This is a genomic window from Flammeovirga sp. SJP92, assembly GCF_001583495.1.
GTDB lineage: Bacteria > Bacteroidota > Bacteroidia > Cytophagales > Flammeovirgaceae > Flammeovirga.
In genome coordinates this window covers 403,700-519,042 of sequence record NZ_LQAQ01000061.1, presented here as the reverse complement: position 1 = coordinate 519,042, position 115,343 = coordinate 403,700, and the positions used below count along the sequence as shown (strand labels likewise).

At 34.5% G+C, this 115,343-nt stretch carries 96 protein-coding genes (2 of these 96 running past the window's edge); 50 read left to right on the top strand and 46 right to left on the bottom strand.

Annotation, left to right across the window (positions count from 1 at the left end; genetic code table 11):
- From radC to AVL50_RS14825, 3 genes are all read right to left on the bottom strand, one after another.
- Positions 1–668, bottom strand: the 5' portion of a protein-coding gene (gene radC / locus AVL50_RS14835) for a DNA repair protein RadC (RefSeq protein ID WP_062617263.1). Its footprint begins 28 nt before the window's first position; only the first 668 of its 696 coding nucleotides appear in the window; its start codon is at positions 666–668; its stop codon lies off the left edge, out of view.
- A gap of 178 nt (positions 669–846) precedes the next feature.
- On the bottom strand, positions 847–1,461 hold the full coding sequence (locus tag AVL50_RS14830; protein ID WP_062617262.1) for a hypothetical protein: 615 nt from the start codon (positions 1,459–1,461) through the stop codon (positions 847–849).
- A 1,385-nt stretch (positions 1,462–2,846) separates the two neighbouring features.
- Complete coding sequence (locus AVL50_RS14825) at positions 2,847–3,461, bottom strand: hypothetical protein (RefSeq protein WP_062617261.1); 615 nt, start codon at positions 3,459–3,461, stop codon at positions 2,847–2,849.
- A gap of 1,599 nt (positions 3,462–5,060) precedes the next feature.
- Between AVL50_RS14825 and ctlX the strand changes: the two genes are divergently transcribed.
- On the top strand, positions 5,061–5,996 hold the full coding sequence (ctlX, locus tag AVL50_RS14820) for a citrulline utilization hydrolase CtlX (RefSeq protein WP_062617260.1): 936 nt from the start codon (positions 5,061–5,063) through the stop codon (positions 5,994–5,996).
- On the opposite strand, the gene AVL50_RS14815 is transcribed toward ctlX, so the two are convergent.
- The 7 genes from AVL50_RS14815 to AVL50_RS14780 all read right to left on the bottom strand — a co-directional run bounded on the left by AVL50_RS14815 (position 5,970) and on the right by AVL50_RS14780 (position 15,805).
- Positions 5,970–7,244, bottom strand: coding sequence for a hypothetical protein (locus AVL50_RS14815; protein ID WP_062617259.1), 1,275 nt, complete (start codon positions 7,242–7,244; stop codon positions 5,970–5,972). The two genes, ctlX and AVL50_RS14815, sit on opposite strands and share 27 nt — an antisense overlap.
- Before the next feature lie 75 nt (positions 7,245–7,319).
- A complete protein-coding gene (gene metF, locus AVL50_RS14810; RefSeq protein WP_062617258.1) occupies positions 7,320–8,279 on the bottom strand; it encodes a methylenetetrahydrofolate reductase [NAD(P)H] in 960 nt (319 codons plus the stop codon).
- Between the two features lie 306 nt (positions 8,280–8,585).
- A complete protein-coding gene (locus AVL50_RS14800; RefSeq protein WP_062617256.1) occupies positions 8,586–9,287 on the bottom strand; it encodes a hypothetical protein in 702 nt (233 codons plus the stop codon).
- Positions 9,288–9,296: 9 nt separating this feature from the next.
- Positions 9,297–10,313 carry a transaldolase family protein gene (locus tag AVL50_RS14795; RefSeq protein ID WP_044205280.1) on the bottom strand — a complete coding sequence of 339 codons (1,017 nt, stop codon included), beginning with the start codon at positions 10,311–10,313 and terminating at the stop codon, positions 9,297–9,299.
- Positions 10,314–10,368: 55 nt separating this feature from the next.
- A complete protein-coding gene (gene kdsA / locus AVL50_RS14790) occupies positions 10,369–11,199 on the bottom strand; it encodes a 3-deoxy-8-phosphooctulonate synthase (RefSeq protein WP_044205283.1) in 831 nt (276 codons plus the stop codon).
- 120 nt (positions 11,200–11,319) lie between these two features.
- Entirely contained in the window at positions 11,320–12,075 is a 756-nt protein-coding gene (gene kdsB / locus AVL50_RS14785; protein WP_062617255.1) for a 3-deoxy-manno-octulosonate cytidylyltransferase, read from the bottom strand.
- Between the two features lie 142 nt (positions 12,076–12,217).
- Positions 12,218–15,805 carry a S8 family serine peptidase gene (locus AVL50_RS14780; RefSeq protein WP_062617254.1) on the bottom strand — a complete coding sequence of 1,196 codons (3,588 nt, stop codon included), beginning with the start codon at positions 15,803–15,805 and terminating at the stop codon, positions 12,218–12,220.
- Positions 15,806–16,016: 211 nt separating this feature from the next.
- Between AVL50_RS14780 and AVL50_RS14775 the strand changes: the two genes are divergently transcribed.
- The 3 genes from AVL50_RS14775 to AVL50_RS14765 all read left to right on the top strand — a co-directional run bounded on the left by AVL50_RS14775 (position 16,017) and on the right by AVL50_RS14765 (position 21,934).
- Positions 16,017–17,780 (top strand): long-chain fatty acid--CoA ligase, encoded by a 1,764-nt coding sequence (locus AVL50_RS14775; protein ID WP_062617253.1) that lies wholly within the window; start codon positions 16,017–16,019, stop codon positions 17,778–17,780.
- Positions 17,781–17,988: 208 nt separating this feature from the next.
- The gene (locus AVL50_RS14770) at positions 17,989–19,371 is read left to right on the top strand and encodes a 3' terminal RNA ribose 2'-O-methyltransferase Hen1 (RefSeq protein ID WP_062617476.1); all 1,383 of its coding nucleotides are present in this window, start codon (positions 17,989–17,991) and stop codon (positions 19,369–19,371) included.
- Positions 19,361–21,934: a polynucleotide kinase-phosphatase gene (locus AVL50_RS14765; protein WP_062617252.1), complete on the top strand. Its 2,574-nt coding sequence runs from the start codon at positions 19,361–19,363 to the stop codon at positions 21,932–21,934. Before AVL50_RS14770 ends, AVL50_RS14765 begins: the two co-directional genes overlap by 11 nt.
- 71 nt (positions 21,935–22,005) lie before the next feature.
- Here the strand turns inward: AVL50_RS14765 and AVL50_RS14760 are convergent, their stop codons facing one another.
- Entirely contained in the window at positions 22,006–22,674 is a 669-nt protein-coding gene (locus AVL50_RS14760) for a PD-(D/E)XK nuclease-like domain-containing protein (protein WP_062617251.1), read from the bottom strand.
- A gap of 266 nt (positions 22,675–22,940) precedes the next feature.
- Here AVL50_RS14760 and AVL50_RS14755 point away from each other — a divergent pair, with 266 nt between their 5' ends.
- On the top strand, positions 22,941–24,008 hold the full coding sequence (locus tag AVL50_RS14755) for a hypothetical protein (protein ID WP_062617250.1): 1,068 nt from the start codon (positions 22,941–22,943) through the stop codon (positions 24,006–24,008).
- 115 nt (positions 24,009–24,123) lie between these two features.
- Here AVL50_RS14755 and AVL50_RS14750 read toward each other — a convergent pair whose 3' ends face one another.
- From AVL50_RS14750 to AVL50_RS14725, 6 genes are all read right to left on the bottom strand, one after another.
- A complete protein-coding gene (locus tag AVL50_RS14750; RefSeq protein ID WP_062617249.1) occupies positions 24,124–24,654 on the bottom strand; it encodes a gliding motility lipoprotein GldH in 531 nt (176 codons plus the stop codon).
- The gene (locus tag AVL50_RS14745; RefSeq protein ID WP_082795830.1) at positions 24,647–26,041 is read right to left on the bottom strand and encodes a regulatory iron-sulfur-containing complex subunit RicT; all 1,395 of its coding nucleotides are present in this window, start codon (positions 26,039–26,041) and stop codon (positions 24,647–24,649) included. Before AVL50_RS14745 ends, AVL50_RS14750 begins: the two co-directional genes overlap by 8 nt.
- A 71-nt stretch (positions 26,042–26,112) precedes the next feature.
- Positions 26,113–26,574: a pantetheine-phosphate adenylyltransferase gene (coaD, locus tag AVL50_RS14740; RefSeq protein ID WP_062617248.1), complete on the bottom strand. Its 462-nt coding sequence runs from the start codon at positions 26,572–26,574 to the stop codon at positions 26,113–26,115.
- The gene (locus AVL50_RS14735) at positions 26,571–27,446 is read right to left on the bottom strand and encodes a DUF3822 family protein (RefSeq protein WP_172826848.1); all 876 of its coding nucleotides are present in this window, start codon (positions 27,444–27,446) and stop codon (positions 26,571–26,573) included. The genes coaD and AVL50_RS14735 overlap by 4 nt, the downstream gene beginning before the upstream one ends.
- Before the next feature lie 2 nt (positions 27,447–27,448).
- Entirely contained in the window at positions 27,449–28,060 is a 612-nt protein-coding gene (locus tag AVL50_RS14730; RefSeq protein ID WP_062617246.1) for a hypothetical protein, read from the bottom strand.
- Between the two features lie 208 nt (positions 28,061–28,268).
- The gene (locus tag AVL50_RS14725) at positions 28,269–28,913 is read right to left on the bottom strand and encodes a peptidylprolyl isomerase (RefSeq protein WP_063850738.1); all 645 of its coding nucleotides are present in this window, start codon (positions 28,911–28,913) and stop codon (positions 28,269–28,271) included.
- Between the two features lie 31 nt (positions 28,914–28,944).
- On the opposite strand from AVL50_RS14725, the gene AVL50_RS14720 reads away from it, so the two are divergent.
- Positions 28,945–29,394, top strand: coding sequence for a VanZ family protein (locus AVL50_RS14720; protein ID WP_062617244.1), 450 nt, complete (start codon positions 28,945–28,947; stop codon positions 29,392–29,394).
- 43 nt (positions 29,395–29,437) lie between these two features.
- Here AVL50_RS14720 and AVL50_RS14715 read toward each other — a convergent pair whose 3' ends face one another.
- On the bottom strand, positions 29,438–31,444 hold the full coding sequence (locus AVL50_RS14715) for a hypothetical protein (protein WP_062617243.1): 2,007 nt from the start codon (positions 31,442–31,444) through the stop codon (positions 29,438–29,440).
- Between the two features lie 519 nt (positions 31,445–31,963).
- Between AVL50_RS14715 and AVL50_RS14710 the strand changes: the two genes are divergently transcribed.
- Entirely contained in the window at positions 31,964–35,110 is a 3,147-nt protein-coding gene (locus AVL50_RS14710; RefSeq protein ID WP_172826847.1) for a SpoIIE family protein phosphatase, read from the top strand.
- A 33-nt stretch (positions 35,111–35,143) separates the two neighbouring features.
- On the opposite strand, the gene AVL50_RS14705 is transcribed toward AVL50_RS14710, so the two are convergent.
- The 4 genes from AVL50_RS14705 to AVL50_RS14690 all read right to left on the bottom strand — a co-directional run bounded on the left by AVL50_RS14705 (position 35,144) and on the right by AVL50_RS14690 (position 38,429).
- A complete protein-coding gene (locus AVL50_RS14705) occupies positions 35,144–35,434 on the bottom strand; it encodes a KTSC domain-containing protein (protein WP_062617241.1) in 291 nt (96 codons plus the stop codon).
- 81 nt (positions 35,435–35,515) lie between these two features.
- Entirely contained in the window at positions 35,516–36,508 is a 993-nt protein-coding gene (gene rsgA / locus AVL50_RS14700; RefSeq protein ID WP_082795828.1) for a ribosome small subunit-dependent GTPase A, read from the bottom strand.
- Between the two features lie 86 nt (positions 36,509–36,594).
- On the bottom strand, positions 36,595–37,839 hold the full coding sequence (locus tag AVL50_RS14695; RefSeq protein WP_062617240.1) for a 3-deoxy-D-manno-octulosonic acid transferase: 1,245 nt from the start codon (positions 37,837–37,839) through the stop codon (positions 36,595–36,597).
- 83 nt (positions 37,840–37,922) lie between these two features.
- A complete protein-coding gene (locus AVL50_RS14690; RefSeq protein ID WP_062617239.1) occupies positions 37,923–38,429 on the bottom strand; it encodes an RNA polymerase sigma factor in 507 nt (168 codons plus the stop codon).
- 154 nt (positions 38,430–38,583) lie between these two features.
- Here AVL50_RS14690 and AVL50_RS14685 point away from each other — a divergent pair, with 154 nt between their 5' ends.
- The 7 genes from AVL50_RS14685 to AVL50_RS14655 all read left to right on the top strand — a co-directional run bounded on the left by AVL50_RS14685 (position 38,584) and on the right by AVL50_RS14655 (position 46,468).
- Positions 38,584–39,474 (top strand): zinc dependent phospholipase C family protein, encoded by an 891-nt coding sequence (locus AVL50_RS14685; protein ID WP_063850715.1) that lies wholly within the window; start codon positions 38,584–38,586, stop codon positions 39,472–39,474.
- Positions 39,475–39,583: 109 nt separating this feature from the next.
- Positions 39,584–41,596 carry an LruC domain-containing protein gene (locus tag AVL50_RS14680; protein ID WP_062617238.1) on the top strand — a complete coding sequence of 671 codons (2,013 nt, stop codon included), beginning with the start codon at positions 39,584–39,586 and terminating at the stop codon, positions 41,594–41,596.
- Between the two features lie 209 nt (positions 41,597–41,805).
- Positions 41,806–43,371, top strand: coding sequence for an NFACT RNA binding domain-containing protein (locus AVL50_RS14675; protein WP_062617237.1), 1,566 nt, complete (start codon positions 41,806–41,808; stop codon positions 43,369–43,371).
- Positions 43,372–43,504: 133 nt separating this feature from the next.
- The gene (locus tag AVL50_RS14670; protein WP_062617473.1) at positions 43,505–43,732 is read left to right on the top strand and encodes a DUF3098 domain-containing protein; all 228 of its coding nucleotides are present in this window, start codon (positions 43,505–43,507) and stop codon (positions 43,730–43,732) included.
- A gap of 33 nt (positions 43,733–43,765) precedes the next feature.
- A complete protein-coding gene (locus AVL50_RS14665; protein ID WP_062617236.1) occupies positions 43,766–44,557 on the top strand; it encodes an undecaprenyl-diphosphate phosphatase in 792 nt (263 codons plus the stop codon).
- Positions 44,558–44,568: 11 nt separating this feature from the next.
- Positions 44,569–45,267, top strand: coding sequence for a tRNA pseudouridine(55) synthase TruB (truB, locus tag AVL50_RS14660; protein ID WP_062617235.1), 699 nt, complete (start codon positions 44,569–44,571; stop codon positions 45,265–45,267).
- Between the two features lie 256 nt (positions 45,268–45,523).
- Positions 45,524–46,468, top strand: a complete 945-nt coding sequence (locus AVL50_RS14655; protein ID WP_062617234.1) for a bifunctional riboflavin kinase/FAD synthetase — start codon at positions 45,524–45,526, stop codon at positions 46,466–46,468.
- A gap of 17 nt (positions 46,469–46,485) precedes the next feature.
- On the opposite strand, the gene AVL50_RS14650 is transcribed toward AVL50_RS14655, so the two are convergent.
- The 4 genes from AVL50_RS14650 to AVL50_RS14635 all read right to left on the bottom strand — a co-directional run bounded on the left by AVL50_RS14650 (position 46,486) and on the right by AVL50_RS14635 (position 50,746).
- Entirely contained in the window at positions 46,486–47,859 is a 1,374-nt protein-coding gene (locus tag AVL50_RS14650; RefSeq protein WP_062617233.1) for a S9 family peptidase, read from the bottom strand.
- Positions 47,860–48,190: 331 nt separating this feature from the next.
- Entirely contained in the window at positions 48,191–49,264 is a 1,074-nt protein-coding gene (dinB, locus tag AVL50_RS14645) for a DNA polymerase IV (RefSeq protein ID WP_062617232.1), read from the bottom strand.
- Positions 49,257–50,198, bottom strand: a complete 942-nt coding sequence (locus AVL50_RS14640; RefSeq protein ID WP_062617231.1) for a glycosyltransferase — start codon at positions 50,196–50,198, stop codon at positions 49,257–49,259. Before AVL50_RS14640 ends, dinB begins: the two co-directional genes overlap by 8 nt.
- A gap of 17 nt (positions 50,199–50,215) precedes the next feature.
- Positions 50,216–50,746 (bottom strand): hypothetical protein, encoded by a 531-nt coding sequence (locus AVL50_RS14635; protein ID WP_062617230.1) that lies wholly within the window; start codon positions 50,744–50,746, stop codon positions 50,216–50,218.
- Between the two features lie 207 nt (positions 50,747–50,953).
- Between AVL50_RS14635 and AVL50_RS14630 the strand changes: the two genes are divergently transcribed.
- The 4 genes from AVL50_RS14630 (at position 50,954) to AVL50_RS14615 (ending at position 53,634) form a co-directional block, all read left to right on the top strand.
- Positions 50,954–51,310 (top strand): hypothetical protein, encoded by a 357-nt coding sequence (locus tag AVL50_RS14630; RefSeq protein WP_062617229.1) that lies wholly within the window; start codon positions 50,954–50,956, stop codon positions 51,308–51,310.
- A gap of 142 nt (positions 51,311–51,452) precedes the next feature.
- The gene (locus AVL50_RS14625; RefSeq protein ID WP_062617228.1) at positions 51,453–52,619 is read left to right on the top strand and encodes a hypothetical protein; all 1,167 of its coding nucleotides are present in this window, start codon (positions 51,453–51,455) and stop codon (positions 52,617–52,619) included.
- A gap of 235 nt (positions 52,620–52,854) precedes the next feature.
- Positions 52,855–53,346 carry a hypothetical protein gene (locus AVL50_RS14620; RefSeq protein ID WP_062617227.1) on the top strand — a complete coding sequence of 164 codons (492 nt, stop codon included), beginning with the start codon at positions 52,855–52,857 and terminating at the stop codon, positions 53,344–53,346.
- Between the two features lie 21 nt (positions 53,347–53,367).
- Positions 53,368–53,634: a hypothetical protein gene (locus tag AVL50_RS14615; RefSeq protein WP_062617226.1), complete on the top strand. Its 267-nt coding sequence runs from the start codon at positions 53,368–53,370 to the stop codon at positions 53,632–53,634.
- Positions 53,635–53,708: 74 nt separating this feature from the next.
- Here the strand turns inward: AVL50_RS14615 and AVL50_RS14610 are convergent, their stop codons facing one another.
- A complete protein-coding gene (locus AVL50_RS14610) occupies positions 53,709–55,937 on the bottom strand; it encodes a two-component regulator propeller domain-containing protein (RefSeq protein WP_062617225.1) in 2,229 nt (742 codons plus the stop codon).
- A gap of 229 nt (positions 55,938–56,166) precedes the next feature.
- On the opposite strand from AVL50_RS14610, the gene AVL50_RS14605 reads away from it, so the two are divergent.
- The 3 genes from AVL50_RS14605 to AVL50_RS14595 all read left to right on the top strand — a co-directional run bounded on the left by AVL50_RS14605 (position 56,167) and on the right by AVL50_RS14595 (position 59,963).
- Positions 56,167–58,056 carry a glycoside hydrolase family 13 protein gene (locus AVL50_RS14605; RefSeq protein ID WP_062617224.1) on the top strand — a complete coding sequence of 630 codons (1,890 nt, stop codon included), beginning with the start codon at positions 56,167–56,169 and terminating at the stop codon, positions 58,054–58,056.
- Between the two features lie 176 nt (positions 58,057–58,232).
- Positions 58,233–58,856 (top strand): CoA pyrophosphatase, encoded by a 624-nt coding sequence (locus AVL50_RS14600; RefSeq protein ID WP_062617223.1) that lies wholly within the window; start codon positions 58,233–58,235, stop codon positions 58,854–58,856.
- A 123-nt stretch (positions 58,857–58,979) separates the two neighbouring features.
- Positions 58,980–59,963 carry an SDR family NAD(P)-dependent oxidoreductase gene (locus AVL50_RS14595; RefSeq protein ID WP_062617222.1) on the top strand — a complete coding sequence of 328 codons (984 nt, stop codon included), beginning with the start codon at positions 58,980–58,982 and terminating at the stop codon, positions 59,961–59,963.
- 81 nt (positions 59,964–60,044) lie between these two features.
- Here the strand turns inward: AVL50_RS14595 and AVL50_RS14590 are convergent, their stop codons facing one another.
- Both AVL50_RS14590 and AVL50_RS14585 read right to left on the bottom strand, forming a co-directional pair.
- Positions 60,045–60,386, bottom strand: a complete 342-nt coding sequence (locus tag AVL50_RS14590) for a hypothetical protein (RefSeq protein ID WP_062617221.1) — start codon at positions 60,384–60,386, stop codon at positions 60,045–60,047.
- A gap of 143 nt (positions 60,387–60,529) precedes the next feature.
- Entirely contained in the window at positions 60,530–61,309 is a 780-nt protein-coding gene (locus AVL50_RS14585) for an enoyl-CoA hydratase/isomerase family protein (protein ID WP_062617220.1), read from the bottom strand.
- Between the two features lie 263 nt (positions 61,310–61,572).
- Here AVL50_RS14585 and AVL50_RS14580 point away from each other — a divergent pair, with 263 nt between their 5' ends.
- Positions 61,573–63,243 carry a formate--tetrahydrofolate ligase gene (locus AVL50_RS14580; protein ID WP_062617219.1) on the top strand — a complete coding sequence of 557 codons (1,671 nt, stop codon included), beginning with the start codon at positions 61,573–61,575 and terminating at the stop codon, positions 63,241–63,243.
- Between the two features lie 61 nt (positions 63,244–63,304).
- Here AVL50_RS14580 and AVL50_RS14575 read toward each other — a convergent pair whose 3' ends face one another.
- Positions 63,305–64,921 (bottom strand): hypothetical protein, encoded by a 1,617-nt coding sequence (locus AVL50_RS14575; RefSeq protein ID WP_062617218.1) that lies wholly within the window; start codon positions 64,919–64,921, stop codon positions 63,305–63,307.
- A 733-nt stretch (positions 64,922–65,654) separates the two neighbouring features.
- Between AVL50_RS14575 and AVL50_RS14570 the strand changes: the two genes are divergently transcribed.
- The 4 genes from AVL50_RS14570 (at position 65,655) to AVL50_RS14555 (ending at position 68,663) form a co-directional block, all read left to right on the top strand.
- A complete protein-coding gene (locus AVL50_RS14570) occupies positions 65,655–66,512 on the top strand; it encodes a helix-turn-helix domain-containing protein (RefSeq protein WP_062617217.1) in 858 nt (285 codons plus the stop codon).
- 62 nt (positions 66,513–66,574) lie between these two features.
- Positions 66,575–67,000 (top strand): DUF4345 domain-containing protein, encoded by a 426-nt coding sequence (locus AVL50_RS14565; protein WP_062617216.1) that lies wholly within the window; start codon positions 66,575–66,577, stop codon positions 66,998–67,000.
- Positions 67,001–67,022: 22 nt separating this feature from the next.
- Positions 67,023–67,946: an SDR family NAD(P)-dependent oxidoreductase gene (locus tag AVL50_RS14560; RefSeq protein WP_062617215.1), complete on the top strand. Its 924-nt coding sequence runs from the start codon at positions 67,023–67,025 to the stop codon at positions 67,944–67,946.
- A 78-nt stretch (positions 67,947–68,024) separates the two neighbouring features.
- Positions 68,025–68,663 (top strand): HAD family hydrolase, encoded by a 639-nt coding sequence (locus AVL50_RS14555; protein WP_062617214.1) that lies wholly within the window; start codon positions 68,025–68,027, stop codon positions 68,661–68,663.
- A gap of 127 nt (positions 68,664–68,790) precedes the next feature.
- Here the strand turns inward: AVL50_RS14555 and typA are convergent, their stop codons facing one another.
- The gene (gene typA, locus AVL50_RS14550; protein WP_062617213.1) at positions 68,791–70,560 is read right to left on the bottom strand and encodes a translational GTPase TypA; all 1,770 of its coding nucleotides are present in this window, start codon (positions 70,558–70,560) and stop codon (positions 68,791–68,793) included.
- Positions 70,561–70,826: 266 nt separating this feature from the next.
- Between typA and AVL50_RS14545 the strand changes: the two genes are divergently transcribed.
- Together AVL50_RS14545 and AVL50_RS14540 are read left to right on the top strand one after the other, a co-directional pair.
- A complete protein-coding gene (locus AVL50_RS14545; protein ID WP_062617212.1) occupies positions 70,827–71,072 on the top strand; it encodes a hypothetical protein in 246 nt (81 codons plus the stop codon).
- 252 nt (positions 71,073–71,324) lie between these two features.
- Positions 71,325–71,570, top strand: a complete 246-nt coding sequence (locus AVL50_RS14540; RefSeq protein WP_062617211.1) for a hypothetical protein — start codon at positions 71,325–71,327, stop codon at positions 71,568–71,570.
- A 93-nt stretch (positions 71,571–71,663) separates the two neighbouring features.
- On the opposite strand, the gene AVL50_RS14535 is transcribed toward AVL50_RS14540, so the two are convergent.
- The 3 genes from AVL50_RS14535 to purD form a co-directional block, all read right to left on the bottom strand.
- On the bottom strand, positions 71,664–74,894 hold the full coding sequence (locus tag AVL50_RS14535; protein ID WP_082795826.1) for a WG repeat-containing protein: 3,231 nt from the start codon (positions 74,892–74,894) through the stop codon (positions 71,664–71,666).
- A 148-nt stretch (positions 74,895–75,042) separates the two neighbouring features.
- A complete protein-coding gene (locus AVL50_RS14530; protein WP_062617209.1) occupies positions 75,043–76,161 on the bottom strand; it encodes a 5-(carboxyamino)imidazole ribonucleotide synthase in 1,119 nt (372 codons plus the stop codon).
- Between the two features lie 130 nt (positions 76,162–76,291).
- On the bottom strand, positions 76,292–77,563 hold the full coding sequence (gene purD, locus AVL50_RS14525; protein WP_062617208.1) for a phosphoribosylamine--glycine ligase: 1,272 nt from the start codon (positions 77,561–77,563) through the stop codon (positions 76,292–76,294).
- Between the two features lie 223 nt (positions 77,564–77,786).
- Here purD and AVL50_RS14520 point away from each other — a divergent pair, with 223 nt between their 5' ends.
- The 5 genes from AVL50_RS14520 to AVL50_RS14500 all read left to right on the top strand — a co-directional run bounded on the left by AVL50_RS14520 (position 77,787) and on the right by AVL50_RS14500 (position 82,692).
- Positions 77,787–78,704 carry a DUF5675 family protein gene (locus tag AVL50_RS14520; protein ID WP_062617207.1) on the top strand — a complete coding sequence of 306 codons (918 nt, stop codon included), beginning with the start codon at positions 77,787–77,789 and terminating at the stop codon, positions 78,702–78,704.
- A 900-nt stretch (positions 78,705–79,604) separates the two neighbouring features.
- On the top strand, positions 79,605–79,958 hold the full coding sequence (locus AVL50_RS14515) for a hypothetical protein (RefSeq protein WP_062617206.1): 354 nt from the start codon (positions 79,605–79,607) through the stop codon (positions 79,956–79,958).
- A gap of 407 nt (positions 79,959–80,365) precedes the next feature.
- Positions 80,366–80,716 (top strand): hypothetical protein, encoded by a 351-nt coding sequence (locus AVL50_RS14510; RefSeq protein WP_062617205.1) that lies wholly within the window; start codon positions 80,366–80,368, stop codon positions 80,714–80,716.
- A gap of 202 nt (positions 80,717–80,918) precedes the next feature.
- Positions 80,919–81,890 (top strand): hypothetical protein, encoded by a 972-nt coding sequence (locus AVL50_RS14505; RefSeq protein WP_062617204.1) that lies wholly within the window; start codon positions 80,919–80,921, stop codon positions 81,888–81,890.
- A gap of 136 nt (positions 81,891–82,026) precedes the next feature.
- Positions 82,027–82,692, top strand: coding sequence for a phosphatidylserine decarboxylase family protein (locus AVL50_RS14500; protein WP_062617203.1), 666 nt, complete (start codon positions 82,027–82,029; stop codon positions 82,690–82,692).
- A 62-nt stretch (positions 82,693–82,754) separates the two neighbouring features.
- Here the strand turns inward: AVL50_RS14500 and AVL50_RS14495 are convergent, their stop codons facing one another.
- From AVL50_RS14495 to AVL50_RS14485, 3 genes are all read right to left on the bottom strand, one after another.
- Positions 82,755–83,528: an MBL fold metallo-hydrolase gene (locus AVL50_RS14495; RefSeq protein WP_371259036.1), complete on the bottom strand. Its 774-nt coding sequence runs from the start codon at positions 83,526–83,528 to the stop codon at positions 82,755–82,757.
- Between the two features lie 22 nt (positions 83,529–83,550).
- On the bottom strand, positions 83,551–83,844 hold the full coding sequence (locus AVL50_RS14490; RefSeq protein ID WP_062617201.1) for a hypothetical protein: 294 nt from the start codon (positions 83,842–83,844) through the stop codon (positions 83,551–83,553).
- A 72-nt stretch (positions 83,845–83,916) separates the two neighbouring features.
- Positions 83,917–84,291, bottom strand: coding sequence for a response regulator (locus tag AVL50_RS14485; RefSeq protein WP_062617200.1), 375 nt, complete (start codon positions 84,289–84,291; stop codon positions 83,917–83,919).
- A gap of 234 nt (positions 84,292–84,525) precedes the next feature.
- On the opposite strand from AVL50_RS14485, the gene AVL50_RS14480 reads away from it, so the two are divergent.
- The 7 genes from AVL50_RS14480 to ftsZ all read left to right on the top strand — a co-directional run bounded on the left by AVL50_RS14480 (position 84,526) and on the right by ftsZ (position 94,770).
- The gene (locus tag AVL50_RS14480) at positions 84,526–85,044 is read left to right on the top strand and encodes a DUF6702 family protein (protein WP_371259035.1); all 519 of its coding nucleotides are present in this window, start codon (positions 84,526–84,528) and stop codon (positions 85,042–85,044) included.
- A 91-nt stretch (positions 85,045–85,135) separates the two neighbouring features.
- Positions 85,136–88,057: a gliding motility-associated C-terminal domain-containing protein gene (locus tag AVL50_RS14475; protein ID WP_082795825.1), complete on the top strand. Its 2,922-nt coding sequence runs from the start codon at positions 85,136–85,138 to the stop codon at positions 88,055–88,057.
- Between the two features lie 283 nt (positions 88,058–88,340).
- A complete protein-coding gene (murG, locus tag AVL50_RS14470; RefSeq protein WP_062617197.1) occupies positions 88,341–89,453 on the top strand; it encodes an undecaprenyldiphospho-muramoylpentapeptide beta-N-acetylglucosaminyltransferase in 1,113 nt (370 codons plus the stop codon).
- A 6-nt stretch (positions 89,454–89,459) separates the two neighbouring features.
- Positions 89,460–90,833, top strand: coding sequence for a UDP-N-acetylmuramate--L-alanine ligase (gene murC / locus AVL50_RS14465; protein WP_062617196.1), 1,374 nt, complete (start codon positions 89,460–89,462; stop codon positions 90,831–90,833).
- 3 nt (positions 90,834–90,836) lie between these two features.
- On the top strand, positions 90,837–91,616 hold the full coding sequence (locus AVL50_RS14460) for a cell division protein FtsQ/DivIB (protein WP_062617195.1): 780 nt from the start codon (positions 90,837–90,839) through the stop codon (positions 91,614–91,616).
- Between the two features lie 177 nt (positions 91,617–91,793).
- Complete coding sequence (ftsA, locus tag AVL50_RS14455; protein ID WP_062617194.1) at positions 91,794–93,137, top strand: cell division protein FtsA; 1,344 nt, start codon at positions 91,794–91,796, stop codon at positions 93,135–93,137.
- 193 nt (positions 93,138–93,330) lie between these two features.
- Positions 93,331–94,770 (top strand): cell division protein FtsZ, encoded by a 1,440-nt coding sequence (gene ftsZ, locus AVL50_RS14450; RefSeq protein WP_062617193.1) that lies wholly within the window; start codon positions 93,331–93,333, stop codon positions 94,768–94,770.
- A 76-nt stretch (positions 94,771–94,846) separates the two neighbouring features.
- Here ftsZ and AVL50_RS14445 read toward each other — a convergent pair whose 3' ends face one another.
- Positions 94,847–95,716: a DMT family transporter gene (locus tag AVL50_RS14445; RefSeq protein WP_062617192.1), complete on the bottom strand. Its 870-nt coding sequence runs from the start codon at positions 95,714–95,716 to the stop codon at positions 94,847–94,849.
- 166 nt (positions 95,717–95,882) lie between these two features.
- On the opposite strand from AVL50_RS14445, the gene AVL50_RS14440 reads away from it, so the two are divergent.
- Together AVL50_RS14440 and AVL50_RS14435 are read left to right on the top strand one after the other, a co-directional pair.
- Complete coding sequence (locus AVL50_RS14440) at positions 95,883–98,309, top strand: heavy metal translocating P-type ATPase metal-binding domain-containing protein (protein WP_253764287.1); 2,427 nt, start codon at positions 95,883–95,885, stop codon at positions 98,307–98,309.
- Between the two features lie 243 nt (positions 98,310–98,552).
- Positions 98,553–99,776: an outer membrane beta-barrel protein gene (locus AVL50_RS14435; RefSeq protein ID WP_062617190.1), complete on the top strand. Its 1,224-nt coding sequence runs from the start codon at positions 98,553–98,555 to the stop codon at positions 99,774–99,776.
- A gap of 78 nt (positions 99,777–99,854) precedes the next feature.
- Here AVL50_RS14435 and AVL50_RS14430 read toward each other — a convergent pair whose 3' ends face one another.
- Together AVL50_RS14430 and AVL50_RS14425 are read right to left on the bottom strand one after the other, a co-directional pair.
- Positions 99,855–100,538, bottom strand: coding sequence for a head GIN domain-containing protein (locus tag AVL50_RS14430; protein WP_062617189.1), 684 nt, complete (start codon positions 100,536–100,538; stop codon positions 99,855–99,857).
- Positions 100,539–100,574: 36 nt separating this feature from the next.
- A complete protein-coding gene (locus AVL50_RS14425) occupies positions 100,575–101,261 on the bottom strand; it encodes a head GIN domain-containing protein (RefSeq protein WP_062617188.1) in 687 nt (228 codons plus the stop codon).
- A 233-nt stretch (positions 101,262–101,494) separates the two neighbouring features.
- Between AVL50_RS14425 and AVL50_RS14420 the strand changes: the two genes are divergently transcribed.
- Positions 101,495–102,832, top strand: a complete 1,338-nt coding sequence (locus AVL50_RS14420) for an ATP-dependent 6-phosphofructokinase (RefSeq protein ID WP_062617187.1) — start codon at positions 101,495–101,497, stop codon at positions 102,830–102,832.
- Between the two features lie 535 nt (positions 102,833–103,367).
- Here the strand turns inward: AVL50_RS14420 and AVL50_RS14415 are convergent.
- Positions 103,368–104,414 carry a cytochrome-c peroxidase gene (locus tag AVL50_RS14415; RefSeq protein ID WP_062617186.1) on the bottom strand — a complete coding sequence of 349 codons (1,047 nt, stop codon included), beginning with the start codon at positions 104,412–104,414 and terminating at the stop codon, positions 103,368–103,370.
- 258 nt (positions 104,415–104,672) lie between these two features.
- Between AVL50_RS14415 and AVL50_RS14410 the strand changes: the two genes are divergently transcribed.
- The 3 genes from AVL50_RS14410 to AVL50_RS14400 are packed head-to-tail and all read left to right on the top strand — an operon-like array spanning position 104,673 to position 107,000.
- Positions 104,673–105,689, top strand: coding sequence for a sugar phosphate nucleotidyltransferase (locus AVL50_RS14410; protein WP_062617185.1), 1,017 nt, complete (start codon positions 104,673–104,675; stop codon positions 105,687–105,689).
- Positions 105,673–106,251, top strand: coding sequence for a bifunctional 2-polyprenyl-6-hydroxyphenol methylase/3-demethylubiquinol 3-O-methyltransferase UbiG (locus tag AVL50_RS14405; RefSeq protein WP_062617184.1), 579 nt, complete (start codon positions 105,673–105,675; stop codon positions 106,249–106,251). Before AVL50_RS14410 ends, AVL50_RS14405 begins: the two co-directional genes overlap by 17 nt.
- Complete coding sequence (locus tag AVL50_RS14400) at positions 106,248–107,000, top strand: SDR family NAD(P)-dependent oxidoreductase (protein WP_062617183.1); 753 nt, start codon at positions 106,248–106,250, stop codon at positions 106,998–107,000. Before AVL50_RS14405 ends, AVL50_RS14400 begins: the two co-directional genes overlap by 4 nt.
- A gap of 133 nt (positions 107,001–107,133) precedes the next feature.
- Here AVL50_RS14400 and AVL50_RS14395 read toward each other — a convergent pair whose 3' ends face one another.
- Together AVL50_RS14395 and AVL50_RS14390 are read right to left on the bottom strand one after the other, a co-directional pair.
- Positions 107,134–107,631, bottom strand: coding sequence for a hypothetical protein (locus tag AVL50_RS14395; protein ID WP_157491333.1), 498 nt, complete (start codon positions 107,629–107,631; stop codon positions 107,134–107,136).
- Between the two features lie 243 nt (positions 107,632–107,874).
- On the bottom strand, positions 107,875–108,297 hold the full coding sequence (locus AVL50_RS14390; protein WP_062617181.1) for a Fur family transcriptional regulator: 423 nt from the start codon (positions 108,295–108,297) through the stop codon (positions 107,875–107,877).
- Positions 108,298–108,485: 188 nt separating this feature from the next.
- Here AVL50_RS14390 and AVL50_RS14385 point away from each other — a divergent pair, with 188 nt between their 5' ends.
- From AVL50_RS14385 to folE, 4 genes are read left to right on the top strand one after another with little or no spacing between them, the layout of a single operon-like run.
- Entirely contained in the window at positions 108,486–110,915 is a 2,430-nt protein-coding gene (locus tag AVL50_RS14385) for a TonB-dependent receptor domain-containing protein (RefSeq protein WP_062617472.1), read from the top strand.
- Between the two features lie 7 nt (positions 110,916–110,922).
- Entirely contained in the window at positions 110,923–111,540 is a 618-nt protein-coding gene (locus AVL50_RS14380) for a hypothetical protein (protein ID WP_062617180.1), read from the top strand.
- Positions 111,541–111,546: 6 nt separating this feature from the next.
- The gene (gene hisI, locus AVL50_RS14375) at positions 111,547–111,960 is read left to right on the top strand and encodes a phosphoribosyl-AMP cyclohydrolase (RefSeq protein ID WP_062617179.1); all 414 of its coding nucleotides are present in this window, start codon (positions 111,547–111,549) and stop codon (positions 111,958–111,960) included.
- On the top strand, positions 111,961–112,623 hold the full coding sequence (gene folE / locus AVL50_RS14370) for a GTP cyclohydrolase I FolE (RefSeq protein WP_062617178.1): 663 nt from the start codon (positions 111,961–111,963) through the stop codon (positions 112,621–112,623). It begins immediately after the preceding gene.
- A 294-nt stretch (positions 112,624–112,917) separates the two neighbouring features.
- On the opposite strand, the gene AVL50_RS14365 is transcribed toward folE, so the two are convergent.
- The 3 genes from AVL50_RS14365 to AVL50_RS14355 form a co-directional block, all read right to left on the bottom strand.
- Positions 112,918–113,484, bottom strand: coding sequence for a hypothetical protein (locus AVL50_RS14365; RefSeq protein WP_062617177.1), 567 nt, complete (start codon positions 113,482–113,484; stop codon positions 112,918–112,920).
- Between the two features lie 168 nt (positions 113,485–113,652).
- Positions 113,653–114,648, bottom strand: a complete 996-nt coding sequence (locus AVL50_RS14360; protein WP_062617176.1) for a hypothetical protein — start codon at positions 114,646–114,648, stop codon at positions 113,653–113,655.
- A 329-nt stretch (positions 114,649–114,977) separates the two neighbouring features.
- On the bottom strand, positions 114,978–115,343 hold the 3' portion of the coding sequence (locus AVL50_RS14355; RefSeq protein WP_062617175.1) for a DUF1987 domain-containing protein. The gene runs 12 nt beyond the window's last position; the window shows 366 of its 378 coding nt (coding positions 13–378); its start codon lies beyond the right edge, outside the window; its stop codon occupies positions 114,978–114,980.

Sequence of the window (115,343 nt, the reverse complement as noted above, 5' to 3'; positions counted from 1 at the left end):
AAATAGTTGTCATTCCCAAAAATGATATGATCCAGCAATGGGATTTCAAGAAATTGACCTCCTTCTTTGATTTTTTTTGTCATAGAAATGTCTGCCTGACTTGGTTTGACTTGCCCGGAAGGATGATTATGCACTATAATAATAGAACATCCTTGGTGTGATAAAGCTTTTTGAAAAATGATTTTAGGGTCAGCCACAGTGCCCGTCATTCCTCCCATACTCACCTTTTCTAGGTTTTTAATATGATTTGATCTGTTTAGTATAATCACCCACAATTCCTCATGATTGAGATCTAATAAATAAGGAGTGATGAAACTATAGATGTCTTTGGAACATGTGATTCTTGTCCTTTCTGCTTTTTTGGTCTCTTTTCTTCTTCTGCCAAGCTCTAAAGCAGCAATAATACTGATTGCTTTAGCATCTCCAATACCATTGATGCTCTTTAAATCTTTGACGGTGAATTGAGCCAGAGAATTTAAATCATTGTCTCCCTTGTTGAGTAGAAGTTGTGCCACCTCAATGGCAGATAGTTTTTTTGAGCCTGAACCAAGCAAAATAGCTATAAGCTCTGCATCTGTTAAACTATGTCTTCCTTTGAGTTGCAATTTTTCCCTTGGTCTGTCTTCTTCTGCTAAATGTTTAATAGTAAGCCTTTCTTCTTGAATCATTTTATAATAGTTAGCCCAGTGAATACGTACTAAGGACGCAATACAGATTGAAAAAATATTGTCTTAGTACCAAACTACTAATATAAAACAAAAGAGGTTATCATTTATATGATAACCTCTCCCAAGTATGAAATGAAATAAATTATTACTTATATTTTTATCTAAATTGATATCTTTATTAAAGTACAGAGAATGAATCTGAGTAAGATACTCCATCAATGATTAATTCAGCTGTATATGTACCTGTAGGTAATGTTGAAAGGTCAAAACGCTTTACGTTTTTCGCACCAGCTACAAACTTTGAATTGTAAACTGACTCACCATCGTTTGTATATAATTTGATTTTTACAAAACCTTCAACCTCTTTTCCTAAAATGATGTTTAGGTTTTCTTTTACTACAGAGATTTTGAACTTTTGGTTTGAAGAAGCTAATTGATAATTCATCATAACGGCTGTATTTGAAGGCGTTACAAAAAATTCTCTTACTAACAATTTATCTTCAAAGTTCATTTTGAATGTATATTTTCCTTCAGGTAAACTTTTGAAATTAATATCTTCTTTTACTTTTCCTGAAGCGATAACTCTTTTTGAAGTGTAAACTTTTCCTTCAGCGTCTTCAATAATGAAATTAACTTCTTGTCCTTCTAAGTTTTCGAAAATAATTGAAGCAGAAGTCCCATCTGCAGATGCTTTGAAGAAATATGAAATTCCGTTGAATGGGAAGTAATATTCTTTTGCAGATAAACTAAGGGAGACTAATAAGGTAGCAAATAAAATCGTGATCTTTTTCATAGTATTATTTATTTAATTTTTCGTTTTTTCTGTTTTGATTACATTACAAAGGTGTGTGATTATTTTCTTTTGTCAAAATCAAAATAGTCGAAATTAATTAAGTGTAATTATGTATTTTAATATTATAATATTTTGTATGGAGTACACTTATTTACTTTATAATCAATAAGTGTAACTTGATCCTGCTAGTTCATTAGGAGGATGATGCTTTCGTTGGAACTATGTTCGTAAAGTGTATCTGCGTACACTTAAAATGAAATGATTGAAATAAAAAATGTTAAAATTAATTGTTAATATTTGGTTCACATAAAAAGGATAAAATAGCTGTCAAAAAGCTAGTTTTTTGCTGTTAAATAGCTTGATTATCTGTTACTTAATCGTGAATAAAAGTAAATGAAGAGTTTGCCTTTTTACTCATTCTATAGGTAAGCGTATAATTAAAAAATAAGATATGGATAAACTTTTTAAGTACTAAGTCAAAAACGTATTAATAGTGGTTCTATTAATAAGTACTAGGGCAGAAGAAAAGGGATAATTTTAGGTTAATATTATTTATTCTAATCGAGGCAGATTTGCAGAGCATAGCCTTAGTTACGCGATAAAAATCTAACGAAGAGTAGGATAAAAAAGGTAAGATAAAATGTCTGTTTTCTTCTGTCCTAGTACTTACGTTTTTTGAAGGAAGTAATCGCAAAACAATAAATAGAATTAGTATTAGATAATTTTGAATTTGTACTTATAGTTAATGAAACAATGCTTCCTCTCTGACTTAATGATAAAACTCTTTCTAGTTATACATCTTTTTTCCTTCGTAAGAAAATGAGCTATCCAGCATATTTTGATGAGATTAAAATCTCCACGATTTATAACATTTCAAATGTATGACAAACCAAATTATTATCAAGTTACCATCTTCCTCATTTTGCTTTAACATAAAAAGGAAGGAAAGAAGCTAAGACCTGCAAGTCTAAAATTAAATTCTATTGCTTCAATGATTTTGAACTCACTTTAAGTGAAAAGTAATATTAATTTGGTTCACCCTATGAAGTTCTTTATACTTTTCCTTCAAGACTGAATGTAGTAGTATTATTAGCTTTTTAATCAGAGGCTTTTTGTTTCACTTTGTGTTAAGACAATTCTTAAGAAGAAGTGATTGTAGAATAAGGTGGGTTCGTTTAGATATTTATTGATAGTTGTCGATAATATTGTTCACAATTAAAGGTGTTGAAACATTCCATATTCTTGAATACAGCATGAAATTATAATTTTATAAAATATTACAAATAAAAAAAGAGGTTGTCACTGAATGACAACCTCTCCCAATAATGTATGAAATGAAATAAATTATTACTTATATTTTATAAACAATCTTAATGATATCTTTATTAAAGTACTGAGAATGAGTCAGAGTAAGATACTCCGTCAATGATTAACTCAGTAGTATATGTACCTGTAGGTAACTTAGAAAGGTCGAAACGTTTTACGTTTTGAGCACCTGCCATAAATTTAGAATTGTATACAGACTCTCCACCATCAGTGAACAATTTGATTCTTACAAAACCTTTTACCTCTTTACCTAAAATGATGTTTAAGTGATCTTCAACAACAGAAGTTCTGAACTTTTGGTTAGAAGAAGCAAGGTGGTAATTCATCATTACTGCATTTTTTGATTCAGTAACGTAAAAGTCTCTTACTAATAATTTGTCTTCGAAAATCATTTTAAAAGTATATTTTCCTTCTGGTAAACTTTTAAAGTTGATATTCTCTTTTACTTTTCCCGATGCAATTACTGTTTTATTGATATATGTTTTTCCAGCAGCATCTTTTACACTAAAATTAATTTCTTGCCCTTCTAGGTTTTCAAAGATTAATGAAGCAGAAGTTCCATTAGAAGAAGCTTTGAAGAAATATGAAATTCCGTTGAATGGTAAATAATATTCTTTAGCAGTTAAACTAAATGATACTAATAATGAAGCGAATAGAATTGTAAACTTTTTCATAGTATATATTTTTTTATTTTTTATTTCTGTTTTGATTACATCACAAAGGTGTGTGATTATTTTCTTTTGTCAAAATTAAAATGATCAAAATTAATTAAGTGTAAAAACTGTATTTTATATTATAAAGTTTTGTATAGATTACACTTATGACTTTTTTATCTATTAAGTGTAAGTTGATCCTTGAACATCATACGGGGTATGTTAATAAAGCAGTGACTTTGTTTGTAAAGTGTATTACGATACACTTAAAGGAGATTTTTTAAATTAATAAATGTTAAAATTATTTATTCATATTGTGTTTACATTGAAGTGACAACTTCTTCATTTTGAAGGGCTTTTTAATGTGAAGTTTTTTTAAGGAAGATAGATTACTGAAAGAAAGTGTTGGAACAGATGGGATGATAGCTAATGTAGCTCAGGAGTGAATCAGAATATTGATGAAATATGTAATAAGAAATTTGATGTGAATTAATTTCTTGTTTGAGCTTTAGTACATTGTAAACTCAATTATAGTCAACTTTCAATCGGCTTTTTTACAAGTAGGTCATAAATAGGTTGGAGTAACTTTAATTGATTGTTGGCGGAAGTTTAGTTATCAATTCAATTCATCTTTATCAAGGGTTATTTTGATCACTAAATCAGTAAAACAAAAAAGAGGTTGCCACTGAATGACAACCTCTCCCACAAAGTATGAAATGAAATGAATTATTACTTATATTTTTAACTCTTTAAACGAGTATTATTTCTTTCTTGAGTAATTCAAAAGTTTATTTCCTTTTGATTACATAACAAAGGTGCATGATTATTTTCTTTTGTCAAAATTAAAAACGTCGAAATTTAATAAGTGTAAATTGTAATTTTAAATATTATTAATTTTGTATTAGTTACACTTATTTAATTTTCATGTATTAAGTGTAAGTTGATCCTTGTGTTTAATAAGGTGTCTTACTCTGATTGTAAAAGTTTGTTTGTAAAGTGTTAGTACGTACACTTAAAAAATTATGACTAAATTAAAAATTGTTAAACATGTTTTTTTGATGATTAAGGTTACCTTTTTTAGATTTTTTCTGTGAATTTTAGCCGATTGTTCTTTTGAAAATAAAAAATGATAAAACAAAAAAGAGGTTGCCACTGAATGACAACCTCTCCCACAAAGTATGAAATGAAATGAATTATTACTTATATTTTTAACTCTTAATCGAGTATTATTTCTTTTTTGAGTAATTCAAAAGTTTATTTCCTTTTGATTACATTACAAATATGAGGTAATATTTTCTATTGTCAAAGTATATTTGCTTGAAATTTACTGTTGCGAAAATTCGCAAATCCTGTAATTTGTTTTGTATATGGAACACTTAATTAATTATTATATTGGGTATTTATGTCTGTACATGGATCATATTTTGACTTAACAGCGAATCACTGTGCATAAAGTAGTTAAGTGTTAGATATTACACTTCTTAGAATTTTTTTTCAAAAAACCGAAAAAAAGATAGAATTTTTATTTTTTAAAGCATTAAATCAGATTTTTGAGTAGTATTGCCACTGAAATTTGTTCATTTACAATCACACATACTAGTTTAAACATATATAATACAAATGAATAATTCCTCTCGACATATATTAATGGTAAGACCTGCGTCTTTTGGTTTCAATGAAGATACTGCGGTTGATAACGAATTTCAAGAAACAAACTTAGACTTTTCTAATTCAGATTATGTGGAAAGTGCGCTCAAAGAATTCGATCATTATGTGGCTACTTTAAGAGCAAATGACGTAGATGTCACGGTAATTGACGATACTCCAGAACCTAAAAAACCTGATAGTCAATTTCCTAATAACTGGTTTACAACGCACAGTGATGGAAATATATTTCTATATCCAATGCGCCCTTTAAATAGAAGGCCTGAGAAAAGAAAAGATATTATTGAGTTGCTGGAAATGTGTTTTCACGTTTCAAAAGTGACTGATTTATCAGAATACGAAGAAAAAGGGAAGTTTCTTGAAGGAACGGGTAGTATAATTTTCGATAGAGTTCATAAAATTGCATATGCATGTGTATCGGGTAGAACAGATCAGGATCTTTTTGAGCAACATGCTGCAACATTAGGCTATGAGGCTGTGACCTTTATTTCTGTTGATGAAAAAGATGTACCTATTTATCATACTAATGTGATGCTTTCAATAGCAAGTGATTTTGTTGTGATTTGTGGTGCTTCTATCAAAGATGCTGATGAAAAAGCAATGCTTTGGGAAAAGTTCAAGGCAACAGGCAAAGAGATTATAGATGTAAGTTATGCCCAATTGAAAGACTTTACTTGTAATGTATTGGAAGTGACTGATTTAAATGGTAATAAGAAAATTACCATGTCATCAAGAGCTTATCATTCTTTCACTCCCGAACAGATAGAAGTGATGGAGAAATATGTGAAAATCATTCATTCTCCAATAGAGACCATTGAAAATGTTTGTGGCGGAGGTACGAGGTGTATGATGGCAGAGATTTATTTAGATGAGAACATCCACATTTCCTAATCTCTTCTTGAAGAAAGCTTCAAGCTGAATGATCAAGATATAATATAAAAATACGCTTGCCCCAATTTTGTATCTGCTCAAGGATCCCAAATTGGGGCTTGCTATTGCTAAAAATGCTATAGTGCAGAGTGAGTACGCTAATAATAATCCTGTCATCAATAAATTAGATCTTGAGATTTTCGTCTTTCCTGTAATAAGGAGATAGACATTCATAAGCATCAGCAGTAATACAAGAAGGTTTTCTGAACTTATGATCACATCAAAAAGGTGTCTAGAAGTAAAATAATTGGGGTAGAGAAATGGAGTTAGCATTGCTTCTGGGGCGGAAAGTAGAATACCTTCCCAAGTATTACTCATTTTTTCTAAATGAATTGCATAAGTATCTTGTTCATTTAAACTCAGTTTCTGATAATTATCATAAATAGTTTGTGGAAATCTATCCAAATTGAAATGATATTCAAAATTGATCATAAATATTCCTCCAACAATGATCAATGAGAATAGTATCAGTATATACTTTTTGCTGAAACGTGTTTTTTTCTCCTTTAAATACATGAAAAATAGTAAGGGAACAAAGAAGAGTAGATACCCTCCGAAGTAATAAAACTTCAACTGTAACAGGCTGTAAAGCGAAAATAATAATGCTAGAATAGGAGCCAATTTAATTTTTCGAGTTATTAAATCTATTGATAAACCTAAGCTGAAATATAAAAAGGGGAGTGCTAATGCTTCTTTAATGACGCCGCTGCTCCAGAAAATGATTGTGGGGAAACATAAGTTGGCTATTAAAAAGCTAAAGGCAGTGGTGGGGTAGAGTTGCTTAACTCTTTTCAGTAAAAACCAGAAACCACAAAAACTGAAAAATGACATGTATAGTGACATTATCCAGTAATTTCCGAAACAAATAAGGCTTAAAATACTTCCAAGAATAGTGAAATAGACAGTGGAACTATTACTGAACATCAGTTGAGACTTGATTTCAGGTGGGTAGTAATAAGGTTTTGAAAACACAAAATCCAGATAACCGGAAAAGTTAGTTTTTGCAATTTCAGCTAATTTTACCGAATCAGCATGCAATATAAAAGTATCACCTCCTTTGAAATAAGTGGAATAAAGGTATCCAAGTAATAGACCCATTATTAGTTTGACCAATAGTGCACGGTCATAAATCAGAGGATACAATGAAGCGTTTTTTCTTCGGTGTAAAAAAATACCGATGATCAAAAGGAGGATGCTGAAAATACTCATAAAAAAATGCTGCAACATTTGAATTGTCTTCAAAATATTGCAGCAATATAATTACTTCAAACGAATAATCTAATCCTAGAAGATGGCCTCAGCGATATCTTTTACAGAAGTAGATCTACCCATCGAATAGAAATGCATACCTGGAACACCATATTCAATCAGTTCTTTTGACTGTTTGATACCCCATTCGATACCCAATTCCTTGATCTCTTTATTATTCTTACACTTTTTAGCTTCAGTCAATAATTCCTCAGGGAAATCTAACTTAAAGATACTCGGTAAAAGTGTCAATTGCTTTTGAGTAGTCAAAGGCTTAATTCCTGGAAGGATAGGCACTGTAATACCTGCCGCACGACATCTATCTACAAAATCAAAGTACTTTTGATTATCAAAGAACATTTGAGTTACGATGTAATCAGCACCTAATTCTACTTTCTTCTTTAAGAAGTCAATGTCTGAAGCCATGTTAGAAGCATCCATGTGCTTTTCAGGGTAACCTGCTACGCCAATGCTGAAACCACCTTTAAATCCTGCTTGATCAGCATATTTAAACTCACCTTCGTTCATTTTAGTGACATGTTCCACCAGCTCAGAAGCATAAGCATATCCTTCAGGATGTGGAGTGAAAGAAGCTTCACCTTTAACAGCGTCACCTCTTAATGCCAATATATTTTCAATTCCTAAGAAATTTAATTCAATAAGAATGTTTTCAGTTTCTTCTTTAGAAAAACCACCGCAAATGATATGAGGAACAGTATCTACTTTGTATTTGTGCATAATGGCAGCACAAACGGCAACTGTACCTGGTCTATGACGCTGGATTGATTTTTCAAATAAGCCGTTTGATAATTCTTTATAAACGTACTCCTCTCTGTGATAGGTAACATCCACAAATGCAGGGTTAAACTCCATTAGCGGGTCAATAGCATCAAATAATGATTGGATACTCTTACCTCTTACTGGGGGAAGTAGTTCAAAAGAAAATAATGTCTTTTTATCCTCGGCTGCTTGATTAAGACGATCTATAACTTTCAAAGGCTGTAATATTTAGTTTGTTCGAAACATAAGTACTTGATTACAATCGCTCAAATACATAAAACGTGATCGCAAAGTTATTTTCATCTGTAAGCTTTACCAAAAAGAAAGTGATAAATTTTCTTTTTTTTGATGACTTTTTTATAAAATCTTCAATAATACTCTTGAATGTCTGTGAAAATGAAAGAAAATTAAGAGGTGAAAGGGAAGAATCTTTTTGTGAAGCTGATTTTTCATTATAAAAAAACAATCCCTATTCATCTTTAGAAAAATAGGGATTGAATAAAAAGCTCTTATAAGTCAGCTTTAAAGAGGATTGTTTTCTATGAATTCACTGCCTTCATTCTTGAAGAATTTGGTAGGGATTTCATTTCTCAGTTTGATGTATTTCGCATAATCGCCTTCAAAATCAACTCTCTTATCGATAGTCTCATCAAAACGATCCAATAAGCATAATACAACTTCTGATACTTCTCTAACTGCATTGCTGTTACCTGCATTGCCAGTAATGTAATCAGCATAGCCATGCATACGGCAATATTCAGTGAAAAGCGGGCTTCCTTGTCTTCCGACCATAAAACGGGTACCTACTTCTCTCGCTAAAGAAATATCAAGGATATCATCAAAAGTGAAAAGGATTTCTTCTGCTTTTACGCCAGACATGCTGTCTACTAGCGGAAGTACTTTTACTTTGTCTTTGACTAAGTAACAAACAGCATCAAAATGTTCTCTTTTGGCCCATTTAAATGCAGCTTCGTTAAATTCTCCAGTTACAACTGCTGTGAAAGGGATTTCACCGTGCTCTAAGAAGTAGCCAAAACGAAGCATATTTACACCCATAGAGTCCACTTCACTAAATGGACTCGGCATTGCACCGCCTTTTACACCACCGTTAAAAACACCGTCCCAGTCAAAGATTAATCCTTTGACTTTTTTCAATTGCTCTAAAAGAGAAGAGGAGGCGGTTACAAACACGCCTCCTCCTTCTTCGAATAATTCTTCTCTCATGGTTAGAGATTAGTATTTTACGATATCTTGAACGTCTAATAAACCAATAGCTTTACCGTCAAGTGTCACTACTAATTCATCAACTTGCTTCTCTTTGATTAAGTTTGATGCAGCGAATAATAATTCGTGAGCATCGATAGAGATAGGAGCTGTTAATCCTAAATCACCAACTTTGATGCTTGAAACATCACCACCTTTTTCAGATACTAAACGACGTAAGTCACCGTCAGTGAAGATACCGATAGCAGCGCCGTTAGCGTCTACTACAGTAGCAGCACCAGTTTTGTTGTTTGTCATTACTACTAATGCCTCAGCGATTGTAGCGTCAGCAGTGATAGTAGGGTTGATGTCAGATAAAGCATCACCTACACGAACAGTCATTAAACGAGTATCGTTGATGAACTGATCAGTACCGATTTTTGTGAAGTGGTTCTCAGTTAATTGAGACATGATCTTCCAAGGTACAGTAATAGTGTGAACTCCGATGTCTACAGCGTCACGTACGTGTTGGATAGTACGAACTGAAGAGAACATGATTTTAGTATTGTAACCGTAGTAGTTTACAGCTTCAACACAATCTTTCACTAAAGATAAAGCATCATGACCTTGGTCTTGTAAACGACCAACTAGAGGACAAACATAAGTTGCTCCAGCTTGCATAGCCATATACGCTTGTTGTAAAGTGTATACAAGGTGAACGTTCACTTTGAAACCTTCTTTTACAAGCATGCTACAAGCTTTAAGACCTACTTTAGAAACAGGAATTTTGTAAACAGTAGTTTCACGGTCTAAACCTAACGCCTCTTGACGTTTTGCTTCAGCAACGATTTCTTCTGCAGTGTCACCTAATGCTTCGATTTGAAGAACAGGAACAATTTTCGACAACTCAACGATAGTACCGTCGATATCAGTGATACCGTGACGAGCCATGAACGTAGGAGTTGTAGTTAAACCAGTCATGAACGGAAGTTGTTCAAAAGACGATTTGATCTCATTGATCTCCGCAGAATCTAAATATAATTCCATACTAGTAAGTATATATTTTGTTTTTTTAAATCGGAAAAAATGTTGAAATAAGTTACTAGCGGTAGCTTACTTCGATATTGTGTAATTCAATTAGAGGTTTCATGAACTCTTCTAATTGATTTACATCTAATTGACTTGCCGCGTCACAAAGAGCTTCGTTAGGGCAAGGGTGAGTTTCGATAAATAAACCATCGATACCAGCCGCTACACCAGCTCTAGCCAATGTGCTTAAGTATTGACGAGCTCCACCTGTTGGATCTGCAGAAGGGATACCGTACTTACGGATAGAGTGTGTTACATCAAATACTACAGGGTATCCAGTTTGTCTCATTTCATAGAATGAACGAGGGTCAACAATCAAGTCATTGTAACCAAAAGAATAACCTCTTTCCGTTAAAATGATATTTTTGTTACCTGTAGATTCTACTTTTTGAGCAGGCTTGATCATGTTTTCAGGAGCTAAAAACTGACCGTGTTTGATATTTACCACTTTACCTGTTTCAGCAGAAGCAACCACAAGGTCAGTTTGCATACATAAGTAAGCTGGAATTTGAAGAATATCTAAAACCTCAGCAGCAGGTTTTACTTGGTCTGGATAATGAATATCTGATACAAGAGAGAAACCAAACTCATCTTTTACTTTTTGAAGGATTCTTAAACCTTCATCGATACCAGGACCTCTGTAGTAATCTACTGAAGATCTGTTATCTTTTTGGAAAGATGCTTTGTAGATCATCGGAATGTTCAAACGTTCCGTAACCTCTTTTAATTTCTCTGCGGTTTTCATCATGATACTCTCGTCCTCAATAACACAAGGACCAGAAATCAGGAATAACTCGTCGGCTCCACAGTTGATATCGCCAACTTTTACAATGTTTTTACTCATCTGTATATATTGCTTTTGTATTGGGTGTTGCCCTAACTTAACGGACTAATCTCCAACGATGCGCAATTTAATTTATTTTTAAATTAATGCCCAATGATAAACGTTAGCTATTTGTAAATTTTAAACTAACTTTTGCATGATTTGTCTTACACGCTCCAAATCTTCCTTAGTATCAACAGGAATGCTATCATGCTCTGTTATACCAACCTTGATTTTATAACCGTGCTCCACCCATCTTAGCTGTTCCAACGATTCTAATTTCTCTAAGTTTGTAGGCTCAAGAGAAGAGAATTTTGCTAATGCCTCTTTGGTATAGGCGTAAAGACCGATATGCTTATAAAAAGTGGTATGCTGCATCCACTCTTTAGGATCTACACCTCTTACGGTAGGAATTACCGCTCTACTGAAATATAATGCGTCTTTGTTGTGATCAAACGTTACAAAAACTTCACTGTTGTTGATCAGGTCTTCTTCATGAACAACCGGTAAAACCAAAGTGGCAAACTCCGTGTTTTCATCAAAGCTTTCCATCAGTTCAGTCAGTTGAACAGGTTCAAGTAGAGGTTCATCTCCTTGTATGTTCACTACAGCATCAAAGTTTTTACCTGTTTGCTGGTTGACGATTTCCAATGCTTCCAAACATCTTGAGGTACCATTAGAATGATCAACTGAAGTCATGACTACGTTTCCTCCAAAAGATTCAACTGCTTCAACAATACGAACATCATCAGTAGCGATATAAACATCATCCACCGTTTCAATAGCACGTTCATAAACATGTTGAATCATAGGTTTTCCACAAATATCAGCAAGTGGTTTCCCTTCCAATCTGGATGATCCGTAGCGAGCAGGAATAATTCCTAAAAACTTACGCATATTTAAATTATTGATTCTTATTCGATTAGAGTTGAAAAACCCTAAAAATGGGCACTTTAACTCTTAAGTGGCTACAAATGTAATATTTTTGTTTTTGTTGACACCAAATTATTAAGAAATGATAAATTAAAAGTTTTCATCGTTATAGAATGGAAATTTGCCATGTCTTGCTTCCATACGTTGAAGAGGCTCTCAAAATGCAATTCTTGTTTTTCAATGTCCTTGGAAGATAAATTGTATAATTTGATCCTGTAATGATGTATGGTATTTTATCCAATAGTAAGCGTCCGTCTGTTGTATAAAGTTCAAAAGACATCATCCCTAGGTTTCTTGATAAAGCTAAATGAATTTTGCCGTCGTTCACCGGATTTGGATATAATTTACCTTCTTCCAATGTAGAGACCACTGAACTTAGTGGGTTGTCACTTTTTACCTCAATTTCTTTTGAAATAATATAAGTACATCCAGCTTTGTTGGTCGCAAACAATCTTAACTCTGAAAAACCAGTAGAAGTGAAGGTAGGATTGACAGTTATATCGTTGGTTTCTCCAATTTTCTGATCGTCTAAATACCATGTCCATGTAGTGGCACTGGCATTCGCATCAAAAGTGGCTGTGATACTTTCATTGACATAAGAAATACTGTCAGACATCGAATAGTCATTGAATACCGAATCAATTATAACTTGTGTGAATACTTTTTCAATTGTACCTGCAGTTCTCTCGGCGCATGTTATCCAGAAAGAGGTGTCTCTTTGATTGTCATATAGCGTAAGTGATTTTCCTGTATGAGCTAGCTGTGTCAATAATTCATCTTTATAGAAATGATAATTATTGCATCCGTCTGGCTGAATAATAATGCTGCTGTTCACGCACGTATAGATTGTTGGTTCAACTGTCAATATTGGAATCACTTCACCTTGCAACTGGACAGTATCTCCATTGTAAACAAATCTTCCTTGAGATTGAACATAATAATAATCAATGGAATCAATAAGTACCTCAAATTGTCTTCCTCTTCCTTTTAACTCTTTTGTTCCATTTTCATTTTTGAAGAGTGCTAAAGAATCAAAATTACTGGTCCTGATTGGTACATATTCTCCTTCATAAGCTTGTTGATACTCAATTTCTGGAGAAGAGCCTTTCAACCAATATTGAGCGTAAGGAAGTATACTGTCAATTTGTGAATAAAGTTGTGTTAGGCTATCGGCAGCAGTGATTAAGAAGCCAACTCTAGCGGTTTCATTTGCTTTTAGATTTGGAATACTTAAACTGATCACACTTGATGTATTGGTGCCAACATCAGGTTCACCAATATTTGTGGTGCCAATTCCTGAAGAAACGGCTTTTATTTTATCACTATCTGAGAAACCATCTGTAATATCAATAGCACTATTGGTGCCGTCTGTATTGTCAATTGCCTGAACATTAATATCACCTTCATTCAATAAAGTGATGGCGGCGTATTTTCTTTCATTGACGTGCTTTACAAAGACCATCCTTCTGCTTTGATCGTAATCCAATATAGAGCTGTCAGCAGGAAAAGTCTCTTCAGAAATGGTAGTATATTCCATCATCCAATCCATAAACAGGCCAGCATAGAGGGTGTCAATTTCCTCGTTTGATACATTTTTTATAGCGAGTTCTGTGAAAAATTCACTATTGATATAAAAGTTGTTGGCAGAAAAATAGGTTTGATTCACTTCAACTGATATAGGGGAATTGGACTCAGTGTCACCGTACATCATCGTGTATGCGTACATCGGGTAATTCTCATCCATGGCATATTCTCTTAAATAGTTGATAAAAGTTACGCCTTGAAAGTCACTATTTCTTGTATTGGCATAAATATCTGTATATGTAGCATCAGATACTCTATCTTTTGTAGCTAAAATAACTCCAGCTTGTCTTGTGAGATGATAATGATTGTAGCTGAAAGAAGAGTTTGGAGTGAAGTAGCTCAATCCATGTTCTTTTCCAATTGTACCATCAGGACGGAAAACGCCAGTGATTTTATTGAAGTTGATGAATTGTTCAAGGGTAATATTCATTTCAATATTTTGCCAGTCTTTATAAACATAATTAGAAGAGCTGTCAACAAAATTAATTCTGAAATAAACATTTTCTTGCAGGTTGGCTGTTTCACTGATTTTGAATAAGAAAGGAGCGCGGTTGTTAGAAATTACTTGCCCTTCACTCATTTGACCTATAAATGTTGTGTCAGAAATTGGAGTATAACTATTGTTATAAGATGTCATAATGGCTTTTAGATTTCCAGAGTTACCATTTAGTATATTTCTGAAATCAAACCAAATCGCTAAAGTATCCCCTTGGGCTATGGCGATATCGCCAGTTGTATGATGTTCATAGTGTAAATTTTCTGCTTGAACAATATGAGCACTGTCTTTATAGGTCAATGCTCTGTAAGCATCAGCTAAACCATAACCAAATCTATATCTGTCTTTCGCGTTGTTTCCAATGGAATAAAATGAAGTGTCTGACGTAAAACGTAGAAGTTGTTTTACCTGTTTGGCGGTCAGTTCTGGATATTCACTTCTGACAAGAGCGGCAATTCCAGCCAAAGTAGGAGAAGCGTATGAGGTGCCACTTGTGTGTTTATAGCCGTTGTTGACCGTTGTAGATAAAGAATTATCTGTGCCAATCAATGTGATATTATAACTTTTCGTGAAATCTCTATTGTTCTTATTTTCATCAACGGCTCCCACAGACATTACATTATCATAAGATGCTGGGAAATAATTTGTCAGTTCTTGATTGTGATTGTTATTTCCGGAAGCGGCAACAAATAATACGTCATATTCAGGGTCTTCTGTATAAAAGTCAATGACCTCTTCATAGGCCTGTGAACTGATATTGGGAGCACCCCAGGACATATTAATAATATCAGCTCCGTTTTCCGCTAGATAAACTAAACTACTCAATGTGCTTCTCACAGCAAATATCATTTTAGCATTGAATCCAATACCAGCAATACCTTTTTGGTTGTCAGGAGTGGCGGCGGCAGTTCCAGCTACTTCAGTTCCGTGATTTGAACCTGTTAGATCATCACTGTTGTTGGCAAAGTTATACCCATAAATATCATCTATATAACCATTATTGTCATCGTCAATTCCTGGAGAGCCATTCAGTTCAGCCTCATTAACTCTCAAGTTATCTTTTAAGTCTTCATGGTCAATTTCAAAACCGCTGTCGTGAATACCAATCACAACATCTTCACTGCCTTTTGTAATGGCCCATGCTTGCTTTAAATTATGATTGACAATGTTGTATTGATCGGTGTACCTTGGATCATTCGGAGTGTATTCATCAATGGTTTGTAAGTCCTCTACATAGACTTCTACTTCAGCATACTCCACAAGAGGGTGTTTTTGAAGCTCCTCCAATGTGTGTTGTATGTTGGATGAATTATCAAGGTGTATTTCCAAAATATCAGGTCTTTCTTTTTGAAAAATCTGATAAAAAGAAAATGGGTTCTTAGGTGCTGGGATAATATGTGCATACTTTTTTGGTGCTAGCATAGTAGCAGGAAAATCCCTGTCTTCCAAAAATGTGGAAGACCAAGGTTGAAGAATTGTAGTGCTAGTACTTTTAAGTTTGGCGTAAATCACCACATCATTATTATTCTGAGCATTACTTGCAAAACTAAAAAACGCAAGACCTGTAGCAATGAATGATGTAATGAGGATTTTATATAAGTATATTCCTTTCATGGGTAGAATACGGTCTATGAAAAGCATTGACAGACAACTTTTAAAGCGGTCTTTGCCGAAATCTTTGTAAAATTAGGACAAATATATTATTATCAATAGTTTTAAGATAACACAAAATCCAATAACAAGAAAGAATGCCTTTGAACAAAGTTGTGGAACAAGCTTTATAAGTTCATAAGGGCATCAAACATTACTTTACAACCAATAAATTATGACAACACCTAAACGCACATTCGATTTTCTTTATGTACAAAAAGAGCACTTTCCGAAGGAGGATTGCGTAGCCTACAAACAAAACGGACAGTGGAAAAAGTTTTCTACTGATGAAGTCGTAGAAATCGTTAACAATCTCAGTATAGGGTTTCTTGAGTCGGGCTTAAAAAGTGGTGATAAAGTTGCAATCATCTCAGCCAACAGGCCAGAATGGAATTTCATTGATTTAGCCTGTCAGCAAGTCGGTATTATTTCAGTGCCCATCTATCCGACGATCACTGTAGATGATTACAGCTACATTTTTGAGAATTCGGATTCGAAATTTGTTTTTGTAGGAGATGAGGATCTGTTTCAAAAATCAACTGAAGCAGCAGAGAAAGCGACTAACATTGAGAAGATCTTCACATTCGATAGAATAGAAAATGCTCCACATTGGACGGAAGTGGAAGAACTTGGTAAAGGCAAAGAAAGAACTGAGGTAGAGAAGATGATGGCAAGTATTAAAGAAGATGACTTGATGACCATCATTTATACATCAGGAACTACAGGAAGGCCAAAAGGTGTGATGCTTTCTCATAAAAATGTAGTATCCAATGCAATTGCGGTATCATCGGTTTGCCCCATCGAAAAAGGAAAATCAAAAGCTTTGAGTTTTCTGCCGTTATGCCACATTTATGAAAGAACAGGTTTCCATTATTTCCTTCAGTACGGTGTTTCTGTTTATTATGCCGAAAGTATGGAAACAATCGCTGCCAATCTGCAAGAAGTGAAACCCGATGTATTCAATACAGTACCGCGCTTGTTGGAAAAAATCTATGATAAAATTATAGCGAAAGGTTTAGAAGCAAGTGGACCGAAGCGTGCTATTTTCTTTTGGGCCCTCAACTTAGGCCTCCGTTATGAACCAAGAAAAGATCAAGGCTTTATTTATGATAAACAGCTGGAATTGGCCAATAAATTGGTTTTCTCAAAATGGAGAGAAGCCTTGGGTGGTAATGTAAAAGCAATTAATGTGGGAGCAGCGGCACTTCAGCCTCGTTTAGCTAGAGTTTTCTGGTCAGCAGGAATAAAACTTTGTGAAGGGTACGGGTTGACGGAAACATCTCCAGTAATTGCAGTAAACAGAGCAGAGGAGATCGATATGATGGTGGGTACAGTTGGGCCATTGATTGAAGGAGTGGAAGTGAAAATTGCTGATGATGGGGAGATTCTTGCTAAAGGCCCTAATGTCATGATGGGATATTATAAAAACCCAGAGAAAACAGCAGAAGTTTTGCAAGATGGATGGTTCCATACGGGTGATATTGGTGAGTTGGTAGAAGGGAAATTCTTGAAAATTACAGACCGTAAAAAGGAAATGTTCAAAACATCAGGAGGGAAATATGTAGCACCTCAATTAATTGAAAATAAAATCAAGGAATCTTATTTTATTGAGCAAGCAGCGGTGATAGGAAATAATAGAAAGTTTCCATCAGCACTTGTAGTTCCTAATTTTGATGGACTGAAGGAATGGTGTAATCTTCATCATATTAATTATACCACAGATCACGAAATGATCAAGAATGATCAGGTCCTTGAAAAAATTGAACAAGAAATTGAGAAAGCGAATAAAAACTTTGCTCAATGGGAAAAAGTGAAGAAAATATCGCTTGTTGATCATGTTTGGTCCATTGATTCAGGAGAGGTAACACCTACGTTGAAATTGAAACGGAAGGTGATCAATGAGAAGTATGAGAGCATGATTGAGGAAATGTATCAATAATTTTTGAAGAGGCTATGAGGTGAAATTCATAGCCTCTTTTATTAGTACTTAAACTTTTTATTCTTTACTTTTATTCACCTGTTTAGAAAAAGCAAACTAAATTTTGTCTGACAATAACAACAAACTCATATTGAATTCTCACAAGAATGAGATATTTCTAGCTTGGTCTATAGCAGGAATTAAATTTTTTTTGAAACTTAAAAATCAAATGTTACTCAACATCACAACTACACATCAGCCTGCGTCTGTATTGGGGTTTATGTTGCATAAGCATCCCGATAAACTGCAAACTGTAAAACTGTCCATCGGAAAAGCACATGTATTTTACCCCGAAAGCTCAGAAGAGAAAACAACAGTGTCTTTGTTATTGGATATTGATCCAATAGACATGGTAAGAGGAGGTAGAAACCTGTCAGGAAAAGGATTCGCATTAGGTCAATATGTGAATGACCGACCCTATGTGGCTTCGTCATTTATGAGCGTAGCCTTATCGAAAGCTTTTTCAACAGCGATGAACGGAAAGTGCAGTCATGATCCCAATCTTGTAGATGTTGAGATGCCCTTTGAAGTAAGTTTAACTTCACTGCCAGCTCCAAAAGGTGGGGAATTGCTGATTAGAAATATGTTTGAGCCTCTAGGTTATGAGGTGGAATTGGAGCGTTATACGTTGGATGAAAAATTCACGGAATGGGGCGATAGTAAATACTTCACATTGAATTTGAAGCATACTTTGAAATTGAAAGACCTGCTTTCCCACCTGTATGTTTTAATTCCAGCATTGGACAATGATAAGCATTATTATGTGAGCAATAATGAAGTTGAAAAACTTTTGGACAAAGGAAAAGAATGGTTGAAAGATCATCCTGAGAAAGAACAGATCACCAAAAGGTATCTTTTTAATTTAAGCCACCTTTCAAGAAAAGCCTTAGAACAACTTCGTGATGAGGATGTCGAAGAAAATGAGGTGGAGGAAAATGTGAAGAAAGAAACATTGCATACTCAACGTTTGAAATTGGTTTTGGAGAAACTTTTAGCTTCCGGGGCTAAAAATGTGATTGATTTAGGTTGTGGAGAAGGAAAACTGATCCGAATGCTGATCAAGGAAAAACAATTAGAGAAAATTGTCGGAATGGATGTTTCCTATCAAGATTTAACCAAGTGCAAGGAACGTCTGCATTGGGAGGAAATGGCACCTAAGCAAAAAGATCGAATTGACCTTTTTCAAGGAGCATTGACGTACCAAGATGACCGTTTGGCAGGGTTTGATGCAGCTACGATTGTGGAAGTGATTGAACATATGGATGAAAGCCGTCTTCAATCTTTTGAAAGGGTTGTATTTGAATTTGCGAAACCTAAAACGGTTTTTCTTACCACACCAAATGGTGAGTACAATGTTCTTTATGAGAGCATGGAAGAAAATACTATGCGTCATACAGACCATCGTTTTGAATGGACAAGAGCAGAGTTTGAAACGTGGGCGAATAAAGTAGCCGAAACGTACAATTACACCGTTTCATTTTTACCAATCGGAGAAGAAGACAGTAAAGTAGGAGCTCCATCACAAATGGCAATTTTTAATCATGGAAATTAAAGTACCTGAATTATCATTAGTACTTCTTATCGGTTCTTCGGGTTCGGGTAAGAGTACATTCGCATCAAAACATTTTAATCAATACGAAGTCGTGTCATCAGATATTTGCAGAGGCATAGTGTCTAATGATGAGAACAGTCAGAAAGCGTCACAGGATGCTTTTGATGTATTGAATTTTATTATAGAAAAAAGGCTGAAGAACGGCCTGCTTACGGTAGTGGATGCTACCAACGTTCAGAAGCAAGCAAGAAAGAATTTATTGAATCTTGCTAAAAAATACCATACGCTTCCTGTTGCCCTTGTTTTAGATATGCCTCAGAAAGTATGTGAGGAAAGAAACAAGGAAAGGGAAGATCGTAATTTTGGCAATCATGTTATTCGAAATCAACAACAGCAACTTCGAAAATCAATCAGAGGTTTGAAGAAGGAAGGTTTCAGAAAGACTTATGTGTTAAAAGGAGAGGAAGAGGTGGAAGCTGTCACTGGAGTGGTAAGAGAAAAACTCTACAATGACAAAAAAGATGAGCATGGTCCTTTTGACATCATAGGTGACATTCATGGCTGTTATGATGAAACAATTGAATTATTAGAGAAACTTGGTTATGTGATGAATCAGGTGGAAGATAATGGTTCAAATTATGGTATAGAAGTGACACACCCTGAAGGTAGAAAAGTGATTTTCTTAGGTGATTTAGTGGATAGAGGGCCAAAGTCTCCTGAAGTACTGAAGTTGGTGATGAGCATGGTCAGAAGTGAAGTTGCTTTGTGTGTGCCTGGTAATCATGACATCAAATTACAAAAGAAACTGAGTGGTAGAGATGTGCAATTGAAGCACGGATTGGAAGTAACGATGGAACAGTTGGAAGGTGCTTCTGATGCATTTTTAGAAGATGTAAGAGAGTTTCTTTACAGTCTAGTAAGTCATTATATTTTAGATAATGGAAAATTGGTAGTTGCTCATGCAGGTTTGAAAGAAGAAATGCAGGGAAGAGGATCTGGAGCAGTACGATCATTCTGTCTTTATGGAGAAACTACAGGTGAAATTGACGAATTTGGCCTACCTGTCAGATACAATTGGGCTTCGGAATACAGAGGTAGTGCGAAAGTGGTGTATGGTCACACTCCAGTTCCAGAAGCAGAGTGGTTCAATAAAACTATCGATATTGACACAGGTTGTGTATTTGGAGGGAAATTGACCGCATTACGTTATCCAGAAGAAGAATTGATTTCGGTGGATGCTGCAAAAGTGTACAGTGAGCCAGTAAAACCTTTGGAAGCGGGAAGTTCATCAGGCATGTCACATCAGCAAGAATATGACGATTTGTTGGTGATTGATGATGTCATTGGAAAGAGAATAGTGCAGACAAGGTTGAGAAATAATCTGACCATAAAGGAAGAGAATTCTATTGCTGCACTAGAAGTAATGAGCCGATTTGCGATTAATCCAAAATGGTTGATTTACTTGCCTCCAACTATGTCTCCTTGTGAAACGAGTGATTTACCTAACTATTTAGAACATCCAAAAGAAGCGATCAATTACTTCAAAAAACGTGGAGTGGAGCAGTTGGTTTGTGAGGAAAAACACATGGGTTCAAGGGTTGTTCTTGTGGTTTGTAAAAATGAAGAAGTTGTACTGAAGCGTTTTGGTATTGAAAATAAAGGTATCGGAGTTTGTTATACTAGAACTGGAAGAAACTTTTTTAATGATCAGACAATAGAAAAAGAATTCTTAGGTAGAGTACAAAGTGCCTTAACAGAATCAGGGTTCTGGGAACAATTTGATACCGATTGGGTCTGTTTAGATGCTGAATTGATGCCTTGGTCTGCTAAAGCACAGTCGCTGTTGAAAGATCAATATGCTGCAGTGGGCACTTCTGCTCAGAAATCACTGTCGGCAGTAGAGGCGGTATTGCAAAAAACACAAAGCAGAGGAGTGGAAGGCATTGAACAATTATTGTCAAAAGTAACAGATAAAAAAGGAACAGTTGACAAGTATATTGATGCCTACAGAAACTACTGTTGGGAAGTGAAATCAATCAGTGATTATAAATTGGCTCCATTCCATATTTTAGCCACAGAAGGTCATGTTCATGTAGATAAAGACCATCAATGGCATATGGAAAAGATCCAATCGATTTGTGAAGCAGATAAGGAAATTTTCAGAATCACACCTTATAAAATTGTGAACACAAAAAGTGAGGAGAGCATTCAAGAAGTTATTGATTGGTGGACAGATTTGACGGCTAAAGGTGGTGAAGGAATGGTGGTGAAATCCTTCGACTTCATTACTCGTGGTAAAGATGGATTGCAACAGCCTGCTATAAAATGTAGAGGAAGTGAATATTTAAGAATTATCTACGGTCCGGAATATGATTTGCCAGAAAATCTTGAAAGACTTAAAAATAGAGGGCTTTCAAGAAAGCGTTCCTTGGCGTTGAGAGAATTTGCTTTGGGTATTGAGAGCTTAGAGCGTTTCGTACAACAAGAACCATTGAGGCGAGTACATGAAACAGTTTTTGGTGTTTTAGCTTTAGAAAGCGAAGAAGTAGATCCAAGGTTGTAAATTTGTTCTCAACAGGTCTAAAATAAAAACCTCTCATCGTAGTTTTTTACGGTGAGAGGTTTTTTGTTGAGTTATTTTCTTAGTGAAAGTGCCGTTTCATGAAGGGTGGCATCATCCGCAATTTTCTTCAGTAACACTTCAGCTTTTTTTCTGCCGTGAACCAAATACTCATCTTCTTTATTCCATTCCAACCTAAAAAGTCTTCCTTTAGAAGTTTTACTCACGCCAATTACACGAGCGATAGGCGCTTGGATTGGAATATTGTAAAATGAAATCTGTCTGTCAAAGTCTTTTTGTAAAACCTGCTTTTCAAACGCCTGACGCATATTTCTAGAAGTAGTTTTAAGGTCCAACACTACTTCACCTTCAATAAAAAGGTCGGGTTTTGCTTTACATTCTAAACCAGTAAGAGGGTCTTTCCAGAAAATACATTTTTCAATTAATACATCGGGGTGCGAAAGCAACTCATTCAAAAGAGGATAATTTCTAGCAGTAGCGGCTATTCTTCCAATTTTATTGGCTTGAGGAGCTGTTAGCTTTTTTTGCATATCCATCCATTTTTCAGGTTCTAAAATTGCGGTATGTAAATATGTGCCTTCTCTCAAAGCTTTTTTAGGAGTAAAAGGAGGTTGATTTAAAAGGTGCATTTGAGCATTTTTCAAATCGGTATTGGCAAGGGCAGGGTGTGCTCTGTATTCCGCCTCTGGCATATCTACTATATCGTAAGCAATTTTTGACATATAAATGAGTTTTTTCTGTCTTGCAAAGATGCAGTTAACTCTTGTAACTCACAACTCTTTTCTTTCCGTGAGATCTCAACTTTTGTGATTGAAATTCTTAAAAAGTTATGAATGACAGCTTGAAAGAAAGTTTTTTGGAGATAGTAATCACAAAACAATAAAATACAGCAAATATATTGGAGTACTTCGTTAAATTTACTCAGAATCCATTTCAAGAATTATCAAAAGAAGGTTGTGCTTTTGGTATCGGTTAGAAGAATGATAATATGGCTTTAATTAGTAAGAAAAAATTACCTTATCCGGTTACAGAACCGTTAGAATATTTTTTAGATCAGTACGATAGGATCTCTCCAGTAAATATCAAGTATGAAGATCTGACGCGTTTTAATAATGCAATTCCACTTTATGACTCACAAGGGGAGGATACTTTGTGGATTACGGTATTTTATCCACAGGATGATATGGAAGAATTGTATAAAACGCTTAAAAAACTTTATGCATCTTTGAGAGCCGATGGTAACCTTACGGTCATGGAACACCTTTTCGTGGATAGGGTAGATATGTGTACTTACGGTAATACCAAGCCATTTAGAGTAAGAATTGTAAACCGAATCAATGATAACTTTGACTACTTCTATATCAAAGTGGCCGATGCTTCAAGGATTTATGGTTTAGAATTAGAAGATATTTTATCACCGAATAAGGTGAGTTATCTTGTGACAGAACAGACGCTCATTGAGGAGCATATTCCGGGTATTCCAGGTGATACGTTTATCAATAGTTATTTAGAAGATGGTCATCAAAATAAAACGCGTTTGACAAAGGAGTTTGTGAAATTCAATGAAAGATGTTTTGTACAGCTTCTAGGGGATATGCACTCTTCAAACTGGGTAGTTTTAATGGTGCCGGATTTTGATGAAATCAACTACAGAATCAGACCTATTGATTTTGATCAGCAGAGTTATGAAGGAAGAAGGAATATTTATATGCCACAATTCTACCGTCAGAACAACGCCATTTTAAAGCTCATGATGGGTAAAATTTCTTGGGAATCTGTAAGACAGTACCAAGCCGAAGAACGTTTTATGATTGCCAGTAGGGTAATGGGTTTCCGTCACAGAGCAAAGGATATTTTAAGAACAATGCGTAAAGATGTGATTGCTCCAAGGGATAATGTGATGTCATTGAGACAAGACCTTTCAGAGCATTACAAGAGCTCAAGATTTTTGAAATGTGAGAATATGGGTGAAATTGTAACTGAATCTATTGAGCACGTATTAAGAAGACAAGACAAGTATAAAGACATGTTTGATTCTTCTCAATATGAACAATAAGCAAACAAGGTGAGGAGAACTTTTGTATAAGAAATTACTTCCGACTAATACATTAAAAAAGGAGATCTAGTATTTTAAAATACCGGATCTCCTTATTTTTTATTTTTAGAAAAACTTAATTTTTCTCTACTTTCTCTAATCGGTACCCCACACCAATGACACCGTTTAATTCATCTGGTCGCATAAAATGTGAGATTTGAAAAGTATAATTTCCTTCCTTTGGAAATTTGAAATTCTTTTTCAACGTAACAGAGTGGTTATAAATAGCCCCCGTACTTGAATTACCAATAGATTGTTCAACCTTACCGAATGGTTCACCTGTTTTCATTTTGAATAATTGACAATCTTTCATTGTTTCCGCAATTAATGTGTCAACTTCATCAAGTGTACCATGCTCAACTAACGAATATTTGATGTAAATATTCTGGAATGGATAATCATTAGTATTTCTAATATAGGTAATCAAATTGTACTCACTACTGAGGTCTTCTACATCAAAATTAAATGATGCTAAAGAATCTACATTCCAAGATTCATTTTCATAATCCACAAACTCCTCGTGCACCATTTGAGAGTCACAAGAAGTAAAGAATAATGATAAGATTACACCCAAGAAAGGTAAAACTATTTTAGTAGGATTACTCATTTGTATTGTTAGGTCTTCTACGTTTTCCTCTGAAATTACCTCTTTGAGGTTTTTTGTTATTACCTCCTTCTTTTTTAGACTTCGGCTGTTGTTGCTGTTTAGGAGCGTTATTAGGTTTTTTACCTTCATTTTGCTTTTGCTCAGCGTTGTTTCCTTTTTGTCTATTCGGGAAGTTGCCTCTTTTCTTAGCAGGGCCATTGTTTTGTTTTTTGCGAGGCTGATTTTTCTGACGTTCGTTTGGCTGTTGGCCTTTTTTATTGTCAGTAGCCTGTTTGTTTTGGTCCTGCTTGCGCTTTCCTTTATTCTTCTTTTGAGGAACAGGCTGTTTTTCAAGTACAGAACTTAATTTCTGTTCCTGCATTACAGCAGTCTTGTCAATCGTATTTTCCTCCAATGTTTCAGGGAACTTACCTCTCTCATTCATTTTTGAGATTTCATGAACCCTTTTGGTAGAGATAGCATGCCAAGTTGTTTCACCTTGGAAACTGAACCACATTCTCTTACGGAAAATATCCACTTTCTGAAGAATGGCTTCGCCTTTCTGTGTCTTTAAGTTTTTATCCAACAAAGGAATATCTACCAAAGCATCAATATAAGTCTCTAACTCATAGTTCAGACAACATTTCAAACGCCCGCACTGACCAGATAACTTACTTGGATTTAAAGAAAGGTTTTGATAGCGAGCAGCAGAAGTAGAGACACTTTTGAACTCTGTCAACCACGTAGAACAGCATAACTCTCTACCACAAGAACCAATTCCGCCTAACCTACTAGCTTCTTGTCTTAAGCTGATTTGACGCATTTCTACGCGGATCTTAAATTCGCTTGCCAATACTTTAATCAGCTGACGGAAGTCTACTCTGTCATCTGCAGAATAGTAGAAAGTGGCTTTGGAGTTATCTGCTTGGAAATCAACATCAGAGAGCTTCATTTGTAACTCCATGTCTTGAATGATTTCCCTAGTACGGTATAAAGTAGGAATTTCTCTATTTTTTACCATTGCCAATTTCTCCAAATCTTTAGGAGTAGCATGACGAAGGATATTCAAAAGTTCATCTTCCTCTTCATTTATTCCTTTCTTGATCAGCTGTAACCTTACTAAGTCACCTTGTAAACTTACATGACCAATATGATGACCATTTCCAGTGTCAACAACTACTGGATCGCCAGTGTATAATTCAAGGTGTAGGTGATTTTTAAAATACCCCTTTCTACCACCTTTGAATTTTATTTCTATTATATTAAAACGTTGCGATGAGGGGAGGTCCATGTCGCCTAGCCAATCGAAAGAATTCAATTTACTACAGCCTCCAGAACTACAGTCGCCATTACTGCCACATCCTGTTGGTACCCCACATGCTCCCGTTGCACACGATTGACATCCCATATCTATCTATTTTTAGTCTATCTTTCGATAGGTTTGGCAATTTAGCCGAATGCAAAAATGCATTAAAAAAATTAATATTCCGATTCTAATTTGAATGGAACAAATTCACTCACACTGTGTCCAAATTTATGAAGTTCACGTATAATTGATGAACTTAAGTGTGAATATTCAGGTGAAGTGTAAATGAAAACAGTATCAATGCCATTCACATATCTGTTTGCTTGAGCAATACTGTTTTCGTATTCAAAGTCTGTTGTATTTCTAAGCCCTCTTAATAATACACAGGCTCCAAGGTCTTTTGCTACTTTGGCCGTAAGATCTTGGTATAAAATGACTCTGATGCTTGGATTATCTTTAAAATAATCCTCTATCAATGCTTTCATTTTTTCCGCAGGGAAAAAGCGTTTCTTTTTGGTGTTATGACCTATTCCAATGACAATTTCGTCAAATAGTTGTGTACCGCGCAGTGCAATATCTTCATGTCCTTTTGTAAAAGGATCAAATGTGCCAGGAAAAAAAGCAATTCTTTTCATTTATATAATTTCATATTGCCTATAATATCAACGGCAGCATGTTGATGAGGCTCTTGGTCAAATTGATAAGCATAAAGTACATCTTTTGGTTTATTTCCGAAAGTAACTTTGCTTATAAATTTTCTTAAGGTGTTAATTTCTTCAGCGTTACTGTTCAATTCTCCCCAAATATAAATTTCAGTATCCTTCGGTGATAATTGTAATTCATCTACCACAAAAAGAATGAAATACAACATGTCTTGAGCAGTTTTGTACTTAAACATGTTGGCAAAAGAAAGGGAGTTATCTTGATTGGTATTAATGATGCAAATGGTATCTGTGTCAATGTAACAGTGAATACCTGCAGCAACATTGTTGACTTCCTGAATAAAGCTATTGGCGTAGTGATTATAAGAAATAGTAGAGTTACTGTACATTTCATTAAACCACTCCTCCAATTCAGAAGGAAGTGCATAAACCACAGAAGCTCCAAAATTAGTAGCATTTTTGAACACTTTGTCCTTTTTACTGCTAAACTTTGAAGACAGTTTTAAAATATTCTGTTCAGTTTCCTCATCAGCAACATCATCAGGTACAAAAGCAAAAGATGATAGAGCTGAAATAATGTTCACTTTTTTCCAGAATGCAGCATTCAGGAAAGAGTGTTTCTGCACTATATTGTGCAGATTGACGATCAAGGCAGTGGTATTCATTGCCGTCTCGTATGAATAAGATTCAAGAGCTAAACACTCGTTGTTTTCAGGGTCGTATACTCCTATAACAAGACAGCTTTGATGTATTCTCAAATGCAAGCTGTATTCAGCTAGTCGAGCTACATCAAAGCTGTTTGAATGTACGGAGTATCTGACTGATTCTAATAGCAGATCTTCCAATATTATTCCCAGTTACCTGCAGTAGTTGCTTCGTCTAACGAACCAAACTTAAGAAGTCTTCTTGTTGGTGAAGCATTAGTTTCTTTACGTTGTTTGTCAAGCGGGAAACGATCCACACACTGAACATAAGAAACCATTGCGTTGACTTTTTTTCTTACTTCTGCAGAAAGTTCAAATTCTTTACCGTCTTTACCGGCGATATATTTTAACTTCGATGCGTCAAAATTACCATATTCCTCAACAGGGAAAATCTTTTCTCTTACTTGAGTTGCTCCAATTGTATCATACACAATACGAACTGAGTCTGTACGTGTGAAGTACAATGGATCATCCTTTGTACGAGGTTTGATAATTTCTTTCTTTTGTACGTTGTAAATTGTGTCATTATCAATGAACATCGCTAACGTATCCCAAGAAGCAGTATATTGCTTGTATCTTGATAAATAAGCTGTCTCCGCATCACGGATCATTTTTAATTGTTTGATCACACGTGCTTCGGACTTCTTAATCTGCTCACTTAACTCAATAGTGTCGAATACGCTATGGAATAACGTGTAGCCTAAATATACTACAACTGGCACCATTAACAAAGTAAGTATTTTTGTTTTTGTCATTTTTCTACAAAGAGTTTGTTGTAATCTTGCTGCGAACTAAATACTAGTCCAAAATGAATTATAAGAAAATAAAATCAATGCAAAACTTTATCGTCAAGATTCAATTCAGACATTGGCAAATTTAATTAGTTTTCGGATAAAAAATAATCTCATTAACCTAAAACTTGTTACTGAATCTTTATTATTCGTGTTTTTTTTACATTATCATCTAAAAATGGCTCAAATCGTACATTTTCTGAAGATTTTTTCTTTTTTCTTTAACAACTTTTATATTTATTTCTACTCTTTTTAACGGTTTTCCTTCTCTGTTAATTTCTAATTCAGCAATTTTTTCAACGACATCCATCCCTTTAACTACCATCCCGAACACTGTATACTCGCCGTCTAGGTGATGTGCACCGTCTTTTGATTCTACAATATAGAACTGTGAACCGCTTGAAGATTTATCTGGATTGATTTCGTCATTTTGGCGTGCAGCGCCCACCATTCCATAATCATGTAGGAGAGTAGAATCGAATTCACTGTTGATGGTATATCCAGGATTGCCAATGCCTATTCTTGTGGAATCACCGTTGGTTCTAGTATTTGGGTCTCCTCCTTGAATCATAAAATCTTGCAATACTCTGTGAAAAGTAGTGCCGTTATAAAAGCCGTCTTTGGCAAGGTGGAGGAAGTTTTTCTTATGATTGGGAGTTTCGTCAAAAAGGACCATTACAATTTCCCCATAAGTGGTTTCCATATGTATGACCTCATCTTTTCCTTTTAGTTTCTTTTTACTTTGTGCAGAAGACACATTGATAAAAAAAGAACATAAAAAAATGAGAATATAAAATGATAATGAGAATGAACGCATATTTTTGTGCTTGAAAAACATTTTTTTATTTATGGCGAAAATAGACAACAACAACGATATTCTGAAGAAACTTTTATGGTTACTGCCATCATTTTTGTGGTTCTTGATGACAATCAAGCTATTACTTACAAAAAGTCCTGTAGATGGAGATAGTTTTTTACTTAATCTACCTTATGGTGATAAAATAGGCCACTTTGGTATTTTTGGTATTCTGACAGCTTCCTTGATGTTTTCATTTTGTGGAGGAAAGTTCTTCAATAATGAGAGGAAGCCTATAATTACAGCTGTGTTAATCATTATTTTTTCTTGGGGAATGCTCACAGAATTATTACAAGGGCTTCTTTTAGATGCTAGAGAAGGAGATTTTTGGGATTTTGTTGCAGATGCCAGTGCAGGAGTTATTGGTGTTTTTTGCTATGAATTATTGCATAAAATCATCAACATTGTTCCTATCTATAAAAAGATAGAGCACCAATTATAATTTTATAATTGGTGCTCTATATTATTTACACGGAGGAGTGATATTACAATTGACAGTGGTCACCGTCACAGAATTTCTCTGCCTCTACATCTTGTCCTTGCCCTAAATCATTAAAGTTAAGTGGCTTGATGTGTTTTGCTAACTCCTCATACTTGTCCTTAGAAATTTCTTCATAAGGCATTTGAGGATATACAGTATTTCCTAACTCTAATTTTGGTAAGAAACTGATTGACTTCAAGTGATACTGGAAGTAGTTCAAGATAGGTTCAATTTGATTGGCTTCATCTTTCTTGAATGTAACTGTAACAGAAACTTGGTTGTCTGCCCAGTATCTTTGCAAGAATGCAGCAAGGTGAACTTGTTCCCAGATGCCTACTTGATTTACAGTTCTTACGTTGTCAATACTTACCGGGATAGAAACAACCATTGTGTCAGATTCGGAAACACTTGGCTCAACATGGTAGTTGGCGGCAATACACTTCTCAATCAATGGAGATTTCTTTGATAGACGAATACGACGAATATAGTGATTGCTTTCAGGGTAGTGCATACCAGGAGTAACACCAGGAAGTAATGAAACTGTACCTGAAGGTTTCACTGAAGTAGTTTTTACAGATGGAGTCACACACAACCACTCAGAATAGATTCTATCCCAGTTTTGGATTGTTTTGTAACCATCATCACACCAATCTCTGAATGTATCTAAACCTTGGTTCTCAACAAACTGAGCAATACCTGACATAGAAGTACCAATTCTTCTGTTTCTTAATAATACTCTGTTTGTTTCAGGCCAGTGTGTATTTGTTAACGTTACAGTTTTTGCATATAAATAAGCAAATTTCAACGTTCTTAAATAATCTTCTTTACTAGTAGCTCTTGTAGGGAAAGTCTCTACTAAACAGCAAAGCTCATAAGATTCCAAAGTTTGTTCAGCACAAGGGTTAGTACCCATTGCTCTGTTGTCTTTGTTGTCAGGAGCATCGCCCATACGGCCAAACTTACGCATGTTGTCTAACCAGATGTAGCCAGGTTCTCCATTTACAGCAGATTGTGCCGCTACTTTTTTGTAGTCCATTCCTACATGAGAGAATACGGAGTTATTAGAAGACCATCCGTATTCAGAACGGTGTGCTGAAGATCCTTCCATCTGTTGTGTTTCAGGATTCCAACGGTAGTCTTTTAATTTTAAGTATTCGTCATCATCAGCTTCGCCAAATACAATTTCAGCAGAACGTCTTACATTACCAGCAACTACACAGCATCCAATCATGTTCATGATGTCAACAATATCAGTCACTGTAATTGTAGCGTCTTCTGATCTGCCTTCAAACATTGCACGGATTTGATCGTGAAGTTTCAATAAAGGACCTGCACCAGATGCAATACCACCAAAACCTTTGATTGGTAAGCCCGCTTCTCTAATTTTTGAATAATCAAATTCTACATTCACTCTTCCTTTGTGGAAGAAAGAATCTAGTAACATTCCAGTACTGTTTACCCAACCTTCTCTGCTGTCAGGAATAACATAAGTTACTTTATCTTCCTTGTTGGGTTGATAAATAGTAACAGTTCCTGCACCTTTCGTATCGAAACCTACACCTACACCTAACATTGACATGTCCATCAAGAACTCAAAAGGTTTTGTTGGATCAGATGCCATTGTTTCTGTACTTACAAAAGAACAGTTATTCAAGGCGGCGAAGAGATTTCTTTTAGTAGTTAGTTCAGAGCCCATTGCCCAAAGACCACGTCCAGGAGGTAAAAACTTCATGTTGAACATGCGGTCGTACATTTCTTGTGCAGAAAGTTGTGCTTTGCTGTCATCCCATCCTAATTGGTACTTTAAGATGTGGTTTTTCTGGATGGTATATGTACCCTCAACGACACGTCTCACTGTTTCCCACCATACTTCGTTAGTTCCGTCGTCTTTTAAGCGGGAATAAGTACGCATGTATACTAATTCTCCAAGACCATTGAAGCCGAATGGAGGTTTAGTATTTTTGTACTTTTCGAGGAAATCATCGTTCAGAATAAATTTATATGTCATCATTATATTAGAAAAGTTATAGTGCATCGAAACGGCTAAAAATGCACGAGTAAACTGGAATTTATATCACTTTAATAAATTAATAAAAATATATCTAAAATCGCACACAATGCTTTTTAATTTATTGATATTTATTTGTTTATCAATAAATTATGTAATTCTAAATATTTTCAATTGATAAATTAAGATTATCGAGTTACACCAATACAAATAATAGATCTCAATGATTTGCTGTGTTAACATTTGTCTTAACATGTTCTACAAAATAAACGAGGTTATTCATGAAAATCAATGTTGCATTTTTAATATTTTATTTTCATGAGATAACTATCTGAAAATAAAAAAAAACTTTCTATAATATTTATTGTGAATTAAGATGTCAATTGTGTAAATTTTGGTGGAATAACCAATTAGAAAAATAGCGGACTTTACATTTTGACCCAAAAATATATAATCAAAAATTCTTCAATAAGAAGACTGTTGTTAGCGTGGCGTATCTCATTAATGATCTTATTGAGTAGTTTGTTATACTTTCAAACGGCCTATGCACAATGGCAAAAAGTAACCTACAATGAACTTAATGGATTGCAGAACGGTTTGGTGAAAGCTGTTTGCAGTGACAGTCTAGGTTTTATGTGGTTGGCAACAGATGATGGTTTGATCCGTTTTGATGGGACCAACTTTACGCAAGTACAAGAAGGATTGCCGAGTAAATATGTGAAAAACGTTTTTACTACTTCATCTGGAAAAACATTGGCTACAACTGATATGGGATTGGTCAGAGTAAATACAATTCCAAATAATCCTACAGTTGATGTTATCCTTAGAGGAGATAACTATGCTTCAGATACGTTGATGTGGTATCCTAAGTCTATATTTGAATGTATTAACGGTAAAATATGGGTGTGCGATAACCATGCGATTTATAAGCTGAATTCTGACTTGTCAATATTGAATAGATATCAGTTTTCTGAAAGAGATTTGCCTACAAATTTCCAGCGCTCATTTGCAATATTAGAAGATCCTGTACTGGGGTTATATACTTTCTCTGAAGCAGGCTACTTGTATAAGTACAATTCTAGAGAAGATAGATTTGACGAGGTGCCTCTTTTAAGTACAAATGAAAGAGTGAATCATGCTTTTTTCTTTAGAGGAAAGATTATTGTGGCTACTCAATCAGGAGTGATGGAAATTACGCTCAATAAAAATGGTACAGAAATCCTTTCGAAAAAGTTGATAATGACAATTTCTGCCTCCTACATTACTCAATATAATGATGAGGAGTGGATTGCAGGGACATGGAGTGATGGAGTGTATAAAGTGCGTGTCTTAAAAGAAGGATACGAGGTTGAAAAAATGGATTTTATAAAGCAAAAAGTAATTTCTTACGTTTTTGTTGATACATCTCATAATATTTGGCTTGCCACAGACAATGGTGCATTATATCTCAAAGAACAGTACTTTAGTTCACCTTTTAAGAAATACACAAATGGTTATATCCAATTTGTAATAGAAGATGGAGATAAAGTAATATTTACGGATGGAAGCGAAGTTTATTTTTGTGAAAACGAAACCAACCGTTTGTTGGATAAGTGGTCGATCCCTACTGAATATGGGATTGCATTGAGGATGATTAGAATTGATGAGGAGTATTGGTTTGCAACTAACTTAGGTGATTTTCTAGTCTACTCTTTAGAAGGGAAGCTTTTAAGAAGGGTTGAGTGTTCTGAGTACGGAGGTGCGATTTATGATCTGGCGTATTCTCCAAAATACGGTCTTTGGTATTTACAAGATCACAGTGGTTTGTACAACCTGCATAGAATGCAATATCCTTCATCTTATGATCGAAGTAAGGGGGTTGAAGGAAAGATTAATACTCTCGATATCATTGATGGTGAGTTATATCTTGGTGGTAGTTCAGATAATTCCTATTTCTATAAGTTTAATAGTAAGTCACAGAAGTTTGATAATTTAAGTAAACCTGTTGCTATTACAAGAAATGTAGCTATTGGTATTAATGATTTTATAAAAAGTGGGGATGATTTTTATTTTGCGACCAACTTTGGTTTGGCAAAATTCTCTCAAGATTCTCTTGTAGATTGTAAAATTAATAATCTTAAACTAGGAGCGGTAAAAGCAGTAATACAAGATCATAGAAATAATAATGTGTTTTGGCTTACTAATGCCAACGGTCTGATTAGAGTGGAAAATTGGAAAGATTATTTGATTTTTGATGAGATATCAGGGTTGCCTAGTAAAACCATGACATACAGAGGCATTCTTCTAAGTCAGAATGATGAAATGTGGGTGAGTACTGCTTCTGGAATTGGTGTTTCAAAAAAAATAGTGAGTATTCAAGCTACTCCAACACCTATTTTTACTTCTATCAAAAATTCCAATTTTAATTTTAATAGTCAGGATAGTCCCGAGATATCCAAGTCGTCATATATTGAATTTGAGTTTGCCAGTTTGTCTTACCCAGGGAACTTGATTCAATATAAAATAAGGTATAATCAAGGAGAATGGAAGAATCTAGGCTGGACCAATAAGTTTATTGTTTCTGGTTTGAAAACCGGTAAATATACTTTAGAGTTAATGGCAAAACAGACTGGTGAATACCATTGGAGTAAGCCAGCACGGTTTTATTTTATTGTGACTGAGAGGTGGTATCGTACATGGTATGGGATAATTGGAGCATTTTCTGTTGTATTTGGTGGTATTTTTATAGTCTTTAAATTGTACGATGAAAAAAATCAGCATGACAAAGAAATTTTAGAAAAGCTGGTCAGTGAGCGTACGGAAGAGGTAAAACAAAAAAATAAGATTCTATCCAATCGAGAGCTGATTCTTAAAAAACAGGTTGCTAAGTTTATGAACTTAAATAATGTTCTGGAGAGGAAGCAGAGAGAAATGGAAGAGCAACTGGATTACGCTAATTCTTTACAGTCTGTTGTTTTACCTTCGGTTGAAAAAATGAAGAAGCATTGTCAAGATTCTTTTATTCTTTTTATACCTAAAGAAACTGTTTCTGGAGATTTCTATTGGGAAAAATCATTTGAATCTGAAGGAGAGGTGGTTTCTTATTACGTAGTTGGAGATTCAATAGGGCACGGTATACCTGGTGTTATACAATCTATAATAGGGTTGGATTTGGTGAATCAGGTTGTTAATGACCAATATGTGAAAACAAATGAAATACTAGAACAACTAGATTCGAAACTCTTTGAAATTGCAGAGAAAGATCCAACTATGATTGGTATGGACCTCGTTGTACTGAGAGTAGTGAAAAAGGAAGGTATTATAAAAGTGGAGTTTTCAGGAGCGAAAAGACCATTGTTTTATATAGAAGATGGTGAGCTAGTGGAAGTGAAAGGTACAAGAAGGGCAATAGGGGATGAGCCTTCGCATGTAAAAGCAAAAGGATTTAAAGTCCATGAAATGGAACTCAAAGAGAATACGCTCTTGTACCTTACTTCAAACGGTTTCTATGACCAATTTAACAGCAAAGAGAAAAGAATCGGTATATCTAAATTTAGAGATTTATTGACAGGACTATCAGCTATTAATCAATTAAGCGATCAGAAAAAATGGCTTAATGATTATTATTTAAAGTGGAAAGGAAAAGCTGAGCAAATAGATGATATTACAATTCTTGGGTTAAAATTATAGTGTAGTAGTTGTAGTGGTCATGTTCTTCTACCCTTAGTAAGGTATTTTGTCACCAGAGGAGAAGATGTTCTTAAAAAAACTGAAGAAAGATTTCTCTTCTTGCTTGTATCTCTTTAGTTCTCTTAGTAGAGATTTTCCTTTTGAAGGAGCTGTAATGATCATATCAAAAGAGTCTGCGGGGAAATTTCTATAGACCTTACTTTTACCTGCGTGCTTTCCTCGCTTATAGGTAACTTGAAGTGTCTTTTTTTGTCTGTCATAAATTAAGAAATCGATAAGAGTCGATTCTGGTGTGATGATTTTTTCAACGAGTATTTCTCTCATAATTTGTATAGTTTCAACAGATATTATCTTTGGAGTTTCAGATGATTGCCCATAAGATAATAGATCACAATTTTTTTTGTATTATTTTCTGTTATCGTCTCCCTCTAACATACTCAGATAGCTAAGATATCGAGAGGCTGCAATTACGCCTTCATCAACAAGTTCAAGTACTCTACAATGCGGTTCATGAGTATGAGTACAGTTGTTGTATTTGCAGTCATGCATCACTTCACGAATTTCTGGGAAAAAGTGACCTAATTCATTTTCTTCAATTCCCATAATTCCTAATTCTTTAATACCGGGTGTATCTATTAAATGACCATTATGGTCTTTTAATTCAAACATTTCGGCAAATGTTGTAGTATGTTTCCCCTTATTGGCATAAAGGGAGACTTCGTCCGTTCTTTGGTGCACATTTGATGCCAAATTATTTAATAGTGTTGACTTTCCAACTCCGGAGTGTCCAACAAGAAGAGATGTTTTATCTTGAATGATTGACTTGATCTCATCTAAGTTGCTGTTTTCCAGTGCGGAAATTCGAATACACTTGTAACCTAGAGGTTCATAAATACTTTTTAAATCATCTAAATATGCTCTGCTTTCATCGTCCAATAAGTCATCTTTATTGAATGCGATGTAAGTAGGAACATTGTAAGATTCCGCGGCAACCAAAAAACGGTCGATAAACCCTAAAGAAGTTTTCGGCAATGCTAGAGTAGCTATAAGAATAGCTTGATCTATATTTGCGGCGATAACATGTCCATGATATTTTTTTCTAGTCGATTGTCTTAAAATGACATTTTTCCTAGTAAGAATATCATGGATAATTACGGTATTTTCAATTTCGTCTTCAAGAGAGTATTCTATTAAGTCACCAACCGCAATTGGGTTGGTCAATTTCATTCCTTTCAATTTTAATTTGCCTCTCAAGCGTCCTTGATAGCTTTTTTTTGTCTCACAGTCAATGACAGTGTACCAAAGTCCCGTTGATTTAGTGACTAAGCCTTCAAACTTTTCTACTTCAACTTTTTCGACTTGTTTTTTCTTTTTTGATGTACTTTTCTTTTTTGCCATTGAGTGATAAAGAAGGTAAATTAAATTATTTAAATAAGGAACGAATTCAACTTAGAATGCAAAAATACCTTATTTTATTGAATTTTTTACAAGACCTCTTTACAAAAGTCAATGATTTTCTTGGTGCTTCCCAAGTTTTCTTCAACGTACTTTTTTGTAATATTTCCTGTTTGTAAACGAAATTTTTTGTCACTGATTAATTGTTCAACTTTATTAAAACATTCTTCTTCGTTTTGTAAATTAAAAGCACCTTGTCTTTCAACAAGTTGAATAGCTTCGTTGAATTTTGAATATTCTTTTCCGAATAAAACAGGAATCCCAAACGTAGCAGGTTCAAGTATATTATGAAGTCCTTCTCCAAAAGCACCGCCTACATATGCAATGTCTGCATACTGATATAACGATGATAACATACCGACATTATCTATGATCAATAGTTTTTTATCTTTAATGTTCTCTAATGTACTATTTGAGTATTTAATGCCCTTTTTTGAAGAGAAGGTCTCAAATATTTCATCGATTTTTTTATCTGAAATTTCGTGGGGGGCAACAATTAACTTTAAATTGTCGATGTTGTTGGCAACTTTCCTAAGTGCCTGTATATCTCTTGGCCAGCTACTGCCTACTACCATTGTAAAAGTATCTTTACTAAAGGCTTCCGCAACTTCTATAGAAAGAGGTTTTTGGCATATTTCGGCTACACGGTCAAATCTTGTATCTCCTGCTATTACTTTGTTGTTGATGTTGATAGAAGATAGCAGGTTGTAAGAGTTTTGATCTTGAGTGAAAAAATAATCAAATTGTTTCAACATGTTTTGTTGAAAACCACCTTTGCTCTTAAAGAAAGCTTGGTTGCTTCTGAAAATGGTTGAGAAAGAAATAATGGTGGCGTTTATCTTTTTTAGCTCTTTTAGGTAATTGTGCCAAAATTCATATTTTACAAAAAATGCAATTTTTGGCTGTATATACTTTACAAAGTTTGAGGTATTGGTTTTGGAATCTATTGGTAAATAGTAAATGTAATCAGCGTATTCGTAGTTTTTTTGAACTTCATACCCACTTGGGGAATAGAAGGTCAATACAATGATGTAGTCTGGAAACTGTTGCTTGAATGCTTCAATGACAGGTCTTCCTTGTTCAAACTCTCCTAAAGACGCGCAATGAAACCAAGCAACAGCTTTATTGTTATTTGAGAAATCATCTTGTATCTTCTGAATTAAATTTTTTCTTCCTTCCACAAATAATTTTGCTTTAGGATTTAGTAAGGCAGCTACTCTCATTGCTCCAGAGTAAGCGTGTATGCCAAGGTTGTAAAACTCTTCTTTTAACATGACGCAAATTTATCAATTTATATCAATTAAAAGAGCGATTTTACTTGTCCGATTTAGCTTATAAAATCAATTTAATTCAAAGACTAAAGCTCGTATACTTTTAAAATCTGTTTTAACTCCTTTCTAGCTAAAAATATTCTGTTTTTAACTGTACCGATTGGAATGTTTAAACGTTCTGAAATCTCATGGTATTTGAATCCTCTGAAATACATTACAAAAGGTCTTTTGTAAATCTCATCCAAATCTTCAATTGCTTCTTGTATATCATCCATTGCAAAGTTGCTGTAAGCATCATTTTTCTGCTGGATGTTTGTGCTATTGATGAAGTGTAAATTATCAGTAGTGTCAATAAAAGTCTTTCTTCTAGATGTTTTTTGGTAATCTGTCAAGAAAGTATTTTTCATGATTGTAAATACCCAAGCTTTCAAATTTGAACCTGTAGTAAACTTCTCTTTGTTCGAAAATGCCTTCAACATTGTTTCTTGGATTAAGTCTTTTGCGTTTGAGTGATCCTTTGTGAGCTTCATTGCAAATGGTTCCAATGAAGGTATTAAAAACTGTATGTGATTGTTAAATTCTACTGCTGTCATAATTATGTTTAATGTTTTGGTGATTTGTTTAAACAATAATAGAGGTTAAAAATTTATTATCAAAATTTTGTTTAATAAAAATTATAAATGATTAAACAAAAATGAAAAATAGTTGATTTTGTCATATTTATAGGCCTTGTATAAGTAGATCTTTATGCTGAAATTGAATGCAAACAAAGACTTAACGATAATGCTATTACAAACTATTTCGATCCTGTTCTGGGGATTTTATGCACATGTTACAATCAATACGGAAGCGGTATTGATTCTTCCTTCAGAGTTATTTCCATTTTACAGAAGCCAGCTTTCAGAAATTAAAAAAGGAGCAGTCAGGCCCGATCAACGCAGAGGCTTGTTAGAACGTGAAGGAGGGAGACACTATATAGATATAGAACACTATTCTGATTCTATACTCCTGAAAACCATGACTTATGATGAAGCTTTGTTACGTTACGGGGAACAGCACTTAATAGAAAATGGGGAGGCTCCATGGAATATAATCCGCTATTATTATATGCTGAGAAAGGCTTTTGAAGAAAAAAATGAAAAGTTGATTATTAAGTATTCTAGTGAGGTGGGACATTATATTGCAGACCTTCATGTGCCATTGCATACCACCGAAAACTATAATGGGCAGTTGACAGGTCAGATTGGTATTCATTCTTTTTGGGAATCAACCTTGCCAGAGCATTTTGGGAATTACTACTCTTTCTCAGATTTGGAGCCTTATTATATTGAAGATATCAAAGAAACTGTATGGAAAACGATGAGAGAATCCCATGCTTTAGTTGATAAAGTGTTGAAGGATGAGAAGGAAATAGTTAAACAAATGCCTTCGGGCTCTGGGATGACAATAAAAAGGAGAGGAAGAAGATTGGAGGTGCAGGCTTCAGAGGAATATGCAAGAGCTTATCATGAAAAATTGGGCGGTATGGTTGAAATGAGGATGCAATTGGCGGTTCAAAGAATTGCGTCTTTCTGGTATACTTGCTGGATAGATGCCGGACAACCAGAACTTAAGCTTATAAAAGCTCGCGTGGATTAAGTGAAGGAAAATATTAGAATGTTTCAATAAATAAAAAAATGTTGTTAATGCAGAACTTTTCTTGAATTGCTGATGGTTATACAAGTATAATTTTGTTAACCATCCAATCATGAAACAATTACTCTTACTTATTTTTTCGTTTACTTTCTTATGTATTTCATGTCAGAAGGAAAATGAAACGACACATGATGTCCCTTCTGAAGAAGAGGGCTTTGAAGCCATTCAAGTGGATCCTTCATTTGATTACTCCACAAACGCAAACTTTCTATTCTCAGTTCACCAGGATTATACGGAATCCAATTTGCCAATAGAAATTTACACATCTGATTCTTTTGATGAAGGAACACTGATCAGTAGAGTGGCACTGAATGGAAAAGATCCATTCACTTCAACTTTTAATTTAAATAAAGGATTGACCAAAGTATATATCAAAGTCAATAAAACTGGTATCCCTCAGTTTTATGAATTTGATGTACAGCCTGGTCTAAATCGTTTGACAGTAGATGATAATTCAGTTTATGATAACACTCTTGATAATGAGTTGAGTTCTTCTTCAAGAACAAATTACAGTGGAACACTTTATGACGTATATGGAGGCTGGAATTCGCAAGGTTTACCTAACTACCTTACGGATCCTGATACTGTACCTCAAGATTTATTAGATGATATTGATGCGTCATTACCAGAAAGAAGACCTGTCCCTACTTACAATCCTGATTACCTTGTCAATGTAAACTACGATACCAAAATCACAGATTCTTCTGATGTTTGGATCACTTTTGTACATGAGGGTGCAGGCTGGAGAAACTCTCTAGGGTATTACACCTACACAACGGGTAACCCTCCTTCCTCTACAGATGATATTGATAGTATAAAAATGGTATTTCCTAATGTATCATTTTTACATTCAGGAGGTGAATTGGAAACTGGACACAAGGTCTACTTGGGTACTTTTGATGCTAACACCTCTATTGGTTGGGTGTTGATACCTAATGGTTGGAATGGCAGTACTTCAGAAGCTACTTACCGTAATCAAGTGAAGTACAGTAACTATTTACTGAATACAAATTCACCTGAAGGTTTCCAACAGCACATGGTAGCACTTAGTGATGTGGAAAGAGAAGTGGTACTTTTAGGTTTTGAAGACATTTCTAGACCTAGTGGAGACAATGACTTTAATGACTGTATGTTCTATTTGACGAGTAATCCTTTTGCTTTTGACCTTACAGATATTGGAGAAATTACAATGGCAACGGATACTGATAATGATGGAGCCTATGATCATGAAGAAGAATATCCGGAAGACCCAGAGCGTGCCTATGATATTTATATCAACAACAGGACAAATTATTCTACATACGGTTTTGAAGACATGTGGCCGGAAAAGGGTGATTATGATTTCAATGATGTAGTCATAGGTGTCAACTTTAAAAAGGTAGTCAATACAAACTATTACATTAAAGATATCATTATGCAAAGTGAGCTCTATGCTATTGGAGGGCATTATCATAATGGGTTTGGAATTGAATTCCCTTTCAATGCTGCCGCAGTCAGTACAATATCAGGGCAAGTTTTAGATCAAGGTGTAGTAGCTGTAGGTGCAAATGGGACTGAAGTTGGTAATACGAACGCTTCGGTGATCTTTTTTGAAGATGCTTATTCTCTGATGAGTTCAAGTGATATTTTGGTGAATGTCAAACCCACAGGAAATTATGTGACACCGCATCAGTTTACAGTTTCTATGATTCTGAATTCTGGACAGATATTAAATTCTACTTTCTCCGATTATCCTAATCCATTTATTTTTGTAGATCAAGACAGAGGAAGAGAGGTACACATGCCAAATCAACCGCCAACGGAATTAGCTAATTCTGCTTACTTTGGAACTTATGATGATGCAACCAATGGGACTGCAGGTTTTTATTATAAAACATCAGCTAATCACCCATGGGCAATTAATGTAGTGGCAAATAAGTTCGATTATCCTTTTGAAGGAATTGAAGTGACTGATGCCTATAATCACTTTCAGAATTGGGGGGAATCTAATGGCCATAATTACCCTGATTGGTATCAGAGTTCTAACGGTTATAGAAATGCAGAAAAAATTTATCAAAAACCATAATAGTTGAATTTTAATACTTAAAGCCTCAAGCTTCGTTCTTGGGGCTTTTTTTATATCATTTATATGCGTTTTTTTGTATTGAAAAAAATAAGTAAGTATTAAGTCAAAAATAATTGATAACTAATTTTGTCTAAGTACTATATCTAGAAGAAAGAATTTAATATAAAATCCAACACTGATCAGCGGATTGGGGGAGGATATAAGATACGATGTTCAATAATTATTATTTCCTCAGACAGCTGAGTCAGGCATTAAAAGAAAGATTGGTAGGGATGACCCTTGGGGCTTGTTTTAGCCAGAGTAAAGACGAACTGATGATTGGTTTTTATAAAGGCGTACAAGAGCAATGGATAAGAGCATCACTGATTCCTAATTTTAATTTACTCACTTTCCCATTAGATTATCAAAGAAAGAAGGTCAACAGCATTGATTTGTTTAAAGATGCAATAGACCAAGAAGTTGAAGATATTATTCAATATGATAATGAAAGGGCCTTTTTGATCAAAATGACTAATGACTGGGGGCTTTTATTTAAAATGTATGGCAATAGGTCCAATATTCTTTTGATACATGAAGGCGAGGTGCATTCCATTTTCCAGAAAAGGCATATTGAAGACCAGAATATGGAAATTAATGCTTTGGATAGAGAGATTGATCAATCCAAGGAAGCGTTTTTTGATGGAGGAATAAAAGCGACTTATCCAACTTTAGGACGTGAAGCGAATGCTTATTTGGAATCTCAAGGTTTTAATGACTTATCTCTTGATGAGCAATGGACAAGACTTTCTGATTTAGTAAAGAAGTTGGAGTCTCCACGTTATTTTGTGGAAGAAAAGGATGAGCAAGTACAGTTTTTATTATTCCAGCTGGAAGATGCAGAGACATTGTTGGAGTCAGATCATCCTATAGAAGCAGCTAATGAATTCTATTATAGATTTTCAAAAAGGTATTTTGTAGAAAGAGAGAAAGGGCCACTTTTAAAGGAAATAGATAAACGATTAAAGCAATCTAAAAGTTACTTGAAGAAGCATTATGCGAGGTATGAAGAGTTGACTGAAAAAGCTCGATTTGAAGAGATAGCCAATATTATAATGGCCAACCTTCATAATATTCCTCCAAGAACTAAGAAGGTGACATTGTTTGATTTTTATAATGAAGAGGATATAAAAATTAACTTGAATGAATTATTAACTCCACAGAAAAATGCTGAGACTTACTACCGAAAAGCGAAAAATCAGAAGCTGGAAGTAAAGAATCTCGAAGGCAACATTCAGCAGAAGGAACAGGAGATGGAGGAGTTGAAGGTACATAGAGACGCATTAGATCAATTTGAGATGGTGCGTGAAATCAGAAAGTACATCAAGGCAAACTCTCTGCAAAAATTACAGAAGAATGAGCCTATTTTTCCATTTAGAAAGTTTGAGTATAAAGGTTTTGAAATTTGGGTAGGCAAAAATGCGGTCAATAACGATTTGCTGACACAGCGTTATGCTCACAAAAGAGATTTGTGGTTGCACGCTAGAGATGTAGCAGGATCACATGTAGTGGTGAAATGGAAATCGAAACAACCTAATTTCCCTGTTGATGTAATTGAAAAAGCAGCTTCAGTTGCTGCTTATTACTCACAAAGAAAAACAGACACACTTTGTCCTGTGATTTATACTCCTAAAAAGTTTGTAAGAAAGAGGAAGGGAGACCCAGCTGGGCTAGTTGTGGTAGATAAGGAAAAAGTAGTATTGATAGAGCCTGCTCCGTTTTCTGGAGGTTTGAGCTAATCAAAGTCCTTAATGGATATTAAACTACGATGTAAACTGAATGAATTTTTTAATATACTATTTATGAAATAGTAAATAATTTGACTGAACTATTAACTTTGTGGATTATACACAAAATGAAATCACAATATTCATGAGCAATAATAAAGAACACTTAGCATTTGGAAAGAAGAATTACAAGTGGATGCTTTTCGGTATCCTGTTAATTGCTGCAGGCTTTTTTGTAATGTCATTGGATTCAGAACCAATGGGATTCGGTGTTTTAGGCTTAACAGTGGGACCAATCATCGTAATGAGCGGTTTTGGTTTAAACTTTTATGCTATCCTTGCCAACCCTAAATCAGAAGAAAAACTGAAATAAACAGACTAAAACCATATTTAATTTAAATTATCAATGAATATTTTTGAAGCCATTGTTCTTGGTATTATCCAAGGTCTAACGGAGTTTCTACCAGTAAGTAGTAGTGGTCATTTAGAGCTTGCAAAGGTAATACTTGGGGACACTAGTGTCGCAGAAGAAAGTATGATGATGACTGTAGTACTTCATTTTGCAACGGCATTGTCTACAGTGGTTATTTTTAGGAAAGATATATTAGAGATCTTAAAAGGTTTGTTCCAGTTCAAATGGAATGAGCAAACTCAGTTCTCTATCAAGATTATTCTTTCAATGATTCCAGCCGCTTTTGTCGGTGTATTTTTAAATGATCAGATTGAACAACTTTTTGGAGGTGCAGTTTTATTAGTTGGGTGTATGTTGCTGGTTACAGCTGTACTTCTCATTTTAGCGGATAAAGCAAAAAACACGTCTAAGAGTGTAGGATATAAAGAAGCAATCATTATTGGTATTGCGCAAGCAATTGCCATTTTACCAGGTATTTCAAGATCAGGTGCTACAATTTCTACTTCAGTACTTTTAGGTATTGATAGAGAAAAATCAGCACGTTTTTCATTCTTGATGGTTGTGCCTTTAATTTTTGGTAAAATTGCTAAAGATATTTTAGATGGTGCATTTTCATCAACTTTCGAAGTAGTTCCAATGACAGTAGGTTTTGTGGCTGCTTTCGTTACAGGTATGGTGGCTTGTACATGGATGATTTCACTAGTAAAGAAATCTAAATTGATGTATTTCTCTATTTGGTGTGCATGTGTAGGTACTATCGCAATCATCTATTCTATTCTTAATTAAGATATAAACGTATGCAGGATTTTGATTTTGTAGCAGGAGAAACTGTATTGGTGGATAAGCCATTGGAATGGACTTCCTTTGGTGTAGTGAAAAAGTTACGCTGGGAAATGAAGGTGAAGAAAGTAGGGCATGCAGGTACTTTGGATCCTTTGGCTACAGGGCTTTTAATATTGTGTACAGGAAAGAAGACAAAAACAATAGATCAGATTCAGGGAAAAATCAAAGAATATGAAGGGGAAATGGTGATTGGAGCCACTACACCTTCTGTTGATTTGGAAACTGAAGTAGAGAACGAAGTAGATTTCAGTCACATCACTGAAAAGGACGTTCACGATCTATTGCCTCAATTCACAGGTAAGATTATGCAAGTTCCGCCTATGCACTCTGCTATCAAAGTAGACGGGGTGAGAGTATACAAGCATGCTCGAAAAGGGAAGGAAGTGAAAATTGACCCTCGTGAAATTGAAATAAAAGAGTTAGAGATTACTTCCATCGACTTTCCAAAAATCCAATTTAGAATGGTTTGCTCAAAGGGAACTTACGTTAGAAGTTTTGTAAGGGACTTTGGAGAAGCTTTAGGAGTTGGAGCTTATATGTCAGGTCTTCGAAGAACAAAAATCGGAGAGTATGATGTGAAAGACGCCAAGTCAGTAGATGAATGGATTGAAGTCATCAGAGACTGGAGAAACAGACAAGAAATAAAGGAGTAGGGCAACCTATTCCTTTATTTCTTTTGGAGTAAGTACCTGGAATAGAGTAAACGGCTATTTTATCTTATCTTTTTTATCCTACTCTTCGTTAGATTTTTATCACTTAGCTACGGCTATGCTCTGCAAATCTGCCTCGATTAGAATAAAAAATAACAACCTAAAATTATCCCTTTTCTTTTTTCCATGTACTTATTAATTTTGATTTGGTACTTATATAATTACTTTTGTGCTTGTAATTGATAACAGCGATTTTTGAATGAAAGTACATTACGGTATAGAAAATTTCACCCCTTTAAAGAGGGCAACAGTAACAAGTGGTACTTTTGATGGTGTGCACTACGGACACCAGCAGATCTTGGCACACCTTAGAGCGGTGGCAAAAGAAGATCAGTCAGAAACGGTATTAATTACTTTCTGGCCTCACCCAAGGTTTACGATTCAACCAGAGGAAGCTAAAAAATCGCTGAAATTATTGACCAACCTTGATGAGAAAATTGAACGCTTGAAGTTGGAAGGTATTGATCATCTGATTGTAATAGAGTTCAATGCTGAGTTCTCTCAAATGACTTCTATGGACTTTGTGAGGAAAATATTGATTGAAAAAATCAATACTACAAAATTAGTGATCGGTTATGATCATCGCTTTGGTAGAAACCGTGAAGGAGGCTTCGAATACCTGAAAACGCATCAAGATCAATTTGGTTTTGAAGTAGAGGAAATCACTAAACAAGAAATAGAAAATGCCGCAGTAAGTTCAACTGCCATTCGTCAAGCTTTATTGGAAGCGGGAGACGTTCAGTTAGCAAGCAAATACTTATGCTATAATTATAGCTTTGAAGGAACTGTTGTTGGAGGAAATAAGATTGGCAGAAAGATCGGTTTCCCTACTGCAAATATTCAGCTTCAAGACCAATTCAAATTACTTCCCAAATCAGGCGTTTATGTCGTACGAATTTTAGTGGATGAAGTGTGGCACAATGGTATGATGAATATTGGAAGGCGTCCTACGGTTACAGAAGGCATTCAGCAGACAATTGAAGTCAATATTTTTGATTTTTCATCGGATATCTATGATCAAAAGGTTAAAGTTGAATTTATTGATCATATCCGTGATGAAATGAAGTTTGATGGTGTGGAAGCATTGATCGAACAACTTCATACGGATAAGAAAGTAGCACAATCAATGCTTTCAAAAGCTTAGACTATTTTCGTATTACTTTATTGCTCTGTTTTAAAAACAATCCATTTTTTGATTTCATCCAAAAGGAGAGGAGATAACGTCTGTTCAATTTTTCCATATTCATTAGGCAGACCTGTTTCACAGTCTTGAAAAAGATGATTGAGCCCTTGTAGCTCCATTATTTTATAATCTTTATTTCCTGCTTTTTGAAGTGCCTTTTCTATCGCAGGTAAGTTTTGAGAAGCAATAACCTGCACATCCTTCGATCCATTTAATGCTAAGACAGGACATTTTACATTTTGGAAATATGTAGCGGGATCAAGTCTTATAAATTCCGTAAACCAGGGGCTGGAAAGTGATTGTACAATATTGTGTATTTGTTGATCACTAACTTGAGCATTTAACTGATGTTTGAAATATTCTTTTAAGCGGTCATCAAGAGGTTGTTCTTTTCTAATGATCATATCATAAGCTTCACCAAACATTTTTTGATTTTGAGCAATTATGGTAGGAGGAACTTTACTTTTCTCTTCTATTATTTTCTTTTGTAAAAGCATTAAATCTTTACCTTTTACACCCGGGCTCGCCATCAGAATCATGAAACCTGCAGGAACTTTGTTTGATGCAATTGCTGCTTTTATCCCACCTTCACTATGTCCTAGAAGTCCAATTCGTTGGGGATCAATATCCACTCTTTTTTCAAGGAAATGAAATGCTTCCACTACATCATTGGCAAAATCGTACGTTGTAGCACTTGAAAAATCACCAGTAGATTTTGCGGTGCCTCTATCGTCAAATCTCAATACAGCAAAACCACTTCTTGTCAATTGATCTGCAAGTAATAGAAAAGGTTTATGTCCTAGTATTTCTTGATTTCTATCTTGAGGGCCACTCCCTGAAATAAGAATTACGGCAGAGTATTTTTTATTTTCTTTGGGTCTAGTGAGTGTACCACTAAGGGTGATATTTCCATTTTGGAAAGTGACATTAGTCGAAATATAAGGAAAAGGAGCTTGAGGTTCCTGTGGTTTTGGTTTTTCAAGAATAACATCAAGGCTTTTCTTTAAATGAAGTGGAAGAGAGGCGCCAGCTTGTTGAAATGTTCCTTCTATATTATCGTCATCTAACACATTGCCTACGTACTTAATACCAAGGTTAGGAAGTTCAATAGTTAAAAATGGATTCTGGTATTTGATGCTGTGTATTGGAATACCTTTTCCTCCTTGTTCTGGAACATCCATTGTACCTGAAAATTTGTTATTATCATGTTTAATATGAAAAATAACAGTCAGTTTTCCAGTTGGAATTTCGAGTTCTCCCTTCCAGGGCCCTACTAGGTTTTGAGCATTTATTGTATTACTAAGAAGAAAAAACAGCATAAAAATATAGAACGGGATAATGTTATTTTTCATATTCTTATTTAATTGGTAATGAATATTTTAAGTGTGTATTTGAAAAATATTCTTATTTATAAATGATTAAACGTTCACAAAGAAGCGTAATAGTAAAGTTTACAACCTTGATTGTACAATTTAATTATAGAATTAAATTTTGTTAAGTGTTTAAAAGTATTATATTTGTAAATATATGTAAATAATTGTAATTAAACGTGACTGACTATGGTACATCAAATTAAAAAGTTGTTGACAAGTCATAGCTACTTTGGTTTAGGATTATTTTTAGGATTACTGTTAGGTTATTTTTTAGCGTTTGTTGTAGTTAGCTTTTATTTAAATTAGAGTATTAAAAAAGTTTCAACTGCTCATGTGAACTCTGTTGTTCATCATCATTACTACTAAAATTACTGACACTTATCCCTAATAATCTTACATTGAACTTCTGTGGCTCAAGTTCATCTAAAAGGTGATAAGACTCTTGTAATAAAAAGTTATAATTACTAATTCTTTTTTCAAAGGTCTTACTTTTGGTATGCGATTCAAAATTGTGAAGCTTTACTTTTACAGTCAAAGTTTTACCGTACTTATTAGCATTTGTGATTCTATTCCAAAGAATCTCAGCAATTCTATTTAAGTGCTTTTTCATTGTGCCCACATCTGCTATGTCTTTAGAGAAGGTGCGTTCGGCACCTATCGATTTTCTTTCACGAGAAGGTTTTACTTTTCTATTGTCGATACCTCTCACAATATGATAGTAAAACTTTCCACTTTTCCCAAATGTGTCAGTAAGGTGTTCCAAAGGCCACTTTTTTAGGTCACTTCCTTTGAAAATACCTAGTTTTTTCATCTTTTCGGCGGTAACGTTGCCAATTCCATAAAAACGATCGATCTGAAGTTTCTCTAAAAATGCTATGGCTTCATCAGGTAATATAACCGCCAATCCATTGGGTTTATTGATATCTGAAGCTGTTTTGGCTAAAAACTTATTATAAGAGACACCTGCACTTGCAGTTAAATTCAACGTATCACTAATTTTTTTTCTTATTTCTTCCGCCACTTGAATAGCAGAGGCAATACCCTTTTTGTTTTCAGTGACGTCCAAATACGCCTCATCTAAAGATAAAGGTTCAACAAGGTCTGTATATTCGTAAAATATTTTTCTGATTTGTTCAGATACTGCTTTGTAGACATGAAACCTAGACTTTGTAAAGATGATTTGAGGACATTTTCTATACGCCAAAGAAGAAGGCATAGCTGACCTGACACCAAACTTTCGAGCTTCATAACTTGCAGCCGCTACAACTCCTCTTTCTCTACTTCCGCCTACAGCAACGGGTTTCCCTCTGAGGTGAGGAAAATCTCTTTGCTCAATGGAAGCAAAAAAAGCATCCATATCAATATGAATTATCTTTCTACTCATTATATCTCAAAGGCTTTTGACGACTTCCATAACGGTTAGAAAATCGCGGTATGGTAAAAAGTAGAAACGGAAGCAATACCCAATGCGTTTTCACCAACTGTTGATTATACTCCTTTCCTTCAAAGGGCAGTAATGAAAGTATCAGCCATTGAGGAAGGTAGACTGCATAAGTAAGTACAACATAAAGAAGATACTTTAAATAGCCGTATTTGTACCATTTCAATGCTTCAGAAAGGTACATTTGAATAAAAGTATTTCGACTGCTTTTGGAGCTGCTATTGGTATTATGAATGACTTGATTTTTTGTGTCAAGATAGAATTTTCGACCCTTTAAGCGGTGGGTGAAAAGCTCAATATCTTCAGCGTATAAAAAAAAGTCAGGATCAAATCCTTGAATATCTTCATACAAGGCTTTTTTCATTATAAAATAAGCACCTGAAAGTGATGTGATACTATGTAGCTTCCTTGGTCCTAGTAATTTAAAACAGAATGGACTCTGAAGAAAATAATCCAAAATACTGTCTGTTTGATGGAAGAAATAATATGGAAAAGCAAGCGGTTGCCCTTGATCATCGATTTGTGAAACGCTGACAACATCTATTTCCTCATTTTCCAGGTACTGTACATGATCTTTTAGTAAATTATGGGTAATGAAAAGATCACTATTGACAAATGCTAAATACTTCCCTTTTGCCTCTTTTGCTCCATAGTTATTAGCTCTTCCAAAACCTTCATTTTCTATTTGATGGTATAAGACCTGAGGAAATGAGGAGCAAAATACAGCTTTATCATTGGAGTTTTCAGAATTATCAATCACAATAATTTCAGCTTGAAAAGTAACATTCAACAATGCCTCTTCAAGATGCTTTAGACATTTCAGGGTAATTTCTAAAGTATCATGGTTAATGATGATAATTGATAAAAGTGGGTGCAAATTTTAATCCTTATAGTTTAATCAAAATAGCGAACATCATAACTTTTGGAGACAAATTCAATCGTTTCCAAATCTGCCATTTTATTCACATACACAGACATTACAAAGAAGATATTAGCCATTGTGTTCAATAAATCAGGGACAAGGCCATCAACTTTTACGTCCTCAAATTTAGCAATTTTGTAAGCCCATCTAGTAGAACTTTTACTTTTTGAACGACAAAGATTCAATATACCAGATAACTCAGTCCCCAAAGGAAGGCTGAACATTTTGGTTTCTTTTTCTACCATTGCTTGATATTTATCATGAATACCAATAGCTCTATCAATATCTTCTGATGTAACAGCCAAGTTTCCTCTAATTGATCCATTGACATGATAAGCCATTTCACAAAGCCAGATTAATTCCTTTTTCATTTCAGGAAATTGACCTGCTTTGGAGTAAGCATAACCAATATGACTTGCAAGAGAATCTGTCTCTACTTCAAAATCGCACTTAAAACTGGTCTCCTTTAAGTAAGGATAACACATTCTAACTTTTTTACTCATGATAATGAATTTTAAGGTGGTTTATTGCTGTAAAAATACCTTGGATTTTTTATTCAAAAAATGATAGTGATTTGTTTCTTCAAATAAGTAGAAAAGTTGTGGATGTACTGTTTATTTTTGTTTAGTGAAAAAAATCTAATTAACTGTTTTTGTGAAGTTGTTGTGAATTAAACTCATTTATTTTGTATGATATAAAACTAAATAAAAATGAGAAGATTAGCATTAATTCTGATAAGTATTTCATTCATAGTTTCTTGTTCTAATGATGTTGCACCTTTAGGAGGGAATTTTGATAAAGTACTTTATAGTGAAACAAAAGATACTTTATATGTTTTTTACTCCAATACCAACTTCGAAGCTTACTTGAAGCCTACGAATGAGTTTGTAAGAGGTTCTTGGAGATATATTTCAGTATCACCTGATGGAGGTCAAACTATATTAGGAGCTTCAGGTTTGAGAAGAAGAGCTTGTGATGGAATTGCACTTTCTGGATTTCCACTGACTGAGGTAGAAATCACTTCACTCGAAGTCGCTCCTTCAGAAGAGTTTGTATATTGTGATTAGATGATAAATAGTAAAAAGTCCCATTTAGGTTAGATATCTAAGTGGGATTTTTTTATTCGGGATAAATATATGGTAATTGTGAATATAGAAGCTATTCTATCAAAATAATCAAACTTAACCTTACCAATTTTTTGAAGAGCAAATGATCAACATCAAATTTATATTTATCATCTTTCTATGGACATTTTGTTTATCTAGTATTTCAGTGTATAGCCAAATTAAAGTAATTCAAAATGGAGATAAATTAGAAGCAACGTTTGATGAAAATGTTATTTCTAAACCCGATTATGATGAAGTTATGGGTTTCACGGAAGACATTTTGTTGCTTCGAAGAAAAAATGTGTATTCTTATTATACATTAGATGGGACATGTATTTATAAATCGAAAGCAGATTTAGCCTATCCATTTAAGCATGGAAAAGGAAAAGTAATTGTGAAGTCAATACCCAAAGTGATCAACAGAGAAGGAAAAGTTGAATATAATGGAACATCTTCATTAAAGGATATTTTGATTAACCCCAAAAGTTATACACTCATTACCTGGACAGGAAAGTATGGTCTATTAGACTCAGACTATGAAATAAAATTAGATACTGTATCCCAATATATATCGAAGTTCAATTATGGAAACGCAGTAATTCAAGGAGAGGATTACTTTTTTACCTATAGCCTTTCAGGAAAATATAAATATTCAGATCAAAATACTAGAATAGGCATAGTCAATGAAAATGGAGAATTTATAGTCAATTATGGCAAGTACATTGCAATCTTATACATTGATCGTAATGATTTTCAAACTATTAGAGCAGATGGAGAACATGTAAAGCTTTCATTCGAAAAAACAATGTTTTCAAATAAGAATGAAAACTTGAATGTTGTATCAGATAAGTATAAAGCTAAACTAGGTATAGATTTAGATACCTGTTCAAATACTGAGTATGATAGATTAACTATAGTCAAAGAAAACAATCAATTAAATATTTTAATCCCAGAAAAGTTTCATGAATATATTAAAAGGGAAACTTTAAATGAGTATTTAATTCAAGTACAAGTTTTTCATAAGGAAAAAAAGGAATGGATTGATATTGCAATTAGGGATGATTATTATGCTGATCATTTTATAGATTTTAACTGTTTGAAACTATGCCAATATTCAACCAATAAAATTTCAGGTAGTTACAAAACAAAAGTGAGGGTAGTTTATTCTAGAACATTAAGCAAAGAGAAAATATATAGTAATATCATTGAAACAGGAGTGAATTATCAATTGTTCTTAGTGGATTGGAATGAACCCAATTGGGAGTATTAAATGTCAATAAATGACTAATTCAATCTCTGTAGAAGCGTAGCCTTGCTACGCTTGTATGAGTGAAAAATAAACTTTGAAGTTTTTTGTGGGCTTCAATGATATACAGTTGTCAAAATCTTATTTTATTAAGTAATTGCGTAGCAGGCTACGCTTCTACATAAGCAATCTATTATCACACCAATAAATAAAAGACAGTAGCTCTTATTGATTTTAGAAAAGCAAACAAAAATATTTGATGAACGAAAATTTTAATTTAGCAGAATATTCTTTGTTAGAAGGAGGAATATCAATACATCTAAACCCCAATATCTTAGAAGAATATACCAAGTGGTATTTAGATAACAATTATAGGGTTTATACCATTGAAATGTTGAATCGTAAAAATGAGAATGAATATAAATATATTGCAGAACATCTAAGTTTATTTGATGCCTATGGGTGTCAGGGAGAGTTCTTAGAATATTTTGAAAATTTTATTGATTATGAATTTAGTGGTAAAGCCATCATACTTAAAAATTTTGATGATTACTTTATTAGTAACACCAATAGTGCATATATTCTCCTAGATACTCTTTCAATATTATCAAGAAAGTTATTAATAAGAGGCTATCACCTCCTTATTATTTTACATTCTAACGATCCCAATTTCCAATTAAAAAATGTTGGCGGTATTCAACCTGACTGGAATGCAAGAGAGTGGTTTACAAGTAATAGAGTAAAGCAGTAGGTTAAAAAAATTATCAGCAATATGGTGTATGTATTTATTGGAAACGGAGCAACTTTCCCAGCAGGAATCTTTAATTCTTACGTGGAAGGTGAAATGTGGATAAGCAATACTAAAGTATCAGGTATTTTGACAGAAATGCCAGTTGGAACTGGTATTTATGATTGGGCTATTGAAAATGAATTTTTTAAAATAACTAAGGAGTATCAAAAGGGAAGTAAGTTCATACAGAAATTTAGTAGTGCTTCACTAAATCATTGGTATTTTGAGAATGGTTGTTTACTTGATTGATTCAAAGTGAAAAGCTCTTTTCTCTACAAATCATGCAAAGAAAAGAGCTTTCTATATATTTAGTTTTTTGAGGTCTATCGTATTACTGCAAATTTCCCCACATTTTTCTCAACACCATCAAGGTCTGTGGCAAATATAAAATAGACTCCTGTCGCAGGTTTTGTACCGCTGTCCAATCTTAAATTCCAAGAAGTACTACCTCCATAAGATTTTCCATCCCAAACAATATTTCCTGCTGTGTCAGTGATTTTTACGCTAGCATTATCTACCAATCCATTGATCGTTAAAACACCATTATAGTTCGGTCTTACGGGACTTGGAAATACTTTTATTTTATCAATCGATCTTGAAGGTTCAGTAGCATCAGACCTGTAAGAAACTGTGCCATTGTCGGTTCCAATAAAGACCTCACCCGTTTGAGGTTGTATACCAATTGTTTTTACTTCATTAGACAATATTGGAGAATTTTCTTGGGTGAAATATTCAAATAATTGCCCGCCGTCTTTACTGAATAACCATAAGCCGTTGCCTGTGCCAATCCATTTTCTATTACCGCCATCTATGCCGTAGCTTAATACTCTTTCCCCTCTTAATAATGGAAAACCATCATATCGAGGTAATGCAACTGAGAATTCATTGACTTCTGAAGGCGAGAATCCAAAATACTCAGCACTTCCATCTTCAGTGCCAATCCACATACTTCCACTGTTGTCCATTTGAATGGTGAAAACCACATTGGAAGGAAGCCCGCCACTTGTTTGGTCAGTGGTTAAAAAACGTGTGCTTCCTTCTTTAAAAGTAAGCAGACGGTTATTTTCTAAGATAAACCAAACATCGTTTTGTGTTGAATTTTGAGTAGTGATAGCTGGGGAATTGATGCTCGAATTTCTGGTATGAGTCCATTTGCCTTCAGTGTCTCTTTGGTGAATATAAAATTGAGAACTTGTCCATAGATTTCCGAAAAAGTCGAAAGAAAGGCTTTTTAAATTTGCATCGGTTCTCCCTTCCAGCAAGAAAGGTGTTTTGATGACCTCAAAACTTTCGTCTGTGAGATTATAGGCTAAAAGACCATCTCCATTACTTGCAAAGTAGATTGTGTTATCAAATTCATTAAATGCAACACCATAAAAAGGAGCAGTAGCAGGAATGGCTACTACTGAAGTTCTATCTTGAGAGGTATAGTTGGTCCATTGTCCGTCCTCGAAGATAGAAAAACTACCTACCGTAACGTTCGGGTCGTCAGTTGATGGAATCATCACTATTTTTTCATTGGCATTGATGATTTGTCTTGTCACTGGAAATAGTGGACCTGATGGAGCAAAACCTTGGATTTCACCTCCATCGGATGAAATGGAAATCAAGCCGTTTGTATTATCAGCTACCCAGGCTCTTCCTTCATCATCATCAAGTAACTGTCTTGGAGCAGGAACTTTTGGATCGGACCAGATTGAAACCTGATCTTCTTCATCAATACGGTAAATTTCATCTGCTCCTACAAGTGTTATATCATCTCTCCAGAAATCAAGTAAATATACACTCTTGGTATAATTGAAAACGGTAGTTGAGGTGCCGTTTTCATATTTCTTTAATGCATTATCTTGGTTATTGGTGTAATATAAAGCGTCTCCTGCCCACAATGCTGACCTTGTAGAGAAAGAGGATAACGGAACAATCAAATGCCAGTTGTTAAAGTCTTGTTTATTGACATTGGGATCTGAAGATGCACTTTTAATCCCTTCATTAGAGGCAATATAGAGTGAGTCTGAACTGAATGTAATATCAAAGACTGCGTTTTCAGAACCATTTTGTCCAATAAAGTCATAAGTTTCTTCCACAGTAAAATTCTCAGTATTGATTTTTGCTACACCAAAACTGGCACAGACATATAAAAATCTGCCGTTAACTCTCAATCCATAAAATGCTTTATTGGGGTATGAAGTGTTGAGTAATGTTCTCATATTTACAATCTCATCATCCGTTATGAAATCCAGATTTCCATTTGCATAAAGAACAATCAACTGGTCCGAAGGAGCCGCGTAGCCCAATGAAAGTATATTGGTGTCACTTAATCCATCATCTTTTGTAAGAGTTGTAATGATACTGTTATTTCTTCCATAAGAAAATAGGGCATTATTGGAAGCACAAAAAACTTCATTATCTGTGATTGCCACAGAATGGGCATTACTAAAGTTGAGGTGTGAACGCCAAGTTTTTACAGGAATATTTTGTGCCCATCCAAAATTGAATGAAAAGATAAATAAAATTAGTACATTCAAGAATGTAACTTTAAAAAATGATCTCATGAAGAATATTGATGTTTAGAATTAGCAAGATAATAATCTGTTAACACTAAACTTTGAAAAATAAGGAAAATTTATAAAAATCTACTTAATGCAAACGGTTGAAATTGTTTTCAACTTTTTAATAATAATAAATCAAATTATGTTTGTTATTAGAGTATGTTTGAAAATCACTTGAAGTGAAATTTTTTGTCCAATTTACTCTAAATTAATATAGCAGAACCTCGTAAGTATGAAAATTGTAAAAGCTGGCATCGTAGCCATTTTAGTTTCAATATTGGGAATAAGTTGTACTCCGAAAGAGGAGGGGGCAACACTTGTAAAGCAAGCTAGTGTTCCTAATATGAAGCCCGCAAGTGACGTAAAATTAGCAACAGTTGAACCTGCATTCTGGTGGGCAGGTATGAAAAATGAAACAGTTTTATTAATTGTTCATGGTAAAAACATTGCAACTTCATCCGTTCAAATTGATGAAGAAGGAATTGGTATTGAGAGTGTGAATACACAAGACAATCCTAATTACTTATTTTTGAATTTAAATATTGCAAATGCAAAGGCAGGAAAGTATCCTATCAAATTTAAAGCAGGAGCAAAAGAACTGACATACGAATTTGAACTAAAGCCTAGAAATAATTCAACAAAAGCTCAGGGACTTACTTCTAAAGATGTAATGTACCTAATCATGCCGGACCGTTTTGCCAACGGCAACCCAGACAATGATTCACAAGCTGATTTAACGCAGAAAGCCAACCGTAAAGACAGAGATGGAAGACATGGTGGTGACATCGCAGGGGTTACATCAAAGTTAGACTATCTAAATGATCTTGGAGTAACTACAGTTTGGTTAACACCATTCTTGGAAAACAATCAGCCAGATTGGTCTTACCACGGTTATGCTATCACTGATTTTTATAAAGCAGATGGCCGTCATGGTACTAACGCTGAGTATAAAAACATGGTGGATGAGGCACACAAAAGAGACATGAAAGTGGTGATGGACCTTGTATTCAACCACATTGGTAATGGACATGATTGGATGAAAGACCTTCCTGCAAAGGATTGGATCCATGAGTGGAAAGAATTTACAAAGACGAATTACAAAGGTGAGGCTTTATCTGATCCAAATGCTTCTGATTTCGATAAGAAAATCATGACTGACGGTTGGTTTGACGGTCACATGCCTGACTTGAACCAAGGTAATCCTTATTTAGCAAAATATTTAATGCAAGCTTCTGTTTGGTGGATTGAGTATGCGGGTATCGATGGTATTCGTATGGATACTTATCCTTACAACAAGAAAGAAATGATGTCTGAGTGGGTAGCGTATGTGTTGAGCGAGTACCCTGATTTCTACATCGTAGGTGAAACTTGGTTGCCAGGCGCTACTTGGGAGTCGTACTGGAAAGCTGGCGGAAATAACCGTGATGGTTTTGTATCTACATTAAAATCTGTTTCTGACTTCCCAGTTTGGGACGCATTAAATAGAACATGGAGAAACAACTGGAGTATCACTGAAGTGTATAAGACATTGACTGAAGATTTCTTATATGATGATGCTAACCAAAACAAAATCTTTATGGACAACCATGATGTAGACAGAGCATTTGGTGTATTCAATAAGGATATTCCTAATATGAAATTGGCGACTTCTTTCTTACTGACAACAAGAGGTATTCCTCAAATTTTCTACGGAACTGAGATCTTGATGTCTAAAGGTGGAAACCACGGTGATTTGAGAGAAGATTTCCCTGGTGGATGGGCAGGAGATAAGCGTGATGCTTTCACTGCGGAAGGCCGTACAAAGAAAGAAAATGATTTCTTTAACTATATGCGTACGATCCTTCAGTGGAGAAGAACTTCTAAACCAATTGCAGAAGGCAAGTTAAAGCATTGGGTACCATTCAACGAAGTATATGCTTATGCTAGATATACTGACAGCGAAACGGTATTTGTGATTTTAAATAACAATAATGATGAGCAAACGTTTAATACGGACCGTTTCTCTGAAGTGTTGAAAGGAAATGCAAAAGGAAAAGATATCCTGACAGGTAAGTCTGTAACTATTGGAAGTGAATTTACAATTTCAGGAAAAACAGCAATGATTATTGATTTGGGTAAGTAATAAATTATTCAACGCAATAAAAATAGAGTTAGGGAGAAATCCTTAGCTCTATTTTTTTTGTAAATAAAATTGTAAATTAAGCATATACAAATTTTTTAAGTGCCAGAAAAAAGAAAAGATGAATTGATTTTCGATTTCAATTCTGGTACTCTATAACGAATAAACAAGGCGATTTGATGAGCGATTGGCAAGATAAATTAAGACAGAGACTATCAGAACCAAAACCTGGACGTGACGCACATGATAGAATGTCATCCTTAAAAAGACAAGATGAAACTCCTTTTGAAATACCAACAACTGCACGAAAAGCAGCAGTATTAATTTTATTGAAAGAGGAAGAAGATTCATTGATTTTTCCATTAATACAACGTCCTTCTTACGATGGTGTACACAGTGGACAAATGGCTTTTCCTGGTGGGAAATATGATGATACAGATGAGGATTTGATTGAAACGGCACTTAGAGAGTGCTATGAAGAAATTGGAGTTTGTGTGGAAAGAAGCAAGGTTTTAGGAACACTTTCAGATATTTATATTCCTCCTTCTAATATGCATGTAGTACCAGTAGTGGCCAATTACAGTGATGTTTTTCAATATAATATTGATGAATACGAAGTAGATAAAGTCGTTGAAACTTCTATCAGTCATTTACAGGATGCAAATAATTATAAGGAACATATTGTTGATTTAGACAATGGTGTGAAATTTAAGACGCCTGCATTTGATGTATATGGCCATACTGTATGGGGAGCCACTGCTATGATGTTGAGTGAATTATTAATGATCATTGAAAAAATATAGCCTATAGTACCCTTCGCTTTCAGTTGACCTAATTTACCAGTTTATTGACCCAATATTCCAATAGTGTCTTTCTTCAATGCCCGTACTTTGTAATATCAAAAATCAATAATTGCTATTACTATTATGAAAAATAAATCGAAACAAAGTACAACGGTATTCATCACGGGAGCAAATGGTGGAATGGGTCTTGAAACAACCAAAATTCTATTTGAAAAGGGATATGGTACTATTATACTGGCTTGTAGAACAGAAGAAAAAGCAAAGGGAGCTAAAGATAAAATCTTACTGGAAGCTGTAAATAATAATGGAGCAGATGCTCTGAAGACATATGGAGGTTTTGATATGAATGCTCCTCAATCTATTGAAAAAGCGGTTAGTGCACTACCTTCTGATCAGAAAATTGATGTTGTATTCTTGCAGTCTGGAGGTGTTATTTTTGGAAAAGATTTCGAATACATCCATTGGAAAGGTAAGAAAATAGAAAAAACAATCTTCCAAAATGTGATTGGTGGCTATATCGTTCTTCAAAACTTAAAAAGAAGAAATTTATTGTCAGAAAATTTCAGAGTGATTTATGCAGGGGGAGAAGGAGCAAGAGGCATTCCGGGCATGATGGATAAACCCACTTTCAACTCTCCAAAAGTATTGAGAGATTATATTGAAGGAAATCTCAAAGGGCAAAAGTATCATGATATGAATGCTATGGGAACCTCTAAATTGATGAGTGCCCTTCTTGTAGCCAAATTAGCACAAGAGGCCCAACAAGGTGAAGAATATATCTGGTTTACGCCTGGATTAACATACGGTACTAATGGCTTGGCCACAAAACCTGCTTTTGAAAGGTGGTTTTTAGAAAATGTTGGCTTTAACATCATGAAATGGTTGGGCATGGCACAAAGCCCTTTTCAGGCAGCAGAAAAATATGTTAGTGCTATTGATGGTTTGAGAGGAGAAAACGGAGATATTTTAGGTTCTCCAGAGAAGAAAACACTAGGGGCAACAGTTGATCAAAAACCAATGAATTCGGCTTTTACAGACCAAAACTTAATAGATGAATTTTACTCGATTGTACAAGAAGTTTATCCTGAATTGGAAGTGATAAGATAAATATAAATGGGGTGTCGCAAAATTAGAATAATTGGATGTCATAATTTCAATTGTAGTTTTTGCAACACCCTTTTTCATTGTCTAATTGTTATGAGTCACTACTATCAATTCTCTAATGATTGTGTTGATATTATCTCCTTCTTGTAGATAAGTCCATGCTGCTTTAGTACCTATTTTGATGTAGGCAAGAGTAGCATTATTCGATTCATAAATGTCAACATTAACCCCTCCAAAGTTCAATTGATTTTCTTTATGAAATTGATGAACATTAGTTTTCGGAAGGTTGTCAACAGTATTGTAAGCTATAATTATTTCACCATTATGATACCTACTGCTGATTCTTTTATATACTTCAGGGCCACCTTTGGCGAAAAGCTGAAATGAAAAGAAAATAATGCTAATAAGGGTAAGAATATATTTCATTGTGAGTTTTAAAAGAGATTTACAATACAATAATGTTACAATGTTACTTATTTGTGTTTAATCATAACTACTCTATTTAAAGATATTTATTTTAATTAAATGTCTTTTACTAAAGATGTGTTAAGTAATTGAAATTAAATTTATTACCATTCAATTTTTTCTTTATTTAAAAAAGCCGCAATCCCTTTTTTGCAATCTTCATTGCTTCTTGCTTTAGCATTAGAAACAACAGCCAGATTCATCGCTTCTTCCAAAGGTAGGTGCCAAGTAGAAGCAATAAGGTGTTTGGTGTCTGCTTTGGCTTGTAAAGAAGTTTCAGAGATCAATTTCTGAGCGAAATCAAAAACTTCCTCATCTAGATTTTCAGCAGAAGTAATACCGTTGATCAGTCCATAATCCAATGCTTTCTGAGCAGTGATGACTTGTCCAGACAGCAATAGTTGTTTCGCTTTTCCTTCGCCAATTTTTCTAACAAGAAAAATACTGACAATGGCAGGGATAAATCCAATCTTCACTTCTGAATAACTGAACTTGGCTCCACTCTCTGCAAAAGCAAAATCACAAACAGTAGCCAATCCGCAACCTCCCGCAATAGCGGCACCTTGAATACTCGCTATGATGATTTTTGGATAATAATAGATTTTTAAGAATAACTCTTTCAAGTGGTTGGAGTCTTCTAAGTTTTCCTCATAAGAGAAGTTTTGAAGATCTTGGATGTAAGATAAATCCGCACCCGCACAAAAAGCTTTTCCTTCTCCTGTAAGTACTACAGCTTTTACAGTGTTATCATTTTCAATAACATCTAAGGCTTCCTTAAGTTCAGAGACCAATTGATGGTTGAGTGCGTTGCGTTTCTCAGGCCTGTTCAATGAGATGTAAGCTATTTGTTGAGTTTTCTTATAGTTAATTAATTCCAACGTCATTCTATGTGTTTTTTGTTAGATGGTGATTTATAACACTTTAATTTACTATTAATATGTCTTATTTTGGCATATCAATCAATGAAAATTATTCTTGAGTGTTATTTAATTTGCTGATAATGTAATATTTACAGTTATAAAGTAAGATTAAAAATGGATAAGAAAAGTTATTTTTCACTGCATATAACTTTCTTATGTAACGCACACATTATAGTTGGAGAAACATATTAAGCATTATAAACATATTATTATTTTCCTGACGAGCTATGAAAACCGATATAGAAATCGCTAGAGAAACCGTCTTAAAACGTATTTATGAGGTAGGGAAAAGTATTGGAATTCCTGAAGAAGATCTGATTCCTTATGGTCATTATATGGCTAAAGTACCTTATGAACTACTGCAAAAGAAAAGAGATAACAAGAAGAAACTCATTCTTGTAACAGCGATCACTCCTACAAGGGCCGGAATTGGTAAAACCACTACTTCTGTAGGTTTGGCATTAGGTTTACAACAGTTAGGACACAATGCTATTCCTGCATTGAGAGAGCCTTCATTGGGTGTTTGTTTTGGCATGAAAGGCGGCGCGGCTGGAGGTGGTCACGCTCAAGTATTACCAATGGAAGATATCAACCTTCATTTTACAGGTGATTTCCATGCGATTACTTCAGCCAATAATATGATTTCTGCTTTGGTAGATAATCATCAGCATTTTGAAAGAGCTTCTGGTAAGCAGTTGAAGTCAATCAACTGGAGGAGAGTACTAGATGTAAACGACAGAGCACTTAGACAAATCGTTACAGGTTTGGGTGGTATCGGAAACGGAGATGTTGCCGAGGCAGGGTTTGATATTACACCTGCATCTGAATTGATGGCTATTTTATGTTTAGCTGAAAATAGAGAGGACCTTCAAGAAAGAATCGGTAATATCTATTTAGGCTATGATCATAATAATGATCCTGTTTATGTGAGAGATTTAGGAGTTGAAGGTGCTATGGCGGTATTGATGAAAGATGCCATTCACCCGAACTTGGTTCAGACGACAGAAAATACTCCAGCCTTCATTCACGGTGGACCATTTGCCAACATTGCTCATGGTTGTAATTCTGTATTGGCTACAAAAATGGCCATGAATTATGCGGATTACACTATTACTGAAGCAGGTTTTGGTGCTGATTTGGGTGCTGAGAAATTCTTCAATATCAAATGTAGAAAAGCAGGTCTAAATCCAGATTTAACAGTGATTGTCGCTACTTCACAAGCATTGAAACTTCATGGTGGTGTTGCTTTAGATGACATCAAATTACCGAATATTGAAGGCCTGAAACTAGGTATGAAAAACCTTGAAAGACATATTGAGAATATGCAAGGCTTTGGTCAGACAGTACTTGTTACTTTCAATCAATATGCTTTTGATACTACAGAGGAAATGAACTTTGTGGAGAAATGGTGTAATGACAAAGGTGTTGAGTTTGCGGTGAACGACAGCTTTATGAAAGGTGGTAAAGGAGCTACTGATTTAGCACAAAAAGTGGTAGACGTGATTGAAACAAATCCATCAGGACCTTTACAGTTTACTTATGATTTGGAAGATTCTATCTATGAGAAATTAGATAAAATTGCAAAGAAAATATATAGAGCAGACGGAATCAAAATGGATTCTAAAGCTTTGAAGAAGTTGAAAAGAATAGAGAAGTACGGTATGTCTGAATTGCCAGTTTGCGTAGCGAAAACGCAAAGCTCGTTTACAGATAATGCAAAGATCTTAGGAGCTCCTACGGGAGGTTTTCATATTCATTTTGAAGATTTATTAATCAATAATGGTGCAGGTTTCATTGTAGCTAGAGCAGGCAGTATCATGAGAATGCCTGGTCTTCCAAAAGAACCTCAAGCCAATAAAATTATGTTTAAAAACGGTCAGATAGAAGGCCTTTCATAAGAATAGAGTTTTACTTGATCAGTCCCCTTTTAAAAGAATATTACTTTTTGAAGGGGATTTTTTATTCTTTTGTACTCCATGTAAACCAATTGACCACTTTATCATTTTCTAATAAAAAACCGATGTTACCATGTTCATAAACAATGATAGAAAGCGGTTTCTTATTCCACCGGAAAGTTGGAAAACCATAATATTGAGATGAGACAATTTTATGGTAGTCGTCATTGAATTGAATGCCTTTGAAAGTTGAGCTCTGATTATTATCCAATGCAATAATCATTTTGATGGTTTTGCTTTTTCCTTTGTAGATGTAGTTCAATGAGGTTTGATTATCCTTATAATAAACGTAGGCCCAGTTTCCCAAGTCGATACTCTTATAAGTTGAATCACGAACAATAGTGGGAACTTTTGTATTATCAATAGATTCTTGATCAGGATTTATGGTTATAATTTGATTGATTGTATTATCATCTTCAGTAAAATAACTAGAAACCCAACTTTTGAAATCCTCAAAATACGAACTCTCTTTATTCATTTCTGCTTCTAAAACTGCAATATTGAATTGATTGATATCAGAAGTAGACGTTACTTGATCAAAAGCTTTTTGAGCATTTACATAATCTTCATTCAATGCTTTACTGATTCCTTTCATCAAATAAGCATTTTCAGATAATGTTTTTCCTTCTTTTTCTAAGAATAATTGAAGTTCATTAATTGTGCCTGAAGCACCATCTTGATTTCCACGAATCGAATAGGCACAAGCGAGGTTGATATAAGCAGTTTCGTAGTAAGGATCAATGTGGATGGCTTCTTTAAAAAACTGAATAGCTTCGTCAATCAATTTAAAATCATGATTTCTTTTTGAAAGTGTTGGCAGTTCGTTTATACGTTTTACTCTCACATCAAATTCAAAAGGATAAATATAAGGGTAAGCTTCTTGATTATTGTTTTCGTTAAGGTAAATACTCAAGTTACAAACGCCTATATTATTGTGGATAATTTTACTAGGGTAGTGGTTTAAAATAAATTCTAGGCAGTTTTTGGCTTCTTGATAATGATGTATTGCATAGAGATTTTGCCCCATCCTATAGATATTAATAAATGCATTGGTTTCATTAATAGCATTTTTGACAATCTTTTGCCTGTCTTTTAAATCAGGGTACCCCGAAAGTTTATCAGATTTGCCATATGCTTCATAGATTTTATTTAGGATAACAGGGAAAGCTTTTGGGGTATTATACCCAGCTACAGCACCAAAAAAAAGACTGAATTTATCGGCTACATCTTCTATTGCTTCTTTATCATGTTTTCTGAATTCATCGTTGAAGCCAAAGTGATCATTATGATCTTCATAATAATGACCTAATTCATGACCAATGACACATGCCAATGCACTTAGAGAATCGTTTTCCATTGTGATGCATAAATCATACGCAGCCTCGTCCAAGCAAATAGAATGTTCTTTTTCTCCCGCAAAGTACATGGCTATGTTTTTTTTGTTTTTGGTAATTTTTAATGCAGGAATTGTTCTATTATCTCCTTTTGCCATGGCAATTTTATTCAATACTTTTTCTGCAACAACATGTTTATAATGATGTTTTGGCAAGTATTGAGCATTACAAGAGAAGGCTTGTAGCAAAAAGACAAAATAAAGAACAGGATAAAAAAGTAATCTCATTATAATACTTCTTCAGTTATTTTTAAGATAGAGCTAAGTTAATGAATTGTTTAAAAGTTAAAATAATTAAAAATATCTTATTTCTGATAACATTGTGCTGTATTGTTGAACAAAGCAAATGTGAAAATGTACTAAAACAAGTTGAAGTAGTATTCATTTATTGGTGTAAGAACCGTTAGGTGTAACTTTTACAAATATCGCATGAAAACTGTAGTATCTTAATAAGAGGTGTATTGTAAATTAAATTATTATTAAGTGAATATTTAATGTTGTGATTTCTGTAGGTTGTTATCTATATTTGGTTGTCAAATTTGTAATATTTACACTTTTATTTTGACAATTTTAAAAAACACTAACTGCAATTTAGCAGTTAGTTTTATGGTGTAAAAGACTATATATCCTTGTTTTAACACATGTTAAAACTTAGGAACAACCTTTACCTTTGTAATGTCGTAAAAGATATATGTAAGAATAAGAGATTTGAAATTTTACAAGAATGGTATTTGAAGTTGAAGTTATTTCAATATTTCATTATTCTTATCAATACTTATCAAAAGTTATTTAAATTAGGATAAGTAATTCAAAAAGAGACAAATAAAGATTTTAAAAATATAAGTAATAATTCATTTCATTTCATACTAAGTTGGAGAGGTTATCATGATAATGGTAACCTCTTTTTGTTTACCTAATTTTTCGATATTTTTGGAGTACATCGATTTTCAAACTTCTGACTATGGAATATCAAGAGAAACATATTACATACAAGGGGCAACCCGTTTTTATTAAACTTTCTATGCCTAGCTTTGATCGTACATTAAAACAGTACGTAGAAAATGAAGCTTGTTTTATGTTTGTCAACAAAGGGGAAGTAGCCGTAAGAACTCCTGATGATTATTTTAAGGTGAATCGTCAACAGGGAATGTTGGCAAAGTGTTTAAATTACTTCTTTGAGCCAGTAAAAGATTCAAAGCATTGTGATGACGGTATTGAATCTGTTGGTATCTTTTTATATCCTTCTATTGTCAAAGACCTGTTTGAGTTTGATTTTACACAATCAACACATAAAGTAGATTATAATGTAAAGCAGATTCAGATTGATAAACTGTTAGAGAATTACAGAGAAAGTATCAATCTGCTATTAGAAAACCCATCACTAGCAGATGAAAGCTTAATTAAGGCAAAGCTGAAGGAGTTTATCTTATTAGTATCCAAATCTACAGAAGCACCCAATGAACTGGATTTTCTTTCAGCTATTTTTAAACCTACAGAAGTAGCCTTTAAAAAAGTGATCCAGCAAAACCTTTATACCAATTTATCCGTGGATGAATTGGCTTCTCTTACTCAAATGAGCACTTCTTCTTTTAAAAGAAAGTTTAAAGAGGTGTTTGAAGAAAGTCCAAAAAAATATATCAATACTAAGAAAATCGAGAAAGCAGTAGAATTACTTCAGAATACAAATGATAGGGTTTCTGATGTCGCTTATGATGTGGGGTACGATTCTTTGGCTACATTTAACCGAAATTTTACGGATTTAGTGGGGAAATCACCCTCTGATTTCCGTCTGGACCAAAATGAGAAATCTTTGAGCTAAAACGATCAAACACTCCCTGAATTTTCATCGACTTTTGTTTTACACAATTACAAACAGAAGTTATGAAACAATCAAAAACAATCAAGAGTTATCTCGTACTCTCAGGACTATTACTTTCATTTATAGGGGTTTCTTCATTGGTAATGCCCGTGGAAATGAAAGCCACAGGAGGAATAGACCTTTCTGGTGGAAATGTAAATGCACTCAATGAAGCTAGAGCTTATAGCGCTCTCCTTTTCGCTCTTGGATTAACGACAATCACCGGAGCATTCAATTCTAAGTTATCTTATCTCTCAACTTTAATTCCAACAGTCGTTTTCTTATCCATCGGTTCAGGAAGACTAATCAGTATACTTTCTGATGGAATGCCTGTAGAGAGCGTCATCAAAGCGACTGTATTAGAATTCATATTAGGTTTTGTAGGCTTTTATCTCTTCCAAAAGAAAAAAGTGGAAGCTAGTACACCTTTATTTTCATCCTCAATTTAATTCACCCAAAATAGATACAATCATGAACAAAGTAATAATGATCACAGGTGCCAACGCAGGTATCGGTAAAGAAACAGCTCGTCAATTAGGTAAAATCAATACCACTGAGAAAATATATTTGGCTTGTAGAAATTTAGAAAAAGCAAAAGTTGCTCAAGAAGAATTGGAGGAATTGACAGGAAGAAAGGTCTTTGAAATTATCATTATGGATGTTTCTCAACCTGATTCAGTGAAAAAGGCAATAGCACAGCTAGATACTTCTATTGATGCTTTAATTATGAATGCTGGTGGATTGGGAGGAAAAACTCCTGAAAAAGCGACAAAAGATGGTGTAACAACTATTACCGCTTCCAATTTATTAGGGCACGTTGTTTTAGTCGATGAATTGATCAAAAATGATAAGTTGAAAAATATTGCATTGTATGCGAGTTCTGAAGTGGCAAGAGGAGTAAAGAAAATGGGAATGGAGCAGTATCAACTGAAACAAGCAAGTGTGGACGAATTCACTTCACTTTTTGATGGTTCAGCTTTCGGCAAAAAGTTCGACCCTGTATTAGCGTATTCAGGGGTAAAATTGAGTGGCACATTGTGGATGTCATCAATGGCAAGAAAGTACCCAAATATAAAATTTATCAGTGTAAGCCCAGGGGGAACACGAGGTACAGACGGTTTTAATGATATGCCTTTCTTACAAAGAATCATGTATAAATATGTCGGGATGCCGATCATCATGCCACTTTTAGGCCTTTCTCATAGTTTAGAAAGTGGAGCAAAGCGATTTGTTCAAAGTATCAATAACGAAAAATTAGAGAGTGGAGTGTTTTACGCAAGTAAGAAAAATGTATTGACAGGACCTTTGGTGGATCAGAGTCCTTACTATAATGGTTTTAGTAATCCTGTATATCAGGATAATGCCAATGAAGCAATACATCGATTTATCAATTAAATTTTATAAGTATTTACTTAATTTTAAGGTGGTGAATTTTTTCATCACCTTTTTTTATGACAAACAACAAAACTGCAGATGAACTTAATCGTTTTTGATATTGATGGCACGCTGACTGATTCTGTCGAAATTCATATTGGAGCCTTTAGAAAAGCATTAAAAATACTTGGGGTAAAAGAAGAAGGGTTCAACTTTAAAACCTATAAGCATCATACGGATTCTTATATTTCAAAAGTAATTTATGAAGAGCACGTACAAAAGCCTTTTGATGCTGAGGTGCAAGCACAGTTTGGGAACATCCTCTTCTCAGAAATAAATCAACATAAAATCGAAGAAATTAAAGGGGCTTCCCAATTAATACAAAACCTCCAAAAGAATAAGAATTATGGTATTTGTTATGCCACAGGATCATTGCTTGAGCCAGCGAAACTAAAATTAGAAGCGATTGGAGCTACATATGATCCTTTACAATTAGTACCTTCAAATAATATTTACGAAAGAGAAAATATAGTTTCCAAAGCGATAGAAAATGCAAAAGAATTCTACAAAGTAGAGCAGTTTGATAAAATCTATTCTATAGGAGATGGATTATGGGATTTGAAGACAGCTCAAAACTTAGGATTAGAATTTATTGGAATAGGAGAGGAGAATGAAGCAATCATGCGTGAAAATGGTATGAAAACATTTCACATAGATTTGACCACGTTCACCCCGTAGGGGCGGTCCTATGTGACCGCCCGCCGAACCACAACAAAAACCATCGTCAAAATATTTTCTACATAAAAAAACGGCTTGAAAACTAAATTTCAAGCCGTTTTTAGTAAGCAAAAATCAATAAAAGAAATTACTTCAATTTGATTTTACGCATACGAATATTTTCAGGAGTAACCTCTACTAATTCGTCTTCTCTGATGTATTCCATACATTCTTCTAGAGAGAATTGACGTTTAGGAGCGATCTTAGAGTTGTCATCTGAACCTGCAGCACGCATGTTCGTTAATTTCTTACCCTTGATCACGTTTACTCTTAAATCCATTGGTCTGTTGAATTCACCAATTACTTGACCTTCATAGATTTCCTCAGTAGGATCTACGAAGAATACACCTCTATCCTGAAGCTTATCTAAAGAGTAAGCAGTAGGAGTACCAGTTTGGTCAGAGATGATAGCACCGTTAGTTTTCGTAGACATTTCACCTTTGAAAGGAGCGTATTCTTTGAAACGGTGAGTCATGATTGCTTCACCAGCAGTTGCCGTTAAGATGTTGTTTCTTAAACCGATGATACCACGTGAAGGAATTTGGAATTCTAAGTGTTGCATGTCACCTTTTGGCTCCATGATCAACAATTCACCCTTACGTTGAGTAGCCAATTCGATTGCCTTACCAGAAACCTCCTCAGGAACGTCAATAACTAATGTTTCAATTGGCTCGTGCTTCACGCCGTCAATCTCTTTGTATAATACTTGAGGCTGACCTACTTGAAGTTCGTAACCTTCACGACGCATTGTTTCAATCAATACGGCTAAGTGAAGAATACCACGACCATAAACAATAAATCTATCTTCAGAATCTGTAGCTTCAATTCTTAAAGCTAAGTTCTTTTCAGTCTCTTTATATAAACGATCACGTAAGTGACGAGAAGTAACAAACTTACCTTCTTTACCAAAGAAAGGAGAGTTGTTAATCATGAACAACATACTCATTGTAGGCTCTTCGATAGCCATACGAGGAAGTGGCTCAGGATTTTCTACAGTTGTGATTGTATCACCGATTTCGAAATCATCGATACCAACAATTGCACAAAGATCACCTGCGTGTACTTCTTCTACTTTCTTACGGCCTAAACCTTCGAAAGTCTGAAGCTCTTTGATATGTACTTTCTTGATTGTACCGTCAGCTTTTGCTAAACCTACAAAAGATCTCTCTTTTAAAGTACCTCTAGTTAAACGACCGATAGCGATACGTCCAACGAAGTTAGAGAAGTCTAATGAAGTGATTTGTAACTGAGGGTCACCTTCTGGAGATGGAGCTTCTGGTACAAGATCAATGATGCCATCTAATAATGGAACGATTGAATCCGTTTCATTTTTCCAGTCATCACTCATCCAGCCATTTTTAGAAGAACCGTAGAAAGTTGGGAATTCTAATTGCTCTTCAGTAGCGTCAAGGTTGAAGAACAAGTCAAATACTTGGTCATGAACTTCGTCAGGACGACAGTTTGGCTTGTCAACTTTGTTGATTACTACGATTGGTTTTAGACCTAATGAAAGGGCTTTACCTAATACAAAACGAGTTTGAGGCATTGGACCTTCAAAGGCATCAACTAATAGTAATACACTATCAGCCATTTTCAATACACGTTCTACCTCACCACCAAAGTCGGCGTGACCAGGAGTGTCAATGATGTTTACCTTTACTCCCTTGTATTCGATAGCAACATTTTTAGAAAGGATGGTGATTCCTCTTTCACGCTCTAAGTCGTTGTTATCAAGGATCAACTCACCTGTTTCTTGATTTTCGCGGAACAATTGAGCCGCGTGTAGCATTTTATCTACTAATGTGGTCTTGCCATGATCGACGTGGGCGATGATAGCGATATTACGGATACTACTCATGATAATTTTTTATGAACGTGCAAAGATAATAGAACTATTAAACTATTATAACTTTCTTTTGATCTATTTAGAATCAATTCATATTTATTTCTAATGAATTGTATTTCATGCCATTATATGTTTACAGAGAATTAACAATAAAAGTTTGCGAAATCGGTTGCGGAAGTAGACCTTTGTATTAATAGTTGAAAACGATAACAATTAGAAGTTGTTATGCTGAAATGTTACCCTTTTTTCTTAACTGAGTAAATAACCTAATCATAATTATGTCAACAGAAGTCAAGTATTCAAAGTTCCTAATCGGATTATGCCTTAACAGTGGAGATTCTCTACAATCAATTGCCAGAAATTTTGGAATTCATGCGAATAGAGATGAGATTAATAATTTTGTATCTATGTTAGAAATGGATGGATTTGTTTCTAAAATAGAAAGATCTACCAAAGAAACTTTTGCCTACCTTTCTCAAAAAGGAAATGATAGAGCAATGAGTTTAATTAACGGTGATGCTTAGATAAGCATTCAATTTATAAGGAAGTAAGCTGTGGTCTTTTCGGAGGTCACAGCTTTTTTTACGGTTTTTCGGTATATATAACTTTTAATGAATTGATAAAGAGTGTTTTTAGTTAACGATTATTTAAAGCATCTTAAAAGAGAATTGTTTAAGATTAAATATCGTTAAACAATGTATCTTAATATTATTATGCACGTATAAATCGATTGTAACCAATAATCAACAACTGTTAAACCTTAACCTAAATATGTTATGTCAAGTGAAATCAAATTCTCAAAACTATTAGTAGGAATATGTCTTAATAGCGGTAATTCTTTAGGTGATGTCGCACGAAACCTAGGAATTTCAATGACTAATGCAGAGTCGGAAGCATTACTCAATATGATGGAAAATAAGGGGTTTATTGACCATCCTGATATTTCAAATAAAAAAGCATGTCCCCATCTAACATTGAAGGGAATTGAACAAGCTAAATCCTTAATGGATGCTAGTATTTGAATTGACAATAAGAAATAGATAAACGACATATAAAAAATGGGCAGGATAATTTAAAAGATTATGCTGCCCATTTTATATGTAAAAAGGGGATGTTTATGGAATAAACTTGGTATTGCCTTCATTATAAATCAAAACACCGTCTCCGAAAAGTTCTGTAGATTGAATGAAGTCATCAGTAATGATTTCTCCTTTCGCATTGGTTACTTTCCCCACATTCTTGATCTCAAATGTAAAAGTGCCGTTTTGATGTTCTTTTACTTTATAAAATAAAATATTATTAAGAGGTTGTCCATCCAACCCAATCATTCTCCAAAGTCCATCTTTCACTTTCTCAAAACCTTGATCCTGTGTTACATCACCAGTAAGAGATACTACTTTTCTATGCCTCCCATATTTATTTTCATAAATCTCTTTTTCAGTTTTAGTGAACACTTTTGTGATTTTGTTTTCGTTGATTGTTCTATTTAAAAGCCATTTCTCACCTGTTTTTACAAAAGCAATTCCTGCTGTATTAAATGCCGTGACTTCATCAAAATCAACATCATAAAGTTCGATTCCATTCATAGAAAGGTGTTTTTCATAGCCAATGCCTTTTGCAATAATATGGTTTGAATTTACAGCTTTAATACTTTCAGAACTTAAAATACTACCTAATACTTTTCCTTGCTGATTAATAATAGAAGTCTGGTTTACAACTGCTATTTGATCATAAAAATCAGAAGCTTTACTGTATTGAATAGGAATGATTAACTTGTTAGTTTTATCAACATATCCCCACTTACTTTTCTGGCAAACGGCGGCTAAGCCATTCGAAAAGGATTGAGCATTGTTGTAAGTGGGCTGTATGATCCATTTTCCTTTTTTATCAATAAAGCCATACTTTCTGTCTTTGGCTGATTTACCATCTTTTTGTGCAACTGCCATTCCTTCAGAGAAAGGAAGTATTTTTTTGAAGCTCAATTTAATGATCACCTTTCCATTACTGTCAATAACTCCTTGAAGTTTAGACTTCCCTTTTTTAGAGACAATAGCGTAATCTTCACCAATATGATGATATGAATAATCGTTATTTTTCTCAATAGAAGAAGTAGTCACAGGCTTTGAATGAACTGTTTCTTTGCTCCATTGTCCATCATCAAGCAATGTGTAAACAAGTGATGTATCTTGAATTAATTGTGAATATTTAGAAGATAAAGGAAGTGCTTTTGAATAAATGAAATTTACAGTGGTATCGCCTTCTTGATTGATCATTCCCCATCTTTTGTCAGGTGTTTGACCCACAAACAGACTTTGATTCACCTGAAATAGTTTAGGGTAAACAAAAGGAGAGACTTTATTGCCTTCTAAGTCAATTAAACCATTTTTTCCATTCAATTGAGCGATGGCTACTCCGTTGCTGTCTGTCCAAACTTTTTCATAACTGTCACTCACAGTTGTGTACTCAAAAGGTAGAACTTCTTTACCGTTGGAATCGACAAAGGAAGTTTTCCTTTCTTTATTCATTACTTTGGCAATGCCTTTATGAATTGTCCATACTTCTGTAAAGTTGCCAGTGGATAAATATTCTGCTTCCAAAACTACTTCCCCTAAGTAATTGACAAAACCATGGAGGTTGTTTTTATTAATGATTGCCAATCCTTCTTGTTTATCCCAAGCTCTCTGAAAACCAATAACTGAGGTATATATAGGAGGAATAATAACAGTACCATCTTCTTTTATAAATCCTTGATATTTATAAGCCGTGATTGTTTTTCGGTCTACAGGATCATAAATTGGCTTTCTTTCCATCTTGGCAATTCCATTGATGAAAGGATGTATTTTGGAGACTTTAATTTTTGGTGTAAATGCCCATTTGTAGGCTCTTAAGTATCTTCCCCAAGCACCATTTAATTTTACATTTGCTCCTTTTTTATCTAGTTGGATTTCCTGATATTTGCACTCTAATACTGTTTTCCCAGAGGTGTTCACTACACCCCATTTACCAGAAATACCAGACCCTTTTTTGACTTTAAACCATCCTTTTTCACAAAGAGAAATTCCATCATAGGTAATTGGGATGACTATTTTTCCCTGTTTGTCAATAGCACCAAAGTAGCCGTTTTTCTTTACAATAGAATAACCTTCTTTAAAATCGGAAGCTAAAGAATACTCGGGATGAATTACATTTTCAGCATTGATATCAATAAATCCATAGCTGTTGTTATTTCTTGCATGGTAGTAAGCAAACCCCTCATAGAAGTTGCCAATGTCAATCATGCTGTAGTTCATACCATCGGCTTGAATAGTTCTTTTGACGTCGCCTTCCTTGTTGATCAAGCAGTCCCAAAGTGTATCAACAGAAATTCTTGCCCAGTTGCTTTCTCCAAAATCTGCGAAAACAATATCTTTAAAAGAATCACTGAATAATATTTCTCCTTTTTGGTGATCAATCAGGTAATACTTTAAAGTGCCGTCTTTTTCTTCTCTACGAGCGATTGAAAGGTTATCCTTGTCTTGTTGAACGTAGAAAAAGGACCTGCCTTCTAATAATTCTTTTCCATTGGGAGCTATCAAATAATAATCTCCCATAATTTCTATCCATTGTGGAGAAGTAGCACCGCTTTTGCTAAACTCTTTTTTTAAACCTGTAAGGTAAAATCTTTTCTGAAAGACTTGAAAGTCTGCTTTTTTATTGAAATCCTTTTTGCTTTTAAGACTGCCATCTTCTTCCACTAAAATAAATGAAACAAGGGGGGTATTGGGATAAGTAGCCAGAAGTTGTTTGTTCGCTACTACTTTGATGTCTTTGAATTCAACAGGCAGAGGTTCTGAACCATTTAAATCAATAAAGCCTTTTTGATCACCATTTTTCACAATAAAAATAGGATTATCCTTTAATAGAGTGATTTCGTCATAAATGGGTTTGCAGATGAGTTCTCCATCTTTTTTAATGATTCCTTCTTTGCCATGAGAAGTTACTTTTAAATACATTCCAAAAGGAGAGATGTGATCATAAAACTCATTACTAAGAGGAGAATTTTGTTTATCTACAATTGTAGCTCCTTTTGCATTCCATACTACATATAATTGGTTATTGACCACTTCAATTCGATCATATTCACAAGGAATTAAAGTTTCACCATTGAGGTCAACGATACCAATTTTGTTGGCTCGGCCCACTTTAAAAACCTCATCTTTTTGAATATATGTGATGAATTGATAGGGGTAAGTGTCATTTGAATTTTGTAGAAATCCCCATTTTCCATTTTTTGAGACAGGTGTTAAAGTCTGTGACAAGCAGAATAGGGGAGATATCAGTAAGAAGATAAAAGTTAAAGTTCTCATCTAGGATTGATAGTAATTGTTTGGATAGGTAAAGTCGAAAGTCATGCCAAATAATGAGCAAATTGTTGGACTGATGAATAATATTCCAACAAAAAAGGAGATGCTATTTGTCATAACATCTCCTCGGTATTTTCAACCAAAGCAATAATTAAGCAATTACTTTGAAATATTTTTTCACCTTATCCACTTTTTCAAGCAATTCATCCTTCTCATCGGCAATAATGGTAATGTGTCCCATTTTACGCTCAGGTTTAGTGAATTTCTTTTCATAAAGATGGACATACACACCAGGAATGGCTAAAATCTCTTCTACACCTTCATATTTAGCTTCACCTGTATAACCTTTTTCTCCTAAAACGTTGACCATAGCAGAAGCACATCTTCTACTTGTGTCACCTAAAGGAAGGTCTAGGATTGCTCTGATATGTTGGTCAAATTGAGAAGTGATGTTGCCTTCAATCGTTTGATGACCACTGTTATGTGTTCTTGGTGCAATTTCGTTTACAATCACATTTCCTTCTTTGTCTACAAAGAATTCAATGGCTAATAAACCTACATAATCTAATTTTTCAAGAAGATCATAAGCAATGATTTTAGCACGTTCTTCCACTTCAGAAGGAATACTGGCAGGAGAAAGTAAGTAGTCTACTAAGTTGCTTTCATGATAAACGATTTCAACAGCAGGGAAAGTTGTGATATCTCCGCTAGGGTTTCTAGCAGCGATGATAGAGATTTCTTTATCAATATCCACCATTTTCTCCAATACTGAAGGAGCGTCAAATCCTTTTTCGAAATCATCTTTAGATTTCATGACTTGTACACCACGTCCATCATAGCCACCCTTGCCTACTTTCATTACAGCAGGAAGGAAATCTTCAAACTCTTCTAATTCGTCTTTGGAGTCAACCAAAACAAATGGAGAAGTTGGAATACCATTATCTAGATAGAATTGTTTTTGTACTCTTTTATCTTGAATCATCTGAATATGATGAGGTTTTGGGTACACAACAATTCCTTGTCTTTCAATATCAATTAATGCTTGGGCGTTTACGTTTTCCATTTCTATGGTTAAAACGTCAACGTCTTTGCCGAATTCTACAACTGTGAAATATTCATTAATTGAGCCTTCAACAAATTGGTGTGCCATTGCCTTACATGGGGCATTGGGATCAGGATCTAAGGTTTTCACTTGAATATTTAAATTCATAGCGGACTGTATCATCATACGGCCTAATTGCCCACCTCCTAAAACACCTATCTTTTTCATGGTATAATTGAAATGATTGGAGCATACTCAATAAAGTATGCAATTGTGATTGAGAAATTTACTTTTTAGAGCAGAATTACTTTTCTAAAAAGAAAAATAATCCTGCTTTATAATTTTAGATCAGACTGTTTTATAAGTCAAATCCAATATCTTTTCTGAAGTACTTTTGATCGAACTGAACCGTTTCTGCTGCGGCGAAAGATTTTTGAAGTGCTTCATTCATATCTTTCCCTTTGGCAGTCAATGCAATCACTCTACCTCCGCTAGTAATTACTTCACCTAATTCGCTGAAAGTAGTTCCTGCATGGAAAGGAATCACATCTTGTACTTGTTCAATTTCTGTGATTTTCTTACCCTTTTGGTAAGCTTCAGGATATCCTCCAGACACCAACATTACTGTTGATGCAAAATCTTCATCAATTTCAATGCTAGCTTCATCAAGTTTTCCTTGTGCTGCTAAATCAAGAATTTCAAGTAAGTCACTTTTCACTCTTGGAATTACTACTTCCGTTTCAGGGTCACCCATTCTTGCATTGTACTCAATAACGTAAGGTTTGCCATCTACTTTGATAAGTCCGAAGAAGATAAAGCCAACGTAGTCAATACCGTCTTCCTTTAAACCATCAATTGTTGGTTTAACGATAGTCTTGTCAATTTCTTCCATAAAAGCTTTATCCGCAAAAGGAACAGGAGAAACAGCACCCATACCACCAGTATTTAAGCCAGTGTCGCCTTCGCCAATTCTTTTGTAATCTTTTGCTTCAGGAAGAGTTACGTAGTTTTTACCATCTGTAATCACAAAAACAGAAAGTTCAATACCGTCAAGGAATTGCTCTACAAGTACTGATTTACTTGCTTCGCCAAATTGACCGCTCAACATTTCTTTCAATGAAGCTTTTGCTTCTTCCAAAGAGTTGATGATCAATACGCCTTTACCTGCTGCAAGACCATCTGCTTTAAGAACGTATGGAGGCTTTTGCATTTCTAAAAATGCATAACCGCTGTCAAGAGTTTCTAAAGTGAATGTTTTTGATGCTCCAGCTGGAATATTATGACGCATCATGAACTTTTTAGAGTAGTCTTTACTACCTTCTAAAAGAGCCCCTGCTTTCTTAGGACCAATTACCTTAACATGAGAAAGGCTTTCATTCTCTGCAAAATAATCAGCTACACCTTCTACAAGTGGTGCCTCAGGACCAACAATCAACATGTCGATGCCTTCTTCTTGAACGAATTGTCCAAGTTTTTTAAAATCAGTAGCCGAAATACTGATATTTTGTGCAACTTCTGCAGTTCCAGCATTACCTGGAGCGGCATATAGCTTTGTTAGCTTGTCGCTTTGGGAGATTTTCCACGCTAATGTGTGTTCTCTACCCCCAGAGCCAAGAATGAGTACTTTCATTTCCCTAATTCTTGAAGTTTTAGTATACTGTATAATTGGTAAACAGATATAATTATCAGAAACTAATTATGTCTGTATACAATGACGAAAAAAAATATAACGCGAATATGCTAAAAAAATACCCTATACCATACTATTTGACTTGTTTTTCAGTGCCCTAGTGCTATGAAACTCATAATTTATTGTTGAAATTCGAAATGAATGCTCACTAAACCCTAAAAATATGAAGGCAACATTGATTAGAGAAACGTACTCTAAATTTCAGACGAGAGGCAAATTGACTATTGTAAACGATGATGGTAAAACGATTTTTGAGTGTGACACTCTTGAATTGCCATGGAAAGAAAATAGAAACCGAATTTCTTGTATTCCAGAAGGAGAGTACAAGGCAGTGTTCAGAAACTTTGGTAATTACGCCAACAGATCTTTCCATATTCAGACAAAAGATGGAAAAGAAGTACCCGGAAGATCCAGTATTTTGATTCACTCTGGAAATTTTTTCACAGATACAAGAGGCTGTATTCTAGTGGGTAAAAGTTTTGCTGATATTGCTTTAAAAACAAAAAAGAGAATCATCGAAAAAGATGGGATACTTGATATTCTGAATTCAAGAAAGACAGTAGATGAACTTCTTAAGATAGGAGATTCCTTCTTTATTGATGTAAAGTCAGCAAACACAAAAGAACCAGTCCCAATAATTGAGGAAGAGGATTTTGAAGAAATCATCAAAGAAATAGGACCGCTAAAAGTGGGAGATACTGCAACGGTTAATGTAAAGTCAAGTTTAAACCTTAGAGATAAGCCGGCAAAAGAAGGTAATGTGATTGATCAATTATTGAATAACCAAAAGGTGAAAATACTGGAGGATCACGATGAATGGTTGAAAATCATAGTAGAAATTGATATTGAAGGGTGGGTGTCTTCTGATTATGTTCATGAACAAGACGGGAAGTTTTTTGTGAAAACTAAAGGGAGTAATCTAAATATTAGAAAGGAGCCTAAAGTAGGAGATAATAAAGTTGTACCGAATGGAGTGCCGAATGGAACAGAACTTTTGATCAAAGAGCAGTCGGAGAAATGGATGAAAGTAAGTGTGGTAGGCAAAGAAGGGTTTGTGTACCAAGACTATTTGAAAAAGTAGTATTGAAAAGGTTAGAAATAGTATTTTTCGCAGAAATGTAAATAAGTTTAAATGAATATTTGTATAAGTGTAAAAAATAAACTTATTTAGTACTGTCATTAAAGACAACAAAGTATAGAACATAATAAAGCGTAAGCTTTTATAAAATATTCGATTAGTTGGAAGTTTGTTTGTTAGTTTAGTTTTAGTGAAAAAGAATCTATAATTTTTATAGATTCTTTTTTTATTCTAAAGTGTTAAAATTACGTTTTTATTTTGATGATAAATATTAATTGTTGAAATTAAGACTCATTAACACACTTCTTTTAACATTACCTGTTTATATGACCGTACACTCTACTAAATCTTATTACCAGAATTCTTTCATAACTAAGTCTACAATTACCTTAAATTATTCTTTGTCAACTGTTAATCATCAAATTACAAACGAAAAAATAACACTAAACGAATGCAAATCATTGCTTTATGAACGTTTTCTCTCATTGAGAAAAACAAAGAAACATGTGTCATTACAAGATTGTATTGATGGATTATCTAAGGAAATACCTTTGGAAATTCTAGAAAAAGTTGATCTCCTATAATTAAGAAAGAATTTAAAGTACCAATGTTAAATTGGTACTTTTTTTTGTTTTTATAAGGATTGTAGCTTTTTATTCCGTTTCAAATTTCGATAATAATGTGTGATTTATTTCCTCTCCAAAAAGTTCCCTCAGCTTAGAAAAAAAACATTTTAAAATATAAGAATATAAAGTAATTCATATCATTTTTCTAATAAATTGTATATCATACAGTTAATTATATTGTACAATTGAAATATTTACAATTATTTAGAGTTATTAAACAAAGTCGCTCGGCCTTGAATAATATAAATATTTCTTTCCTATATAAATCGCTAGTCCCATGAACATATACCATAAAATCACATTAGAAGGAGAATTGAAGTATTCTGATATCAACTTTTCGGTGTATTTAAAAATTACATCAAAGCACAACTTGCTTAGATACGATATAGAGACAAATGGAGAGCGATTGACAGAAATAGAAAGGTTGAAATTACTGAAGATGGGAATCAATCAATTTGCTGAAACAAGAGTCTATGAAACTTTTCTTGAGTTTAGAGAACAATGCATAGAAGCTACATTGGATGATTATTACACAGTACTTTCAAAAGAATTATCTTTTGACTTGATCAAGGATAAACTAATGGAATTTGACATATTAAATACAGAAGTAGAATTGAGAAATGCTTCTTAAAGTAGATATTAAAATATTACAACCCATAAAATAGCTTATTGCTTTAAAAATTAGTTGGAAGTTTGTTTGTTAGTTGAGAAAGAACCTGTAAGATTTATAGGTTCTTTTTTTGCTTTATACCTTTTTGATTTTTCATTATACAAAGAAATTAATATTTGGGTAAAATTATATTTTGGGAAATAACAACGTGAACTAATATTCATTTATTAAATTTCATTTACTAAAAATATTCTATAATGCGGGTTTAAATGAGTTTAAAGTAAGAAAACGTTGTACTATTCCTTTATTAGTGTGAGTTTTACTATTATTTTTTTGTGGACTTACTTGAAATTTACTTGTTTGCAAACGTGGATTTAACAAAGATCTGCTAGAACATTTATCGCTGACAATTTAAAATAGTAACCTAGATGATTATCAAATTTAACTTCGTGTATTCAGACCAATCTTCAAATGAAACAATTTACGGAACACTTAAAATAACACAATTAGAGGGGGTGATGACTCCTATCTATGATGTGATTATTAATAGTGAAAATGATGAAGTTGATACTTTTGCATTATTCAATATTGCATTACAACAATATGTAGAATCACGAGTTTATGAATTGTTCAGCCAATCAAGAAATTTAAATCTTTTTTATACTAAAGAAGATTACAAAGATATAATAGGACGAGAAGTTCCATCTTTTGTAGTTGACCGTGTTTTAGATAACATGACCAACTTGATTGAAGATGTTGAGGTGCGTCAGGCATCTTAGTTGAATTCAACTCAAATCCTAAAAGATTTTATTAGTTGAAAGTTTGTTTGTTAGTTTAGTTTAAGAGGAAAGAGTTTTCGAGTTTCGGGAACTCTTTTTTTAATTATACCTCAAAAATAAAATTTATTTAGGGGATAAAAACCAAACTTGCATAGTAGTTGCATAGGAGTTTTATATCTTATCAAAACAGAAATCTAGATTAATGCCTCGTAATTTTTTTTATAAACTAATATTAGTTGCTTTTTTGTTGTGCTTTTCCAAGGAAGGTAAAGCACAATATGCTGTTTGGAAGGCAGGTATTGGATTTCAATCTGAGAATATTTTTTCAAGTAAATGGAAGGAAAGCATTACTTCCATGAATACAGCTACAGGAGTTAGTGCACCGAAGCTGAACTGGGGGTGGGGATGGAACCTCTCTTCTGATTACCTAGTGAAGGATGGACTGGCGGTTGGTTTTCGTTATGCCAATACTTACTATTCTAATTCTACTAATTCAACGTTTGAGACCGCTTCTTCTGAAGCTAAGTTTGTAGATTTTACGATCTATGGAGACTTTTATATTTTAAAGTATTTTCAAAATTCCTTTTTACCCTATTTTCAAGAAAGCTTTTTTGTAAGAGTAGCACCTTCTTATCACTCAAGTAAGATTACCACTTCAAGTGAATTTATTTCTGAAACAGATACTGTAGGATCATCAGGTTCCAATGGTACATCAGGAATTGGCCTCGGATTGGGTATGGGGTATACTAAGTATGTTACTGATAGAATTAGTATTACAGGTATGCTGAATACTAATTTTTATTATGCTAAATCAGCCTCTCAGCTTCCTAATAATGGAATGTTGGATTATAATGGAAGTACTAATTCTTCTTTCTTCCTTACTAGGATGTCGGCAGAAGTGAAAGTAGCTTATACCATAAAACAAAGAAAGCCACTTTGCCCAATAAAGACATGTGGAGTGCAACAAGAACATTCGCATGCAGTTTTAGGAGGTGCTGTGGTGAGAGGTAATATATATAAGTATAGACAAAATCAGAAGTATGGAGATGTTCATAGAGGGCAAGTTGAACGCTCAAAACGTAAGAAAACAAAATCTGAAAAACAGCAGCAAAAACTACAAAAGAAAGAGAAAAGGAACAGAAAGAGGTTGAAAATTATTGGTGCTGGCCATTAGTTTTATTCATATTAAGATAATAATTTCAGAAGAAATACTACATTTGTATGTTTTATCAGTAGCCGGTCATTATTTCGAGTTCGAGAATATTATAAATATAACCGGTGATAATAAATAGTTTATTTTAAACACATTCATGACAATACACAGGGAAGGACATTCATTACTTATATCGTTGTTGATTTTACTAACTGTCCTAAATGCGCCACTTTATTATTACATGCCTGAAGCTAAAACAGTGCATGCAATAAGTTTAACCGTAAGTGTTATATTCTTTTTATTAATTCTTCAGTTCTTCAGAAATCCACGAAGAACCATCCCTCAAGGAGAAAATCTTGTGATTGCACCTGCCGATGGCAAGGTGGTAGTAATTGAGGAAACAAATGAAGAGGAATACTTCAATGAGAAGAGAATTCAAATTTCAATTTTCATGTCTCCATTGAATGTTCATTTAAGTAAAAACCCTATCTCTGGAGTAATCAAATTCTTTAAATACCACCCTGGTAAGTTTTTGGTAGCTTGGCATCCAAAATCAAGTACAGATAATGAAAGAACCACTTTTGTGACAGAAAATGGAAATGGTATTCAAGTACTTTATCGTCAGATTGCTGGAGCTTTGGCAAGAAGAATCAGATGGTATGTAAAAGAAGGAGATGAAGTGAAACAAGGAGAAGAGTTTGGCTTTATCAAATTTGGCTCTAGAATCGATGTTTTCTTACCTTTAGATGCAAAGATTAATGTCAATTTAGAACAAAAAACAAGAGGTGGAGAGACGATTATCGCAGAGTTGCCTTCCGCTTAGTTTAAAAAGATATTTAAAAAGCTCATTAGACAATTAAAGTTGTTTAATGAGCTTTTTTGTTTCTACAGTGTAATACTGAGACCGTCATATGCGAGTGATACATTTTCAGGTAGACTTTTTTCTACTTCAGAATGTAATCCAAGTCTATGGCTTATATGTGTTAAGTAAGCTTTTTTAGGCTTTAATATTTTAATTACATCAAGTGCTTCCGCAAGGGTAAAATGTGATTGATGAGGTTTGTGTTGCAGTGCATTCAATACTAATACATCAAGATTTTGTAGTTTTTGCATCTGATCTTCTTCAATTTTATTGGCATCTGTGATATAAGCAAAGTTATTAATTCTGTAGCCCATAACGGCTAGTTTTCTATGCCAAACTTCTACGGGTGAGAGGGTCGTATCGCCTATGGTAAACGTTTCATTTTTTCTTACTTCATGAAGTTCTACAGAAGGTACACCCGGATATTTGTCTTCTACAAACATATAACTGAACTCTTGTTTCAGTTGATTAAAAACTCCTTCAGTGCCATATAGATTGATAGGTTTCATATCATTAAGGAAATAAAAACCGCGTATATCATCCATGCCTGCCGTATGATCTTTATGTTGATGTGTGAAAATCAACCCGTCTAGCTTTGTAATTCTTTCCCTAAGAACTTGCTGACGGAAGTCAGGTCCAGAGTCAATAATCAGACTTTTTTGGTCGTTGGTTTCAATATGTATAGAGGAACGCAGTCTTTTATCTCTGAAATCAATGGATCTACAGACTTCACATTCACATCCAATAATAGGAACACCTTGTGAAGTACCTGTACCTAAAAATGTAATTTTCATCATTACTGAAAAAATGAAGTTGTCATTATAAACTGAAATCTTCTTGTGTTACAGTTGCATATAGTTCTTGATTCTTTTCACTAAGCAGAGCACTGTCAATAGTGATTTCATTAAGAATGTCAATCATGGATTGAATCTTCCCTTCTTGGCTGTAATATTTATTAATAATGGCCACTTTTGCATTTTTGATTAAACAATAACCTGACTTGAAACTTCCTTTTTCATAACGCAAGTTATAATCTGTTTCTGCAAATAAATCTTCAAGTTTAGTTTGTAAACCTTTAGTGGGCTTAAGAATAACCTTTTTTGTATTAGACATAAAAAAACTGAATAAATTACATCTCGCAATGTAGCTCATTCAGTTGATATCTTTGCAGATAAGTAAGGATTTTTAATTATTTGTGACTTTGTTTACCACATTGACTAAGTTATCAAAGTTCAATGGTTTTGGTAAATACTCGTTGATACCCACTGCTTTAAAATCGTCCATGCTGTAGTTTTTAGCATTACCAGTGATAGCTACAATAGGAACATTATTTTTTGAGTCATCATCTAAAGCTCTAATTTTCTGAGCACACTCCATGCCGTCCATTACAGGCATATTAATGTCTAAAAGTATAGCATCATAATGGTCTTTGTTTAGTTTATCTAATACTTGCTGACCATTTTTAACTGAGATGATTTCGTAATTTTGGAATTGTAAAACTTTTCGAGTGATATTTTGTATTACTGAACTGTCTTCAGCTACTAGTATTTTTTTTCCCATTTGTAAATTATAGTTTCAGATTGATTACAGAAATTTAGACTTTTATGAGTTAGAGTAAATTAGAATTTCTGCTTTATTTGATATTACTAACTTACTGATAAAAATATAAAAAATATTTAATGAAATTATCAATTGACATTAATAGTCTTAAATAAAATAGAGAAATTCTAAGATTATATTTGTAGAATTATAAACTTTCCTTGATTTTAAACATACTCAATTCAGATTTTACATATGAACTTTATAATGATAAAACCTTTTATTATCCTATTTAATATTCTTTTGTCAATAGGCATCAGTTTTCACCCTATTCATTTGAGTGTTTGTGAGATGAATTACAATCAAGAAACCAAAGGAATGGAGATTGCAGTGAAGGTGTTTTTTGATGATTTGGAAGATGCAATTGTTTTAAGTGGAGGTCCAGAACTACATCTTTTTACAGAAAAAGAACATTCTCAAAGCGATCAATTAATTTTGGAATACCTTCAAAAGAACCTGCAATTGACGATCAATAAGAAAGCAGTGAAGTTGAATTGGGTAGGGAAAGAAACAGATGAAAGGCGAGATATTCAATCGCTTTGGGTGTACTTAGAGGTACAGGACGTTAGAAAAGTAAAGGACCTTCAAGTGAAAAATACAATTCTTTATGACGTGCATCAAGACCAAAGAAATATGTTGCACTTAAAGTGTAATGGGAAAAAAGTGAGTTGGTTGTTTGATATTGAAAAAATATCTGAAACAATTCACTGGTAATCGTTGACAAATCGCCCAATAGATTTGTATATTAAACTAATGAATCAATCATTCAGGCTAAACCGATAGATGTTACGCATAGCATTACAATATGAAATTACAAACATATAAGCAGGTCAGTTTTATACTGATACTATTGTCAATCAGTTTCCTATTTCAAACTCAAGCGCTAGCAACTCACATTAGAGCAGGTGACCTTACGATGAGAAGAACTAATGATGCTTCTCTGACTTATGAAGTGACCGTAATTTTGTACAGAGATGTTACCGGGGTACAAGCAGGGGAAGGTACGATCTCTTTTGGGGATGGTACTGATAATGCTATTGTATCTCCAGAGGAATTAGGATTTACACAAGATGGAGAAACTCAGATTATTCGATACAGAGTAAGTCACACTTTCCCTTCGGTGGGAAATTACAAAGTGAGTTACTTTGAAAGAAACCGTAACCCAGGTGTGAGAAATATGGAAATTTCATCAGAGACACCTTTCTATATTCAATCGGAATTTATGATCAACCCAGTATTGGGTTTGAATAGTTCTCCCTTCTTACTTATTCCGCCAGTTATTAAAGGTGCCGTAGGACAGAAGTTCGTTCATAATGCAGGTGCTTTTGATGTGGATGGTGATAGTTTATCTTATCGTCTGACGGTTTGTTTGCAAGGTGAGGATACTCCTGTGCAAAACTATCGTTTTCCAGATGATCCAAATGAAGACTGGTCAAGAGAAACAGAAAATTGTGAAGTACCTCCTGTGTTTTATATTGATGAAATAACAGGTGATCTGGTATGGGATGCTCCTTTTGTTTTTGGTGAATATAATATTGCATTTTTAGTAGAAGAGTGGAGAGACGGGATTCGTATTGGAGCGGTGAACAGAGATATGCAGGTGATCATCACAGACCCTCTTAATTTAAGACCTATTATCGAGACACCTCCAGATACTTGTGTGATTGCAGGTACTGAGCTGTTCAAAAATATTTTCGCGAAAGATCAGGATATGCCACCATGTTATAATCCAGATTCAACAATAGATTGGGGGCCTCATCCACTCGAATTAAAAATTGCTCAGAAAGATGTGAACATCAGCCCTTATGTTGATATGGGTTTTGATGTAACTTATTCAGGTATTAATGATAGTGAAGCAGATGGCGCTTTCAGATGGACGCCAAAGTGTGAAGATATCCGATCTGCACCTTATCAAATTACCTTTGAGGCGATTGACCAAACTCAGCCAGGAAATACCGATTTAGGTACTTTGGAAAATTGGAATGTACATGTGTTAGGGCCACCTCCTGTAGGTTTAGCGGCTAACCCACCCACAGCTGATGAGCTTGAGAGGTACGACAATAAGGTTACATTGACATGGGATCAGTACGAATGTTCTAATGCCAAGGAAATATATATTTATAAAAAAGTAGGTTCCTTGGATTTTGAACCTTCATGTGAGACAGGGTTGCCTAGTTGGACAGGCTATGAATATGTTTCTCAAGTTGACGCCACAGAAACCACTTTTATTGATAGAGATGTAGAGCAAGGCGTAACGTATTGTTACAGAATATATGCTGTTTTCCAGTCGCCTCAAGGAGGAGAAAGTGTAGCTTCACAAGAGGCTTGTGCTTTTATTCCTGACTCACAATACATTGTGAATACAGATGTGAATGAAACAGGTTCTGATGATGGGGAAATTTTGGTAAGATGGACTAAGCCTTTAGATGTAGCGGATTTTTCAGGAGTTCAATACAACATTTATAGAGGTGAGGGGGTAGAAAAAAATGAGGATAGTGATTATGTAAAGTTGAATAGCAGTCCTCTTGGGGTAGAAGATACGACTTTCACTGATCGTTTATTGAATAATGTAAATCTCCATTATCATTACAGAATTGAGCTATTGGAAAACGGGTCTCCGTCAGATACTACATACATTGCTAATTTTATTAAACTTAGAGCTTCGTCAGGGATAGACTTTGTGGATTTATCATGGGGTGGTACTGTTCCTTGGAATTTGACACCTGATTCAGTAGTTCTGGCTAATGGTTTAACTGTTGGTGTTTATCATTATATATATAGGAAAATTGAAGGTGATGAACCTGATTATTCTTTATATGATAGTGTTTATGTAAACCGACAGGGACTGAGATATACGGATAATGGTACAAACTTAGATCCTCTTGATGATCGTAAATTGTATTCATATTATGTATCTACAGTGGGATCTTATGAGCAGTCCATTATTGCAGAGCCGTTGATCAATAAGACGCAGGAAATCACAGTAGAATTATTGGATACGATCCCGCCGTGTCCTCCAATTTTGACCTTAAGAAACCTTGAAGAGGGATTTTTGATGGACAGTTGCGTAGCTGGGCCAGATACTGATGGTGAACGAGCCTGTGCAAAAGACAGATTCTCAGTTGAGCTTACCTGGAATAATCAACTCGGAAATGGTTGTGATGAAGATATTGTGAAATACAATGTTTACTTCTCCCCGAGAGAAGCATTTACAAAGTCTGATTTTGGATTGCCTTTAGTTACAATTGATCATCCAGATGGTCAGCCATTGACACAGAGTATGTTGTATGAAATAATAGACAAGGAATATGTGGCAGGTTCTTATGCTGTAACAGCTTTGGATAACTCCGGAAATGAAAGTGCTTTGAGTAATATTATTGTACAGGATAACTGCTATTATTATGAACTGCCAAATGCATTTAGTCCTAATGGTGACGGTATAAATGATACTTTCATTCCAATGCGATGTCCTCGATTTGTGAAATCTGTAAAGTTCAAAGTGATCAACAGATGGGGGACTGTAATTTATGAGTATGACAGTGATGATAATAATGGTAATGTTGAAATCAATTGGGATGGAAAAACAAAAGGAGGGAATACCTTCGAACCAGGAAATTATTATTATGAAGCAGAACTTGTCAATTATAGACTTCATGCTGATGACGAGGAAGTCAAAATTAAAGGAGCTTTTGTAATTTTAACGGGTAAAGACCAAACTGGAAAATAATGATTTTCAACTCTGAAGTTTTGTGGAAATATCAGTTTTTGAATCAATAGAAGTTCTTTATATGATAAAATTTACAAACTCATGTTCAGATTGGGGAGATTTTCATTAAAAGAGAGGTTTTAAACATACCCTTAATCATAAAATAATTCTATTTTTGTAAAAGTATTCTAGTAATAGAATACTTTTACTTTTTTATAGGGGCTTATTTTAATAGATATTCCAACGCAAGTATTTAGATTACCTTTCTACTTGCCATAATTTTGGTAAACCAGAAACATATCAAATGAAATTAAAAATCATCATAAGTGGGGGCGGTACCGGAGGTCATATTTATCCTGCTATTGCAATTGCCAATGCAATTAAAGAACAGCGTCCAGATACTGAAATTCTTTTTGTGGGTGCAGAAGGACGAATGGAGATGGAAAAGGTACCTGAATCAGGTTATGAAATTATGGGTTTGCCAATTGCAGGAATTCAACGAAAACTTACCCTTAAGAATCTTTCTTTCCCTTTTAAGTTGATGAAAAGCTTGTGGAAAGCAAGTTCAATTATCACTGATTTTAAACCTAATGTAGTAGTAGGAGTTGGCGGTTATGCTAGTGGCCCTATTATGTGGAAAGGACAATCAAGAAAAATACCTACTGTTATTCAAGAACAGAATGGGTACGCAGGATTGACCAACAAAATTTTAGGTGGAAAAGCTGAGAAAATTTGTGTTGCTTATCCTGGAATGGAGCATTACTTTCCTAAGAATGTAATCTCTTTTACAGGAAATCCAGTTCGTCAGGATATCATTGAATTGGAAAGTAAAAAAGAGGAAGGTTATAAAGAGTGGAACTTTGATCCTAATAAGAAAGTAGCTTTTGTTTTTGGTGGTAGTTTGGGAGCATTGACTTTAAATGATAGTATGGCCAACGGTGTTCAAAAGTTATTGGATGAAGGAATACAAGTAATTTGGCAAACAGGGAAGTATTACTATGAAAAGTACTATTCTCAATTTGGAGACAAAGAAGGATTACACGTAGTGTCATTTATTAAAAATATGGCCAATGTTTATGCAATTTCTGATATAGTGGTAGCAAGAGCCGGAGCTTTGTCTATTTCAGAACTTTGCTTAGCCGGGAAACCTTGCATATTGGTACCTTCGCCAAATGTAGCTGAAGATCATCAAACCAAAAATGCTACAGCTCTTGTCAATGAAAATGCTGCGGTTCTTGTAAAAGACATTGAAGCAAGAGAAAAATTGGTAGATGAGGTACTGGAATTAATAAAAGACGAGGTTAGGTTGCAGTCTTTAAGCACTGCCATTCATAAACTTGGAAAACCAAATGCGGCCAATGATATTGCAAATACTGTAATTGAAGCGGCAGAGCGTCATTATCAAAGAATGAATTAAAGAAAAATGTTACCTGCATATATATATTTTTTAGGAGCTGGAGGAATAGGGATGAGTGCTTTGGCACGTTGGTTTAATGCCAATTCCTATGAAGTGGAAGGGTATGATAAGACCCCAACAGATCTTACATCAAAACTGCAAGAAGAAGGAATTAATATCGTTTTCGATGACAGTGAAGAAGCATTATCTGAAAAGTTACTTTCATTACCCAGAGAAGAAGTACTAGTAGTTTATACACCTGCAATTCCATCTTCGCATAGAGGAATGCAGTATCTTAAGGAGAAAGGCTATACATTGAAAAAAAGAGCTGAAGTGTTGGGAATGATTACAACTGACAGCTTTACAATTGGCATAGCAGGTACGCATGGAAAAACAACCACTTCTTCAATGCTCTCTCATCTTTTGAAACATGCCAATAGAAATGTTTCAGCTTTTTTAGGAGGTATTAGTACCAACTATGGCACCAATATGCTATTGGGAGATAGCAGTAAAGAGGATCATATTGTAGTGGTTGAAGCAGATGAATTTGACCGTTCTTTTTTACAACTTTCACCTAATATCATTGGAGTAACAAGTTGTGAAGCAGATCATTTAGATATTTACGGAGATGAAGAAGCGGTTTTTGTTTCATTTCAAGAATTTATAAACAAACTTCCTCAGGACGGAAAACTATTTTTAGAAAAAAGTATTCAAAAATTAACCCCTCAAGAAGGTGTGAGCTTAACAACTTATGGTATTGAAGGGGGAGATGTTTTTGCTTCAAACCTTCATGTAGAAAAAGGAGCGTTTGTGTTTGACGCAAAGATCAATGAAGTTGTTTTGGAAAGCGTAGCACTGCAAATGCCTGGCTATCATAATGTAGCGAATGCATTGTTGGCTATGTCTATTGCCTTGCAAATTGGTATTACACCAGAAGAGGTAAGAAAAGGGATTGAAAGTTACAGAGGAGTGAAGAGACGTTTTGAAAAGTGGGTAGATACTCCAAATAAAGTGTATATTGATGATTATGCACATCATCCTACAGAAATTACTACTTTTATCAAATCGCTGAAAGCATTATACCCAGAAGAAAAAATTACTGTAATCTTCCAGCCTCATTTGTATTCAAGAACGGCTGACTTTGCAGATAATTTTGGTGAAAGCTTAACATTGGCAGATGATGTTTGGTTGTTGCCACTTTATCCAGCTCGAGAAAAGTTTGTAGAGGGTGTCAATTCGGAAATGCTTTTAGGGAAAATCCTGCATGACAACAAGCGTATTGTCCAAGATGAGGACCTGTTGTCCGAAGTGAAAAAATACGATGGTAAAGTTATTGCAACTGTTGGAGCAGGAAATATTGATCGTTTTATAAAAGATATAGCTCAAATTCATAATGAGTAGTCTATGAAAGAAAAAAAATCACTATCACAATTTTTCTCTCAAAAGGGAGTCGGAAGTATTTTAGTACTTCTTGGCTTGCTGATCGTCTTTGTACTTTACACAGTTACGAAAAGAAACGTTTATACTTCAGACGGTGAGTTGATCATTAATGTCACTAACTATAATGCTCCCCGATTTGTAGAGGATACTGAAGTGAAAGATGCTATTACAAAAATGAATTTAGAGAGAAAAGATCTCAATCAGATTTCCATAAAGGAGATTGAGAATTCTCTAAATGCCATTCAATTTGTTCGAAAAGCAGAAGTGTCACGTGATGTTTCTAATAATTTGATTATTGATATTGAACAAGATAGACCAATTGCAAGGGTGATTACTCCTTCTGGAAAATCAACTTATATCAATAAAGAAGGAAAGCTAATTGGACTTTCTAAAAAGTATGCCGCTCGTGTGCTTTTAATCACTGGAGATGGTGCAGAGAAATTAATGACTCACAAATACTGGAGTGAGGAAGCATATGGTCAGAATTTATTGTATTTTATCAATAAGTTAAGCAATGACCGCTTTTGGAATGCACAGCTGACCCAGCTGGATTTACAGAGAGATATGTCTATCATTGCTTACCCTCAAGTAGGAAAAGAACGCATTGAATTTGGAAAACCTTTGGCTTTTGATCAAAAGCTTGGAAAATTAAAAGTATATTACAATACTATTTTGACATCAAAAGGCTGGAATGTATATAAAAACATTAAGTTGCAATACGATGGTCAGATTGTATGTAACTAGGGGTGTGTTGAATCAATAAAAAGAAAGATTCAAACAGAGTCTGCTTAATTTCAATTTGAATAATTTGCTTTTTTGGCTACATATTAGGAAATTTTGATTTTTTAATAGTTTACGGATTTAAAATCCTTATTTAATAAATTAAACCCACTAATTACTCATCATAAATTTGTTTAGAGTATGGAAGAAGAAAAGATAATCGTAGGGCTTGATATTGGAACTACAAAGGTGTGTGCTGTAGTTGGCAGAATGAATGAGTATAATCAATTGGAGATACTCGGGTTAGGTCATTCTACTTCGGAAGGTGTTCGTGATGGTACGGTGAGTAATATCGCAAAAACTACTGAAGCTATTGATCAGGCAATTACAGCTGCTGAACAAGACTCGCAAATTGAAATCAATGTAGTGAATGTGGGTGTTGCCGGTAAACACATTAAAAGTTTCCGCCAACATGGAAGTATCACTCTTCCACATCAAGAAGACGAAATCTCTGTGACAGATGTTGAGCGATTGACCAACGATATGTATCGTGTCATCACTGAGCCTGGTACTGAAATTATACATGTATTGCCACTTCACTATACTGTTGATAGTGAGGAGAAAATAAAAGATCCTGTAGGTATGGCAGGAGTAAAATTAGAAGCCGATTTTCATATCGTTACAGCCAATTCTAATTCAATACGAAATATCAAAAAATGTATTGAAAGAAGTAACTTGGAATGTGATCAGATGATGTTGGAGCCGTTAGCTTCAAGTATGGCAGTACTGACAGAAGAAGAAAAAGAAGCAGGTGTAGCGATCATTGACATTGGAGGTGGTACTACTGATATTGCTATCTTTTATGATGGAATCATAAGACATACAGCTGTTATTCCTTTTGGTGGAGACATTATTACTTCGGATATCAAGCAAGGTTGTGCAGTAATGCAACATCAGGCTGAATTACTGAAAGTGAAATTTGGTCAGTCAATGGCTGTAAATACCAATGATGCTGATGTAGTTGAAATTCCGGGTATTAATAATAGAACTCCAAAAGAGATCTCTATTAAAAACCTTGCTTATATTATTGAGGCAAGAATGGAAGAAATAATTGATCTAATTCAGGCAGAATTAAGAGACTCAGGTTATTTGGATAAACTAGCTGGAGGGTTGGTTTTGACTGGTGGAGGATCAAAATTGAAGAATATTCAGCATTTATTTGAATATAAAGTAGGGTTAGACACAAGAATTGGCTACCCAACTGCGTTTTTAGGTAAGAGTGACCGCTCTGAAAAGGTAAAAGACCCAAAATTCTCAACAGGATTAGGGTTAGCTTTGGCAGGGTTTAAAGCTTTAGATCAAAGAGAATTAGAAAGACCAAGAAGTATTTACCAACAGGAGGTGAAAACTGAAGGAACTTCTGACCGTGTGAAGGTTTCTGAAACTACAGGACCTAGAGGAAAAAATATTTTCTCTGACTTCCTTCAAAAGGCGAAGGATTTGTTAATTGATGATTATGATGACACTGAAGATTATAAAGATTAGCCAAGAAAACATACGTTAAATTGGATTGTTTTTATTAATTCTGTATTTTCATTGGAGAAAATGACCATATTCTACTAGAAAAGTGGAATAATGTGTCATTTTTTACGAATAATGCTATTATTTTAGCATTTTGAATTTTTGATATGAATAAACAATCACTTTTGTGATTGAATAAATAAATTTTTTAGAATCTATGGCTGATACGAGCTACGAGTTTGATATGACAAGCAACCCTACAGCTAACAAGATCATTAAGGTGGTCGGTGTTGGTGGTGGTGGCGGTAATGCTGTTCGTCACATGTATGAACTTGGAATCCATGATGTAGATTTTTTTGTGGCTAACACAGATAGACAAGCATTGGAATCAAGTCCAGTACCCAATAAAATTCAATTAGGAGTTGAACTTACTGCAGGTTTAGGAGCAGGTGCAAAACCAGAAATTGGTAGAGAATCTGCAATGGAAACAAAAGATGAAATCAAATCATTCTTGTCCAATGGCACAAAAATGGTTTTCATTACTGCCGGTATGGGTGGCGGAACAGGTACAGGAGCCGCTCCTGTGATTGCTGAAATTGCAAGAAGCTTGAATATTCTTACTGTTGGTATCGTAACGATGCCTTTCAGATTTGAAGGTAAGCCAAAAGAAAGAAGAGCCCTTCAAGGTATTGAAGACCTAAAAGAACACTGTGATACTGTTCTTGTGATTCTAAATGAGAAATTGAAAGAGGTTTACGGACGTTCTTCAATGAGAGAAGCGTTTGCTCAAGCTGATAATGTATTGGCACGTGCAGCGAAGTCTATTGCCGAAATCATTACTGTAGATGCATACATCAACGTGGACTTTGAAGATGTGAATACAGTAATGCGTGATGCTGGTACTGCCGTAATGGGCTCATCAATTGAGTCAGGAGAGGACCGTGCAATTCGTGCTACTGAAGCTGCAATTGCTTCACCATTATTGAACAACACTGACATTACCAACGCTAAATACATCTTACTTAGCCTTGTGGTTAGTGATTACGATAACTTGGATATGAGTGAGTTGGAACAAGTGACAACTTACATCCAAGAAAGAGCTGGAGACGAGGCCGAGGTTATCTTTGGTGTGGCTAAAGATGAATCATTGGGTGATGCTATCAGCGTAACTGTAATTGCTACAGGTTTTGAAGAAGATAAAGATATCAAAACGACCAGCGATTTTTTTAGCAAAGGGGAGTCAGGTTCACAAAGCACTAGAATAAGTACGCCTATTCCAGTAGCGAAACCTACTTCAGAAGTTAAGGAGGAAAAACCTCCGGTTGTTGAAGAGAAACCTGTGGAGGAGGAAAAACCTCAGCAAGTTGAGGCTTCAGCGGCTCCCCAACCAGAAAAAGAAGAAGAGCCTAAAAAGGTAGTATTTTCTTTAGAGGATGATTATGTTGGGAATAATGTAACTCCTGAACCTAAAAGTCCTACTACTTCAGATGATGTTTCTAAAGAAACAGAAACTCCTCATCTGAGTAGTTACAAAAAATTTGAATCAGTAAAGGATATTTCAAATGAAGATATGAAAGATCTTCGCGACATTCCTGCTTATATGAGAAGAGGTGTAAAGCTAAACCCTCCATCATCAGAACAGGAAGATGCTGAATAAATAGCCTTTTCTCTATAAAAAACGCCATTGAAAGTGAAATTTCAATGGCGTTTTTCTTTATTGAGTTTTTTGTATCCTATACCGCTCCTTTTTTATTGAGTCTATGTTTGTAAACTAGATTTAGTAATGTACCCGAAATAACGAGGAACATACCAATAATAACTTCTAAAGTGAAGAATTCTCCAAAGAAATACATTCCGTAAAGAGCGCCATAAATTACACTCGTATAATTCATACTTGAAACCGTCAGTGCATCATCATCAGATTGATAGGCTTTCGTTAATAATATTTGCCCGATTTGTGATAAAACACCAATACTTAATAAGGCAGCCCATATTTCAATTCCCTCAGGAACAACCCAATCAAAATAACTCCAAATACCTGTGATAGGAACCGCTACAAATGGAAAATAGAAAACAACAACAACGGGATGTTCTTTTCCTTTTAGTTTACCAATGACGGTATAAGCTGCCGCAGAACCAATAGCTCCTAATAAAGCAATGGTTAGAAATACAGGATCTACTCGTGGATCAAAGCCTTTGATGAAAACCACACCTACAATACTGATTCCGAGGAATAGAAATTGAAGTGGTTTAAGTGGTTGCTTCAAGAAAAGCATCGCAAAAAGTGCAGTAAACAAAGGGGCTAAATTTTGTAAAACAACAGCTGTAGCAAGAGGAAGGTTCTGGAAACTGGCAAATACTAATACAAGAGAAATTGTACCAAAAAAACCTCTCAGTAAAAGCATTTTTTTATTATTCCCCCAAAGGTAAACCCCTGCTTTTTTGAGTGTCACATAGCTAAGAACGAGAGAGGTAAGTGCTCGGAAAAAAACGACTTCTTGAGGTGGTATTTGTGGAATTGACTTTACAATCAACTGCATAGTGGTCATCACCAATGATGCTAAAAGCATTTGTTTGACGCCACTTCCAACTTTTATATTCATTATTTTGTTAAGATTTTGCTATTCAAACCCCAAAAGTAGTGGATTCCAAAGGCTTGATACCCAATTTTTAGTTTTTATTTGTCAATAGAGGTTGTGAATTGATAATAGTCAGTTGTGAATTCAATTTTGCTGACGAAATTTGCAGCAATCTATTATAGACATGAACATGCACTCAAACGAAAATATAGAAACTTGTTATCACTGTGGGGAGGACTGTACAGATGAAATTATAAAAAATGAAGAAGGTAAATCATTCTGCTGTAATGGCTGTCATATGGTTTATGATCTTTTGCAGGAAAATAATTTATCTGATTACTATCGCCTGAATAATCAACCTGGTGTAAAACAAAAAGGAAAATCTCAACGAGAGAAATTGGCTTATTTGGATGATGAGACCATTATTAAAAAGTTGATTGATTTTTCTGATGGACGAATTGCCCGCCTTAGTTTTTATCTTCCGCAAATTCACTGTTCTTCATGTATTTGGTTGTTGGAAAAGCTCCCTGAATTGAGTGAAGGAATTGCAGAGTCAAAAGTAAATTTCTTGAAAAGAGAGATTTATGTGACATTTTTAGAAGAAAAACTTTCTTTACGTGATGTAGTGGAATTGCTGATCAATTTAGGATACGAACCATTGATCAACCTTGAAGACTTAGAAAAAAATAAGAAAAATAAAGCAAAGAAGGCACAAGAAAAGTCCTTTTATATCAAGCTAGGTATAGTAGGTTTCTGTTTTGGTAACATTATGATGTTGAGTTTTCCTGAGTATTTAGGAATTACGGTAGAAGACCAGCATTTTATTGAGCTTTTTGGATATTTGAATTTAGTGTTGAGTATTCCAGTTTTCTTTTATGGAGCTAGAGATTATTTGACATCCGCTTGGCATGCATTGAGACATGGAGGAGTGAATATTGATGTCCCTATTTCCTTAGGTATTTTTGCTTTGTTTTTACGTTCAGCCTATGAGATTTTATCAGATACAGGTGCGGGTTACTTAGATTCCTTAGGGGCTCTGATTTTCCTTTTACTGATAGGGAAATGGTTTCAGCAGAAGACTTTTGATAATATTTCGTTTGAAAGAGATTATAAATCTTATTTCCCTATTGCCATCACAAGAATTGTGAATGGTATCAATGAAAATATTCCACTTTCTAAGTTAGAAGTTCATGATACATTGCAGATTAAAAATGGTGAGCTAATACCTGCTGATTCAATTTTGAAAAAAGGAGAAGGGAGAATTGATTATAGTTTTGTGACAGGAGAATCAGTTCCAATCCGAAAAGTTTCCGGCGATCTTTTATATGCCGGAGGAAAGCAAACAGGAGGTGTAATAGAGATTGAAACTACCAAAGAAGTTTCTCAAAGTTATTTGACTCGCCTTTGGAATGAACAAACTTTCCAAGAGGAAGCCATAAAGGATTTATTACAGTCCAAAACCAATGTATTAAGTAAGTGGTTTACCATTGCCATTTTGATTATAGCTTCTATAGCCGGTGCTTATTGGTGGTCTGTTGATGGTGCAAATCATGCTGTTAATACTTTTACGGCCGTTTTAATTATAGCTTGTCCTTGTGCATTGGCTTTGAATGCTCCTTTTGCTTTAGGAAATGCGATGCGAATAATGGCTCGTTTTGGGTTATATACAAAAGATACTATTGCTGTTGAGAAAATGGCGGCAGTAAACCATATTGTCTTTGATAAAACAGGAACGATTACCTCAGCAAAAGAACAATCCATTTCATTTGAAGGAGAAGAATTATCGGAAGAACAATTACAACTTGTATACGCTGTGACTTCTCAATCGACTCACCCGGTTAGTAGTCGAATTGCTCAACATTTAAAGCAGTTAGATAAAAAACTGAAGGTGGAAAATTTTGAGGAAGTACAAGGAAATGGTATTCAAGGAGAGGTCAATGGACATGCTGTTAAACTTGGGAAAGCTTCTTTTGTGAATGCAGACAAGGCAGGGAAGAAAACGTTCCAAACGGTTTCGTATGTCAATATCGATGGGAAAGTGTATGGCAAATTCTTGTTGGCACAATCTCTTCGTGATGGAGTAGATACATTATTATCTTACCTTCATGACAGAGGTTATAAAATCTCTTTATTATCAGGTGACAACTCATCAGAGAAGGAGAAATTATCAAAATCTTTCCCAGAGGGGACTGAAATGCATTTTGATCAATCGCCAAAAGATAAAATGGACTTTATAAAGAAGAGTCAGGGAGCAGGAGAAACAGTATTGATGATTGGTGATGGATTAAACGATGCAGGAGCTTTAAAACAGTCTGATGTAGGTATTGCAGTGGCGGAAGATGCTCATCAATTCTCACCAGCTTGTGATGCCATTTTAGCAGCTCAAAAGGTAAATCAACTGAACCGTTATTTATCTTTCTCAAAGAAAGCCATGGTGATGGTGTATTTAGGCTTTGTTGTTTCTTTATTATATAATGTGCTAGGCTTATCCTATGCTGTTCAAGGAAACCTTTCACCTTTAATTGCCGCTATTTTAATGCCATTAAGCTCTATTTCAGTGGTGTTGTTAGGGACGATTGGCACGACTTGGTTTGGGAAGGTGTTTCTGAAGAAGTAAAATTAAAATTGCGTTGATTATTTTAGATCATTCTATTGTAACATAGTGTAATGCGAAAATAATTGCTATAATGTTTATATATTTGGAGTTTATCATGGTATTTATAATTGATATTAAAAAGCCGTGATAAACTCTTTTTTTTAAGCTAAAAACTGAGTACCTGGAATAAAGAAAAAGGACATTTTATCTAATCTTTTTTATTCTTTCCATGTACTTATTAATTTTTTAAACCTAATATATTCAATGGCTAAATTTTTTTATTCGTTCATTATTTCAATCCTATTTACTTTTTCAGCCTTTGCCCAAATTAATTTTGAAAAGGGATATATTATTAACAATAATGATGAAAGGCTAGAGTGTTTCATCAAAAATGTAGAATGGGCACAAAACCCGAAGAAGATTGAATATCAGTTGTCACAAAATTCAGAGGTGAAAACAGGTACTCTTGAAGATCTAAAGTCTTTTGGGATTGAGGGAGAGTTTAAATATATCAAAGAAACAGTACAAATCGATCAATCAAGTAATAACCTTGCAAATCTAAAAAAGCAAAGAGATCCTTTCTTTAAAGAAGAAACCGTTTTTTTGAAAGTAATGCTTGAAGGGAAAGCGTCTTTATATCAGTATAAGGACAATAAAGTTTTACGTTTTTTTCTTCAATTAGAAGGTAAAGAAATTGAGCCTCTAGTCTACAAAAGGTATAAATCTAACGATAAGATAGCTCATAACTCTTATTACAAACAACAGCTATACCTTAATTTAAGAACCAATAACATCACTATTGCTGATGTTGAAAATATTGATTATACCCTCCGAAAGATCAAGCCTGTAATTCAGAAATTCAATGGTAATACGCCATTGAAAACAAAAGATTATACGGCTAAAAAGAAAAAGAATGCGTTTCATATTTCAGCTAAATTAGGTTTGAGTAATAATGGCCTTCATATTAAAAATAGTAATAGTAGTAAGGGTATAAAATTTGACAATCAAATAAATTTTAGAGTAGGGGCAGATTTTGAATATATTTTACCCTACAACAAAAACAAATGGGGCCTACATATTGAACCAACATATCAAACTTTTACAGGGGATAAGTCTCAACAAACTACAGATGTTGTAGGAAGAATTATTAATTATTCAGTGAAATATAGCTCAATAGAATTACCGGTTGGTGTGCGTTATTATTCTTATTTGAATGAAAATCTAAAACTATACTTCGGAATAGCTTATATTTTTGATTATTCGTTTAATTCTGAAATTACGTTTAAGAGGGCAGATTCTTCTGATTTGTATGATCCTTTAAAAATAAATTCAAGAAGAAATGTGGCTTTTAGTTTAGGACTAAAGGTATCAGATCGATTTATAGGAGAATTGAAATACTATACAAATAAAAATCTTTTAGGTAATTATTTGTATTGGCAAGCAGCGTATAATTCAATAGCATTTACAGTGGGTTATACTATTTTTTAATAGATACCCCAATTCAAATTAAAGGCCTTCTACCTGCACTGTACAGATAGAAGGCTTTTTGTTTGTAGTATTTTAAGATTACTGAAGAGAAGAAATTTCTCCAAAACCACTAATATTTAGTTTAGAGTCTTTTGGAACACCCTTATATCTGATATTACCTACTCCCGATATACTTGCATTGAGCATATCTGTAGCCCAGCATTTGACATCACCAGCCCCACTGACAGAAACATCAGCATGGTTTGTTTGCGTCTTAGTCATATCAATATCAGCAGCACCGCTCAAAGAGACATTAACAGATTTGGCTTTACCATGTAGTTCAACTTCACCAGCTCCATTATGATTTATCGTAAGCTTTTTCACATTTACATCACCTGTAAACAGGCCAGCTCCACCTCCAATAATAACCAATTCCTTCGATCTGATTTTTCCACTACTTTTTATGTTTGTAAAACCTGAATATTTAATAGATTTTATTTTTTTCTTATAAGTAATATCAATTTCAGCTCTTATATGATCGTTGTTTCCTTGGGGTTTGACATAAAGAGTACCATCGATTACTTCAGTAACAACAGAGCCTTGATTACCATTCAGCATAACAATCTCAGCTTTATTCTTTTTGCCTGCTGTAAGATTCACTTCTAAAATTCCTTTGATTTCAATCTTCTCAAAAGAACCCAAATTGCGAATATTGTGGTCTTGAGCCTGAAGGAAATTCGAAATTAATAATAGGAAGCTAATTGTAATCAGTTTTGTTTTCATTTTTTGTGAAGTCAAGATGAATATATTGTTGTGATTTTATTGAATTTGAGAGATGTCGCCAGATCCTGAAACTTTAATTTTTGTTCTTTCTGGACGGCCTTTATATCTGATGTCACCTGACCCTGAAACTCTAGCATTGATCTCTTCTGTCGCCCAGCAATCCACATCGCCAGATCCACTTACAGAAATTGTAACAATTTTAGATTCCATATCTTTAGCATCAATATCAGCCGAACCGCTCACAGAAATACTAAAAGTAGCTGCTTTACCCTTTAGGTCCAGCTCACCAGAACCGCTAAGGCTTGCTTTTATTTCTTCAACTTCTACTTCACCACTAAAACTTCCTGAGCCACTGCCTGCTAAAGATAAGTTGTCTGAAAGCACAGTTCCTTTGCATTTGATGTCAGAAGAACCAGAGAAGCTTACACTGTTGATTTTATCTTTATAGGTAATTTCAATGTCTGCTTTTACATTTCTTACACCTTTCTTAGGTCGGATAGAAAGTTTACCACCTGTAATTTCCGTGATAACATCAGATGGTTTAGTACTGCCATATAAGCGTACAAGGGCTTCATTTTTTTTGCCTGCAATAAGTTTTACATCCATCGAGCCACTGATTTTGATTCCTTCAAAAGAACCTAATGAGCGAGTGTCTGTTTCTTGAGCATGAACAAATGATGAAAAAAGAAGTGCGATGCTTAGGATAAATAATTTTGTTTTCATTTTTTATTGTATTTTTGCGACTCATTGTTTGTTATGGATAACAACAATTAACAAATGAATATTGTGTGAAAATAATTGTATATGCCTTAAAGACATAAGAAATTCCTAATGGTTGCATGAATTTATTATGACGACTGTAAGAGGGTTACTTTTGTCATCCTTTTTTAATAGAAATATACTGTTATTCGTGTTTGAAAAATTGATACATACATTATAATAAATAATACTATCTCATGAACGACTTGAAACAAGAAGACTTCGAGGTGAAAAAGTTAGGCAAAGCCACTTTAGTATCTCCTATTTATAAAAATTACGCAGACGAAGAGATTAGTAACGAATTATTCATCGATGAGTCAAGAAGAATCGTATATGATGCTTCTTTAAGTAGCTATAAAAATAATCTAGAGTCAGGTGTAGAACCAATTTCTTTCTTAAAAGCAGGACCTAGAAAAGATATATATTTCGATCCTTCGAAAACAAAAGCCGCTATTGTTACATGTGGAGGTTTGTGTCCAGGTATCAACAACGTAATCCGTGGTTTGGTAAATGGTTTATACTATAGATATAAAGTAAGAAACATTTGGGGTATTCAGTATGGTTACCAAGGGTTGATTCCTGAGTATGGCCATGAAATGGTGAAATTAACTCCAGAAGTAGTAAAAGATATTCACTTATTCGGTGGAACTATCTTAGGATCATCAAGAGGTCGTCAAGATATTTCTGCTATGGTTGATGCTCTTGAAAGAGAAAACATCAATATTCTTTTCACAATTGGTGGTGATGGTACACTTTCGGGTAACCACGTGATCAATGAGGAAATTGAAAGAAGAGGATTAAAAATCGTTACAGCAGGTATTCCTAAAACGATTGATAATGATGTAAACTTCATGACAAAAACTTTCGGTTTCGATACAGCATTTACTACGGCTGCAGCAGTAGTAAGAGATGCTCATAATGAGGCGACAGGTGCTTACAATGGAGTGGCAATCGTAAAACTAATGGGTAGAGATTCTGGTTTTATTGCAGCGAATGCAGCACTTGCAATGCCAGATGTAAATTTCGTATTAGTGCCAGAAAATGAATTCGATTTACACGGTGAGAAAGGTTTCTTAGCGGCATTGAAGGAAAGAGTATTGGATCGCCATCATGCATTGGTAGTGGTAGCGGAAGGTGCTGGACAAAACCTATTTGAGCATGAAGATGTGAAGAAAGATAAGTCTGGAAATATCAAGCATAAGGATATTGGTGTTCATTTGAAAGATGAAATCAACAAATTCTTCAAGAGCGAGGATATTGAGGCAACAGTAAAATACATTGACCCTTCATACATCATCCGTTCAGAAGTTGCAATTCCTGCAGATAGTGTATTCTGTAATGATTTAGCTTTGAACGCCGTTCACGGAGCAATGGCAGGTTTGACAGATTTCGTAGTAGGTCGTTGGCATAACCAATTCACTTACTTGCCAATTCCAGTAGCGACAGCATCAAGAAAGAAAATTGATGTAAATGGTCCATTATGGTGGGCAGTATTGGAGACAACTGGTCAGCCTCTAAAAATGAAGGACGAGTAATAGACTTTATTAAGTACTAAGTACTTTTTATATAAGAGAAAGGTGTCAGCAATGACGCCTTTTTTTATTGAGGAAATTTTCTTTTCTAGTACGTTGAAAAGTGAGTTCTCTAATTTTTGATGTTTAGTAATCAAGAGATTTCTGACGATTTATAGGACACGAATGACGGTTATGCTTAACATTCGCACCATTGGGCTTACTACCCAATTAGTATGGTAGTGCTATTATCGGCCTTGAAGGGAAAAGCGTTAAGAATTTCATGTATTGAGCCGTTAAAAATGATTTTATTGTTTGAGCTTTAGCGAGTTTAAAATCATTTAGGCGAGAGGAATGGAATTTAGCTTTTGACTTCTACGCCTAGATTTTTTGCTTCGTTTTTCATCAATGGAAAAATGAAGAAGAAGGAAGCTTGAAAGTAGATCATAAAAAACTTGTAGCAATATCGATTGAAAGTTGACGATTTAGTTTAACCTGTAATGTATAAAAAAAGAGCACCCGTTAAGATGCTCTTCAAAATAAATAGTATAATGTTTTGTTATGGTAAAACAGGTGCTTGTGAAACTTCTTCTGGAATTTTAGAAGTAAGTGTTCCTAAGAATGCTGAAATATTTGAAGCTTGCTCATCTGTGATATCAACATTTGACTGAAGCTTTGCCATAATTTTTACTGCATCCTCTAATTTCTCAACTGAACCATCGTGGAAATAAGGAGCTGTTTTAGCAATATTTCTTAGTGTAGGTACTTTGAAATGGTACTTGTCATTTTCTTGACCAGTTACTTCTTTTCTACCTTCATCATGTTTCTTTGAACCTGTCATATCCCAGTAGTTACCATATACACCAAATTTTTGGTACATATTACCACCTAGCATATTTCCTGAGTGACATGTCACACAACCAGCTTCCTGGAAATCTCTTAAACCTTGTGCCTCTTTTGCAGTCAATAGGTAAGAGTTGCTTTCTTGAGCAAGGAATCTATCAAAACGTGAAGGGAACAATAATGTTCTCTCAAATGAACCAATTGCATTACCAACATTTTTGTAAGTAAGTGGCTGTTTTTCGTTAGGGAATGCTTCTTTGAATAATTTTACGTATTCAGCAACTTCGCCTAAACGGCTTAACACTTCCTTTTCATTTGGCATTGCGTGCTCAATCGGGTTCAAGATTGGCCCGATAGCTTGCTCTTCAACGTCTTTTGCTCTACCGTCCCAGAATTGAACGAATTGTAAAGCTGAATTAATAACTGTTGGTGAGTTTCTATCTCCAAATTCTCCTGTATCACCTGGAGAAGTAGGTTTGTTGTCCACTCCAAAAGTGGCTAAATCGTGGCAAGAGTTACAGCTAATGTTACCATCTTTTGATAAACGAGTATCAAAATAAAGCATCTTACCTAGTTTGATTTTTGATTCGTTGGAAGGGTTCTCTTCGTTGATGGCCTCTGTTGGTAAAACACCAAACATAGACGATGCGATTTTCCATTCTTCTGCAGTAGCTTTTTCAAGCGTCTTTTCAGATTTTTTATTTCCCTCTGAACAAGAAGTTAGGGCTGCAGTTAGTGATAGAACGTAAAGGACTTTTCTCATTTTCTAGTTTTAGTTAAAATGTAAATTATAATTGAAAGGTATAACTACTATTTATTTTTTGAGTGAGATAATATTTCTGATTTTAGCTAGTGCAAAGTTAATTGATAACTGCTTCTTAATTTATTTTTTATGTGAACAACATTAAAAAAGGTACAAATTCTATTTTTTAAAGGAAAGCTATTGCAAAAAATAATAGATAGTAATAATAATTTTGTTTGAGTACTTATATTTGAAATATATAGGAACAAGATAATCAAAATGAAAGTATTAATACCAGTTGCAGGACGAGGTTCCAACTTACGCCCTTTAACCAATACTCAACCTAAGGCTTTATTGCCTGTTGCAGGGAAACCCGTTATAGCTCATATTATAGATATATTTATAGATGCAGGTTTTGATGATTTTATCATCGTCATTGGCTATATGGGGACCCGTATCGAGTCCTTTATTCTAGAAAATTATAAAGACACAAAAATCAACTTTGAATTTGTAGTACAAATACCAAGGGAAGGATCAGCACATGCCGTTTATGTAGCAAAGAACTTTTTTGAAGAAGAAGAGGAGTTGATGGTTTGTTTGGGTGATTCTATTGTGAATCTTGACATTCAGCAAATGCTGGAAAACCCAAATTCTGTAGTAGGTTATCAAAAAGTAGACAATCCAGGACAGGTAGGAGTAGCAGAGTTGGATGCTAACGGTAAAGTAAAGCGTTTCGTGGAGCGTCCTGTCATTCCAAAGTCAAATTTGGGATTGGTTGGTATTTATAAAATAGTGGATATTCCAGCTTTTATTAAAGGATTGGAATATGTGATTGATAATAATATTACGTCTCAGAATGAAATTGTCATTACGGGTGCTATTCAGAAGATGGTAGCAGAAGGCTGTAATTTTGAGGTGCAAGAAGTAGAAAATTGGTACGACTGCGGTGCAAGAAATTCTCTTTTAGAAGCAAATGCTACATTATTGGGAAGGCCAGGTTTCCAGTTGACTACTACAGATGATATTAAATGTGAGAACTCTATCATCATCAAACCTGTAAAAATCGGTAAGAATACAGTAGTGAAAAATGCCATCATTGGTCCCAACGTTGTAATTGGTGAGGAGGCTATCATTGAGAATTGCATTATTGAAAATTCTATTATCGGTGCTTTCACAGATCTGAAAGATTTGTTACTGAAGAATTCTTTGGTTGGACATGATTCAACTTTGAAAGGTATTGCACAGAGTTTGAATTTAGGAGATCATACAGAAATCAATTTTGGGAACAAAGTCTAAAGCAGAAGAGTGGGATTCTTTTTATCAATCTCATAATGTATTTGGTAAAGCCTATCCAGAATTAGTAGAGTTTCTAAAACAAATCAATCCCAAGAAGAGTTTGTTAGACTTGGGTGCTGGGCAGGGGAGAGATGCTATTGCAGCTCAACAGTTGGGTTTTGAAGTAACAGCTGTAGATATCTCTAAAGAAGGTATTCAGCAAATTCGTGCAAATGGAATTAGAGGCGTTGTTGATGATATTTTTAATTATACATTAGATCAAAATTATCAAGTTATATTACTTGATGCAGTGATTCATTGTCAGCCTGAAGATCAAGAAGAGGAAAAAAAGCTATTTAAAGCTATTGAAGAACATTTACATCAAGAGGGCTATCTTCTATTGCTTACTCATCAATGGGATATGAGAGAAAAGTACCTTGAAGACCTTTTTAAAAAACAGTATCCAACGTTACGTTTACAATTCAATAATTATATCGAACATATATTCACACCTCCTCAATCGGAGGAAGAAAGCATTATGGAACTTTCCTTTATGTGCTTTCAAAAACATAAAAATCAATGAAAAAAACAGCATTAGTTACTGGAGCAACTTCAGGAATTGGTAAAGCTACAGCGGAAATTTTCGCCGAAAATGGAATTAACCTGATCATTTGCGGAAGAAGAGAAGAGCGTCTAATTGCATTACAACAACAATTGCAAGATAAAGTGGATGTACACACTTTGACTTTTGATGTGAGAGATAAAGAAAGTGTATTTTCACAAATAGAATCTTTACCCGAAGCGTTTCAAAAAGTAGATATTTTGGTGAACAATGCTGGAAATGCTCATGGCCTTTCTCCAATTCATGAAGGAGATGTGGATGACTGGGACGCTATGATTGATATTAATGTGAAAGGATTGCTTTATGTTTCAAAAGCAATTATAGAGCAAATGAAAAATAGAAAAGCAGGGCATATTATCAATATTGGATCTATTGCCGGTAAAGATGTTTATCCTAATGGAAATGTTTATAATGCGTCAAAATTTGCTGTTAATGCTTTGAATGAGGCGATGCGTTATGACTTAAATGAATTTGGAATTCGTGTGGGAGCAGTGCACCCTGGGTTGGTTCATACTGAATTCTCAGAAGTGAGATTTAAGGGAGACAAAGAAAAAGCAGAAGGTGTCTATCAAGGTTATGATCCATTGTATGCAGAAGATATTGCTGATATCATTTACTTTATGGTTTCAAGAAAACGACATGTAAATATTGCTGATTTAGTAGTCTATCCAACAGCTCAGGCATCAGCAACTATAGTGAATAAACAATAGTATTTCAATGTTTCAGAACGCTATTAGTGTTGATATAAAAAGAATGGATTTTGTATTAATGATTGAATCCTCATCCTACTAAATAAATGAAATGAGTAGCAATTTAATGTAATAGATTGCTACTCATGTCTCATTAATTTTGACTATAATATTTTAGTGAGAAAAGTTCTGAATGAATATCCTTAAAAACCTTTTTTTGCCTGTTATACACTTTAGCATTGATTTTCACTTTATCTTCAAACCAAAAGCTGATTTGAGACTGTAATTCTCTGATTCTTCTATCAAGATACAATGAAAGAACAGGTAGCTGAAGATCACTTTTTTTCCAGATTACACTTGTCAGCTTTTTTTGATTTTTAATATCATGAAAAAATTCTTCCAAGCTATTTCCAGCTTTATGAACTTGATTATTGAGTGCTTCTTTGAAAAGTTTGTTGGAGTCTGATAATACGAAAGTGATCTCTCTGATATTTTTAGTTTCAATTAACTGATTGATTTCTTCCATCATCATATGGTCAAAAGAGATGGAGTTGCCAAGGGAGGAGCAAAAATAGTTTTCCTCATGAAATGTACTTTCAATTACTGGCTCTAGATGGTCAGTAGGGCAAATAAAATATAAATGCTTTCTCATTGTGCCATTGAATGTAGTTTAGATATAATTCGAAGTGTGTATGATGAATCAGTGGTTACTTAACCTTTCATACTCCAAACAACTTAAAGATCTCCTTTGTTTTAATATTAGAGATCTACATCACTGCAGGCGTTATTCTAACTGAATATAATAATAAGAAAAATAACTATAAATGCGATAGTGTTGCAATTATATTTTGTAATTGATGTAAAGATTGAAGGTAGAAAACAAGTATTACATTAATTAATTTGAATTACAGTTAGGGCATATTCCTTCAAGAACAAGCTTAGTACTTTCTATTGCAAAACCATTTTTACTGCGTACTTCTGGTATCTGAATTTCAGACATACAAAAAGTTTTTTTACACTCTTTGCAAATAAAGTGGGCGTGATTGTGTTGGCTTTGTGTAGATGTGGTATTTGTTAGTGCGTATTTTGAAACATTATTGATGTCTGGAACTCTGTGGATAATTCCTTTCTCTAAAAAAGTGTCTAAAGCCCTGTAAATAGTTACTTTATCAGGCATGCATTGTATTTCTTCTTTGATGTCTTTATGTGATAATCCATGCCCTTTTTGCAAGAACAACCTCAATAGTTCTATTCTGAAATTTGTTTTTCTAATTCCATAACTGGAGAGTAAGTCAAATATATTCTGCTCGTTTTTCATGGCACAAAGATAAAATAAATAAAAAAATAAACACAACAATGTTGCGTTTGTGGAAATGATTTCTCTATTTTTGCAACATGTTCGCATTTAGTGTAAAATTAGATTAATTACAAATTATAATCCAATAATTGTTTCTGATTGATATACACTAGACATCTCTTTTCACAACAAACTAATTTTCAATGTTTATGAACAAAATTCTTTTTCTTTTCTTATTTTTTATCACTTCACTTGGCTTAATAGCTCAAGAGAAAAAGGAGTGTAGCTATGAATTGAAAGGGGTTGTTCTGGATGCTGAGACAAGAGAGGCACTTCCTTTTGTGATGGTGAGTATCAAAGGAACAAAGCAATTTACCTTGACGAATAACGAAGGAGAGTTTCAGTTGGATGGGTTGTGTGAAGCTTCTAATTGTTTGGTAATTACTTGTACAGGATATTGTAATACAACCTGTGATGCGACTTGTCAACTTCATCATAAGGAGGAGAAAAAGCATGATTCTGTAATCTATCTTAAGCCAGATGTTGTTGCATTGGATGCTGTGACGATTACCGAAAAAGATCCGAATGTGGAAGGAACGGTAACAGTGGCGCAGTCTAAGATTGATAATGAGACCTTAAAGTTAAAACCTACACAAACGTTGGCAAATGCAATTTCAGAAATGGCTGGAGTTACATTTACAGCCGCTGGTAATAATGTGCAACTTCCTGTTATTCATGGTCTTTATGGGAATAGGGTACTGGTTTTGAATAATGGTTTAAAACATGGTTTTCAAAATTGGGGATCAGATCATGCACCTGAAATAGATATCGCTTCAGCAAATAATATTACGGTTATAAAAGGAGCATCGGGGGTTAGATACGGTCCGGAAGCATTAGGAGGAGCTATTATTGTAGAAGGCAGTTCTTTGAATTTCAATCAGCCCTTGAATGCAATGATTGGAACGGGCTATCATACCAATGGTAGAGGTTATTTTGCAAATACAGGAATAAGTCAAGGTTTTAGAAATTTCAGTTATCATATAGGTGGAGGGTATACTCGTTTTGGGGATCGACATGCTCCAGATTATTCATTAACCAATACCGGAAAAGAAGAAAAAGCATTTAATGCTGGTGTCAAATACAAATACAATGCATTCGATTTCAAACTTTATTATAGTTTCGTTGATCAAAATCTAGCATTGCTAAGATCATCGATTGCAGAAAGTGGAGATTCCTTTGTAAGAGCAATTAATTCGGACCGCCCATTGATCATAAAACCTTTCTCTTATGATATTAATGAACCTAACCAAGAAACACAGCATCATTTAACCAAAGCAGAAATCAATTGGTGGTATTCAGATGAAGAACGTATCGTTTTTAGAGTAGGAAGGCAATTGAATCAACGTAATGAATATGATGTAAGGAGAAATTCATATAAGCCTATTATCGATCTAGATCTTACCACTTCAGATTATCAATTGGAATGGTATCACAAAAATTGGCTTCAGTTGAATGGGATCATGGGATTGCAGGTTTTCACACAAGACAATAATAATAATCCAGGGACAGATACCACACCTTTTATTCCTAATTATAACACTTTACGCTTCAGTGGTTTTGTGACAGAGCGTTTTACAAAAGATAAAAATACTTTTGAAGTTGGAGTGCGCATGGATTATGAGAACAACAACGTCAGAGGTAGAGATATCAGCCAAAATGTTTTCCGAGATGATTATAGCTTTCTGAACTTGACTACATCTTTAGGATTAGTTCGACAGCTCTCTGAAAATGCGACTTTTAGAACCAACTTTGGTACGGCTTGGAGAACGCCAAATATGGAGGAGTTATTCAGCTTTGGACAGCATGGTTTTAAATATACTTATGGTATGCTTCGCTATTATATGAATGAAAATGGCGATTTGAAAACAGACAAAGTAACTCCATTAAGCGAGAGTGGTGTTAGGCCAGAAAAAGGTTACAAGTGGATCAATGAGTGGAAAATAAAACAGAAAACGAATGATTTTACCCTCACTGCTTATACACATTATATAGAAAATTATGTGTATGAACGTCCGCTAGGAGTATTAGGAACCGTTCGTGGTCCAATGCCTGGTTTTATTTTCGATCAATCTAACTCCTTATTTATAGGAGCAGATTTTACTTGGCAGAAAAAATGGTCAACAGCTTTAAATGGTCGTTTGGGATTGAGTTATTTATGGTCAAAGAATGTGGAGAGGGATGAACCTCTTATTAATCAGCCACCGATTCGAACAACTTATAATCTAAAATGGTCCATTAAACCTTTTTGGTTTTTGGAATCGGCTTATTTGTCCTTGGAACCAAGTTATACATTTCATCAATTTCAAGCTCCAAGAACTATCGATCCTCAAGATCTAATAGATGGTGAAGTTGAAATTACACCTGAATCAGAAATTTTTGATTTTAAAGCAGCTCCTTCGGGTTATTTTCTTTTAGATGTATCCTTTGGGTTCAAAGTGAAACAACTAACTGCCAATATTTCTGTGGAGAATACTTTAAATGCTACTTATAGAAACTACCTCAATCAAATGAGGTATTTCGCAGACGAAATGGGAAGAAACTTCCTCTTCTCTCTCAATTATAATTTTAACGCTAAATAGTAAACAAATGAAAACGATCAACTTTTTCAAAAAGTACAGCCTTGTTGCTCTTCTATTATCAGGTTGTTTTTTCACAAGCTGTGATAAAGATGACGATGTGCCAGAGCCAGAAAACGAATTAGAAGTGATTACTGATGTGAAATTGGTTTTCACAAATACTGCAGATGACACAGATGTAGTAGAAGCTACAGCTCAAGATCCTGATGGTCCAGGTGTTGAAGATTTAGTCATTAAAGATGCGATCAACTTGGGAACAGGTAAAACATATGCACTTTCTTTTGAAATCATGAACAACTTGGAAGAGCCAGGTGAGGATATTGGTGAGGAAATCAAAGAGGAAAATGATGAGCATCAATTCTTTTTCGGTTTCTCAACAGACGCTTTTTCAGATCCATCAGGAAACGGAAATATTGATACTGCTTCTGATGACATCAATTATAACGATACAGATGATAATGGAAATCCTGTAGGTCTTTCAACGACATGGACTACTTCAGCTTCAACGTTATCAAATGGAGAGTTCAGAGTTGTATTAAAGCATCAGCCAGATGTGAAAACATCTACTTCAACAGTAAACGATGGTGATACTGATTTTGACTTAAAGTTTGTATTAAACATTCAATAAAAAACAATGGAAAACAGTTCAAAAGTAGCACTTGAAGAGGATTTGATACCACAACTTCAGTTTGATAAAAGAGGTGGGTTATTACCCGTTGTAGCACAAGAGTTTGATACGGGGCAAATTCTGATGCTCGGCTATGCCAATAAAGAAGCTTTTGATTATACACTGCAATCAAAAAAAGCAACTTTTTGGTCTACCTCTCGAAATGAATTGTGGACTAAAGGGGAAACCTCTGGGAACTACTTGAAGATTATTAAAATCATGGTGGACTGTGACCAAGATGCTATCATCTATCAGGTGAAACTGATGGGTGGTGGCGTTTGCCATACTTTCAATCAGGAAGGAGAGAATAGAAAAGCATGCTTCTACAGAAGCTATGATTTAGAAGAAAATAAATTACAATTTATAGACGGAATGGAATAGATGGAACAGGTAGAAAAACTAAAAATTGAATTAGAGGGAGATAATCATATCATGACAAGCGTTGATACACCAATGCTTCCAGATGCTTTTGATAAGAGTGAAGACGAAAAGATTGAAATTATACAAGAATACTTTTCAGGTATTATGAAAACCTTGGGACTTGACTTGTCTGACGACAGTTTAAAAGGTACTCCCTACAGGTTTGCTAAAATGTATGTGAAAGAGCTTTTCGCAGGTCTTGATCCTAAAAATAAACCTTCATTATCAGTCTTCGATAACAAATACCAGTATGATAAAATGTTGATAGAAAAAAATATCACTTTTTCATCAGCTTGTGAACATCATTTTTTACCTATCGTAGGAAAAGCTCATATCGCTTATATTTCTTCAGGTAAAGTAATTGGTATTTCGAAAATCAATCGGATAGTAGAATATTATGGTAAACGTCCGCAAGTACAAGAACGTATGACGCTTCAAGTTTATAATGAACTAAAGGAAGCCTTAAAAACGGAAAGTATTATTGTGGTAGTGGATGCCGAACACCTTTGCGTTTCATCAAGAGGCGTTAAGGACAAGACAAGTTCAACAGTAACCATGGAATACGGAGGTAAGTTTAACGACGTATCCTACAGGGAAGAATTCCTAAGGTTATTAAAAGATTAATAAAGTCTTAGTTAATTAGAAGTTATATTGGATTTGAGCTCCTCCCTTAATTTTTAGGGGTTGAGCTTTTTTTTATTTAAAATTGAATATCATATTTCTCAATTCTAATAACTACTTTTACTGCATCACTTCTTTTTTTAGACGAATAATGAAAAATTGGGTTTGTCTTAGGACTGGTAATTTGAGTCAGGTTTATGGTAAATTGAGGTGACTTATTGCTACTTTCTCAGTAAGTGTAATCCATTCACTTTTATCAGGATAATACTAAATATCTTCTTATTTCATAGGACCATTCTACTGATTTTCTTCAACTAATTTTCTCTCTTGTCGTCTTTTCTGAATTAAACGTCGAGCAGCTTCAATAGCTTCAGGTACCATAGTGTTTTGGTGGATTATCAATTTTAATTCATCAGAGTGCACTTGGTTGTATTTTTTCTCAAAGAATTGAATTTGAAATTCATTACTTTCCACTATTTCTTCTTCACTTTTCTTATGGAAACTTCGAAAATTATCCATGAGGTTTTTGTTTGCTGAGAGATGAAAAATAAATAATGCCAACGATGATATATCTATAAAAGATACATAAAAAGTGAAAGAATAAAATTGGGTAAGTTGAAAAATACTAGTCATTAGTACTACAGCAAATACATGCTTCCAGTAATCAATTTTCAAGAAAAGAAGTAAATACGTAATTGATACACCGGTTATAGCTAAAAGGTATTTGATATTGATAGAAAGGTGAGAGCCTTTGGTAATGGTTTCATCTTGATACATAGTGAGGTTAATCTCAAGAAAGTACAAGATTGATAATAAGGTGACAATTCCTAACGGAATAAATTGCATTAAATTTTTAGCTTTCATGTTTGGTCAGCAGTCTTATTAATAGATTCGAGTAAATCTAAGAATAATACTACTTCATTTCAAACTTACCCTCTTTCAAAAACTTACAATGCATTTAATTACAGTGTCAATAACTTTCTAAAAATTAAAGTCATCGAAAAATATATCTCGATGACTTCTTGAAAAAGACTAGCTCAACCAATCTGATAAAACGTTGATAAACCGAGGGTGAATTAAATAACCCACAGAAGCGTGAGGATTCGATTTTCCATCCTTAACGGCGAGATTGTAGATTTTATCCTTTTCTTCTAAAAAGTTCTCTTTTTTAATAAGGTTAAGATCAATCATTTCTTCAAAATCGTCTGCAATATGACTATCGTGACATATGTAATCGTCTTCTGCCGAAATGTTGATCCATTTATGAATAATGGTAGGGTATTTTCGTTTTTGATCTTTTGAAACCAGTTCTTGCTCAAGTTCTCTGTTATCACAATTTTTGGGTCGAGAATAGACACGCAAGCTAGTACCTCTGAGGTTATCTTTTACATGTATATCACCAAGAGGAGAGCCTAAAGTGACAAACAGATTTACCTTATTATTCCCAATATTAGCATTGAACTCATTGAGGTGTGATAGTTGCCATAACACATCATAACTAATGATGGTGCCAAGGCTATGAGCAATTAGCATAATCTCGTCTCCTTGTTGTAGGTATTTTCTTAGAGGATAAATTAACCTTTCTTGAACGAGGTTATTGAACTCAGAATCCTTGTTCCAATATTCTATGACATCTGGAGCTTTTGTTTTTATAAGTGATTCTCCAATATTAAATAAGTTAAGAGAAGAAGAGAAGAGATCTGCAAGTCCCTCATTGATGTAGCCGAAGTTGTGAAGCTCATCATATTTTTCTTTAGTGAAATCTTTAGCCTTATAGGTTTTTAAGGTTTTCAATGTCTCTTTCCTTAATTTGTCATCTTCATATTTGTTACTGAAAAACCTTTTGTTTGTGATGTCTCCATAATAAATAAATTCCTTCTCACAGTTTTCAAATTTTTTAACCATGTCATCATCGATGTCTCTTTTCAATCCGTGGGCAATAGCATCATACCATATTGTTCTAATTTGTTCTTTTCTTGGTTTTTGGGCACGTCCATGAATTATTAAAATTCTCTTTTTTGGGCTCATAATAATGGTATTTTAGTTAGTAGTGAAATCTTTGGGTGTTCCTTATTAAATATACAAATAAATCTGTTGTTAAAATAATAAAATAGGTTAGGTAAGTTTGCCAAGAAAAAAAGAAGTGAATGCTGTTATATCGGTTCTGTTTTTATTAGAAAGTAACCTAAACCGAGTTGCTTAGTATTGTAGTTGTGTCTGATTTATTCTGCAAAAAGCTATACCATAGCTAAGAGGTTGAACTTTGTGTTACTAGAGAATGTGATATAAAATTTTGGGCATAAAAAAAGGTGAAAAGATTGATATCTTTTCACCCTTACTTAAGTGATAAGCGTGGATTAATAAGGTAGTAAGTTAAATGTAAGTTCAACGTCATCAGCGTATTCCTCACCACTTTCTAACATGTCCACATCATTTTCTTCATAATACCAATTTACAACAACTTGTCCTTCTTTGTTGTTTTGGTATTCTTCAAGCAGCGTCAGAATCTCTAAAAACCTTCTAGATGAAGATGTATTAAAGTATGACATCTTGAAATTCATCGTAATTTCTTTTCCCGACTCTTCTAAATAGTCTTCAAGCCAGCTAAAAATAGGACCAAAAAATTCTGTGGTATATTCGTGATACGATTCCCCTTCTATCTCTAAAACTCCTGTTTCAGCATTGAAATCAATTCTCGGAATATAAGTTGATCCGTCAATATG

What these genes read in the sequence shown, in the direction of transcription:
- AVL50_RS14830 (WP_062617262.1), bottom strand. Translation starts at nt 1,461, where the DNA reads ATGAAAAAGATCACGATTTTATTTGCTACCTTATTAGTCTCCCTTAGT.
- AVL50_RS14825 (WP_062617261.1), bottom strand. Translation starts at nt 3,461, where the DNA reads ATGAAAAAGTTTACAATTCTATTCGCTTCATTATTAGTATCATTTAGT.
- ctlX (WP_062617260.1), top strand. Translation starts at nt 5,061, where the DNA reads ATGAATAATTCCTCTCGACATATATTAATGGTAAGACCTGCGTCTTTT.
- AVL50_RS14815 (WP_062617259.1), bottom strand. Translation starts at nt 7,244, where the DNA reads ATGAGTATTTTCAGCATCCTCCTTTTGATCATCGGTATTTTTTTACAC.
- AVL50_RS14800 (WP_062617256.1), bottom strand. Translation starts at nt 9,287, where the DNA reads ATGAGAGAAGAATTATTCGAAGAAGGAGGAGGCGTGTTTGTAACCGCC.
- AVL50_RS14795 (WP_044205280.1), bottom strand. Translation starts at nt 10,313, where the DNA reads ATGGAATTATATTTAGATTCTGCGGAGATCAATGAGATCAAATCGTCT.
- kdsA (WP_044205283.1), bottom strand. Translation starts at nt 11,199, where the DNA reads ATGAGTAAAAACATTGTAAAAGTTGGCGATATCAACTGTGGAGCCGAC.
- kdsB (WP_062617255.1), bottom strand. Translation starts at nt 12,075, where the DNA reads ATGCGTAAGTTTTTAGGAATTATTCCTGCTCGCTACGGATCATCCAGA.
- AVL50_RS14780 (WP_062617254.1), bottom strand. Translation starts at nt 15,805, where the DNA reads ATGAAAGGAATATACTTATATAAAATCCTCATTACATCATTCATTGCT.
- AVL50_RS14775 (WP_062617253.1), top strand. Translation starts at nt 16,017, where the DNA reads ATGACAACACCTAAACGCACATTCGATTTTCTTTATGTACAAAAAGAG.
- AVL50_RS14770 (WP_062617476.1), top strand. Translation starts at nt 17,989, where the DNA reads ATGTTACTCAACATCACAACTACACATCAGCCTGCGTCTGTATTGGGG.
- AVL50_RS14765 (WP_062617252.1), top strand. Translation starts at nt 19,361, where the DNA reads ATGGAAATTAAAGTACCTGAATTATCATTAGTACTTCTTATCGGTTCT.
- AVL50_RS14760 (WP_062617251.1), bottom strand. Translation starts at nt 22,674, where the DNA reads ATGTCAAAAATTGCTTACGATATAGTAGATATGCCAGAGGCGGAATAC.
- AVL50_RS14755 (WP_062617250.1), top strand. Translation starts at nt 22,941, where the DNA reads ATGGCTTTAATTAGTAAGAAAAAATTACCTTATCCGGTTACAGAACCG.
- AVL50_RS14750 (WP_062617249.1), bottom strand. Translation starts at nt 24,654, where the DNA reads ATGAGTAATCCTACTAAAATAGTTTTACCTTTCTTGGGTGTAATCTTA.
- AVL50_RS14745 (WP_082795830.1), bottom strand. Translation starts at nt 26,041, where the DNA reads ATGGGATGTCAATCGTGTGCAACGGGAGCATGTGGGGTACCAACAGGA.
- coaD (WP_062617248.1), bottom strand. Translation starts at nt 26,574, where the DNA reads ATGAAAAGAATTGCTTTTTTTCCTGGCACATTTGATCCTTTTACAAAA.
- AVL50_RS14730 (WP_062617246.1), bottom strand. Translation starts at nt 28,060, where the DNA reads ATGACAAAAACAAAAATACTTACTTTGTTAATGGTGCCAGTTGTAGTA.
- AVL50_RS14725 (WP_063850738.1), bottom strand. Translation starts at nt 28,913, where the DNA reads ATGCGTTCATTCTCATTATCATTTTATATTCTCATTTTTTTATGTTCT.
- AVL50_RS14720 (WP_062617244.1), top strand. Translation starts at nt 28,945, where the DNA reads ATGGCGAAAATAGACAACAACAACGATATTCTGAAGAAACTTTTATGG.
- AVL50_RS14715 (WP_062617243.1), bottom strand. Translation starts at nt 31,444, where the DNA reads ATGATGACATATAAATTTATTCTGAACGATGATTTCCTCGAAAAGTAC.
- AVL50_RS14705 (WP_062617241.1), bottom strand. Translation starts at nt 35,434, where the DNA reads ATGAGAGAAATACTCGTTGAAAAAATCATCACACCAGAATCGACTCTT.
- rsgA (WP_082795828.1), bottom strand. Translation starts at nt 36,508, where the DNA reads ATGGCAAAAAAGAAAAGTACATCAAAAAAGAAAAAACAAGTCGAAAAA.
- AVL50_RS14695 (WP_062617240.1), bottom strand. Translation starts at nt 37,839, where the DNA reads ATGTTAAAAGAAGAGTTTTACAACCTTGGCATACACGCTTACTCTGGA.
- AVL50_RS14690 (WP_062617239.1), bottom strand. Translation starts at nt 38,429, where the DNA reads ATGACAGCAGTAGAATTTAACAATCACATACAGTTTTTAATACCTTCA.
- AVL50_RS14685 (WP_063850715.1), top strand. Translation starts at nt 38,584, where the DNA reads ATGCTGAAATTGAATGCAAACAAAGACTTAACGATAATGCTATTACAA.
- AVL50_RS14680 (WP_062617238.1), top strand. Translation starts at nt 39,584, where the DNA reads ATGAAACAATTACTCTTACTTATTTTTTCGTTTACTTTCTTATGTATT.
- AVL50_RS14675 (WP_062617237.1), top strand. Translation starts at nt 41,806, where the DNA reads ATGTTCAATAATTATTATTTCCTCAGACAGCTGAGTCAGGCATTAAAA.
- AVL50_RS14670 (WP_062617473.1), top strand. Translation starts at nt 43,505, where the DNA reads ATGAGCAATAATAAAGAACACTTAGCATTTGGAAAGAAGAATTACAAG.
- AVL50_RS14665 (WP_062617236.1), top strand. Translation starts at nt 43,766, where the DNA reads ATGAATATTTTTGAAGCCATTGTTCTTGGTATTATCCAAGGTCTAACG.
- truB (WP_062617235.1), top strand. Translation starts at nt 44,569, where the DNA reads ATGCAGGATTTTGATTTTGTAGCAGGAGAAACTGTATTGGTGGATAAG.
- AVL50_RS14655 (WP_062617234.1), top strand. Translation starts at nt 45,524, where the DNA reads ATGAAAGTACATTACGGTATAGAAAATTTCACCCCTTTAAAGAGGGCA.
- AVL50_RS14650 (WP_062617233.1), bottom strand. Translation starts at nt 47,859, where the DNA reads ATGAAAAATAACATTATCCCGTTCTATATTTTTATGCTGTTTTTTCTT.
- dinB (WP_062617232.1), bottom strand. Translation starts at nt 49,264, where the DNA reads ATGAGTAGAAAGATAATTCATATTGATATGGATGCTTTTTTTGCTTCC.
- AVL50_RS14635 (WP_062617230.1), bottom strand. Translation starts at nt 50,746, where the DNA reads ATGAGTAAAAAAGTTAGAATGTGTTATCCTTACTTAAAGGAGACCAGT.
- AVL50_RS14630 (WP_062617229.1), top strand. Translation starts at nt 50,954, where the DNA reads ATGAGAAGATTAGCATTAATTCTGATAAGTATTTCATTCATAGTTTCT.
- AVL50_RS14625 (WP_062617228.1), top strand. Translation starts at nt 51,453, where the DNA reads ATGATCAACATCAAATTTATATTTATCATCTTTCTATGGACATTTTGT.
- AVL50_RS14620 (WP_062617227.1), top strand. Translation starts at nt 52,855, where the DNA reads ATGAACGAAAATTTTAATTTAGCAGAATATTCTTTGTTAGAAGGAGGA.
- AVL50_RS14615 (WP_062617226.1), top strand. Translation starts at nt 53,368, where the DNA reads ATGGTGTATGTATTTATTGGAAACGGAGCAACTTTCCCAGCAGGAATC.
- AVL50_RS14610 (WP_062617225.1), bottom strand. Translation starts at nt 55,937, where the DNA reads ATGAGATCATTTTTTAAAGTTACATTCTTGAATGTACTAATTTTATTT.
- AVL50_RS14605 (WP_062617224.1), top strand. Translation starts at nt 56,167, where the DNA reads ATGAAAATTGTAAAAGCTGGCATCGTAGCCATTTTAGTTTCAATATTG.
- AVL50_RS14600 (WP_062617223.1), top strand. Translation starts at nt 58,233, where the DNA reads ATGAGCGATTGGCAAGATAAATTAAGACAGAGACTATCAGAACCAAAA.
- AVL50_RS14595 (WP_062617222.1), top strand. Translation starts at nt 58,980, where the DNA reads ATGAAAAATAAATCGAAACAAAGTACAACGGTATTCATCACGGGAGCA.
- AVL50_RS14590 (WP_062617221.1), bottom strand. Translation starts at nt 60,386, where the DNA reads ATGAAATATATTCTTACCCTTATTAGCATTATTTTCTTTTCATTTCAG.
- AVL50_RS14585 (WP_062617220.1), bottom strand. Translation starts at nt 61,309, where the DNA reads ATGACGTTGGAATTAATTAACTATAAGAAAACTCAACAAATAGCTTAC.
- AVL50_RS14580 (WP_062617219.1), top strand. Translation starts at nt 61,573, where the DNA reads ATGAAAACCGATATAGAAATCGCTAGAGAAACCGTCTTAAAACGTATT.
- AVL50_RS14575 (WP_062617218.1), bottom strand. Translation starts at nt 64,921, where the DNA reads ATGAGATTACTTTTTTATCCTGTTCTTTATTTTGTCTTTTTGCTACAA.
- AVL50_RS14570 (WP_062617217.1), top strand. Translation starts at nt 65,655, where the DNA reads ATGGAATATCAAGAGAAACATATTACATACAAGGGGCAACCCGTTTTT.
- AVL50_RS14565 (WP_062617216.1), top strand. Translation starts at nt 66,575, where the DNA reads ATGAAACAATCAAAAACAATCAAGAGTTATCTCGTACTCTCAGGACTA.
- AVL50_RS14560 (WP_062617215.1), top strand. Translation starts at nt 67,023, where the DNA reads ATGAACAAAGTAATAATGATCACAGGTGCCAACGCAGGTATCGGTAAA.
- AVL50_RS14555 (WP_062617214.1), top strand. Translation starts at nt 68,025, where the DNA reads ATGAACTTAATCGTTTTTGATATTGATGGCACGCTGACTGATTCTGTC.
- typA (WP_062617213.1), bottom strand. Translation starts at nt 70,560, where the DNA reads ATGAGTAGTATCCGTAATATCGCTATCATCGCCCACGTCGATCATGGC.
- AVL50_RS14545 (WP_062617212.1), top strand. Translation starts at nt 70,827, where the DNA reads ATGTCAACAGAAGTCAAGTATTCAAAGTTCCTAATCGGATTATGCCTT.
- AVL50_RS14540 (WP_062617211.1), top strand. Translation starts at nt 71,325, where the DNA reads ATGTCAAGTGAAATCAAATTCTCAAAACTATTAGTAGGAATATGTCTT.
- AVL50_RS14535 (WP_082795826.1), bottom strand. Translation starts at nt 74,894, where the DNA reads ATGAGAACTTTAACTTTTATCTTCTTACTGATATCTCCCCTATTCTGC.
- AVL50_RS14530 (WP_062617209.1), bottom strand. Translation starts at nt 76,161, where the DNA reads ATGAAAAAGATAGGTGTTTTAGGAGGTGGGCAATTAGGCCGTATGATG.
- purD (WP_062617208.1), bottom strand. Translation starts at nt 77,563, where the DNA reads ATGAAAGTACTCATTCTTGGCTCTGGGGGTAGAGAACACACATTAGCG.
- AVL50_RS14520 (WP_062617207.1), top strand. Translation starts at nt 77,787, where the DNA reads ATGAAGGCAACATTGATTAGAGAAACGTACTCTAAATTTCAGACGAGA.
- AVL50_RS14515 (WP_062617206.1), top strand. Translation starts at nt 79,605, where the DNA reads ATGAACATATACCATAAAATCACATTAGAAGGAGAATTGAAGTATTCT.
- AVL50_RS14510 (WP_062617205.1), top strand. Translation starts at nt 80,366, where the DNA reads ATGATTATCAAATTTAACTTCGTGTATTCAGACCAATCTTCAAATGAA.
- AVL50_RS14505 (WP_062617204.1), top strand. Translation starts at nt 80,919, where the DNA reads ATGCCTCGTAATTTTTTTTATAAACTAATATTAGTTGCTTTTTTGTTG.
- AVL50_RS14500 (WP_062617203.1), top strand. Translation starts at nt 82,027, where the DNA reads ATGACAATACACAGGGAAGGACATTCATTACTTATATCGTTGTTGATT.
- AVL50_RS14495 (WP_371259036.1), bottom strand. Translation starts at nt 83,528, where the DNA reads ATGATGAAAATTACATTTTTAGGTACAGGTACTTCACAAGGTGTTCCT.
- AVL50_RS14490 (WP_062617201.1), bottom strand. Translation starts at nt 83,844, where the DNA reads ATGTCTAATACAAAAAAGGTTATTCTTAAGCCCACTAAAGGTTTACAA.
- AVL50_RS14485 (WP_062617200.1), bottom strand. Translation starts at nt 84,291, where the DNA reads ATGGGAAAAAAAATACTAGTAGCTGAAGACAGTTCAGTAATACAAAAT.
- AVL50_RS14480 (WP_371259035.1), top strand. Translation starts at nt 84,526, where the DNA reads ATGAACTTTATAATGATAAAACCTTTTATTATCCTATTTAATATTCTT.
- AVL50_RS14475 (WP_082795825.1), top strand. Translation starts at nt 85,136, where the DNA reads ATGAAATTACAAACATATAAGCAGGTCAGTTTTATACTGATACTATTG.
- murG (WP_062617197.1), top strand. Translation starts at nt 88,341, where the DNA reads ATGAAATTAAAAATCATCATAAGTGGGGGCGGTACCGGAGGTCATATT.
- murC (WP_062617196.1), top strand. Translation starts at nt 89,460, where the DNA reads ATGTTACCTGCATATATATATTTTTTAGGAGCTGGAGGAATAGGGATG.
- AVL50_RS14460 (WP_062617195.1), top strand. Translation starts at nt 90,837, where the DNA reads ATGAAAGAAAAAAAATCACTATCACAATTTTTCTCTCAAAAGGGAGTC.
- ftsA (WP_062617194.1), top strand. Translation starts at nt 91,794, where the DNA reads ATGGAAGAAGAAAAGATAATCGTAGGGCTTGATATTGGAACTACAAAG.
- ftsZ (WP_062617193.1), top strand. Translation starts at nt 93,331, where the DNA reads ATGGCTGATACGAGCTACGAGTTTGATATGACAAGCAACCCTACAGCT.
- AVL50_RS14445 (WP_062617192.1), bottom strand. Translation starts at nt 95,716, where the DNA reads ATGAATATAAAAGTTGGAAGTGGCGTCAAACAAATGCTTTTAGCATCA.
- AVL50_RS14440 (WP_253764287.1), top strand. Translation starts at nt 95,883, where the DNA reads ATGCACTCAAACGAAAATATAGAAACTTGTTATCACTGTGGGGAGGAC.
- AVL50_RS14435 (WP_062617190.1), top strand. Translation starts at nt 98,553, where the DNA reads ATGGCTAAATTTTTTTATTCGTTCATTATTTCAATCCTATTTACTTTT.
- AVL50_RS14430 (WP_062617189.1), bottom strand. Translation starts at nt 100,538, where the DNA reads ATGAAAACAAAACTGATTACAATTAGCTTCCTATTATTAATTTCGAAT.
- AVL50_RS14425 (WP_062617188.1), bottom strand. Translation starts at nt 101,261, where the DNA reads ATGAAAACAAAATTATTTATCCTAAGCATCGCACTTCTTTTTTCATCA.
- AVL50_RS14420 (WP_062617187.1), top strand. Translation starts at nt 101,495, where the DNA reads ATGAACGACTTGAAACAAGAAGACTTCGAGGTGAAAAAGTTAGGCAAA.
- AVL50_RS14415 (WP_062617186.1), bottom strand. Translation starts at nt 104,414, where the DNA reads ATGAGAAAAGTCCTTTACGTTCTATCACTAACTGCAGCCCTAACTTCT.
- AVL50_RS14410 (WP_062617185.1), top strand. Translation starts at nt 104,673, where the DNA reads ATGAAAGTATTAATACCAGTTGCAGGACGAGGTTCCAACTTACGCCCT.
- AVL50_RS14400 (WP_062617183.1), top strand. Translation starts at nt 106,248, where the DNA reads ATGAAAAAAACAGCATTAGTTACTGGAGCAACTTCAGGAATTGGTAAA.
- AVL50_RS14395 (WP_157491333.1), bottom strand. Translation starts at nt 107,631, where the DNA reads ATGAGAAAGCATTTATATTTTATTTGCCCTACTGACCATCTAGAGCCA.
- AVL50_RS14390 (WP_062617181.1), bottom strand. Translation starts at nt 108,297, where the DNA reads ATGAAAAACGAGCAGAATATATTTGACTTACTCTCCAGTTATGGAATT.
- AVL50_RS14385 (WP_062617472.1), top strand. Translation starts at nt 108,486, where the DNA reads ATGAACAAAATTCTTTTTCTTTTCTTATTTTTTATCACTTCACTTGGC.
- AVL50_RS14380 (WP_062617180.1), top strand. Translation starts at nt 110,923, where the DNA reads ATGAAAACGATCAACTTTTTCAAAAAGTACAGCCTTGTTGCTCTTCTA.
- hisI (WP_062617179.1), top strand. Translation starts at nt 111,547, where the DNA reads ATGGAAAACAGTTCAAAAGTAGCACTTGAAGAGGATTTGATACCACAA.
- folE (WP_062617178.1), top strand. Translation starts at nt 111,961, where the DNA reads ATGGAACAGGTAGAAAAACTAAAAATTGAATTAGAGGGAGATAATCAT.
- AVL50_RS14365 (WP_062617177.1), bottom strand. Translation starts at nt 113,484, where the DNA reads ATGAAAGCTAAAAATTTAATGCAATTTATTCCGTTAGGAATTGTCACC.
- AVL50_RS14360 (WP_062617176.1), bottom strand. Translation starts at nt 114,648, where the DNA reads ATGAGCCCAAAAAAGAGAATTTTAATAATTCATGGACGTGCCCAAAAA.